Below are 113,423 nucleotides of genomic sequence, written 5' to 3'. Positions count from 1 at the left end.
CCGCGCAGGGCCGACCAGCCGAGGCAGGAAGAAGGTTCCGCCCGAATCCGGCACAAGGCCGACCTTGACGAAGGACTGGATGAACTTTGCCGAGCGGGCGGCCAGCACGATATCGCAGGCGAATGCGATATTGGCACCTGCGCCGGCGGCGACGCCGTTGACGGCGCAGACCACCGGCTTGCGCAAAGCGCGCATCCGCCGCACCAGCGGGTTGTAGAAGGCCTCGATCGTTGCGCCGAGATCGTGGGGTCCATCGCCGCCGAGACGGTCGCTCAGATCCTGCCCGGTGCAGAAGCCGCGACCGGTGCCGGTGAGCAGAACCGCGCGACAGTGCTCGTCGGCGCCAGCCTCGTCGAGAGCCGCGGCCAAGGCCTGATGCATGGCTTCGTTGAAGGCATTCAACCGCTCCGGGCGGTTCAAGGTCAGCTTGGTCCAGCCGTCGCGCTGGTCGACGAGAAGCACGGGCTCCAAGCCTGTCGTCGGCAAGCCTGTCTTCGGCTGCATCGCTATCCTCCCTGGGGTCGGGCTCTTTGAGAGCCTCTTGAATTAACCGGCCGATCGGTTAATCTTTTACGCAAGGAGCTCGCTTGTCAACCTGCGAACGCAAGGCTCCGCTGACCGGGAGGACACAAAGCCATGACCGCGCCCATGACCGCGATTCTGCAAAGCTATGCGCTCGACCAATGGTTCGAGGCGTCCTCCGGTCTCGTCGATATTCCGAGCGCGATCGACGGCCGGGTTGTCGCGCGTGCTTCCAGTACCGGGCTCGACTTTGCCGCGGTGGTTGCGCATGCACGCGATGTCGGCGGGCCGGCTCTGCGGGCGCTGAATTTCCATCAGCGGGCCGATCTGCTCAAGGCGCTGGCTACCTATCTCAACACGCATAAGGAGCCGCTCTACGCTCTGGCTGCCGAGACCGGCGCGACGAAGCGCGACAACCTGATCGATATCGACGGCGGCATCGGCACGCTGTTCGCCTATGCCTCGCGCGGGCGGCGGGATCTGCCGAGCGAGCGTTTCGTCGTGGAAGGTGCAAGCGAGGCGTTGTCCAAGGGCGGCAGCTTCGTCGGCCTCCATGTGCTGACCCCGCTCCAGGGCGTCGCCGTCCACGTCAACGCCTTCAACTTCCCGTGCTGGGGCATGCTGGAGAAGCTCGCGCCCGCGTTGATCGCCGGCGTTCCTGTCATCACCAAGCCAGCGACGGCGACAGCCTATGTCACCGAAGCCGTCATCCGCCTGATCGTCGAGTCCGGCATTCTGCCGGCAGGTGCCTTGCAGTTCGTCTGTGGCGCGACCGGCGACCTGCTCGACCATCTCACGGGGCAGGACGTGCTCTCCTTCACCGGCTCGCTCGGCACCTCGGAGAAGCTGCGCAACCACCCGGTGGTCTCGCGCAACGCCGTACGCTTCATCGCCGAGCGCGATTCCCTCAATGCCGCGGTGCTCGGCCCGGACGCAGGTCCCGGCACGCCCGAATTCGATCTCTTCGTGAAGGAGGTCGTGCGCGAGATGACGGTGAAGGCTGGCCAGAAATGCACGGCGATCCGCCGCATCTTCGTTCCGCGCGAGCTGGAGACAGCCGTCGGCGAGGCGCTGACCGCCCAGCTTGCCGCGATCAAGCTCGGCGACCCGCGTCTTGAGGAGGTCCGCATGGGGCCGCTGGTGAGCCTGGCCCAGCGCCAAGACGTCCGCGCGAAAGTGGCGCAGATCGCAGGCGAGGCTGAGATCCTGTGCGGCGATCCGGCGGGCGGCGCGGTCATCGGCGGCGATATCGCGGCGGGAGCCTTCATGCAGCCGGTGCTGCTGCGTTGCGCCAAACCGCGCGAGGCCCGCCATGCGCACACGACGGAAGCCTTCGGCCCCGTCGCGACCTTGATGGCCTATGACAGCCTGAATGAAGCCGTCGCGCTGGTGGCGATGGGCGAGGGCAGCCTGGTGGCGTCGGTCTTCACTTATGACCAGGCGGTGGCTGAGGCGCTGATCTTCGGCATGGCCTCCTATCATGGCCGCCTGCTCGTCATCGACCGCGACTGCGCCAAGGAATCGACGGGCCACGGCTCGCCGCTGCCATATCTGCTTCATGGCGGTCCCGGTCGCGCCGGCGGCGGCGAGGAGCTCGGCGGCCTGCGCGGCGTGTTCCACTATATGCAGCGCACGGCCTTGCAGGGCTCGCCCGGGCGCCTCTCGCTGCTGACGGGCAATTGGATCAAGGGCGCTCCCGCGCCGGTCGCGGCAACCCACCCCTTCAAGCTGGACTTCGACGCCCTGACCGTCGGCGACACGGTCGAGACCGGTGCGCGCGCGGTCACGCTCGACGACATCGAGCACTTCGCTCATTTCAGCGGCGATACCTTCTACGCGCATATGGACGAGGAGGCGGCCAAGGCGAACCCGTTCTTCCCCGGCCGGGTCGCCCATGGCTATCTCATCCTCGCCTTCGCCGCGGGGCTTTTCGTCGATCCGGCGCCGGGACCGCTCCTGGCCAATTACGGCCTCGACAACCTGCGCTTCCTCAAGCCGGTCTCGCCGGGCGACGCGATCCGCGTCCGCCTCACGGTCAAACAGAAGCAGGCAGCACGGAAGCCGGAATATGGCGAGGTGCGCTGGGACGCCGAGGTCTTCAACCAGGATGACGAGACCGTCGCGCGTTACGAGCTGCTGACGATGAGTGCACGCGTCGCGGCGTAGGCGAAGCCGTCACCGCTTGTGGCGTCTCCGGTTGTTGCTGGCCAGTCGGGTCGTTTGAGGCACGGCTGAAGCGGCTTTTTGCTTCCGCCTCGCTGGCGATCCTGCGCGTCTATAAGCCGATGCTGGACGGGCTTGGCGTGACCTACACGCAGTATCTCGTGCTGAGCGTCGTCTGGGAGAAGGACGGGCTGACGATCGGGGCGATCGGCGAGCGGCTGGCGCTCGAACCCAGCACGATCACGCCGGCGGTCAAGCGGCTCGAGGCAGCGGGGTTTCTCACCCGCCGGCGCAGCAGCACCGACGAGCGCCTGGTCGAGGTGCATCTCACGCAGAAGGGGGCGAGCCTGCATCCCAAGACGGGCTGCCTGACCGACGCGCTGCTGCGCCATTCCGGCTTCGACGTGCCCCAGATGATCGCGCTCAACAAACTGGTCCAAACCCTGCGGCAGGGCATGCGTGAGGCGACGGCCGGGCAATCGGAAACGGTGAGGGGAGATGCAGCAGATTGAGCGAAGCCGCGCCGCAGGGTCTCTATGCGAGCCTCCCATGCGCGTTCGCGGAAAACAGCAGGAACGGTGTGTCACCAGACACAGCCGTTTCGTCAGATTCGCTAGGTCGACTCATTGCTCAGCCCGCAATGCTTTCGGGCAATCAGTCAGCCTTGCGCCAAAATCGACGATGCGATTGCGTTGGAACGCCGGAAAACCGGCGAGAACGCCGGGTGAAGCCGATTATAGGATGACTGTAAAACCGGAGCTCACAAATGAGCAGAGTAATGGCGCGCCCGAAAGGATTCGAACCTCTGACCCTCAGATTCGTAGTCTGATGCTCTATCCAGCTGAGCTACGGGCGCGTACCGGGGCAAGCAGCGCGAGGCGTGCCGACCCGATGGCGCGGAGATAGCCGCTCTCGTTCGTCTTGGCAACCCTGAAATGATGCGCCGGCCAAGCTGATGTGGATGGCCGGCGGAAACAGTGGCACACCTGCTTGTAGACGCGGCAGCGAACCGCCGCGGTGAGCGTCGCGTTCGGTTTCGTGCCAGTGCTTCGGGCCGCTTGCGGCGCCGTTTGGCTCCGCAAGCATGGAATCGGGCTCTCTGAGCGCGTTAAAAATTGACCTTGTCGGCGCCCTTGAGCTGCAGCTCCGCGCGGGCATCCTCGGGCGTCGCGACCTCAAGGCCGAGGCCTTCGATGATCATGCGGGCGGCACGGACCTGGTCGGCGTTGGATTTTGCCAGCTGTCCCGGCCCGAGCCAGAGCGAATCCTCCAGGCCGACGCGCAAGTTTCCACCCATCGAGACCGCCATCGCCGCGATCGGCAATTGGTGGCGGCCGGCGCCGAGCACCGACCAGTGATACTGGTCGCCGAAGAGCCGGTCGGCGGTGCGCTTCATATGGATGACGTCCTCGGGGTGCGGGCCGATGCCGCCGAGGATGCCGAAGACCGACTGGACGAAGAAGGGCGGCTTGACCAGGCCTGTGTCGACGAAATGCGCCAGCGTGTAGAGATGGCCGATATCGTAGCACTCGATCTCGAAACGCGTGCCGTTCTCCGCACAGGTGGTCAGGATGTTCTCGATGTCCTGGAAGGTGTTCTTGAAGATGCGGTCCTTCGAGCCTTCGAGATAGGGCCGCTCCCAATCATGCTTGAAGTCCTTGAAGCGGTTCAGCATCGGGTAGAGGCCGAAATTCATCGAGCCCATGTTGAGCGAGGCGACCTCGGGCTTGAAATAAGCGCAAGGGCCGAGCCGCTCCTCGATACCCATGGTCGGCGAGCCGCCGGTGGTGATGTTGATCACGGCGTTCGTGCGCTGCTTGATGACCTTCAGGAAAGGCTCGAAGGCTGCGGGCGACTGGTCGGGTTGGCCGGTCACCGGGTTGCGGGCATGGAGATGAACCAGCGCCGCGCCGGCCTCGGCCGCACCGACCGCGGCGTCGATGATCTCATCGGCCGTCACCGGCAGATAGGGCGACATGGAGGGGGTGTGGATCGCGCCGGTGACCGCGCAGGTGATGATGACTTTGCGGTTCTTCGCCATGGCGATTCGTCCTTTCGGGCTTGGGGGCGATCTTTGGTCGATCTCAGGAGGGTTTGCGCGTGGAGGCGCGCTTATGCGCCTGCAGAGCTGCAAGTCTGGTGTCGCGCCAGTCGCTCAGGCGCCTGACGCGCTCAGGCGCTTGCGTGCCGGGCCATTCGCGCATGACCTCGGCGACGATGTCCTCCCCGAACGGATTGCCGAGGCCCTCGGACGATTTGACCATGCGGTTCAGGGACTCCGCATAGCGGGTGCAATAATCGGGAATGCCGCCGGGCGCATTGAGCTCGATCGTCTCGAACGGCCCCATGAACGACCAGCGCAGGCCGAGCCCGTCGCGGATCGTCTTGTCGACATCCTCGGCGCTCGCCACCCCCTCACCGACGAGGCGGAAGGCCTCCGCCAGCAGCACGGCCTGGAGGCGGTTCAGCACGAAGCCGGGTTTCTCCTTGCGCAGCGTGATCGGCACCTGGCCGGCCTGCTCATAGAGCGCCTTGGCGCGGGCGACGATCGCGGGATCGGTCCAGGGCGCGGGCGCGAGCTCGACGATCGGCACGAGATGGGGCGGGTTGACCGGATGGGCGACGAGGCAGCGGGCACGGCCTGCGAGGTTTTCGCTGAAGATGGACGCCATGATGAAGGAGGTCGAGGAGGCGAGGATGGTCGAGGGCGCCGCGAGCGCGTCCATCTCGGCGAAGAGCGCCTGCTTGGCCTCAACCGTCTCCGGCCCGTTCTCCTGGACGAGCTCGGCGCCGGCCAGCGCGTCAGTGAGGCTGGTGGCGACGCGAATGCGGGCGGCCGAGCCCTTGGGATCGTCGACAAGGCCGTGGCTGGCGAGCTCCTCGAGATTGGTCGCGATATGGGCTCGGGCCTGATCGGCCGCGCCAGGCGCGACGTCATGCAGCGCGACCTCGAAACCGTGGCTGGCGAAGACGGTGGCCCAGGCGCGTCCGATCAGGCCGGAGCCGACAATGGCGATCTTTGTCATGCGGGAGAGCTCCGAGTGTGAGGCGACAAGCGTCCGTCATTCTCGGGCGAGGCCCCCGGGTCCGGCCTTTGGCCGGCCCAAGGATAAACTCCGCGCAGACCCGAGAATCTCCGGAATGAGATGCTCGAGTCAGGCCCGAGCATGACGGACTGGAAGCGGCGGCCGCAGATCATCACAGCCACAACACCTGCCGGCGCAGCGCCAGATCCTGGCTGAGGGCGCGCGAGGGGCCGGTGTGGACGACCGCGCCGCGCTCCAGCACGACGGTGCGGTCGGACAACGCCAAAGCGAGATCGAGATGATGGTCGACGATCACGATCGCGATCTCCTGTCTCAGCTTGTCGAAGGCCTCGAACAATTCCTCGACGACGGCCGGCGCCAGACCCTCGAAGGGCTCGTCCAACAGCAGCACGCGGGTGTCGCCGGAGAGCGCGCGCGCTACCGCCACCATCTGCTGTTCGCCGCCTGAGAGGTAGTCGGCCGGGGAATGCCAGCGCTGCTTGATGCGCGGGAAGAAGGCGAAGATCTTGTCGTCGTCCCAATGCGAACCATTGCCGGTCAGGCGTTTGAGCCGGCCGAGTTCCATATTGTCCTTGACGCTCATGCCGGCAAAAAGCCCGCGTCCTTGCGGCACATAGGCGATGCCGGCGCGCGCGATCACGGCTGGCGGCAGCCGGGCGATGTCGGAGCCTGCGAGCGTGATCGTGCCGGCCGCGGGCGGGGCGATGCCGGTGATGGTCTTGAGCAGGGTCGATTTGCCGGCGCCGTTGCGGCCGAGCAAGGCGACGATCTCGTTCTCATGCACGTCCAGCGCGACCTGCCGCAGGATATGGCTCTTGCCGTAATAGGTGTCGACGCCGTCGAGCCCGAGCAGCACAGCCTCGCGCGCGGCGCTCTCTCGCGGCTTTTCGGCGAGCGCATGGGCGCCCGAGCCGATATAGACCTCCTGCACGCGCGGCGATAAACGCGCATCCTCGACGGTGCCGTCGACCAGCACCGAGCCCTCGTTCATGACGGTGACGTGGTCGGCGATGGCAAAGACGCGGTCGATATCGTGCTCGACCAGCAGCACGGGCACATCGATCGAGATCGACTTGATCAGATTGCCGACGCGTTCGCGTTCGGCGGCGGCAAGGCCGGCTAGGGGCTCGTCGAGCAGCAGCACGCGCGGCTTGGTCGCCAGCGCCAGCGACATGTCGAGCAGGCGCTGGCCGCCATAGCTGAGCGAGCCCGCTTCCGCGCTCTCGATGCCGCGCAGGCCCATGGTGTCGATGACCTGGCTGGTCTCGTCATTGACCTGCGCCAGCGATGAGGCGGCGCGCCAGGGCGCGAAACGCTCGGCCGCGCGTGCCTGCACGGCCAATCGAACATTCTCCGCGACCGTGAGCGTCGGGAACAGGTTGGTGATCTGGAAGGCGCGCCCGATGCCGGCCTGCGTGATCGCCTCGGGCGAGAGCCCGGCGATCTGGCGCTCGCGCAAACGGACCTCGCCGCGATCGGGCTTGAACAGGCCCGAGATCAGGTTGAAGGCCGTGGTCTTGCCGGCGCCGTTGGGGCCGATCAGCGCATGCAGGCGGCGGTCCTGCATCGTGATGTCGACGCCTTCGACGGCCTTGATGCCGCCAAAGCTTTTGGCGAGGCCGGTTGCGCGCAGGATCGGCCCATCGACGCTGTCGACGGGTTTCATGAAGGCCGGCAGCGTCACCGCGCCGGCCTGGCGGGCCGACATCGCCGCGTCGCCGTCGAGCTGCTTGCGGAAGGGGCGGAGCAGGCGCTCTCCGACGCCGACGAGACCCGTCGGGGAGAAGACGATGAAGGCGACGAAGAGCAGGCCGAACCAGAACAGCCAGTTCTCGGTCGCGCTCGAGAGATAGTCGCGGAAGATGACGAAGAAGAGCGCGCCCAGCGCCGGCCCGAGGAACGAGCGCATGCCGCCGATGACGACCATGGCCAGCAATTCGCCGGAGAAGGCGACCGAGATCGGGTCGGCCGAGGTCATGCGGTTGTTGAACAGCAGCAGCGAGCCGGCAAGCCCGGTCAGCCCGGCCGAGAGCGTGAAGGCCGCAAGCTTGTAGCGGTCGGTCGCATAGCCGAGGAAGCGGGCGCGCTGCTCGTTCTCGCGGATCGCGACCAGCACGGTGCCGACCGGCGAGCGCTGGAAGCGCCAGAGCGCGAAGACCACCGCCATGCCGATGGTGGCGACGAGCATATAGAAGGGCAGCGCCGCCTCGAAATCGATGCCGAGAAAAAGCGGACGCTTGATGCCGCCCAGGCCATCCTCGCCGCCGGTCACCGCTGTCCAGCGAAAGGCGACGGAATAGGTCATGGCGGCGAGCGCCAGCGTCAGCAGCGAGAAATACACGCCCTTGCGACGCAGGATCAGCGCCCCGAAGGCGAAGGCGATGAGAGCCACAAAAGCGACCGCGAGCAGGATCGGCAAGGCGAACTGGCCCGGGAACCAGTTGCGCTGCGCCAGTCCTGCGGCATAGGCGGCAAGCCCGAACCAGGCGCCATGGCCGAAGGAGACGAGCCCGGTCGTGCCGACCAGGATGTTCAGCGCCATGCAGGCGATGGCGAAGACGACGATCTCGGTCGCCGAGGTGGTGCCGAGCCCGATCGCATGCATCAGGGAGGGCAAGGCGAGGAGGCCTGCGGCCGCGATCAGGAGCGGCGCATAGTCGTGCCGGGAGGGTGTCATGGCGTCCCTCACTCAAAGCGCTGGATGCGTTCGCCGAACAGGCCGCGGGGCCTGAACAGCAGAACGAGCAGCATCATCAGATAGATCACGGCGGTCGACCATTGCGTGTAGCCGAGCCCGATGGTGATGCCTTTGACCAGGCCGACCATCAGCGCGGCCACCACCACGCCCCAGAAGGAACCGAGTCCGCCGATGACGACGACGACGAAGGCGGGCGTGATGATCTCCTGGCCCATGGCCGGGTGGATCGAATAGATCGGCGCGAGCAAGACGCCGGCGAGCCCCGCAAGCCCGATGCCGAGGCCTGCGACCGCCATCATGTAAGGCTGCAGCGAGATGCCGAGCGCGCCGACCATGTCGGGGTTCTGCACGCCGGCGCGCACGACGCGGCCAAAGGCGGTGCGCTGGAGCAGGAACCAGAGGCCGAGCACGCAGGCGGCTGCGATCAGCAGCAGCAAGGCGCGATAGCGGGAATAGATGAACTCGCCGAAGATAATCTGGCCGCGCAATGCGGCGGGGATCGAGAAGGAGAGCGGTGGCGCGCCAAAAATCATGCGCAGCGACTGTTCCGCCACCATGGCGAGCCCGAAGGTCAGGAGCAGAGAGAGGATCGGGTCCGAGCGGTAGAAGCGCTGGAACAGGCCGCGCTCGACGACGATGCCGATCAGCGCCACCAGCAGCGGCGAGGCGATGATCGCGCCGCCGAAGCCGATATGGGGCGCGAGCACGATCGTGAGATAGGCGCCGATCGCATAGAAGGCGCCATGGGCCAGGTTGACGATGCCGCCAAGCGAGAAGATCAGCGACAGGCCGAGCGCGATCAGGAGGTAATAGACCCCGTCGAGCAGCCCGTTCAGTACCTGCTGGATGAAGAGGGTGAGCAAGGGTTGGCTTTCGTTCGCTGCGTGGAATGGAATGCCGTTATGGTCGGGCTTGACCCGACCATCTCGGAAACCAGAGGGCTATGGTCATGAGTTTCTCGGGTCAGCGCTAAGCGCTGCCCGAGAATGACGGCGCTTCAGCTCATCTTGCAGATGGCCTCGTCGCCCTGGGTGGCGATGACCTCGAGTTCCTCGTTCGGGCCAGGGACCGGCGGTGAGGAGGTGAAGAGGTCCCACTGGTTCTTCACCTGCGCCGCCGGCAGAGCGGTGATCGTGTACATCTCGCTCATGAGCTGGTGGTCGGAGGCGCGGAAATAGCCGGGTCGCGTCTTCATCACGTCGAACTTTGCGCCTTTCTCCCAATATTCGAGGATTTTTGCGGTGTCCGTGCTCTTCAGCTCGTTCATCGACTGGGCCATGATCTTCACGGCCGTGTAGTCGCCCCAGGCCTGGTTCTCCGGGGGCTTGCCGTATTTCTTGGTGAAGGCCGCGACGAATTTCTTGGTCTCGGGCGTGTCGATCAGGTGATGCCAGACGCAGGGCCAGACGCCGCCGAAATTGTCCTTGCCGGCGGCCCAGGCGAGGGCCGTGTCGAAGCCGAAGCCGGCGACCGGGAAGGTCAGTCCGAACTCGGAATACTGCTTCAGGAAATTGGTGATCTGGTTGCCGGCGAGGTTGGAGATCACCAGATCGGGCTTGGCGGCGCGGATCTCGATCAGCAGCGCCGAGAAGTCGGTCGCGTCGGTCGGCACCAGCTTGTCGGCGGCGAACTGGCCGCCATTGGCTTCCATGAAGCGCTTGGCGACCTTGAGCAGGTCATGGCCGAAGGCGTAGTCGGCGGTCAGTGAGAACCACTTCTTGCCCTTGACCAGCCCCTGCGCCATCAGCGAGCGGCCGCAGCTCTTCACATACATCGAGTTCTGGTGCTCGACATGGAACATGTAGCGGTTGCAGCTTTCGCCGCGCAACGCGTCGGAATTGCCGCCGGTGTTGACGAAGAGCGTCTTGTTGCGGGCCGCGACCTGCGAGATCGTCAGGCAGGAGGCCGAGGAAATCTCGCCGAGGATGCAGGCGACCTTGTCGCGCTCGATCATGCGCTCGGCTTTGGTCGAGGCGGTCTGCGGATTGACCGAATCCTCCTTCAGCGCCTCGAGCTTGCGCCCGTTGACGCCGCCTGCCGCATTGATCTCCTCGACCGCGAGATCGACGGCCATCACGCCGTACTCTCCGAGCGGACCGAGGAAGCCGGTGCGCGGCGTCAGATGCCCGTAGCGGATGGCGTCGGGCGTCTGCGCCAGGATCAGCGAGGGGCAGGCGATCAGCCCGGTGGCTGCGCCCGCACTGATGCCGACCAGCGCCTGACGACGCGAGACGCGGAATTTCGATGGCTGTCGATCTGTCATAGGCGTTCCTCCCAGAACGGTTCCGCGCTTTGCGCTGGATTGTCGAGCGGTGGTCTTTTTGAAGTTGCGGTCTTGGAGCCGCTTGTCGTGATCTGTGATCACAGTTAGGTTGGCAGACATGATTGGCCATGTCCAGCCCTCACCCGTTCCTGCCGCCGCCATGGCCGATGATGCGCCCGGCGCGGCGGAGACGCCGCGCGATCCGTGGGCGCTGGAGGAGGTCGGCGCGCTGGCGCGCGAGACCCTGGGCGAGCGGGTCACCACCGAATTGCGCGCGCTCCTAGTCGCAGGCCGTCTCGCACCGGGTGAGAAATTGTCGCTGCGCCGCGTCGCCGAGGCGCTTGGCGTCTCGATGATGCCGGTGCGCGAGGCGGTGAGCCGGCTCGCTGCCGATGGGGCGCTCGAGGTTCTGCCGGGGCGGGCGGTGCGCGTGCCGGTGCTGACGCTGGCGCAGTTCCGGGAGCTGACGCGATTGCGGCTGGTCGTCGAGGGCTTCGCCGCCGAGGAGGCGGCGCGCAAGGTGACGCCGGATCAGCTCGCCCGGATCGCCGCGCATGAGGCCGCTTTCCGGCAGGCTGCGAGCGCCGAGGCGCCGGACCCGGCCGGCGCGGTCGCCGCCAATCGCGACCTGCATTTCGCCCTCTACGAGGCGGCCGGCATGCCGAGCCTGGTCGAGATGATCGAGCGCCTCTGGCTCAAGGCCGGACCGATCCTCAATCTCGACATGCGCCATGAGCCGCGCCGGCTCAAGGGTGGCCGCGCCATGCAGGAGCATGAGAAGCTGCTCGCGGCCTTGCGGCGCGGCGACGCCGTGGCGGCACGGGCGGCGCTGGAAGCCGACATCGGTGCGGCAGCGGCACATATCGAACAGACAGGGCAGCTCGGGGAATCGGATTGATTCCGCCAGCGGGCCCGCAGCACAGGGAGACAGCGTCATGGATTTGCAGATCGAGGGCTTGCGCGTGCTCGTCACCGCCGGCGCAGGCGGCATCGGGCGCGCGACGGCGCGCGCCTTCGCAGCCGAGGGAGCGAAGGTGCATATCTGCGACGTCGATCGCGAGGCGCTGGCCGCGATGGCACAGAGCGACCCGGCGATCACGCAATCGGTCTGCGACGTCTCCGACCGCAAGGCCGTGGGCGGGCTGTTCGGGGAGGCGCTGGCGGCGTTGGGCGGGCTCGACTGCCTGGTCAACAATGCCGGCATCGCCGGCCCGACGGGCCGCGTCGACGAGATCGATCCGGCGGATTGGGACGCTTGCGTCGCCATCGACCTGACCGGCCAGTTCAACTGCACGCGGCTTGCCGTGGAGCATCTCAAGCAGTCCGCCAACGCCAGCATCGTCAACCTGTCGAGCCAGGCGGGGAAGCATGGCTTTCCCCTGCGCTCGCCCTATGCGGCGGCGAAATGGGGCGTAATCGGCTTCACCAAGGCGCTGGCCGCCGAACTCGGCGAGTTCGGCATCAGGGCGAATGCGATCTGCCCAGGGCTGGTCGACGGCGCGCGCATCCAGAGCGTCATCGCCAACAAGGCGCGCAGCATGAACATCTCGCATGACGAGATGGCGGCGCGGCTCTTTGCCGGGGTCTCGATCAAGCGTTTCGTCGATCCAAACGACATCGCCAAGCAGATCGTCTTCCTGGCCTCGCCCTTCGGCAAGACGATCTCGGGCCAGGAGGTCTCCGTCTGCGGCGATACGCGGATGCTGAGCTGAGGGAAGCGGTTCTGACGCAACGGTCTCGCGTCATTCCGGACAAGCCGCGTCAGCGGCGCCGGTCCGGAATCCATCGGAGGACGTCATTCTCGGGCTTGCGCCCCGAGAATCTCGTGACCAGAGCGCTCTGGTTTACGAGATGGTCGGGTCAAGCCCGACCATGACGCGCTTGGAATCCCGGGACTTTGCGGAGTTTATCCTCGGGCCGATCGAAGATCGGACTCGAGGGCGAAGCCCAGGAAGACGGCGAGAGATGGGACCGGCCGTCAGCCCACGTTGATCGGCTGGGCGAGCTTGATCGGCCGTCCCTTGGGGAGCTTCTCGGCGATGCCGTAGAGCTGCTCGCGGCGGTCGATCTCGTGCCAGACATCGTCGGGCGCGATGCCGATCTCGCTCCAGAGAACCACCAGATTATAGATCAGGTCGGCGCTTTCGAGGATGGTGCGGTGGCGATCGCCCTGCACGGCTTCGAGCCCGACCTCGACGGCCTCCTCGGCGACCTTCTTGGCCATTTTCGGCATGCCTTCGCCGAGCAGCTTGGCGGTGCGCGAAAAGGCGGGATCGCGCGAACGTGCTGCGAGGACGGCGGCGTGCAATCTGCTGACCGAATCAACCATTCCTAGAGCGTCGTCCCGCCGCATGTGGGTTTCATGACAACCGTGTCGGGACAGGTCCGACGGGCGAATCATTTGTCGGCTCAATTTAACGCGGATATGACCAGGGGGAAGGAGAATTGGGGGGCGCCGGAGGCGCAGCCCTTAAGGTCTGGCGAAAGGCGCAAACAATGTCGCGACCTGGAGATAGACCTCGCGCTTGAAGGGGATGATCAAGGCAGGCGTCCGCTCCAGCTTCTCCCAGCGCCAGGCATCGAACTCGGCCTTGTGGCCGCCGGCGGGGGTGAGCGTGTTGATCTCGTCATCAGAGCCGTCGAGGCGGAAGGCGAACCATTTCTGTGCCTGGCCGCGCCAGCGCCCCCGCCATGCCTCCTTGCCGATATCGACAGGCAGGTCGTAGCTGAGCCAGCCGGGCGCCTCAGAGAGCAGGGTCGCGGAGGTGACGTTGGTCTCCTCCTGCAACTCGCGCCTCGCCGCCTGGAGCGGCGTCTCGCCCGCATCGATGCCGCCTTGTGGCATCTGCCATTCATGGCCGTCCGCAACATGCTCGCGCAGGCTGCGATTGGCGCGTCGGCCGATGAAGACGAGGCCCTGCGCATTGAACAGCGCGAGGCCGACGCAGGGACGATAGCCCTTGGGCGGGGAAGCGATCATCGCAGGGAGCCTGTCGAGGACGGGTTTCGGAAGCCGCGCGCCGCGCTGACCGGCACGACGAGGATGCCCTTGGCCTCGAGCGATTGGGCCCAGCGCGCGATCCGCTCGATCGAGACGGGCAGGGCGCTCGCCGAAGCGATGACGATGCCCTGCTCGCGCGCCAGCGCTTCCAGCATGGCGAGTTCCTTGTCGATCGCGTCGGCCCGGGCGACCGTGTCGATGACGCGATCGACCTTCATCGCCGGGATCTGGGCGCGCGTGGCCGAGGTCGCAAGCAGGCTGCGCGAGGAGGAGCCGTCATCGACGACGATGAGCCCGCGCCCGGAGATCTCGCGCAGGATCGGCGAGAGCGCGGCATCGTCCGCCGTCAGGCGCCCACCGAGGAAATTGACGATGCCGACATAGCCGGTGAAGCGCCCGAGCACCCATTGCAGCCGGTCGATATTCTCAGCCGCCTTCGGGCCGGTCAGCAGGGTTTGCGGGCCAGGGTCGTTGTCGGGATAGTCGAACGGCTCCATCGGCACCTGGAGAAAAATCTCGTGGCCTTCGCCGCGCGCGCGCTGGACCGTGCGCTCCAGCTCCGGACCATAGGGCGCGAAGGCCAGCGACACCGCCCCCGGCAGCTTTGCGATGGCGTCGGCGGTGCCGCTCTGGCTGATGCCGAGGCCGCCGACGAGCAGGGCGATCCGCCCTGCCGGCTTGGTCGCGGGCTGCGGTCCGAGCGGGCGGGCATAGATCTGGGCGGGCGTCGCCCCGTCGGGGCCGATCTTCGGCAGCAGGCCGTGGCGCGTGCGCTCGACCAGCCGGCTGTCGGGGGAGGAGGCGAGCTTTATCGTCGCGGCGCTGTCGGGAATGGTGATGACGATCGAGCCAGGCGCTTCCGCGCCCGCACCCGGGCGCACCACGGTCACGCCGGCTTCGCTTTCGAGCTGGCTGGCGCTGGTCTGGGTTCGCAGTTCCGGAGTGGAGGCCGCCGGCGTCGGCGATGTCGCTTGCGATTGGGGGCTACGCTTTTCGATCAGCGCCGTCGCCATCGGTTGGCCGCCATCGGGATCGCGGCGCGTCGCGACGAGGAAGAGCAGGGCGGCGACCGCAAGTCCGACAGCGCCGCTCGCGCCCAGGGCAAGCCAAAGGCCCCATGGTTTGCCATGAGGCGCGGGGCGATTCTGGCCGAGCGGCCGATTGAGCTCGGTGAGCGGCGTTCCGGCCAAGGGCAGCCGTCCTCAGCTAAGAGAGCAAAGACCTGAAGCAAGCATGCTGGTCCCCGAGAGCGGGTCCGGTTCCCGGCAGCACGATCGCGCGGCCCGAATCAACGGCCCGCGCGTCTAGTCTTGTCGTGTGGCGAGCCGCCCGTCGAGTGCCGGGCGGCGCGTCTCCCGTGCTCAGTTCGGCTTCGGCGCCTCGGGGGTGGGCGTCGGGGCAGGCGCGGCGGCGTCCTTCTTGACGCCGCGCAGCAGGTCGAGCGCCGCGATCAGCTGCGTGTCCTTCAACGGATCGTTGGGCACGTAGGAGGCCGAGCCGGACTGCTCTTCCTTGCCGTCGACCGTCTTGAGATGGCCCTTGAGCGAAGCCTCGCCCTTGTTCTCGCCGAGCTTGTCCTTGAGCTCGGCCGGGATCTCCTGCGCGACCTCGACATCGGGCGTGATGCCCTTGGCCTGGATCGAGTTGCCGGATGGGGTGTAGTAGCGCGCCGTGGTCAGGCGCAGGCCGCCATTGGCGCCGAGCGGGATCACGGTCTGGACCGAGCCCTTGCCGAAGGAGCGCGTGCCCATGATGGTCGCGCGCTTGTGGTCCTGCAGCGCGCCGGCGACGATCTCGGCGGCCGAGGCGGAGGAGCCGTTGATCAGCACCACGACGGGCTTGCCCTTGGTCAGGTCGCCGCCGGGCTTGGCGTTAAAGACCTGCGTCTCCTCGGCGTTGCGGCCGCGCGTCGAGACGATCTTGCCGCGCTCGAGGAAGGCGTTGGAGACCAGCACGGACTGGTCGAGACGGCCGCCGCGATTGTTGCGGAGGTCGATGACGTAGCCCTTGATCTTGTCCTTGCCGATCTCGGTGTTGACCTTCTCGATGCCCTTGCGCAGGCCCTCATAGGTCTGTTCGCTGAAGGTGCCGATGCGGATATAGCCGACGTCGTTCTCGACGCGTTCCTCGACCGCCGGCACCACGATGGTCGTGCGGGTCAGGGTGAATTCGAGCGGGTCGGTCTTGCCCGGGCGCTCGATCTTGAGCTTGACCTGGGTGTTGATGATGCCGCGCATCTTCTCCACGGCCTGGGTCAGGCTCAGGCCCTTGACCTCGTCGCCGTCGATCTGGCGGATGATGTCGTTGGAGAGGATGCCGGCCTTGGAGGCGGGCGTGTCGCGGATCGGCTTGGCGACCTTGAGGACGCCGTCCTCCATCGTGACCTCGATGCCGAGCCCGCCGAACTGGCCGCGCATGTCGGTGTCCATGTCGCGGAAGCTCTTGGCGTCGAGATAGCCCGAATGCGGATCGAGCGAGGAGACCATGCCGTTGATCGCGGCCTCGATCAGCTTCTGTTCATCCGGCTTCTCGACATAATCGGTGCGGATCTTCTCGAAGATGTCACCGAACAGGTTGAGACTGCGATAGACCTCGGCGGAGGCCGCGACCGCGCTGGTCGAGGTGAACAGCTTTGTCTGGGTGACCAGACCGGTCAGGCCGGCGCCCATGACCGCACCGGCGAAAACGAGGGAAACCTTGCGCATCATCCGCGAACCTTTTCGCCTTGCGATTTCGTCCACCACGGCGCCGGATCGACCGAAACGCCGTCTTTTCTGAACTCTATATAAAGAACCGGTTGTCCGGTCCCAGAACCTACGATCGTCGCGGCAGCTTCCGACGTTTCGCCCATCACCGCAACCGGTTCCCCCGCGAGGACGAACTGATTCAGCGATACATCGATGCGCTGCATTCCGGCCAGCAGCAAATAGTACCCCCCGCCGGCATTCAGGATCAAGAGTTGCCCGAAGGAGCGGAAGGGACCCGCATAAACCACCCAAGCGTCCGAAGGTGCCGAAACTAGGGCATTGGGCCGCGTACTCACAGATATTCCACGCGTCGTGCCGCCTGCGCCGTCACTTTCGCCGAAACCACGCAATTGTGATCCCGCCGCCGGCAGGGGAAGCAAGCCCCGTGCCTCGGCGAAGGCGATCTTGGGCGCGAGCCGTGCGGGGTCCTTGAAGGCGAGCGCGGCCATGCGCTGGCGCTGCTCGCGGGTTTCCGATTCGAGGGCCTGGCGCGCGGTCTCGGCGGCGCGATTGGCCGTCGAGATCTCTTTTTCCATGCGCTCGACAAAATCGCGCAGGGAGCGCGCTTGCGCCGCGAGCTCGCCACCGACGCTGCGCTGCTCCTCGACGTCGCGCGCGGCGCCCGTTTCACGCTCGCGCCTGGCCTCGATCAGCGAGGCCAGGCGCTGACGTTCCGTCGCCAGGCCCTCCAGCTCGGTGGTGATGGCCTTACGGTCCCCGGTGATGTTCTCGCGCAAGCGCACCAGTTCGCCGAGATCGGAACCCAGGATCTCGATTTCCTGGCGCAGATCGGGCACGACCGCGCCCAGCAGCATCGAGGCCCGCACCGCTTCCAGAATATCCTCGGGGCGCACCAGCACCGCCGGCGGCGGACGCCGGCCGATGCGCTGCAGCGCCGCCAGCACTTCGGAGATCAAGCCGCGCCGGCCTTCGAGCGAGCGCCGGATCGCCGCTTCGCTGGATTGCAGCAGGCCGAGCCTGTCCTCGATCGCGCCGATGCGCCGCTCGACGGCCTGGGTGCGCTGGGTCGCCTCGAGCAGGGCCTTGTTGAGGGCGGCGCGGTCGGCGCGGATGCCGGCGATCTCCGCCTCCAGCTTGCCGCGCGCCTCGGCATTGCCGGCCAGGCGCTGCTCGATCGCCTTGAGTTCGGCCTCGCGGGCCTGTTTCTCGACCTGCTTGGCCTGTGCCTCGCGGGTCAATTGCTCGGGATCGGGGGATTGAGCGGCGGCAGGAAGAGAGGCGATGAACAGGGCCAGCGACAGGGCAGTAAGGGCTTTGCGGGCCTGCCTATAGGATGTGCGGAAGCCTTTATCCGGCATGCCGCGATGCCGTGGGCGGGCCGGGCTGCGCCATCCGCGAATCAGGGGCCGGAATAGTTTCATGCGCGATGATAAGGGTGTCCGGCGATGATCGTCATGGCTCTGTAGAGCTGTTCGAGCGCCAGCGCGCGCACGATCTGGTGCGGGATGGTCAAGGCCCCGAACGCGATCGTCAGATCGGCCCGGTCGCGGATCTCATCGCTGAGCCCGTCGGCGCCGCCGATGACGAGGCTGGCGGCTGCCGTGCCGGCATCGCGTGCAGTGGCTATCCTGGCCGCAAAGGCGTCGCTGGTCAGGCTGCGGCCGCGCTCGTCGAGCGCGATCAGAAGTCCGGGCGTGAGCTTGGCGGTGATGGCCTGGGCCTCGTCGCGCTTGCGCTCGTCGGGCCGGCGGCCGCGGCTCTCGGCGAGCTCGACGATTTCCGGGCCGGACAGGCCCAATCCGCGGCCGAGCGCCAGCGCGCGCTCGCGATAGCGCTCGCACAACTCACGTTCCGGCCCGTCCTTGAGCCGGCCTATGGCGATGATGGCGAGGCGCAACGGCGCGCGTCTCTCGTTCTGGAACGTTGGAGCAGAATGCGAAAACCGGTTCCCGCTTTTCGCATTCTGCGTTGGTCAGCTGACGAGGCGCTCGTTGGGCCTGTCGGCGCCCCACATCTTCTCGAGATTGTAGAACTGGCGCACTTCCGGGCGGAAGACGTGGACGATGATGTCGCCGGTGTCGATCAGCACCCAGTCGCAGGCCGGCATGCCCTCGACCTTGGGCGTGGGCAGGCCCGACGCCTTGAGGGCTTCGACCAGGCTGTCGGCGATGGAGGCGACATGACGGTTCACCCGGCCCGACGCGATGATCATCGCATCAGCCAGTGAGGTCTTGCCGACAAGGTCGATGACCGTGACGTCTTCGGCCTTCATCTCTTCGAGAACATGCAATGCGAGGGCTACGCTGTCGGCGGATGGGTTTTCCGACACAGCGGCCTGGGGAAGCGGCTTGGGCTCGGCTTCACCAAGGGTTGAACGGTTCAGTTCCGTATCCTCTCGATCACGACGCGCTCACAGCGCGACCTGATCAAATTACGCTCAGCGGGGCTAAAATTCAATCGGATTCGGCCTGTTCGCGTAATTGCGTGGAGGAGAGGCCGGAGCGGCGGCCGTGCAGGAAGATCCAGGCCGGCGGCTTCGCATCGGCGAGCGCGGCGCCCTGGCTTTCCGAAATCCGCCAGCGCGAGAGCCAGTTGGCGGCGGGCGAGGCGACCGAGCTATGGGTCGAACCCGGCCGGTCGATGATCGCGATCGGCATCATCCGGGCGATCGCGCGCCACTCGTTCCAGCGATGGAAGCTGGCGAGATTGTCCGAGCCCATCAGCCAGACGAAGTGGACGCCGGGGCAGCGCAGCTTCAGCGCGCGCAGCGTGTCGGCGGTGTAGCGGGTGCGCAGCCGCGCCTCGATCCCGGTGACATGGATGCGGGCATGGTCGGCGATCTCGCGCCCGAAGGCGACGCGCTCAGCCAAAGGCGGCAGGGCGGCGTTGTCCTTGAGCGGGTTGCCGGGCGTCACCAGCCACCAGACGCGGTCGAGCTGGAGCCGGCGCAGCGCGGTCAGGCTCGCCATGCGGTGGCCGTCATGGGCCGGGTTGAAGCTCCCGCCGAACAGGCCGATGCGCAGGCCCGGCGCATGGGGCGGCAGCCGCAGGTGATCGCTGCTCAAGGCAAGATTCTGCGTCACGAACGAATCTGGCCGTCGCCATGGACACGATATTTGAACGAGCAGAGCTGCTCGACGCCGACAGGCCCGCGCGCATGCATGCGCCCCGTCGCGATGCCGATCTCGGCGCCGAAGCCGAATTCGCCGCCATCGGCGAACTGGGTCGAGGCATTGTGCAGCACGATCGCCGAATCGACCTCGGCGAGGAAGCGCCGGGCGGCAGCCGCGTCGTCGGCGACGATCGCCTCGGTATGGTGCGAACCATAGCGCTCGATATGGTCGATCGCGGCGTCGAGCCCTGCGACGAGCTTCACCGCGATGATGCGGTCGAGGAATTCCGTCGCCCAATCCTGCTCGGTCGCGGGGGTGACGCGGGCGTCGAGTTCTTGCGTCGCGGCGTCGCCGCGCACGGCGCAGCCGGCGTCGAGCAGGGCGGTGACCAGCGGGGCGAGATGCGTCGCCGCGCAGGCCTCGTCGACCAGCAGGGTCTCGGCCGCGCCGCAGACGCCGGTGCGGCGCAGCTTGGCGTTGAGGGTGATCTCGCGGGCCATGGCGAGATCGGCGCTGGCATGGACATAGACATGGCAGTTGCCGTCGAGATGGGCGAAGACCGGCACGCGGGCATCGCTCTGGACGCGGGCGACGAGGCTTTTCCCCCCGCGCGGCACGACGACGTCGACATGGCCGTCGAGGCCCTTGAGGATTTCGCCGACTGCCGCGCGGTCACGGGTCGGCACGAGCTGGATCGCGTCGGCCGGCAAACCCGCCGCCTCCAGCCCCTGGCGCAGAGCGGCGGCGATCGCCGAGGAGGTGCGGAAACTGTCGGAGCCGGCGCGCAGAATCGCGGCGTTGCCGCTCTTCAGGCAGAGCGCGCCGGCATCGGCCGTGACATTGGGGCGGCTCTCGAAGATCACCGCGATGACGCCGAGCGGTGTCGCGACACGCTCGAAGCGCAAGCCATTGGGCTGCGTCCAGCTCGCCAGCACGCGGCCGACCGGGTCAGGCAGGGCAGCCACGGACGCGACGGCCTCGGCCACGCCGTCGAGGCGGGCCTGGTCGAGCAGCAGCCGGTCGATGAAGGCGGCGTTCTGGCCATTGGCCTTGGCGTCGGCGATGTCGAGCGCGTTGGCTGCGAGGATCTCTGCCGCATTGGCGCACAGGGCCGCGGCCATCGCGACGAGCGCGGCGTCGCGCTTCGTCGCCGGGGCGAGCGCGATCAGGCGCGCGGCGGCGCGCGCGCGCCGGCCGAGATCGCCCATCAGCGCCGCGACATCGCCGCGCTCCTTGTCGGAAGAGACCACGCGCAGGGCGCTCTCGCTCGTCATGACCGGCCTATCCAAACCCTTTATGCCTTCAGACCTTAACCGACGCCCAGACCTTAGCTGACGCCAAGGGCCATGTCGTCCCGGTGGATCATCTCGGCGCGGCCGGGGTAACCCAGGACGGCCTCGATGTCGCGCGAGGCCTTGCCGAGCACCAGCGCGGCCTCGTTTGCATCATAAGCGACGAGTCCGCGTCCCAGCACCGCGCCTTGCGGATCGCGGATCAGCACGGCGTCGCCGCGCGCGAAATCGCCCTCGATCCGGCTGACGCCGACCGGCAGCAGGCTCGCCCCGCCACGCAGGGCTCGTGCCGCGCCCTCGTCGACATGGAGCGCGCCGCGTGGCTCGAGCGAGCCGGCGATCCAGGTTTTCCGCGCGGTCGCGGGCGTGGAGGCGGTCAGGAACCAGGTGCAGCGCGCGCCATCGGCGATGGCACTGAGCGGGTTCTTCCCCCGCCCGTCGGCAATCAGCATATGCGTGCCGCCGGCGGCCGCGATCTTGCCGGCCTCGATCTTGGTGCGCATGCCGCCGCGCGAGAGTTCGGAAGCAGCGCCACCCGCCATGGCGTCGATCTGCGGCGTGATGCGCTCGACCAGCGGGATATGGCGCGCGCCGGGATCGCTGAGGGGCGGGGCGGTATAGAGACCGTCGATATCGGAGAACAGCACCAGCAGGTCGGCGCCGGCCATGGTCGCGACGCGGGCGGCGAGCCGGTCATTGTCGCCATAGCGGATCTCGGCGGTGGCGACGGTGTCGTTCTCGTTGATCACGGGGATCGCGCGCAGATCGAGCAGGCGACCCAGCGTTGCGCGTGCGTTGAGATAGCGCCGGCGCTCCTCGGTGTCGGCGAGCGTCAGCAGGATCTGGCCGGCAGTGAGGCCGTGATGGCCGAGCGCCTCGGCCCAGGTCCGGGCGAGGGCGATCTGGCCGACGGCCGCCGCCGCCTGGCTTTCCTCCAGCCGCAATGGCCCCGAGGGCAGGCCGAGCACGGTCCGCCCGAGCGCGATCGCGCCCGATGAGACGACGAGCACATCGGCGCCGCGCTGGTGCAGATCGGCGAGGTCCTCAGCGAGCGCGGCGAGCCAGGCCTGGCGCAAACGGCCGCGCGCCCGGTCGACGAGCAGGCTGGAGCCGACCTTGACGACGATGCGGCGGAACTGGTTCAGTGACGGCGTCTTCACGGCTGTGACCGGTTTGAACTTTCAGGACTTGTTGAACTTTCAAGACTTGCGGCTCTGGCTGTTGGCGAAAACGGCGCGCTTGTAAAGCGCCGCCGATGGCTGCGCGGCCATGCCTATAGCGGTTTCATCCGCTGTTGCATTGACAATGGCGATTCAAGCGCCCATATGAGGCCTGTCGATATTTAGGCCGAACGACGTGGCCCCGCGCATGAGAGTGCGCCTGCTGACGACCTTCACCGCTCAAAAAATCGAAAATTTGCGCGTGAGCGATCACGCGCTCCCACATACTTAGCGAAAGGTTTCGTTATGGCCGCTGGCACAGTTAAATGGTTCAATTCCACCAAGGGTTTCGGCTTCATTCAGCCGGATGATGGCGGGCAGGACGTGTTCGTCCACATCAGCGCCGTCGAGCGCGCTGGCATGCGCGATCTCCGGGAAGGTCAGAAGATCTCCTACGAGATGGTGCAGGACAAGCGCTCGGGCAAGATGTCTGCCGACCAGCTCCGCGCTGAGTGAGCCGCTAAGCCGCATCTGTCGGCATCGGAATTTGGGTTCGGCGACCACGGATGTACTGGCGCCTGAACCTTCCGGTCCAACGACGATGCGGTTCGATGAGGGGTCGGGGTTCATAGCCCGGCCCTTTTTCCGTCACTATAAACGCAGGAGACAGGCATGCAGGTTCTCGTCCGCGACAATAATGTCGACCAGGCCCTCCGGGTCCTGAAGAAGAAGATGCAGCGCGAAGGCGTCTTCCGCGAAATGAAGCGCCGTTCGGCTTATGAGAAGCCGTCCGAGAAGCGCGTTCGCGAAAAGGCCGACGCCATCCGCCGCGCCCGCAAGGTTGCGCGCAAGCAGATGCAGCGCGAAGGCTTGATCGCCGCGCCGAAGCCCAAGCCGAAGCCGGTCCGCGCTGGAGGCGCAGCGCCTGCGCGTTGATTTGGATACCAATTCGGCGCGATCTGGATTATTGCCCCCTCGCGGGGCACAGATCGCGCCCGTGACAACACGAGAGAAGGCTAGCCTTGAAGAACCCGAACGACCGCAGCTTCACTGATCGCAAGGCCAATTCCGCGGCCGCCAAGCAGGCGCTCCTTGAGCGTTTCAAGGCGAGGCCGGGTCCGGATGACCCGATCATGCAGCAGCGCCGCGCGGAGCGCCAGGCCATTGCCGATGCGCGCGCGGTTCGCGATGCAGAGAAGGCCGCTGCCCGGGCTGAAGCCGAGCGCCTGGCCGTTATCGAGGCCGCCCGCCTCGCCGAGGAAGAGCGCCTGGCCGAGATCGCTCGCGAAGCCGCCCGCAAGGCCGAGCAGGCCCGCCGCGATGCCGAGCGTCCGCGCAAGGTGCTGCTGGAAGCCGTGCAGTACGCCCAGCTCCGCGCCGCCGGCAAGGGCCGCCGCTGATATCACACGATTGCCAGGGCGATCCGGTCCGCTTGGATCGCTCGGTTGCCCTGGATTCTTACTTTTAGCGCATTATCTTTAAGGCGAAGCGGCGCGAGCTGCCTCGCTTGACGATGCTCTAGAGCAGTTTCAGATCCAAATGGATCGTTCAACCGCTCTAGTTCTTTGTATTAAAGCGTTTTCTTCACGCGAACCCGTATCCACTTCGCTCGAAAACGCTCTAGCTGACGGGGTTCTCGCTCGCGGCCGATCGGCGGCAGGAGGCTCGGCAGTCGACGATTCCGGCCTTGGCCCCTACGCCTCGGCCGGCGTGACACGCCTCCTCTCAGAGAGACGGGTCGTTTCGGGCCGCACGGTCCAAAACGCGAATTCGCCTCTCGGCTCAAGCGCAGCATCGGAGCGAGCCGCCATGGCGACGCGAGGACTCTCCGCCGACGAAATCAAGCGGCGGGCGCAAATGGCCTTCGACAAGGCCGACGCACGTAAACAGGAAGCATCGCGCGCGATGGAGGCCGAACAGGCCGAACGCGACGCCGTGATGCAGAAGACGGCCCGTCTTCGTGCGCAGCGCCTCGCCAAGGAAGCGGTGGAAGCCGAGACCGCGGCGATCGTCGCGGCTGAGCAGGCACAGGCCAAGGCCGAGCAGATCGAAGCCAAGGCCGCGGCGAAAGCCGCCAAGACCAAGGCGAGCACCGACAAGATCGCCAAGGCGGCGGAAAAGCTCGCCAAGGCTGCCGAAAAGGCGAAGAAGGCCGCCGCGCGCGTCTAGAGCAGTTTCCGATCCAGTTGGATCGTTCAATTGCTCTAGCTCCTTGTTTTGACGCGTTTTCTTCACGCGAACCGGTATCCACTTCGCTCGAAAACGCTCTGAGCTGTCTGCTTGTCCGAGATCGGACACGATCATTTCCTGGTTCAAGAAAAGCCTGCCCGGCCCCGAGCCCGGCGGGCTTTTCTATTGGGTGTTCGTGAGCATGCCGCCGCCGCCGCGTGCGCTTATCGGGCCGAAGCTCCGTTCAGGGCCACGGCCGCACGGATGAGCGCCTTGAAGGCGTCTTGATCGATGTCATCGCCCTCATGGAGATCGATGGCGCGTCTGGTGTTGCCTTCGAGGCTGGCGTTGAACAGGGCAGACGGATCCTCGAGCGAGGCGCCCTTGGCGAAGGTCAGCTTGACGACGCTCTTATAGGTCTCGCCGGTGCAGATGATTCCGGCGTGAGACCACACCGGCACACCCCGCCATTTCCACTCCTCGACTACTTCGGGGTCCGCCTGCCTGATGAGCGCACGGATATGGGAGAGCGTCTTGCCTCTCCAGTCGCTCAGTTCCGCGATTCTCGCATCGATCAATCGCGCTGGGGATTCGCTCGAAGGGGATTCGCCCGTGGTCGTTGCGCTCTTCTTCATATCGTCACTCCTCCTTGGCTGGCCGCGGCCCCTACACTGGCGACGGCGTCGCAAGACATTCTGCCAGCGCCTCCGTCAGACGGTCGAGTTCCGGCTTCGACCCGATAGTGATCCGGATGAAACCGGATACGCGCGGATCGGAGAAATGCCTGACGAGCACAGCGCGCTCGCGCAGTGCCGCTGAGAGGGCCTGACCGGTATGGCAGGGGTGGCGGGCGAAGACGAAGTTGGCGCTGGAGGGCAGCACATCGAAGCCAAGCCGGATCAGAGAGGCGGTCAGGCTCTCCCGATTGGCGATGATGGCCGATCGCGTCTCCTCGAAATAGGCTTCGTCCTGGATGGCGGCGATGGCGCCAGCCTGGGCCGGTCGCCCGAGCGGGTAGGAGTTGAAGCTGTCCTTCACCCGCGTCAGGGCTTCGATCAGCGCCTGATCGCCAATCGCGTAACCGACGCGAAGGCCGGCGAGCGCGCGCGATTTCGACAAGGTCTGGACCACCAGCAGATTGGGATGGTCGCGGATCAGGGGAATGGCGCTGTCCGCGCCGAAATCGACATAGGCCTCGTCGATCACCACAGGCGCATCGACCCGCGCGCTCACGAGCCGTTCGATCTCCGCCCGCGGCAGCGCGATCCCGGTCGGCGCGTTCGGGTTGGGAATGATGATGGCGCCGCCCCGGTCGAGATAATCGGCGATGCGGACGCGCATCGCGCCGTCGAGCGGGACCGTCTCATGCGCGATGCCGAACAGCCGGCAGTAGACGGGATAGAAGCTGTAGGTGATGTCGGGAAACAGCAGGGGCTCGGGCTGCTTCAGCAGCGCCGCGAAGGTGTGGGCGAGCACCTCGTCTGAGCCGTTTCCGACAAAAACCTGTTCGGGCGCGACGCCGTGATGCTCGGCCAGCACCTCCCGCAGGCGCGTGGATTGTGGGTCCGGATAGAGGCGCAGCGTGTCGGCGGCGGCGGACCGAATGGCTTCGAGCACCATTGGAGATGGCCCAAATGGGCTTTCATTGGTGTTCAGCTTCACCAGCCCTGGAATCCGGGGCTGTTCGCCCGGCACATAGGGCGACAGACCCCGGGCAAGTTCCGACCAATAGCGGCTCATGCAAGCCTCTCCTGCTGCCATGTCCATCGCGTGATGAGGGTTCGGATTCCTGCGGTCAAGTTCGCGACCTTCTGGCCGCCGCGATCAGGGCGCGCGCCATGTGGAGGAGGATCGCCGTCGCGTCGTCGTCGGCCAGAATCTGGGAGCTGACAAAGGCTCCGTTGATGACCACCGCCAGCTGGGCGGCGAGCTCGTCGGGCCGGTCGACCTGCAGTCGCTCGGCGATGCCGCGCAGACGGCGACGCAGTTCCTGCTTGTGCGTTCGGGCGACGATCCGAGCCGGGTGATCCTCGTCAGGAAACTCTGCGGCGACGTTGAGCTGGGGACAGCCGCGATAATTGGGGCGGCCGACCCGCTCTCCGATCCAGCCCATATGCGCCGCGAGCTCGGCTTCGCCGTCCTGTCCATGGGGCGCCGCCACGCGATCCCAGCACGCCCAGAAATCCTCGTCCTCCCGCTGCAGAAACGCGGCGATAAGGTCGTCCTTCGTTCGAAAGTGACGATAGAGGCTCGTCTTCGCGATGCCTGCCGCCTCGACGACCAGATCGACGCCGACAGCACGCACACCCCGACGGTAGAAAAGGTCGGAGGCGATCGCGAGGATTCGCTCGCGCATGCCGACCTGGCCGGTTTCCGCGTTGGGCCGGCCGCCCTCCTGCTCAGTCTTCATGTGTCGTCCTCCTGGCATCGGCAGAGATAGCAGCTTCGCGCTTGACGCGCTACAGACCTGTCTGTAGCTAAAAGGAACAGACAGGTCTGTAGCGCGGAGGAAAACATGACTGAGCAGCTTTTGAGAGCAGAGAGCGTCCGGCCGGCGGTTGCGGTCTACGGGGCCTCCGGACATACCGGCCGCTTCGTGGTCCGGGAGCTGTCGCGACGTGGCTTCACGGCCATCGCTATAGGGCGCGACGCAGCCAAGCTGGCGGCGGCCGGCTTCCCCGCGGGGGTCAGACAGGTCGTCGCCAGCCTCGAGGATCCCGCCTCGCTGGCCCGCGCCCTTGATGGGGCCGCCGCGGTCATCAACTGCGCTGGACCGTTCCTCGACACGGCCGAGCCCCTGGTCTCGGCGGCATTGCAGGCGCGCATCCATTATCTCGACGTGACGGCGGAGCAAGGCAGCGCCCAAGCGACCTTTGCGCGCTACGCCTCGGCCGCCGAAGCGGCCGGTGTCGTCGTCATCCCCGCCATGGGCTTCTATGGCGGCCTGAGCGACCTCCTGGCGACCGCCGCCATGGGCGACTGGTCCCGCGCCGACGAGGCGCGCATCGGGATCGCTCTGGACAGTTGGGAGCCGACCGAGGGGACGCGCGTCACAGGGCGGCGCAACACGGCCCGTCGCCTGACGCTTTCCGGTGGGACGCTGCAGCCGCTGGCCGATCTGGCGCCGAATGCCGTCTGGACGTTTGCGGAACCTTTTGGCGCACAGGAGATGGTCGAATTGCCCTTCACCGAGGCGGTCCTGATCGGGCGCCATCTGCAGCTGTCCGAACTCCACACCTATCTGAACACGGCGCCGCTGCGCGATCTTCGAGACGCTGCCACCCCTGCGCCGGTCGCGGCCGACGCGTCGGGACGCTCGGCGCAAACCTTCCTCGTGGAGGTCGAAATCCGCCGGGGAAGCACGCTGCGCCGGGCGGCGGCCCGCGGGCGGGACATCTATGCGATCACGGCGCCTCTGGTCGTCGAAGCCGCTGAGCGAATCCTGAGCACCGAGACGGCACAGGGCGGTGTCTTCGCGCCGGGCGCGCTGTTCGACGCCGCGAACTTCCTGGTGGCGCTCGCCCCCGATCTCGTCTTGTCCTGATCAGGGGCTGCGCGGCTGGATCATCGCAGCGGCGACCATGCAGGCACTTCGCCAGCCGTTTCGCTGCGCCGGTCGCGTCGAAGAGGCTGCGGATACGGGCTGCCATCGAGCGGGATGACGGCATCGGCAAACGAGGTTTCCGTGCCGAGAATCCCGCAGGGGTACTGCGAAGTTCGGCCAGCGGTGCTCAGGCGCGCCAGGACTGCGAGGCCGCGCTGACATCCTCCGCGAGGTAGGCCTGCAGATAAGTCGACAGGTCACGATAGCGGGACTGGCCATTGGCGTCGTAAACCCAGAGTTCCGGCTCGTCCTCGAACTCGATCCAGAGCAGGTAGATCCTCTCATAGCTGTACTCACTGCCGGCAAAGAGGGAGAGCCGTTCTGGCCGGAACAGGCTGGAGGCTTCATTCGGCCAGCCCTCCGCCGCTGCGATCTGCGACTGCTTTATCCCGTAGAGGAGAGCGTCGGCGGCCGTATCGGCTTCCGACCAAAGGCTCTCCATGTCTGCTGTCGAGAGCCAGTCTCCGTGGCTGGCGACCGTCCAGCGGCCGCATCGCTCGAAGCGCTCCTTCAGCATGGGGCTGACGGACCGATAGACGCCGGCCTGCAGCGTTGGAACACCCTTGCTGAACGGTTCAGGCGGCAGCAGCTTCGGGCGAAACGCTTCGTCGGCAGTTTCCCGATATCGAGCCGTCGCCGCGAACGCCATTTCGATCAATGTCTTGATCACGATCCGTCTCTCGCTGAGCCAACGCCTTCTTATTGTTACCCGCTCCACCTGTCCCGCAACAAATGGAACTGGCGCAATGCGTGGGGCCGATTAATCTCGTTTCCGATTGAACCTTTCACGCGCTCGCTGCGACCAACTCTTGCGAGCCGGGATGCCAGGCCTTGAGGGCGATGCATACGGAATCGGACGACGACCTCGTCAAGCGGATCGCCTCGGGCGACCGGCTCGCAATGCAGGTGCTGTTCTCGCGGCACCAAATTCGGGTCTACCGTTTCGTGCTGCGGCTCGTCCGCGACGAGACGATGGCGGAGGATGTGATCAGTGACGTCTTCATGGATCTCTGGCGACAGGCCGATCGTTTCGAGGCGCGTGCCTCGGTCGCGACCTGGCTGCTCGCGATTGCCCGCAACAAGGCCTATTCGCTGCTGCGCAAGCGGCGCGAGGCCGGGCTCGACGACGACTTCGCCGAAAGCATCGAGGACGAGGCCGACGACCCGGAGATCGTGCTGCAGAAGCAGGATAAGGGCCTGGCGATCCGCGCCTGCCTCGGCAAGCTCAGCCTCGAGCATCGCGAGGTCATCGACCTGGTCTATTATCACGAGACTTCGGTCGAGGAGGTTGCCCGCATCGTCGGCATCCCGGAGAACACGGTCAAGACGCGGCTTTTCCACGCCCGCAAGAAGCTGGGTGAACTGCTCAAGGCGGCAGGCATCGACCGGGGCTGGCCATGACAGACCGCGCCATCATTCCTCCATCTCGCATTCCACCATCGCGGCCGTCTGGCGCGATTTTCTGCGCTTCCGGTGCTCACGGACCGATGTCCGCTCCGCTCCGGTTCTCGAAAACCACGCCAGTCGACTCGTGCTGGCGAATGCTCGAACGATCTGTTGGGGAGGTACGCTATGACCGATAATATCGCGACCGACCCGAAGCGCGTCGAACTCGAACAGCTTTTGCCCTTCTATGCCAATGGCCGGATCTCGGCGGCCGACAAGCTGCGCGTCGAGACGGCGCTCAAGGCTGAGCCCGAACTGCGCCTGCGGCTCGACATCATCCGCGACGACATGGCCGAGACCATCCTGTTCAACGAGCAGCTCGGTGCGCCGTCACCTCGGGCACTCGATCGTTTGATGGCCGGCATCGAGGCCGAGCCGAAGCAGGCGCCGCTCTTGTCCCGCGCCAGGAGCGGCCTCCTGGGCTGGTTCGGGCAGTGGCTCGCGGCCCAGCCGCCGCGTCGGCTCGCTTATGCCAGCGCGGCAGCGCTGGCGTTGATCGCGCTCCAGGGCGTGGCGATCACCGGTCTTGCCGTACGGGGCGGTGGCGGCGGTTTCGAGACAGCCTCGGTGCCCGGCGTGCAATCCTCTGACCGCTATGTGCTCCTGAGTTTCGCTGCCGAAGCCAAGGCCGGCGACATCGCTGCTTTCTTCAAGCGCTATGACGCTTCGGTGGTCGACGGACCGCGCGCCAACGGCTTCTTCAAGGTCCGCATCGGCGATGCGAAGCTGACACCGGCACAAGTCGACGCCATCGCGGCGCGGATGAAGGCCGAGGGCGCCATCGTCAGCTTCGTCGCGCCCGCACCGTGACACCGCATCATGCGCTGCCGAAACAGCGGTTGTGCTATCGTGAAACCTGAAAGAGGGCGAAGGTGATGTCACGCTTTGTCGATCGCTTCGTCAGTATCCGCGCAGGTCTGCGCCTTCGGCATGGCGCCGCGTTGGCGCTCCTGCTCGGCCTGATCGCACCTGTCAGTGAGCTCGGCGCCCAGACCTATGGCGGGCGCGAGTTCAACTATCCGGCGACGCGGCAGGGCGTCACGCGCGCCCAGCCGGCGCTGCGCAGCCAAACCGCGATTCCAACATCCCGTGAGAGCGCCGTACCCGGCCGCACCTATCCCGGCACCGATGCCGGCCGCGCCTATCCCGGCCGAGGCGGGCGCGTCGAGACCGGGCGGCCTGGCCGCCCGCCGCGCTATCCGGGCCGAGGCGGTGGCTGGGGGCCTGCCGCGGCCGGCATCGGTGCCGGGATCATCGGCGGCATCATCCTCGACCAGGCGGCGCGGCGACCGGTCTATGATCCTTATGAGCCCGAGCCGGTTTTGCCGCGCCGGCCGAGGCGGCCGGTCATCCTCGACGGTGACGATCTCGACGAGCCGGTGCTGCGGCATCCGCGCCGGCCGGCTCCGCTGCGCGCTGCCGCGCCAGCGCGCCGGACGCCGCCCCCGGTGCAGACGGCGCGCCCCACCCCCGGGCAACCGCCCATCATCGTCCCGGCCGCGAGCGAACGCCGTTTCGTGGCCGACGAGATCCTGGTCGAGCTGGCGCCCAATGCTCAAGCCGATGCCGTCCTGCGCCGTCATCGCGCCACCTTGATGTCGAGCCGCCGCTTCGATCTGGCGGGCGTGACCATCATCCGGGCGCGTTTGAACGATGGCCGCAGCGCCCGCACGGTGCTGTCGCAGATGGCGGGCGATGCCCGCGTCGCCAGCGCGCAGCCGAATTACCTCTATACGCTCCAGCAGGATGCACTGAGGCCGGAAGCGCCCAAGGACGAGGCCGCACAAGCCGTGCCTGAAGCTGCAAGCGCTGCCGCCGAGCCTGTCGCCTCGCTGCCGAAACCTGAGGATGCGGCGCCGGTCCTGGCCGCTCCGCCCGTCATCGCATCGCCCGAATTGCCGCCGGTCGTGCCATTGGCCTCCGTCGCGCCCAAGCGCGAATTGCAGCCGCAATACGTCGCCGAGACCTTGCATTACGACGCCATCCACAAACTGGCGCGTGGCGAAAAGATCCGCGTGGCGGTGATCGATTCCGGCGCGGATCTGGCTCATCCCGAACTGCAGGGCGTGCTCGCCGGCAGTTTCGACGCGGTTGGCGGCGATACCACGCCCCATGCCCATGGCACTGCGATGGCGGGCGCCATCATGGCGCAGGCGCAGTTGCAGGGCGTCGCGCCGGCTGCGCGCCTGCTCGCGGCGCGCGCCTTTTCCGGCAACAGCGCTCCGGCCTCGGCCAACGGCACGACCTACCACATCCTCTCGGCGCTCGACTGGGCGGCGGGGGAGGGGGCGCGGGTGGTCAATCTGAGTTTTGCCGGGCCGCAGGACCGCTTGCTGTCGCGTTCGCTCGCTGGGGCCAAGACCAAGGGCATGGTCGCGGTCGCGGCCGCCGGCAATGGCGGCGCGAATGCAGCCCCGCTCTATCCCGGCGCCGATCCCAACGTCATCGCCGTCACCGCAACCGACGCCCAGGACAAGCCCTTCGCACAGGCCAATCGCGGCAGCTACATCGCGGTCGCGGCGCCGGGCGTCGATGTGCTCGCGGCCGAGCCGGAGGGGCGCTACGCCTTCTCCTCAGGCACCTCGATCGCGGCCGCCCATGTCTCGGGGCTGGTGGCGCTGCTCCTGGAAAAGCGCCCGGACCTCGATCTGGAAGGCGTGCGCAAGCTCTTGATGGAGAGCGCTATCGATCTCGGCGGCAAGGGCCGCAACCCGATCTTCGGTGCCGGCCGCGTCGATGCGCCGGCCGCCCTGGCGCGGACGCTGCCGGTCTCGGCGGCGCGGCCCTGAGGCGAGGCGGGCTCTTACATCCGCGCCGTCATCCCGGACGCAGCGAAGTGGAGATTCGGGATCCATCATAGAGCCAGGCCCTTTATAGGATTGGCCCTCCGATGGATCCCTGTGTGTTTGGTGTGTGTCATGATTGGAGCGGGCGGGAAGCCGTTGGATCCCAGGTGGTGAACACCGTGTTCCGGCTCGGCTCCCGCCCGCCTTTGCAGACCCCATCCTGAACAGTTGACCGAGGCCGCTTGCACCGGACCTCGCAGCACAGGGACAGGCACCATGACCATACACCCCTGCTTCATCGGTTGCGATATCGCCAAAAGCCATCTCGACCTGTTCGATGAGACGAGCGGGACGAGCCTTCGGATCGCCAATACGAGCGAGGCGATCGCGACCTGGCTGTCATCTCTCGACGCCCAGGCCTGCTTCATCGCCTTCGAGGCGACCGGCCCCTATGACCGCATGCTGCGCCAGGCCCTGGAGCAGGCGGGCTGCCGCTTCGCCCGGATCAACCCGGGGCGCGCCCGCGACTTCGCCCGCGCCACCGGCCGCCTGGCCAAGACCGATACGATCGACGCCGAGATGCTCGCGGCGATGGCGCGCGCCCTCGCGCTCATGCCCGACCCGGCTTGCGACCCTGCCCGCAACGCTCTGGCGCAGCTTCACAAACGCCGCGACCAGCTCGTCGAGATGCGCGCCGCCGAGCGCGTCCGCCACAGCGAAGGAAAAGATCCCTCCGGCAGTCTGGCCCGTCATCTCGCCTGGCTCGACGCCGAGATCGTCACGCTCGAGCGCCTCGTCAATGAAGCCCTGCAGGCCGACGAGACGCTGGCCAGGGCGCAAGCCCTGCTGCGCTCGGCCCCTGGCGTGGGACCCGTCACCGCCGCCACCCTCATCGCCCTGATGCCCGAGCTCGGACACGTCTCGCCAAAGGCCGTCGCCGCACTCGCCGGCCTCGCCCCCTTCAATAACGACAGCGGGCGCAGGCGCGGACAGCGCATGATCAAGGGCGGAAGGCGGCGCGTCCGCAAAGCCCTCTACATGGCAGCCCTCGCAGCCATCCGGACATCGTCGCGCTTCAAGACCTTCTACGACGCCATCCGCGCCCGAAGCGGCGCCGCCAAGGTCGCCATCATCGCCGTCGCAAGAAAGCTCCTCGTAACCCTCAACGCCATGCTCAAAACCCGCACCGCATTCCAATCATGACCACCAAACAACACAGTTGCCGGATCTGCGCGGCTTCGGCGCTTGTCCGGGATGACGGCGAGGTTGTTCGGGCGGATCGAGCCTCCGAAAAAATAATCGCCTCCCTTTGAACCTCTCAACGCCCCGCCGCGACCAATGCTCATGGAGGGCGAATGGTTCGCCGCCGACTGGACCTCGGGAGATACCATCATGACCAGCTTCAAGAAGACCGCGACCGCCGCTCTGGCCGCCCTCACCCTCTCCACCGCCATTCTCGCCGGCGCGGGCAGCGCCGAAGCGTATCCGCGCCATCGCGGCCATGGCTGGGGCGTCGGCGCCGGCATCGTCGGAGCGCTCGCCGTCGGCGGCCTGCTCGCGGCCTCCGCCAACCGCGCCTATGCCGAGCCCGTCTATGAGGAGGATGCTCCGGTGCGTCGCTGCGAGATGGTCGAGCGCGTCAACCGCTTCGGCGAGGTCGTCGGCTACCGCAAGGTCTGCTCGCTCTACTGAGTGGCAAGCATGGCCCGCATTGATCCGGCCCCTCGCTTCCCCCGAGGGGCCGGAGGGTGTTTGATATTCATACTCGGACCCACGTCGTCATTCCGGGGCAGGCCGAAGGCCTGAGCCCGGAACCCATATCCTCAGGTGCAGACGGGCAAAGTGCGACGCTGGTCGCGCCCTCACTGGCAACCGCAGTGGTTGGGTTCCAGGCTCGACCCTACGGGTCGCCCCGGAATGACGGCGTGTTTCCAACTCAATTGATCGCGCTCTAAGCCCCGGCCTCCGCGAACTGCGCCAGGGTCGAAGGGCCCGAGCGTGTCTGCCAGAGTGCGATCAAGCGCTCGGCGTTCTCGTCAGGCAGCAAGCTGCTGTCGAACTCGGCGTCGTAGGCGCAGTAGGCGTGGATGGCGTGATAGTCCCGGCGGGCATCGCCGATCGGTCGATCGGCTCTGGCGATCTCGCGGCGTTCGAGCTCCTCCAATGAGCAATGGATGCCGACGAAGAACACGTCATATCCTTTCAAAAGCCGGGCGGTTCGCTGCAGCCAGTCGCGATTCTCCATGATGTATTCGACGATGAGATTGTTGCCGCAGTCGAGATAGGCGGTCAGCGACCGTTCGAAGCCGGCAAAGAAACCAACCCGGATCTCAGCCCATTTGAATTCGCCGCTCTTGATGCGGGCGGATGGCAGGACGCCGGCATCCCGCAAATGGTCGATGGAGATGTGCCAGAAGGGCTCGCCGATCCTGGCCTGGACAGCGCGGGCGAGGGTGGATTTCCCGCTGCTGGAGGCACCGTTGAGGAGGATGACCTTTCCGACCGTCACGGTGCTGCGCTCCAATCTTTTCCGGCAGGCATCTCGTCTCTAAGCGCATCCGTCGTCGCCTCGTCCATCCTCGCCGCAATCTCCAGGTCATGGTCTGTCATTGCTGTCGCGGGATGGATCGGCGTCAGCCCATGGTCTCCGTAGAGGGTCGCCAGTGCGTCCCAGTCAGCAAGCACGATGCGGTACAAGCCGCTGTAGACAAAATTCTTCGCAGCGATTTCGACGGCCTTCTCGCGGCCTAGAAACCCTGCCGTGGCTTCAATCTCCAGCCAATTGACGATCAGGTGCAGATAAGACGACTGAGCGCTGTGGGCTCCTTCGGGAAACACGACAGGCACGTTTGGATAGCGATCCAGCAATGCCGCCCAGATCGTTTTCCAACCATCATGGTGCGCGTGCGAATACCATGTGACATACCAATGCATCTGCTCGTGCAGGTACAAGGACAGCAGCGCGGATTCTTCGCGAACCATGGTGTTCAATGTCAGAACAGGATGGCTATGCGAGATTTCGCCAGGCGCAATACGCACCCGACGCGTGTATTCGCACGGTGCCAGATCGTGCTCGGCACGCAGGCTCAAGAGCATGGTGCGGATGCGCTCCGAAACCCTTTGGGTTTCCGAAAGGTCGATCGTGACGATGTCGTTCAGCAGGACCATGAGCCGGCCTTCGCTTGTCGGCATTTGGATATGTCAGCCCTCATCATGAGGAGCAAGGCAAAGCCGTGCGTCTTGTGCGATGCTCCAGTTCGCAGCGATGGCGCCCTCTGGAACATCCTTCGAGACGCGATCCCGTTGGATCGCACCACAGGATGAGGGCTGTGGATCCAAATGCGATTGTCCTGCTGCGCAGTTCCACTCCCGCTTGACCTTCCGCGCCGCTTGCGCCTGATGTCGCGCCATGCGCCGCCCCAAACTCCTCTTCGTCGCCACGGAAGACTGGTTCTTCGCCTCGCATTTCCTGCCGATGGCGCGGGCTGCGCGCGAGCTTGATTTCGACGTCGTCGTCATCGCTCGCGAGCGTCAGCATCGCCGCGTCATCGAGGCGACGGGAGCCCGTCTGATCGCGCTGGAGGCCGAGCGCCGCAGCCTCGATCCGCGCGCGCTTTACCGCCAGATCGCGGCGCTGAAGCGCCTGATCGAGGCCGAGCGGCCCGACATCCTGCATTGCATCGCCTTGAAGCCGATCGTGCTCGCCGGCCTCGCCGGCAAGCTCGCGGGGGTCGAGCGCCGCGTTTATGCGTTGACTGGGTTGGGCTTCCTCGGCGCCAAGCAGGGTCTGGTCGCGGGTGCGGCGCGGCTGGCCGTGCGGTTCTGGCTGCGCGCGGCGATCGACGGGCCGCAAACCCGCTTCCTGTTCGAGAACCCTGACGATCCCGTCTCGCTGGGCTTCGATCCGCAGGATGCAGGCAAGGTTGCGATCGTCGGCGGCGCGGGCGTCGACCCCTTGATCCTGATGCCGGAGCCGATGCCGGCGACCCCCCCGCTCAAGGTCGCGCTGGTTGCGCGCATGCTCTGGTCGAAGGGCGTCGACCTTGCGGTCGAGGCGGTGCGGTTGGCGCGGGCGGAGGGCGCGCGCGTCGAGCTCACGGTGCATGGCGCGCCCGACCCGTCCAATCCCAAGGCGATTCCCGAGGCGACACTGCAGCAATGGGCGGCCCGGCCGGGCATCAACTGGGCCGGCCCGACACGCGATATCGAGGGCGTCTGGCGCCAGCACCATCTCTGCATTCTGCCCTCGCGCGGCGGCGAGGGTTTGCCACGCACGATCCTGGAAGCGGCCGCCTGCGGCCGCGCGATTCTGACCACGGATGTGCCGGGCTGCCGCAGCTTCGTCCGCGACGGGCGCGACGGGATCGTGGTGCCCGCCGACGACACCGCTGCGCTCGCCAAGGCGCTGATCACCTTCGCCGGCGCCCCGGCGCTGGCCGAGCGCATGGGCACGAGCGCGCGCGCAAGGTTGATCGACGGCTATACCGAGCGCGATGTGATGAATGCGGTCAAGGCGCTCTATCGCGGCCTGCTGGACCAACCGACGACGGAGGTCGCGGCGTGAGCGCCGTGTCCATCGAGCTCGACCGGCGCGGCTTCATCCTGGCGCAGACGCGGTTGCTGCCGGTGCCGCATGCGCCGGAGATTTCGCTCCATGTCGCCGAGGAGGCGACGGAGCTCTGGCAAAAGACCGAGGATGAGCTTGCCACCATTGGCCTGCCGCCGCCCTTTTGGGCCTTTGCCTGGGCCGGCGGACAGGCGTTGGCGCGCTATCTCATCGACCAGCCGGGACACGTGGCCGGCAAGCGCGTGCTCGACTTCGCCAGCGGTTCGGGGCTCGTGGCGATTGCCGCCGCCAAGGCCGGTGCAGCGCGGGTCGAGGCTTGCGACATCGATGCCTTCGCCGGCGAGGCAATAGGGCTCAACGCGCAGGCCAATGGCGTTCACGTCGAGGTTCTGCTCGACGATCTGATCGGCCGCGACGAGGGCTGGGACGTCATCTGCGCCGGCGATGTCTGCTATGAGCGCGCGATGGCGGAGAGCATCATTGACTGGCTCTCGCAATTGCAGGCGCGCGGCGCAACCGTGCTGATCGGCGATCCCGGTCGCAGCTATCTGCCTCGGGACAGGCTGGAGGCGCTGGCGACCTATCAGGTTCCGGTGACGCGCTCGCTGGAGGATACCGAGATCAAGCAAAGCTCGGTCTGGCGGTTGCGGTCGCAAATGTGAGGAGGCGGTGCCTTTTCCGTCATGCTCGCCCTTGTGGCGAGCATCCACGTCTTGAACACCGCACTCGATCGACGAAGACGTGGATGGTCGGGACAAGCCCGACCATGACGGGAGGAGCTGAAGCGCCTCACGCGCCATGCTTCTCGAGAAACGCCTCGACCGATAGGCTGCGGAAATCCGCCAGCGCCGTGCGCAGGCGCGCATGCTCCCAATCCCACCAGGCCAGCGCCAGCAATCGCTCGGCGATCGGCTCCGGGAAACGCCGGCGGATCGGCTTGGCCGGGTTGCCGCCGACGATGGTGTAGGGCGCGACATCCTTGGTGACGATCGCGCCGCCCGCGACCACCGCGCCGGTACCGATTTTGCGGCCGGGCAGGATGATCGCGCCATGGCCGATCCAGACATCGTGGCCGATGGTCACCGGCGTCGAGCGCCGCCAGGCGAAGAACGCGGCATCGTCCTCCGCATCGTCGAAATAGGCCGAGGCGCGATAGGTGAAATGCGATTGGCTCGCCCGCTGCATCGGGTGGTTGCCGGGGTTGATGCGGGTCATTGCCGCGATGGAGCAGAATTTCCCGATCGTCGTGTAGATGACATTGGAATCGTTCACGACATAGGAGTAGTCGTCCATCGACGACTCGACGAAGGACGTGCGCGCGCCGATTTCGGTGTAGCGTCCAAGCGTCGCCTGCCGCACCTGCGCGGTCGGGTCGATCAGAGGTTCCAATCCCAGTTTTTTGACCACGATGTCGCTTCCTTCTCAGATCGCTTCAGGATTGCCGGCCGCAGCGCCGGGAGCTCTCGTCCTCGTCGTCGGCCCGTCGGGAGCCGGCAAGGACACATTGATGGACGCCGCCCGTGCAGCACTTGCCGGTGATGCCCGGTTCCACTTTGCCCGGCGCCTGATCACGCGGCCGGCGATGGCGGGCGCCGAGGATCATGACAGCTGCTCCCAAGCCGAGTTCGCGGCGGCCGTCGCGCGCGGCGAGATGGCGCTGCATTGGGGCGCGCATGGCTTGACCTATGGCATTCCCACGACCGAACTCTCCGGCATCGCGTGCGGGCGGGGCGTGATCGTCAACATCTCGCGTGGCGTCATTCCAGTTGCCGAGCGGCTGGCCGGACGGGTGACGGTCGTCAACATCACCGCTCCGAATGCGGTGCTGGCGAAGCGGCTCGCCATGCGCGGGCGCGAGAGCGAGGCCGATATCGCAGCCCGGCTCGCCCGCGAAGCGCCCTTGCGGACGCAGAGCGCCGAGCTGGTGACGATCCAGAACGACCGTACGGTGGCGGAGGCGGCGGCGGAGTTCGTCGCGGTGCTGCGCGGGCTGATGACTGCTGGAACACCCTGAGCCCTCATCCTGAGGAGCCGCGGAGCGGCGTCTCGAAGGGTGCTCAATGAGGCTCTGGTGTCCGCTGGAGCATCCTTCGAGACGCCATTCCTGGCGGAATGGCTCCTCAGGATGAGGGCTCAGGGTATGGCCAACGCAATCGGGTTGCCCGGCCGTACCCATCACCCCAGAACGAAGCTGTCGAGCAGGCGGAAGCGGCTCTCGCGCGTGTCCTGCTTGAAGAGCGCGAGCCGGTCGATCGCGACCGGAGCCGATGGGACATGGTCGGCATAGGCCTGCGTCAGCGCCTGCTTGACTGGTGCGACCTGTTCCACCGGCAGCGAGCCGGTCAGCGTCATGTGGAAGCGGAAGGCGTCGCCGACATAAGGGTAGCCATAGGCCTCGAGATAGGCCCGGTGCGCCGGCGTCAGCGGGCTCTTGAGGCGGCGCGCCAGATCGGCCGGACTCAACGGGGCGCGGAAGGGCTCGAAGGCCTGGACGACGGAGAAGGCGAGGTTCTGCAGTGGCCGGCTCTCGGCTGATGGCGTCAGCGCCACGAAGGAGCCGAGCGCGGTGACGCTGAGACCATTGAGCGGAACCGCATCCAGCCCCGAGGCAAAATTATGCGTGAAGGCGCGCAATTGGGCTTCCTGGCGACCGACGGCCAGTTCGAACGGGGCCTTCAGCGTCGCGTGGAAGCCATAGCGCCGGGGCTCGGCGGTGAGCGTCGGCCAGCTTTCCGCGTCGCAGCCGGCCGGGACCGTGAAAGGCGCATCCGCGGCCGTGATCGCGTCATAGCCAAGCGTCGCGCTGCCGAAGCGCCAGAGTGCGCTGTCGGCGGCGGGGGCGTAATAGAGGGCGTAGCGCGGCGCGGTCAAAATGCCCGCTCGCCCTTCGACCAGACAGCGGCGAGCACCGGCGTCGCGCCCAGCACCTTGAAGCGCACGAGGTCGGCGCGCAGGCCGGGCTTGAGGTGGCCGCGATCCCTGAGGCCGAGGATGTCGGCGACCTTCCAGGTCACCATGCCCATGGCGTGCGGCAAGCTGATGCCATGGCTGGCATGGAGCTTCAGCACGGCCTGGAGCAGGCTTGCCGGGACATAATCGGAGGAGAGCCCGTCGAGCAGGCCCTTCTCGGCCAGCTCTGCGACCGAGACGCCGCCGGAATGCGAGCCGCCGCGCACCACGTTTGGCGCGCCCGCGACGGTTGCGAGCCCGCGCTGCTTGGCGGCTTCCGCAGCTTCGATCGTGGTCGGGAATTCCGAGATCACGGCGCCAGACGCAATGCCGGCCTCGACATGTTCGAGCGTGGTGTCGTCATGGGTCGCGATCGGGATGCCGCGCGAGCCGAACATCTCGACGACGGCGCTCCAGTTGCGCGAGACATTGGCCGCGCCCTCCGACTGGCGGACGACGACATCGGCCTCGAACTCGGCCTCGGTCTTGCCGTTGCCCATGGCGTAGGTCTTGAGATGGTCGATGTTGCGCCATTGCCGCTGGCCGGGCGTGTGGTCCATCAATGAGACGAGCTGGACGAGCTCATCCTCCTGATAGGGCTCGATGTCCTTGAGCAGGTCGGGGCTCGTCAGTTCGCAGCGCATATGGATGCGGTGGTCGATGCGGAAGACGTTTTCGCGCCGGCCCTCGGCCAGCGCCTTCATCACATCGGCGAAGATGTCCTTGCGGTAGTCCTTGGCCGAGAAGGGCGTGCCGGCGCAGATCGCGTCATAGACGGTGGTGACGCCGGCCGCCGCCATCTGCGCGTCATGGACGAGGGCGGCCGCAAGCCCGTTCGGCCAGAACACCTTCGGCCGGGGCATGAAGTGCTTTTCCATATTGTCGGTGTGCATCTCGACGAGACCCGGCGCGACATAGTCGCCGTTCACGTCGATGGCGCCCGGCAGGGATGACTTGCCCTGATCGACCGATGTGATGCCGGTCTCGTCGAAGGCGATTGTGCCGGAGACGACATCGTTCTCGAGGATCAGTCTGGCGTTGGTGAGAACGGTTTGCATCAGGCGGCCTTTCTGAAATCGGTGATGTCGAGATAGCGCGTGGCGACGGCCTCGCGCACCGCCTCATCATGGAAGATACCGACGATGGCGCAGCCTTTAGCACGGGCCTCCGCGATCAGCGCGACCACGATGTCGCGGTTGGCGGCGTCGAGCGAGGCGGTCGGCTCGTCGATCAGCATGATCGGCGAGGGATCGACGAAGGAGCGGGCGATGTTGACGCGCTGCTGCTCGCCGCCGGAGAAGGTCGCCGGCGCGAGCCCCCAGAGCCGTTCGGGCAGGTTGAGCCGCGCCAGCATGGCCTTGGCGCGCTCGCTCGCTTCCAGGGCGTCGACGCCACGGGCGAGCAGCGGGTCGCGCACAATGTCGAGCGCCGAGACGCGCGGGATCACGCGCAGGAACTGCGAGACGAAGCCGAGCGTGCGGCGGCGGATGTCGAGCACGGTGCGCGGCACGGCCGAGACGATGTCGATCTGGCGTCCGGCATGGGTGATGGCGATCATGCCCGCGCTTGGCCGGTAATTGCCGTAGAGGATGCGCAGCAGGCTAGATTTGCCCGCGCCCGAGGCGCCCGCCAGCACCAGCGCCTCGCCGGCGGCGACGCTGAAATTGACGTTGTCGAACACCGGCAAGCGGACGCCGCCCTGATTGTGCAGGGTGAAATGCTTGGCGACGTTCTCGACGTGAATCATCGTGGTCATGATGTCAGTGCCTTGTGCGGGCGGAGTGACGAGGGTGTGACGGGCGGGCGTCACACACTCAGCACCGCCGAAGTCAGAAGCTGCGTATAGGCGTGGTGCGGATCGTCCAGCACCTGGTCGGTCAGGCCCTGCTCGACGACGCGGCCGTCCTTCATCACCATCAAGCGGTCGGTGAGGAGCCGCGCCACTGCGAGGTCGTGGGTGACGATGATGGCGGCGAGGCCGAGATCGCGCACCAGGACGCGCAGGAGGTCGAGCAGGCGGGCCTGCACGGACACGTCGAGGCCGCCTGTCGGCTCGTCCATGAAGACGAGGCGCGGTTCGGAGACCAGTACGCGGGCGATCTGCAGGCGCTGCTGCATGCCGCCCGAGAACTGGCGCGGCCGGTCGTCGATACGGTTCTCGGCGATCTCGACGCGCTGGAGCCAGTCGAGCGCGCGCTCGCGGATCTTGCCGTAATGCCGGTCGCCGCGATCCATCAGGCGCTCGCCGACATTGCCGCCGGCCGAGACATCCATGCGCAATCCGTCGCGCGGGTTCTGGTGGACGATGCCCCAGGCGGTGCGCATCAGGCGGCGGCGCTCCTGCTCGGCCACCGAATAGATGTCGAGCGGCTGGCCCGAGCCGCGGAACAGCACCTCGCCCTGGTCGGGCCGGTCGATGCCTGCAAGGCAGCGCAGCAAGGTCGACTTGCCCGAGCCGGATTCGCCGACGATGCCGAGCACCTCGCCCGGCCAGAGGTCGAAGGAGACGTCCTGGCAGCCGATACGCTCGCCATAGAAGCGGCTGACGCCGGCGACGGAGAGCAGCGGCTCGGGATCGAGCTTCGCCTCGGGGGGAGACACGTGGACGGTCATGGCTTCATTTCCTCCACCAGATGCAGCGCCGAGGCGTCGGCCAGCATCGTGCCGCGATGACCGGCCTGCCGCCGGGTCTCGCAATGATGGCTGTCGGAGCAGACGAACATGCGTCCGCCCTTGTCGTCGGTGACGACCTCGTCGAGATAGCTGTCGGTCGCGCCGCAAAGCCCGCAGGGCTCGTTCCAGCTCTGGATACGGAAGGGGTGATCCTCGAAATCGAGGCTCTTCACGCTGGTATGCGGCGGCAGGGCGTAGATGCGCTTCTCGCGACCGGCGCCGAAGAGCTGCAGGGCGGGAGACATGTGCATCTTGGGATTGTCGAATTTCGGGATCGGCGAGGGCGCCATGACATAGCGGCCATTGACCATGACCGGGTAGTCATAGGTCGTGGTCACCTCGCCGAAGCGGGCGATGTTCTCGTAGAGCTTGACCTGCATCAGCCCGTATTCGGCCCAGGCGTGCATCTTGCGCGTCTCGGCCTCGCGCGGCTCGAGCCGGCGCAGGGGCTCGGGCGTCGGCACCTGATAGACCATGATCTGGCCTGCCTTGAGCGGCGCTTCCGGGATGCGGTGGCGGGTCTGGATGATCGTCGCCTCCTCCGTCGCCTCGGTGGTGCGGGCATTGGCCGTGCGCTCGAAGAAGCGCCGGATCGAGACGGCGTTGGTGGTGTCGTCGGCGCCCTGGTCGATCACCTTCAGCGTGTCGTCGGGGCCGATGATCGCGGCCGTGACCTGGATGCCGCCGGTGCCCCAGCCGCGCGCCAGCGGCATCTCGCGCGAGCCGAACGGCACCTGGTAGCCCGGCACCGCGACGGCCTTGAGCAAGGCGCGACGGATCATCCGCTTGGTCTGCTCGTCGAGGTAAGCGTAATTATAAGCCGGCTTTGCATTGTCGGCCGGGAGCGTCTGATGAGCGGTCATTCGGCTGCCTCCGGCAGGGTGTCTTGTTCGCGCGCCAGTCGCTGCTCGCGCTCGCGGGTGATGCGGCGGATCAGTTCGAGCTCGCCCTGGAAATCGACGTAATGCGGCAGCTTGAGATGCTCGACGAAGCCGGCCGCCTCGACATTGTCGGAGTGGTAGAGCACGAACTCGTCCTGCTGGGCCGGGTAGTTGGCGGCCTCGCCGAATTCGCGGCATTTCAGCGCCCGGTCGACCAACGACATCGACATCGCCTTGCGCTCGGAATGGCCGAAGGAGAGCCCGTAGCCGCGGGTGAATTGCGGGGCGACATCCTTCGAGCCCTGGAACTGGTTGACCATCTGGCACTCGGTCAGGGTGATCTCGCCGAGATCGACGGAAAAGCCGAGCTCCTCCGGCACGAATTCGACAGAGACCTCGCCGACCCTGATCTCGCCGACGAAGGGGTGGTTGCCGCCATAGCCGCGCTGCACGGAGTAGCCGAGCCCGAGCAGGAAGCCCTCATCGCCACGCGCCATCGCCTGCAGGCGGACATCGCGATCGGCCGGGAAGGAGACCGGCTCGCGGGTGAGGTCGAAGGGGCGCGGATCGCCCTCGGGCGGGGTCTCAGCCTCCATCAACCCCTCCGCGCCGAGAATGTCGGGGACGCGGGGCATGGCGGTGTCGAGGCCGTCGGCAGTGGGCAGTCGGCAGTCGGGATTTGCGCCTGAAGACGATTGCCTACTGCCTACTGCCGACTGCCCCTCATCCATCAACCCAAAATCGAACAGCCGGTGCGTGTAGTCATAGGTCGGTCCGAGCACCTGCCCGCCCGGCAGGTCCTTATAGGTCGCCGAAATCCGCCGCCGGATCGCCATCTGCGCGGTATCGACCGGCTCGGAGGAGCCGAAGCGCGGCAGCGTCGTGCGATAGGCACGCATCAGGAAGGCGGCCTCGATCGCGTCGCCCTGCGCCTGTTTCAATGCCAGCGCCGCAAGGTCGAGGTCGTAGAGGGAGCCCTCGTTCATGACGCGGGCGCAAGCCAGGCCCTGCTGCTCGCGGATCTGCGCGACCGTGAGTTCCGGCACGGCCTCATCGCCGCGCCGCGCTTCCGCGATCAGATCATGCGTGGCGAGGATCGCGGCCTCGCCGCCTTTAACCGCGACATACATTAAGCCGTCTCCTCGATCTGCGTGGTGCGCGGCAGGCCGATCAGGGCGTCGCCGCAGCTGAGGATGAGATCGACGCCCAGCGGATAGAGCTCGGCATTGGCCGCAACCTCAGCCCAGAAGCCGGGGCGCAAGCCCTGCGGGGCGATGCTGCGGCTGCCGGCAATGCCGGGGCCGCTCAGGGTCACGCTCTCGCCGCCGGTGAGCGCGGCGCATTGCACGAGCACCGTCGCGGAACGATCGGGGAACTGGTCGTGACCGGGGTCGAAGGCGGCGAGCGGCGGGGCTGCGCTCGCGCCGTCGATGACTGCGAAGGCCCCCCCGGCGGGAGCGTCCAGGATCGCCGCGCCGCAATGAAAGCGCAGCCAGGCGCCGGCCGGGCCGTCGCGCAGCTGTTGCGGCAGGAAGATCGGCGTCTCGTAATCGGCCAATGTCAGCAAGGCGGTCGCGGTCGCGGCGCAAAGCCCGTCCGGCGGCAGGATCGCGCCGGACACTGTCTGCAGGGTGCCGGGCTCGGACAAGGCCGCGAGCACGGCGCGAAAGGCGGCTTGCGACTGGAAGACCGGATCAGTGAAACCGGCTGCGATCAGGTTTTCGGTCTGCATCACGCGCCCCTGACCAGAGTGAAGAAATCGACCTTGGTGGCGGCCGCCTTGCGCGAGGCGCGGTCGCGCGCCGCGGCCTGCGTCGCGGCGAGCAGCGTCACGCCGGCGAGAAGCGCGCCATCGGCATCCTCGCCCTGCAATCTGGCGTCGAGGATCGCGGCGAGGCGCGCCTTGCGGCCGTCGCGGCCGAGCGCATAGGAGAAACCCATTGCGCCGTTCTCCAGCCTGACGACGCAGCGGGTCACCGTCGCCTCGCCGAGGTTGAAGCGCCGCCCGGCGCCGCCGGCGCGGCCCTCGACCATCACCGTGCCGGTCTCGGGCGCCTTGAGGATTTCATGGGCCGGCAGTGCGGCCCCAACCAATGTCTCGATCTCGCCGCGCGAGGCGCGGGCGAGGATCGCCATCCAGCGTTGCCGCGCGCTCGTCTTGTCCGGATCTGTGTCGGTCATCATCATGCGCCGTCTGGTCACTCGCTAATGTCTAGACTATGATAGGTCGATCGCCGGGAAAGGTCTATACATTTTGGATGAAATTTTGATGACGGGCGCTGCGCCGGATCCGGCCGAGACCGTCGAGGAGCACGGCACGGCCTGGCGCCGCATCGCGGGTGAGCTGGAAAGCGCGATCGGCCGCGGCGAATACGCCGTCGGGGATACGCTGCCGGCCTCGGTCGTGTTGGCTGAGCGCTATGGCGTGCATCGCCACACGGTGCGCCAGGCCTTCCGCCATCTGGCCGAGCAGGGGCTGGTCACGGTCGCACGCGGCCGCGGCACCCAGGTCAGCGCGCGGCGCGTGCCCTATCCGATCGGCCGGCGTGTCAGCATGCGCACCAATTTCGGCAAGCTCGGTATCGTCGGCTCGAGCGAGACGCTGTCGACGGCGATGGTAACGGGCGATGCCGAGACCTGCGCGCAACTCGGCCTGGAGGCGGGCGCGCCGCTGTGGCGGCTCGAAGGCCTGAGCCGTGCCGATGGTACGCCGATGGGAACAGGCACGCATTGGCTCTCGGTCGAGCGCTTCCCGGATTTCGACCGCGTCTTCCGCGAGGCGGGCGCCTCGATGACGGCGGCGTTCAAGGCCGTCGGCATCGACGATTATGTCCGACTCTCCACGCGCTTGACCGCGCGGCTCGCCAGCGAGCGCGAGGCGCTCCTGCTCGAGATCGCACCCGGCGCTGCCGTGATGGTTTCGGCGGCGACCGACGCCTTGCCGGACCTGACGCCGATCCATCTGGTCAGCAGCGTCTTCGCCGGCGAACGCATGGAAATGGTGGTCGAGCCGTTCAAGGAGTGAGGCTGCTCTTCTGCTCTTGGCGAGAGAAGGGCAGAGGGTGGCGCGGCTCCCATTATCGTCATGGTCGCCCTTGTGGCGACCATCCACGTCTTCGTTCGGCGAGGGCAGTGTTCAAGACGTGGATGCTCGCCACAAGGGCGACCATGACGGCGTGGTTCCGAAGATTGCCGGAGAAAGCGCTTAAACCGCCCGTTGCCCGATGATCGCGAAACGCAGTTTGCTGGAGAGGAAGTCGATGGCGGTCACGGCCGCCAGGATCAGCAGGATCAGGAAGGAGACCTGCTGCCATTCCAGCGTGCGGATGGTCTCGGCCAGGTAAAGCCCGATGCCGCCGGCGCCGACGATACCGATGATGGTCGAGGAGCGGGTGTTGGATTCGATGTAGTAGAGCACCTGGCTCGCGATCACCGGCAGCACCTGCGGAATCAGACCGAAACGGATCTCGTGGAGCTTGCTGCCGCCCAGCGAGGTCACGCCCTCGACCGGCTTGCGGTCGGCCGATTCGATCGCCTCGGAGTAGAGCTTGCCGAAGGCGCCGAGATCGCTGGTCATGATCGCGAGCATGCCGGCGAAGGGGCCGAGGCCCACGACATTGACCCAGATCAAGGCCCAGATCAGTGCATCAACCCCGCGCACCGTGTCGAGCGAGCGCCGCGCCAGGAAATGCACGACGCGGTTGGCGACGACATTCTTGGCGGCGATGAAGCCGAGCGGAAAGGCGAAGATCGCGGCCAGGATCGTGCCGAGGAAGGCGATCGCGATCGTCTCGAACAGCGCCTTCACGAAGAGCATGGCGCGTGCCAGCGAGCCGGGGTCGGGCGGCAGCATCAGGGCGACGAAGATGCCGAGATTGTTGAGGCCGTGGATGATCTTCCAGATCGAGACCTCGAGCGTCGTCAGCCCGTAGAGGAACAGGCCGGTGAGACCGACGATGACGGCGATCGTGATCAGGCGCGTCTTCAGCGAACCGTCGATCGCGGCCTTGTGGCGGGCGACGAGCGCGGTGCGGTCGTTGGCGGAGAGAGCGAGCGTCATCGGCCGTGCTCCAGGCTGAGAAGGGCGTGGCGCAGCCGCTCGGTGCCGTAGTCGATCAGCATCACGGTGACGATGATCAGAAGCAGGATGGCGCTGATGTCGGTGAAGTAGAATTTGCGGATGGCCTCGATCAGGTCCTGGCCGATGCCGCCGGCGCCGACGAAACCCATGATCGAGGCGCCGCGGACATTGATCTCGAAGCGCAGCAGCGAATAGCTGGCGAAATTGGAGAGGACTTGCGGCACCACGGCAAAGCGGATGATCTGCCACCAGCCGGCTCCTGTCGCGGTCATGCCATCGACCGGCTTCATGTCGATGTTCTCGACCACTTCGGAGAACAGCTTGCCCATGGCGCCCATGGTGTGGATCGCGATGGCGAGCACGCCGGGCAGCGGTCCCAGACCGAAGGCGATGACGAAGATCAGCGCGAAGACGATCTCGGGGACGGTGCGGGAGAATTCGAGGAACCGGCGGGTAGCGAAGCGCAAGACACGCGATTTGCCGAGATTGGCGGCGGCGACGAAGCAGAGCAGGAAACCGGCGAGCGCACCCAGGATCGTGCCGGTATAGGCGATCAGGATGGTCTGCCAGAGCAGCTTGAGCCAGCCCTTGATGCCCCAGAACCATTCGGCCATGTCGGCGCCGAACGTCGCGAAGCGCAAGCTCGGCATGGTCTCGAGGATGTATTTCGGGAAGCGCCAGGCGTTCTCGACGAATTTTCCGGGGTCGACCTCGGAGCCGAGCGCCGCGAGCCAGACGCAGACCAGGAAGATCGCAGCGCCGATCAGCGTCTGCCGGCGCTTCGCCGACATGGCGCGGCGATAGCTCTCGACATGGGCATGGATCGCAGGGTCGTTGCGGTCGATCGCGAGGGTCATGGGAATTGCGAATCCGTTGCCGGTTGGGCGCGGGGAACCCCTCTCCTGTAAGGAGAGGGGCAGGGGTGAGGTGTCGGCCGTTGGGGCAGTGGAGCGCCGACATGGCAGCGGGCTGCGGTGAGGTTACGGCCAAGGCGTCAAGCGGCCGACCCCTCACCCTGCCCTCTCCCTCCGGGAGAGGGTTCCCCGCGCCTTTTCCGGCAAAGCCAAAGCTTACGAGGACTTCTTCTTGCGGAGCGCGTCGACGAACTTGTTCAGCTCGATGATCGGGTCGTAGGCCTTGTTGTCGACGGCGACGAGCGGGCCCTGCTTGCCCTCATAGATCTTGTCGAAGGCGACCTTGTCCTTGGTGGCGAGGTTCAACACCGCGTCGCGGATCGTGGCCTTGAGCGGCTCCGGCAGGTCCGAGAGATAGGCCATCGGCGAGTTCACGATCTGCGCGGATTTGTAGATGATCCGGAAATCCTCGGCCTTGACCATGTTCTTGCGGGCCATGCGCAGGAGGTTGGATTCCTGCTCATCGTTCCACCAGTTGGCGGCGATGTCGACGGTGCCCTGGCCGAGCGCGATCACGGCGTTCTCATGGCTGCCGGTGTAGACGACCTTGGAGAAATAGGTCTCGGGCTCGATCTTCATGCCGTCGAGCGCGAAGCGCGGCACGTTGTTGCCCGAGGTCGAGTTCGGGTCGACGAGGCCAAGATTCTTGCCCTTGAGATCCTCGATCTTCTGATAGGGCGAATCCTTCTTCACGTAGAAGACCGAGTAGTAGCCCTTGGTGCCGTCGAGATTGGTCTCGATCGCGAAGGCGTCGATCTTGGCGCCGGTCATCAGGGCGCGGGCGAAGGAGGAGGGGCCGTACATGCCGATATGGATGTTGCCGGCGCGCTGGCCCTCGATCAGGGCGGCATAGTCGCTGGCGATGCGCAGCGTGACCTTGGTGCCGAGCTCCTTGGCGAGATAGTTGACGAAGGGGGTGTAGCGCTCGACGACGCCGGACGCGTTCTCGGCCGGGATGATGGCGAAGATGATCTCGGGATATTTCGCCTTCCAGTCCTGGGCGAAGGCAGGCGCCGCGAGCGAGGCGGCGAAGGCCGCGGTCGCGAGGGTGAGCGTATGACGACGGGTCAGCATGGTGAGCTCCTGTTGCGGGTTCATTGAGTTGTCTGGGCGGGCGTTCCCGACCGGGCTGGCCCGGTCAGGCGACGTTCTGCTTGGCGCGCTGGGCCTCGGAGGCCGCGATGGCATCAAGCGCATCGAGCGCCTCGGCGCCGGCATCCTTGGCCTCGATGCCGTAGAGCTCGGCCGCGATCTCGGTGGTCAGAGCGTGGGGCGGGCCATCGAAGACGATCTTGCCGGCAGCCATGCCGATCAGGCGGTCACAATATTTCGAGGCGATATCGAGATGATGCAGGTTGCAGACGACGGTGATGCCGTCCTCGCGATTGATGCGGAACAGCGCATCCATCACGACCTGGGTGTTGCGCGGGTCGAGCGAGGCGATCGGCTCGTCGGCGAGGATGACCTTGGGCTCCTGCACCAAGGCACGTGCAATGGCGACGCGTTGCTGCTGTCCGCCCGACAGCGTCTCGGCGCGCTGGGCAAGCAGATGGCCCATGTCGAGCCGCTCGAGCGCGGCGATGGCGCGGATCTTGTCATCCTGCGAGAAGCTCTTGACCAGGGTCAGGGCCGCCGAGCGATGGTTCAGCCGGCCGAGCAGGACATTGGTGAGGACGTCGAGGCGGCCGACGAGATTGAACTGCTGGAAGATCATCGCCGTGTCGCGGCGCCAGGCCCGCAAGGCGGCGCCCTTCAGCGCGGTCACGTCGCGCTCCTCGCAGACGATGCTGCCGCTGGTCGCGTCGGCGAGGCGGTTGAGCATGCGCAGCAGCGTCGACTTGCCGGCGCCGGAGCGGCCGATGACGCCGACCATCTCGCCCTTGGGGATGGACAGCGTGACGTTGTCGACGGCGTTCTTGTCGCCGAAGCGTTTGGTCAGGCCTTCGATGCGCAGCATGCCGGGCTCCCGCTCGCAAACCAAGCGCGACATCGCCCGGGGCGGCCGAGGGCCGTCCGGGGTCGCGCTTTCGAACGGGATGATCAGCTAGCCAGCTGAGATGACAGGGCGGTGACAGGGGGAGGGGCTGTCGCCAGCCGCTACAACCCCAATCCCGTCAGCCCTGGATGATCCGTCGGCCTGATCCGCCGCTCCCAGAGGAATTTGCGGTCGCCCTGCTGGATCGGCACGTCGTTGATGCTGGCCTCACGCCGGCGCATCAGGCCGTTCTCATCGAATTCCCATTGCTCGTTGCCATGCGAACGGAACCAGTTTCCGGCATCGTCATGGTGCTCATAGGCAAAGCGCACGGCGATGCGATCGTTGTGGAAGGCCCAGACCTCCTTGATCAGGCGGTATTCAATCTCCTTGGCCCATTTGCGCTCGAGGAAGGCGATGATCGCCTCGCGGCCCGAGAAGAACTCGGCCCGGTTTCGCCAGCGGCTGTCCTGGGTATAGGCGAGGGAGACACGCTGCGGGTCGAGCGAGTTCCAGGCGTCCTCGGCCATGCGGGCCTTCTGGGCGGCGGTCTCGGCCGTGAAAGGCGGCAGGGGCGGGCGTTGCTGCGACATCTCGGCTCCTCCGGTGAAGGGTGGATCAGAGGAGGAAACCGCAGCCCGCGCAATCGCTCTCCGCAATCTCTTGGAAAAGCGGGTTCCGCTCAGGCCGGCGCGACGCCGCGCAGGAGCATCTCGACGCAGGAGCGGACATAGGCCTTGCGCTCGCCGGCGGGGATGGCGGGCATGCCGAGCAGTCCGCGAACCTGATGGAAGCCGCGCAACATGCCGATGAACTGCTCGGCCATGCGCCTGGCCTGCGCATGGGAGATGGGTTGCGCCAGCCCGTCACGCAGTTGTGATCGCTGCACCAGCAGGGCTGCGAGGTCGCTGATCATGCGCTCGACGCCGGCCTCATAGGCGGTTCGTCCGAGGTCTGGAAAGCGCGCGGCCGCGCTCAGCACCAGCCGGTGCAGATCGAGCGCCGCGGGGTGCAGCATCGTCGCCAGCGTATCCTCTCCAAGACGGATCAGGATGCTCGCCAGATCGGCGCCGGCCTTGCGCGGCTTGCGCAGCGGAATCGTCAACTTTTCAGTGAGTTCGGCGCAGATCGCGCGGAACAGCGCCTGCTTGTCGGTGAAGTGGCTGTAGATGGTCTGCTTGGAGACGCCGGCGCGATGGGCGATCTGGTCGAGGCTGGCGCGCTCGAAGCCTTCGGCCAGGAACATCTCGGCTGCGGCCTTGGTGATGGCGCTATGCTTGTCGGGTCGCGAAAGCTCGGCAGGCATGCGCACATAGTCCTGCGCATCCGTCGACGTGGCCCGGAGAGAGTTGGCCTCAGACATGCTTCCGCCCACAAAGGCCCTTATCAGACTGGACCGTCCAGTCTAGATTAGGACCGCGATCCCGGAGCGTCCAGTGTCATGAAGCGGTTTGTCCTACTCATCCTGATCGCCGGTCTGGCGGGTGGCAGCTATTATGGCTACCGCAGCTATCAGGCCAGCCTGCAGCCGACGCAGGCCCGTGCGGCTGCTCCGCCGCCGGCCGGCGTGCCGGTCGAGATCGGCAAGATCGAGGTTACGACCGTCTATGAGGAGGTCGAGGCCCTGGGCACGCTCGCCGCCGACGAATCGGTGGTGATCGCCCCCGAGATCGCGGGCCGCGTCATCGCGCTCGGCTTCAAGGAGGGCGAGCGCGTCCAGAAGGGCCAGGAGCTGGTCAAGCTCGACACAGCCATCCTCGACGCCGAACTCAAGCAGTTGCAGGCGGATCTGAGCCTGGCGCGCGACACCTTCCAGCGCAACCAGTCGCTGGTCCAGCGCGGTGCCGGCACGCAGGTCGCGCTCGAACAGGCGACCGCCCAGCTCGCCTCCAACGAGGCTCGCGTCCAGCTCTCCCAGGCCAAGCTGGCGCAGTCGACCCTGATCGCGCCGTTCCATGGCGTCGTCGGCCTGCGTTCGGTCAGCGTCGGCGACTATGTCTCGGTCGGCAAGCAGTTGATCACCCTGACCAATATCGACCCGATCAAGGTCGATTTCCGCGTGCCCGAGATCTTCCTCGCCCGGGTCAAGGTCGGACAGACCATTCAGGTGAAGCTCGACGCCGTGCCGGGACGAGACTTTGCCGGCAAGATTTTTGCGATCGATCCGGTCGTCGACGTCAATGGCCGCGCCATCCGCCTGCGCGCCACGATCCCCAATGCCGATCTCTTGCTGAAGCCGGGCCTCTTTGCCCGCATCGTCATCGTCATCGACCAGCGCGAGAACGCGCTGGTCATTCCCGAGACTGCGGTGGTGCCCGACGGTGTCGGCAAGATCGTCTACGTCGTCGAGAACGGCAAGGCCAAGCGCGTCTCGGTCGAGCTCGGCAAGAGGCTGCCGGGCAAGGTCGAGATCGTGAAGGGGCTGACCCCCCAGATGCAACTCGTCAGCGCCGGCCAGATGCGCCTGCGCGACGGCGCGACGGTGGCGATCAAGAACGCTCAACCGGTGTTGCGGACCAGCGCGGCTGAAACCGCTCCAGTGAGCGCCCTGCGATGAGCCTGTTCGAGCTCTTCGTCCGCCGGCCCGTCCTCTCGACGGTCCTGAGCCTGCTGGTCATCCTGATCGGCGCCGTCTCCTATACGCGCCTGACGGTTCGCGAATATCCCAATATCGACGAGCCGATCGTCTCGGTGCGCACGACCTATACCGGCGCCTCGGCCGAGATCATCGAGACGCAGGTCACGCAGATCCTGGAGAACTCGATCGCCGGTATCGAGGGCATCGAGATCATCTCCTCGACCAGCCGGCAGGAGAGCAGCAACATCTCGGTGCGCTTCCGCCCGGATGTCGATCCCGATGTCGCCGCCTCCGATGTGCGCGACCGCGTCAGCCGTGTGCGCGGCCGCATGCCCACCGAGATCGACGAGCCGATCATCGCCAAGGTCGAGGCCGACGCCCAGCCGATCATGTATCTCTCGCTGATCAGCTCGCGTCACAACCCGCTCGAACTGACCGATTTCGCCGACCGCTTCATCACCGACCGCGTCCAGAACATCACCGGCGTCGCCGAGGTCCGCATCCAGGGCGAGCGCCGCTACGCCATGCGGATCTGGCTCGATCGCGCCCGGATGGCGGCCTACACCATCACCGTGCAGGAGATCGAGGCGGCGCTGCGGGCGCAGAATGTCGAGATCCCGTCCGGCCGCATCGAGAGCAACAATCGTGAATTCACGGTGCTCTCGCAGACCAGCCTGACGACGCCTGAGCAGTTCGAGCAGATCGTGGTCAAGGACGCCAACGGCTTCCCGGTCAAGCTGCGCGATGTCGCCAAGGTCGAGCTCGGCGCGCTCGCCGAGCGCAACGCCGCCTGGTTCTCCGGCAAGCCCTCGGTCACGATCGGCATCGTCAAGCAGGCGACGGCGAACCCACTCGACGTCTCGGCCGGCATCCGCGCCGCTCTGCCCGAGATCATCGACGATCTGCCTGACGGCATGGGGATCGAGACGTCCTACGACACCTCGATCTTCATCGATCGCTCGATCGAGGCCGTCTATCGGACGGTCGGCGAGGCGGTTCTCCTCGTCGTGCTGATCATCTTCCTGTTCCTGCGCTCGGCGCGCGCGACGCTGATCCCGCTGGTCACGATTCCGGTTTCGCTGATCGGCTCCTTTGCGCTGATGTATGCCTTCGGCTTCACGGTGAACACGCTGACGCTGCTCTCGATGGTGCTCGCCATCGGCCTCGTCGTCGACGACGCCATCGTCGTGCTGGAGAATGTCCACCGTCACATCGAGGACGGCATGGAGGCCAACAAGGCGGCGGTGCGCGGCATCAACGAGATCGCCTTCGCCGTCATCGCGATGACGCTGACGCTGGTCGCGGTCTATGCGCCGATGGCGTTCTCGACCGGGCGCACCGGCAAGCTCTTCGTCGAATTCGCCTTGACGCTTGCTGGCGCCGTGCTGGTCTCGGGCTTCGTCGCACTGACGCTGACGCCGATGATGTGCGCCAAGCTGCTCAAGCATGAAAGCTCGCATGGGCGGCTCTACAACCTGCTCGAAGCCGGATTCGAGGCGATGTCGCGCGGCTATCGCCGCTCGCTGCGGGCGGCGCTCGCGATACGCCCGGTCATCGTGCTGCTGGCGCTCTGTGTCGCCGGCGGCAGCTATTACTTCTTCACGCATCTGCGTTCGGAGCTCGCGCCGGTCGAGGATCGCGGCTCGATCACCGCGATCGGCGTGGCGCCCGAAGGTGCGACGCTGGCCTTCACCGCCGATTATGCGCGCCGCGTCGAGGAGTTCTTCTCCAAGCTGCCGGAGGTGCAGAACTACCTCGTCATCGTCGGTTTCCCCGATGTGACGCGCGCCATCGCCTTTGCCCGGCTGAAACCCTGGGAGGAGCGCACGCGCAAGCAGCAGGACATCGTCACCGAGATCAACAAGGGGCTCTCGCAGATCCCCGGCATCCGGCTCTTTGCGACGAACCCGCCCTCGCTCGGCCAGGGCGGCGCCAACAGCAAGCCGGTCGAGTTCGTGTTGCGCTCGTCGGAGCCTTACGAGCAGATCAAGGGCTATGTCGACCAGGTTCTGGCGGAGGTCGCGGGCTCACCGGTGCTGACCAACGTCGAATCCAACCTGATCCTCGACAAGCCGCAGCTCAGGGTCTCGATCGACCGTCAGCGCGCCGCTGATCTCGGGGTCGGCGTCGATGTGATCGGGCGCACCATGGAGACGCTGCTGGGTGGCCGGCAGGTGACGCGCTTCAACATGAATGGCGAGCAATACGACGTCGTCGTCCAAGTCGCCGGCCAGGATCGCAACACGCCCCAGGCGATGCAGTCGATCTATCTGATGGGCCGCAACGGTGTGACGGTGCAGCTGTCGAGCCTGGTCTCGATCGAGGAGAACGTCGCTCCCAAGGAACTGATCCGCTTCAACCAGCTGCGCTCCGCCACCATCACGGCGGTGCCGGGGCCGGGTTATTCGCTGGGCGATGCGCTCAGCGTGCTGGAGCAGGCCTCGGCCAAGGTGCTGCCGAAGACGGTGCAGATCGACTATTCCGGCCAGAGCCGCGAGTTCAAGCAGTCGGGCTCGTCGATCGCGATCGTCTTCCTGCTGGCTCTGGGCTTCATCTATCTGGTGCTGGCGGCGCAGTTCGAGAGCTTCATTGATCCGGTCGTGATCATGGTCTCGGTGCCGCTCTCGCTGACGGGCGCGCTTGCAGCCTTGTACTTCACCGGCGGCACCATGAACGTCTACAGCCAGATCGGCCTGATCACGCTGGTCGGCCTCATCACCAAGCACGGTATCCTGATCCTCGAATTCACCAACCAGTTGCGTGAAGAGGGCAAGGAGATGGTCGATGCTTTGGTCGAGGCGGCGGAATTGCGCCTGCGGCCGATCCTGATGACGACGGGCGCGATGGTGCTTGGCGCGCTGCCGCTTGCTTTGGCGCATGGCGCTGGCGCGGAAAGCCGCTCGCAGATCGGCTGGGTCATCGTCGGCGGCATGAGCTTCGGCACGCTCTTGACGCTCTATGTAGTGCCGGTCGCCTATACCTATCTGGCACGGGTGAAGCGCTCGGTGCACGGACATGCGGTGCACGAGCCGCATCCGGCACCGGCGGAGTAGTCGGCGCTTCCCCGTCATTGCGAGGAGCGCAGCGACGAAGCAATCCAAGGGATGTCGAGCGCGACCTCCTGGATTGCTTCGCGGAGCCTGTACTCGGGCTTGCCGAAGGCAAGACCCGGGTGCTCGCAATGACGAAAAGCAGTAACGCTGCCTTTACTGCAGCCGCACCGACACGCTCTCGCTCGCACCCGTCCCGTCGATAACCGAGATCCGGACGAAGCCTTTTCCGGGTGGTTGCCAGGCGGCTTCGCGGCGGCGGGTCGGCTCCAGGACGGGCGCGCCGTCGACGAGCCAGGTATAGGGCGGTGCGCCGCCCGCGACCTTGAGGTTGAGCTGGCTGCGGCCGTCGAGCGCCGAGGCTGCGAGATCGATCCGCGCGCCCTCCGGCGGGAAGGCGAGCTTCAGCACCGGCGTCGTCATCGCGGCGATCGTCTTGGGCACGTCCTGACGCAGATGGCGCAAGGGTGGCGGCAGATGCGCGGCGGTCGCGACGATCGTGTCGGGCGGCTGCGGGAAGGGGCGGGGATCGATGCCGGTCCGGGCGAAGGCGTCGAACAGGATCGGAGCCGCGACCAGGCGCCCGACCAGCCCCGGCACCGCGCCATTGTCGGCCCGTCCGACCCAGACGCCGATCGTGTGCTTGCGATCGAAGCCGACCGCCCAGGCGTCGCGATAGCCATAGGATGTGCCGGTCTTGTAGGCGATACGCCCGGGCAGGGCATTCTGCGGCGCCGGCGCACCGAGCAAGGTGTCGGTGACATACCAGGCCGCGACCGGGTCGACGAGACGAGGCGAGGGTTCGCTCGCCTGGCTCTCGGTCTTCAGCCGCAGCGGCGTCATCTCGCCGCCGCGCGCCAGCCCGACATAAAGCCGCGTCAGATCCTGCAGCGTGATGCCCAAGCCGCCCAGACCGACCGCCAAGCCAGGCGCTCCGCCCTCCTTCGGCATGGCGATGGCGGCGCCTGCGTCGCGCAATCGCGACAGGAAGCGCTGCGGCCCGAGCGCGGATAAGAGCTCGACGGCGGGGACGTTGAGCGAGAGCTGCAAGGCTTTTCGCGCGCTCACCATGCCTTGGAAGCTCAGGTCGAAATTCTCCGGCACATAGATGCCGTAGCGTGCCGGCCGGTCCTCCAGCATCGTTTCGGGATGGGCGATGCCGTTGTCGAAGGCGAGCGCATAGATGAAGGGCTTCAGCGCCGAGCCGGGTGAACGCAGTGCCCGCGTCAGGTCGAGCGAGCCGGCGCGCTCGGCAGCGAAATAATCGACGCCGCCGACCGAAGCGCGAATCTCGCCGGTCTCGTTGTCGGCGACGAGGATGGCGATCGAGACCTGCGGCGCGAGCCCTGCGCTGCGCTCGCGGGCGAGGTTCTCCAGATTGGCCTGGAGCCGACCGTCGATGGTGAGCCTGTGGGCATGGGTGTCCGGGGCCTCCGCCACGACCTGCTCGGCGACATGCGGCGCGAGGTTCGGGAACGGTTTGCGCGTCGTCGGGATCGGCTCGGCCCGGGCCGCCGCGACCTCCGAAGCCGTCGCCAACCCCGCCGCCTCGACACGCGCCAGGACCCGCTCGCGAGCCTTGCGGGCGGCCTCGTTGAGACGGTCGGGCCGGCGTGTCTCGGGCGATTGCGGCAAGGCGACAAGGAGTGCGGCTTCCGCCGTCGAGAGACGCTTCGGCTCCTTGCCGAAATAGGCGAAGCTTGCGGCGCGTACGCCTTCGAGATTGCCGCCGAAGGGAGCGAGCGTCAGGTAGAGGTCGAGAATGCCTGGTTTGTCGAAGCGGCGCTCGATCTCGATCGCGCGGATGAGCTGGCGCAGCTTGGCGGATAGCGAGCGCTCCTCGCGCGGCTCCAGCAGGCGCGCGACCTGCATGGTCAGGGTCGAGCCGCCGGAGATGACGCGCCCGCTCAGCAGCATCTGGCCGGCGGCACGGATGAGCCCGAGCGGGTCGATGCCCCAATGATTGTCGAAGCGCTTGTCCTCATAGGCTTTGAGCATGGCGAGGTAGCGCGGATCGACGTCCTCGGTGGTGACGGGGAGCTTCCAGCGGCCGTCATCGGTCAGGAAGGGCCGCAGCAGCTTGCCCTCGCGGTCGAGCACGACGGCTGAGCGGTCCGAGGCGGCGGTGAGGTCGAGCGGCGGCAGGGTCGAGGCGTAGGCGAGAAGGGCGGCGGCGGAGGCCGTTGCCACAAGGCCAAGAGCGGCGGTCGCGATCTTCAGTTTGCGAAAGCGGTGTCCTTCTCCCCTCGGGGGAGAAGGTGGCAGCGCGTAGCGCTGACGGATGAGGGAAGGGAATGTGGCGCTTTTCGTCATGGTTGGGCTTGTCCCGACCATCCACGTCTTTCCTTTGGCGAGCGTGGTGTTCAAGACGTGGATGCTCGCCACAAGGGCGAGCATGACGGAAGACGTCTCGCCTTCCCTCACCCCAGCCCTCTCCCCCACCAAAGTCGGGTGTTCCCGACTTTGGCGCTCATCTTTGCCCATCTCGGGCAAGCCCGAGATGGGTGGGAGAGGGGGCTCTGTCGCGCTCGTCTCGTCGCCCTGTGCCTTCACGGCGAAGCCTCTACCGCGCCGACGAAATATCCACCGTTCCGAACGCGGTCCGTCCGAAACGATCCGGCCTGTACATGTCCTCGATCACGCCCGCCGGCGCGACATAGCGGCCGGGCGAGACGGCCCGGACGATGTAGGCGATGGTGAAGGCGAGCTTCTGATTGTTCGAGCCGTCACGGTCGAAGGCCGCGACATAGCGGTCGTCGCGGGCTTCCGTGTGCACCGGCGTCACCTCCTGCTTGAGCCAGTCGAGCCCGGCGACGGAGGCGCCCTCGGTCAGGTTGGCGTTCTCGATCTCGAGCCCGGCGGGCAGGGGATCGACCAGCAGCACCCGGCCATAGCGCAAGGCGGGTTCGGTGACGTTCAGCGCCACGACATAGCGCTCGTTCTGGCGCAACCGCGCCGGATCGGCCTTCTCGCCCTTCATCGTGTAGATCACCCGCTCCAGGCCAAAGCCCTGGTTCAGCGCCGGCTCCGCGCCGGTCGGAATGCCCGAGACGGTGATCACGGCCTGTGCCGAGGCGGCGCCTGGATTGGCGACGGTGAGCGGCTTGGCCTCGAGCGCCTCGGCGGAGATGGTGCGGTAGAGCGGCCCTTTGCGTTCGGCGCCATCAACCGTGAGCGTCATGCCCTCGGCGTCCTTCGCGAGCGCCTGGGCGGCGACGACCATCCACATCTGCTCCTGCGTCGAGGTGTAGCGCGCGCTGCCGCGCGCCGTGTCGACGATCGCGGCAGCGCGGGTGATGTCGGCGCGCTCGCCATTGGCTTCGGCGATCAAGGCGAGCACGCCCGCCCCGTCGCGCAGGCGCGTGCCGTAATCGGGGCGCGAGAGACCATCGTCGCGCGCATCCTGCAACAGGCCGAGCGCGCTGGTGAAGGCGGCGCGGCCACGGCCGCGATCGCCCAGCGCCGAGAGCGCGGCGCCGATCTGCCCGCGCGCCAGCGGCGTCGCGAAATCGGCGAGCTTGTTGTCGGCGAGATAGCGCAGATCGCCCATCACCGGCCGGCCGTTGCGGGCGAGCACATAAAGCGCATAGGCGATGCCGGCGGCCTCCTCCTTGTTGATCTCGCTGGTGTTGACGACCTGGTTGCGCAGACGGTCGAGAGCGAGATTGAAGGCGATCTGCGGCACCTGGAACTGGCGCTCACGAGCCCGCGTCAGGAAATCCGCGACGAAGGCGTCGAGCCAGAGATCCTCGCCGCCGACTCCCCAGAGCCCGAAGGAGCCGTTGGCGCCCTGGCGGGCGAGCACGCGCTCGATCGCGCCATTGACCCGCTCATCGGCATTGGCGTCGAGCGAGAGGTTCTCCAGCGTGGCGAGCTTGTTGACCGAGAGCAGCGGCAGGGCGCGGCTTACCGTCTGCTCGGTGCAGCCATAGGGGTAGCGGTCGAGCGCCTTCAGCAGCGCCGGCACGTCGAGCGAGGCGAGCGGCGAGACCGAGACGGAGACCTGCCCGGAATTCGGCACGAGATCGGCCATCAGATCGGAGGAGACCGTGATCGAACCGCCATTGCCGGGGATCGGCCGGACGATGCGCCGCGCGATCGTATTGGCCGAGGGCTGCACGCGCACGGCGAGGTTCTGCACCGTCCCGATGCTTCCAGGCCCGGTGATGCGAACATCGAATTCGGCGCGGCCGAGCCCTGCCGCCGTGACGGGAATGGTGAGCTCGCTCTTGGCGCCGGCCGCGAGCTGGAGCGTTTTGCGCGTCGCGTCGGCAGCGACCAGAACGGGGCCCCTCACATCGAGATCGACGACATAGGGGCCGGCGGGTCCCTCGACATTGTTGATCGCGAGATGGAAGCGCGACTGGTCGCCGATGGCGAGGAAGCGCGGCAGCGTCGCCTGCGCGACGACCTGATCGCGGATGATCACATCGGCGCTGGCCTGCCCTGTGCGTCCGGCCGACCAGGCGACCGCCATGACGCGGACCGAGCCGTTGAAGGCCGGCAGGTCGAAATCGACCTTGGCCATGCCGTCCGCGCCAACCTTGACCACGCCGGAATAGCGCGCGAGCGGTTCCTGCGTCGGCTTCTCGCCCTGAGCCGTGGGCGCGCCGTCGCCACCGGTGCGGATCGCACCGCGCACGCCCTGCATGCCGTCGATCAGATAGCCGTAGAGATCGCGCAGTTCATGGCCGATCTGGCGCTGGCCGAAGAAGAACCTGCTCGGATCGGGCGATTCGAAGCGGGTCAGGTTGAGAATGCCGATATCGACGGCGGCGACCGTGACGAAGGCATCCTCGCCGGCCCTGGCGCCGGTGACCTTGACCGGCAAGGAGAGCGTCGTCTGCGGGCGTACCAGGGGCGGCGCGCCGAGATCGATGGCGAGCGTGCGGTTCTCCTTGCCGATGGCGAACCAGGACAGGCCGATGGCGCGGCCGGGCAGGCGCTGGGCGGCGGTGTCCATCGGGCGGTGCGCCAGCACGACGAGATAGGCGCTCGCGCCCCATTCGGCCTTGACCGGGATCGAGGCCGTCGCGCCGCCGGCCGCGACATCGATGGTGCGGATCTCGTTGACGCGGTCGCTGATCACCGCGAGCGTCGCCTTGCCGGCGAAGCGCGGCGCCAGGCGCACCTGCATGGTCTCGCCATTGGCGTAGGCGTTCTTGTCGAGCGCGACGTCGAGGACATCAGGCGTATCGGCGGTCTTGTCGGCCTCGTAGCCGACGGTGAAGGACAGCGAGCTCTCGGTGGAATCGGGGCCGTCCGCGGCGACGTCGAGGCGGTAATTGCCCCATTGCACCGGAGCCGAGATCGAGGCGGCGGCATTGGCGCTGACCGTGAGCTCGCCATCGGCGACGCGGCGGGTCTGCTTCACGCCCTCAAAATTCCAACGCCCGTCCTGAAAGAACCATTGATAGTTGCGGGTGACCTTGGACAAGGTCCATTTCACCCCGGGCCGCGCGAGGCGACGGCCGTCGCCATTGGCCATGATGACCTCGAAGCCGGCGGTCTGGCCGTTGCCGAGCTCGCCGTCCTTGAACAGCGCCTTGATGCCGAGCGCCGCGCCCTTGGGCACGATCGGCAGCGTCACGGAACGAGCGATGGCGCGCCCGCCAGGCTCGCCGACGCGGATGGTGAACTCCGCCTCGAGCGGGCGGTTGGTCTCGGGCTGGGCGACAGGGTTGGAGACCGTGACCTTGCCGGAGGCGTCGGTCGTGGTGCTTTCCTCGAAATCGGTCTGGACCGGCTGGAACTCCTCGTCGGTAAGGCCGACCTGATAGCCGGCGAAGCCGGGGATCGCGCTTTGGGCGGCAGAGCGGATGGTCATCGAGCCGTTGACGTCGAGCTCGGAGCCCGGCGCGCCGTAGAGGTAGCGCGCGTTGACGTCGATCTCGGCCGGCTCGCCCGCCTGCAGCAACGGGGTTTTGGGCGTCAGGGTCAATTCCAGGCGCTCGGGAACATAATCCTCGACCAGGAAGGAGGCCTCGCCGATCGCGGGGCCCTTCGGATCGGCATAGGCCTGGACACGCCAGGTTCCGGTCTGCGCGCCCGAGAACAGCGGGATCGAATGGGCCCGGCCGCCGGCACCCTGATCTTCGACCTGGCGGCGGCGATACTCGACGCCGTCGGGCCGCTTGACCACGATGGTCAATGGCAGGCCGGTCACGGCCGCGCCCTTGGCGTCGCGCAGGAGGCTGGTCAGATAGACCGTCTCGCCGGAGCGGTAGACGCCGCGCTCGGTGTAGAGATAGGCGTCGAGGCCCGCGGGCGCGACGCGACCCTTGACGCCGCGATCGGAGAGATCGAACGCCGTCTGCTTCAGATCGAGGAAGCCGTAATCCTCGCCCAGCAACGCGGTGACGAGGCCCGGCGCGTTGCCGCCCTGGCCCTTGCCCAGCCCGGCATCGAAGCGAGCATAGCCATTGGCGTCGGAGCGCACTGTCCCCAGCACCTCGTTGTTGCGGGCGAGCAGCCTGAGTTCGGCATTGGCGACGGGCGCGGCGTCGGCGAGCGAGCGCACCAGCACATGCACGCCGTCGGGCCCGGAGAAGGAGGTCAGGCCGAGGTCGGAGACGACGAACCATTGCGTCGCGCGCGTCGTGCCGTCGTCATAGTCGCTGTCGGAATCAGTCTGCGCTGCCGCCACCTTGCCGCCGGTCGGCTTGGCGAACATCACATAGACGCCGGGCTGCAGGCGCCCGACGGCCTCGATCACCGGGAAGGCCGTGATCACGTCCTTGTTCGGTTCGGACTTCACCTCCATCGAGCCGGTCCAGACGCTTTGGCCCTTGTCGCTGGCGATCTGCTTCGAGGCAGAGGAGCCGAGCTGGCCGAGAAAATCGTCGGAGTGGACCGAGTTGATCAGGTTGCGATCGCCGATGCGCATGACCTCGAGGTCGAGCCGGTCGGCGTTGACGGAGACGACGGGGATGCCCTGCTGGCCGGTGCGCGGCAGCACGTAGTTCTTGCCGGTGAAGCGCACCGAAGGCGTGCGGTCGCGGACATAGACCTCGTAATCGGCCGATTTCAGCAGCTTCTCGTCGGGAATCGCCGAGGGCACACCCTGGCGGATGACGAAGGCGTAGCGCTCGCCATGGCGCAGCCCGTCGACGCAGATCTGGCGCTCCTCGGCGCTGACGGCGAAATCGCCCGATCCTTGCGTGCTTCTGCCGCCGGAGATCGCGACATAAGGTGCGAAATCGACGCGGCCGCGCGCCAGCGGCTCCGAGAACTCGAAACAGGCGCGGGGCGAGGCGGCGTCGGCATCGACCTTGTTGGAGAGGATGCGGAAGCCGCGCTTCTCGCGCAGGCTCTCATAGGTGGTGCGCAGGCCGGCATTGTCGGCGAGGTCGAGGCTCAGCCGATAGGTCGTCAGCGCCGGCCGCCAGAGCTCGTTCTTCTCGAAGGTGCGGGCCAGCACGCCGAGCGAGGCGGCCTCCTCGGGGCGCGAGCTGGCGCGCTGATAGGCAAGATAGGCGGCCGAGATGGCGCGTTCGCGCAGTTCCCAGCGCTCGCGATAGTCGCGCGGTTCGATCGCGTTGGCCGCATTCGCCATCAGGCGCCATGCGGCGGCGTTGTTGGGCTCGGCGACGACGGCGGCATTGGCCTGGGGCAAGGCGGCGCGGGCATCGCCGCGGGCGAGTGCGGAGGCGCCGATCCGCAGGGCCTCAGTCGCCTGCCTGCCGCTGACCGAGACCTCGCGCTTCAAGCGCTCCTCCAGCCGCTGCCCGTCGGCGGCGAGGTCGTTGCGGACATAGGCCTTCTGGGCGAAGGCCGGCTGCGCCGCGAGCGCCAGACCGAAAAGCAAGGCGAGACGGGCGAGCAGGGTCATGGTCTTATGTCCTCTTCGGTCGATCGTGCACGTCAATCTCGGCGCGATCCGCGTCCGCCCGATGACAGCTCTGAGCCCGCGGGCAAGCTAGCACCGGCGCTTGCCGGCGCAATGCGAAAGGTGGCGGGCTGCCGGATAAAAGGACTGAACTTTCCATCATGCGCGCCGTTGCTGCGGGCATCCACGTCTTGAATGCATCTCTCGCCAAAGGATGACGTCATGCTCGGGACAAGCCGACCATGACGAAAAGGCCTCTCACTTGTCTTGTTCCGCTTCGTCATCGCAGTTGCGGGCGGGCACGATCTGACGCTCAATGCGGCCTCTTTGCTTGGGGGCGCGCAATGGCGAATGCGATCAGATTCCGTTTCGGACGGACCGTGGGGTTGCGACTGGTGCTGGCGGCTCCTGCCTTGGCCGCTCCTGTCCTGGCGTTCCTGCCGCCAACGGCGCTGGCGCAGGCTCCCGCCCCGGCTCCCAATCCTCAGCTCGCCGCGGCCCAGGCGAGTTTCGAGGCGCTGCCCGAGGCCGAGCGCAAGGCGATTCAGACCGATCTGATCTGGGCCGGCCTGTTCAACGCGGCGGTGAGCGGCTCCTATGGACCGCTGACCTTCCGCGCCATCAATGCGCTGAAGGCCGGGCGCGGCGAGCCCAATGGCGTGCTCTCGCCGGCCGAGCGCGCAGCGCTTGCACAAGCGGCGCGCGGCGCGCGCGAGGCGGCGGGGTTTCGCCTGATCGATGACGCACGCACCGGCATGCGGATCGGCATTCCTGAAAAGGTGCTGCCCAAGCGCGAGGCGACGCCGACCGGAGGCAGCCGTTGGCAGAGCGCCGACGGCAAGATCACGCTCGATGCGACCGCGAGCCCGCCGGGCGAGACGCTGGACTCGGTCTTCGAGAAGGCGACCCTGGTCAACCCAAACAATCCGGGCCGCAAGATCACCTACAAATTGCTGCGCCCGGACTTCTTCGTGGTCACCGGCGAGACCGCCACGGGCAAGTTCTACCGCCGGCTGGCGTCGGGGCCGCAAGGCCTGCGCGGCTTCTCGATCGGCTATGACAAGGTGCTTTCGGCAAGCGTCGACAAGCTGGTGATCGCCATCGCCGGGAGTTTCGAACCCTTCCCGACCGGGCCTGCGCCGGCGAGCCCGGCGAGCGCTATCGCCAGCGTCGCGGGCTCGTCGTCTCCGATCGTTCGCCCGGTCGCGGCCCCGACCGAGCGCTATGGCGTCGGCCTCGTCATATCGGACAAGGTCGTGGCCACGGCGGCGTCCGCGATCGACGGCTGCCGCTCGCTGCGGGTCGGCGGGCGTCCGGCGCGGCTGCGCGCCAAGGATGATGCGAGCGGGCTTGCCTTGCTCGATCTCGATGGCGGGCCGGGGCTGACCGCGCTCGGGTCCCGCTCCGAGGCGCTGGGCGAACGCGAAAACCTCGTCCTGGTGGCGTTCGGCGATGATGCCGGCAAGCGTGCCGCCCTCGCCTTGCCAGGGCAAGCTGTCCGGATCGGGGCGAATGCGGCCGTGTTCGCGCCGCTCCAGCCGGGCCAGGCCGGCAGCCCGGTTTTCGACCGGCAGGGCAGGCTGGCAGGGCTGGTCACAGCCAACCCCTCCGACAAGATCCTGATCGCTGGCGTCGCACCGCAGCGGGCCTATGCGGTGGCGGACGCTGCGGCCTTGCAGGCCGCGATCGCGAAGGCGGGGCTCTCGCTTGCCGCAGCCGTTGCCGGCGGCGAGCTCAGCACCGGCCGGATCGTCGAGAGGGTCGGCAAGTCGGTCCTGCCCGTCATCTGCGGATTGTAGGATCTTCCGCAAAGGCAGTTGTCTCGGGGCCGACAATCGGCTCAGATAGTCCGCGTATCTCAAGAGCGCCCCGCCTTCCGGCCGAGGAGCGCTCAGCAGCTAAATCGATTAGGGGAGGAAATTCTCATGAGCGACATCAGCAGACGCATGCTTATCAAAGGCGCGGCGGTCGCCGGCGCGACGGGACTGCTCGCGCGCCCCGCGATCGCCCAGGGCAACTGGCCGGCGCGCCCGCTGACCTTGATCTGTCCATGGGGCGCGGGCGGCGGCACGGATGCGACGGCCCGCATCGTTGCCCAGCTCCTGGAGAAGGATCTGGGTCAGCCGGTCAATGTGGTCAACCGCACCGGCGGCTCCGGTGTCGTCGGTCATTCCGCGATCGCGACGGCCGCGCCCGACGGCTACACGATCGGCATGCTCACCGTCGAGATCTCGATGATGCATCATCAGGGCCTGACCGAGCTCAAGCCGACGAGCTATGTGCCGCTGGCGCTGATGAATGAAGACCCGCCGGGCGTCCAGGTGAACGCGGCGAGCCCCTATAAGGACATCAAGGCGCTGGCGGAGGCGATCAAGGCCGCGCCTCCCGGCAAGCTCAAGGCGTCCGGTACCGGCCAGGGCGGCATCTGGCACCTGGCGCTGATCGGTTGGCTCGTCGCCATGGGCCTGAAGCCCGATCATGTCGCCTGGGTGCCGTCGAACGGCGCGGCTCCCGGCATGCAGGACCTGGCGGCCGGCGGCCTCGACATCGTCACCTGCTCGGTGCCCGAGGCGCGGGCCATGATCGATGCGGGAAAGGCCAGGGCGCTCGCCATCATGGCGAAGGAGCGCAACCCGCAGTTCAAGGATGTGCCGACGCTGAACGAGACGCTCGGCATCAACTACTCTGTCGGCGCCTGGCGCGGCATCGCCGGCCCCAAGGGACTGCCGGCCGAGATCCAGGCCAAGCTCGTCGCCTCGCTGAAGAAGGCCTTCGACTCCAAGGAGTACCAGGACTTCATGAACTCGCGCGGCTTCGGCATGAAGTTCGCCGACCAGGCCGGCTTCACGGCGTTCATGGATGAGGGCGACAAGGCGATGGCCTCGGCCATGAAGGCGGCGGGCCTCGCCAAGAGCTGAGCGGGCCAGCTAAGCGCGCATCCTGACGTCGCACCGGATGCCGCTCGCGAGCGGCTCCGGTGCTTTCGCTTCTCGATCACCTGACATGATGAGGTTGCCGCGATGCAACTGTCCGACCGTATCACCGGAGCCGTGATTGCAACGCTCGGCTCGGTGGCGTTCTTCTATGGCTCGAAACTGCCTCCCGTGCCGGGCCAGCAGGTCGGGCCATCGGCCTTTCCGATGGTCGTGGGGGCTGGCCTCGCGATCTGCGGCGCGCTGATCATCCTGGGCGTCGGCCGGCATTTCGAGGAGGTCGCGGAGGCCGATGTCGTCAATCACTCCGCGCCCGAGATGCTGGAGCCATTGCCGGCCTGGCGTTCCTGGCTCGCCTTGCTGCCGCCCGGCCTCGTCTTCTTCTACGCGCTCGCTTCCGAGCCGCTCGGCTTCCTGCCGACGGCGGCGATCATGGTGCTCGTCGCAAGCTTCGCCTTCGGGGCGAAGGCGAAGCTTGCGGTGCCGCTCGCCCTGATCGCGCCCTTCATCGTCAACCTGATCTTCCTGAAGCTGCTGCGGGTGCCGTTGCCCGGTGGCCTCCTGCCTTTCCCATGGTGATGCGATGATGAACACCATCGTCCAGGCCTTCGGGCTGGTCTTCGCGCCCGACGTGCTGATCGCGATCGTCGCCTCCGCCTTCTACGGGCTGACGGTGGGGGCGCTGCCCGGCCTCTCCGCGACGATGGCGACCGCGCTCCTGGTGCCGGTGACCTTTTACCTCTCGCCGATCGCGGCCGTCGCCACGATCATCACGGCCTCGGCCATGGCAATCTTCTCCGGCGATATTCCAGGTTGCCTGCTGCGTATTCCCGGCACGCCGGCCTCGGCCGCCTATACCGATGAAGCCTATGCGATGACGCGCAAGGGCCAGGCCGAGACGGCGCTGGGCATCTGCCTCTGGTTCTCCGCGCTCGGCGGCATCGCCGGGACGCTGTCGCTGATGATCCTGGCGCCCGTTCTGGCCGAATTCGCGCTCTCCTTCTCGACCTATGAGAATTTCTGGCTCGCTCTGCTCGGCCTGATGTGCGCGACGCTGGTGGCGCGTTCCTCGCCGATCAAGGCGATCGCCTCGATGCTGCTCGGCCTGCTGATCACCTGCATCGGCATCGATAATCCAGGTGGCGTCGCACGCTTCACCTTCGGCTCGACGGACATGCTCGGCGGCATCGAGCCGATCCCGGCGCTGGTCGGCGTCTTCGCGCTGGCCGAGGTGATGCGCGCGCTGACCGAGCGCGAGCCGCCGAAGCTGCCGCATCGGCGGCTCGGCAGCATCCTCAAGGGGCAATGGGAGCTGACGAAGCAATATCCCAAGCAGCAGACGCGCGGGAACATCGTCGGCATCATCATCGGCGTGCTGCCGGGCGCGGGCGCCGACATGGCGGCCTGGGTCAGCTACGCGATGTCGAAACGCTTTTCGAAGACGCCCGAGAAATTCGGCACCGGCCATCCCGAGGGCCTGATCGAGGCCGGCGCAAGCAACAACGCCTCGCTCGCCTCGGGCTGGGTGCCGGCGCTGCTCTTCGGCATTCCCGGCGACACGATCACCGCCATCGCCATCGGCGTGCTCTACATGAAAGGGCTCAATCCGGGGCCGACGCTGTTCACCGAGCAGGCGTCCAGCATGTACGCGCTCTACATCATCTTCATCCTGGCCAACATCATCATGATCCCGCTCGGCATCATGATGATCCGGGGCGCGAGCTTCGTCGTCGGCGCGCCGCGCTCGGCGGTGATGCCGGTGATCATGGTGTTCTGTGCGGTCGGGGCCTTCGCCACGGCGGGCAACAACCTGTTCGCGGTCTATTGCGTCGCCTGCTTCGGACTGCTCGGCTTCGTGATGGAGAAGAACGGCTATCCGGTCGCGGCCCTGGTGCTGGGCATCGTCATGGGCACGATGGTGGAGCAGAGCTTCGTCACCTCGCTGATCAAGTCGGACGGCTCGATCCTGCCCTTCTTCAGCCGTTCGGTGTCGAGCGTGCTGGCGGCGATGACGTTTGCCGCGCTGCTCTGGCCGGTGTTCTCCTGGACGATGGAGAAGATGCGGGAGCGGCGGGCGGTGGCGGCTTGAAGCTCGTCATTGCGAGCGCAGCGAAGCAATCCAGGGGCCGCCGCGCTCTACGAGGCTGGATTGCTTCGCTGCGCTCGCAATGACGGCGGGCTTGCACTCAGGCAATTGCCCCGGTTTGCCGCAAAGCCGTGATGCGGGGCCCGTCGAGGCCCAGCTCCCCCAGCACCGCATCCGTATCCTGCCCCAATCCCGGTGGGCGGTGGCGCAGGGGCGCGCGCTTGCCGTCGAGGCGGTAGGGCGGGGCGAGCACGGCGGGCGTGTCGGCATTGCCGGCGTCGTCGCTGACCATGCCGGCCTGTGTTGCGCGCGGCGAGCGCAGCGCCTGGTTCAGGCCCAGCACCTCGCCGCAGGGAATGCCGCCCGCGGCGAGCCGTTGCAGCAGCAGCGCGCGCGGCCTCGCCCTCAGCTCCGCCTCGATCATCGGCAGCAGCTCCGGGCGGTTCTGGGTGCGCAGCAGGTTGGTGGCGAAACGCGCATCCTCCGCCAGGTCCGGCCGCTCGATCACGATCCGGCAGAAGCGCTCATACTGGGCGTTGTTGCCGACGGTGATGACGAGCGGGCCATCGGCGGCGTCGAAGACGCCATAGGGCACGATCGAGGGATGGGCGTTGCCGTAGCGTGGCGGGTTCTCGCCCAATGCCAGAGCTTCCAAACCGTAATAGGAGGTGACCGAGAGGCCGCAATCGAACAGCGCCATCTCGATATGCCGGCCCTTGCCGGTGCGTCCGCGCTGGATCAGCGCAGCGAGCACGGCCTGGGCCGAATATTGCCCGGTGAAGAGGTCGACGATGGCGACGCCGAATTTCAGCGGCGGCTGGTCGTCATTGCCGTTCATGCCCATCAGCCCGGATTCGCCCTGGATGACGAGGTCGTAGCCGGGGCGCGAGGCCTCCGGCCCATCCGAGCCGTAGCCGGCGATCGAGCAGTAGATCAGGCCGGGGTTGAGCGCGCTCAGCGCCTCGTAGCCGAGCCCGAGCTTGTCGGCGCCGCCGGTCTTGAAGTTCTGGATCAGCACGTCGCTCCTGGCGGCGAGGTCGCGCACGATCGCCAGCCCCTCGGGCTTGCCGACATCGACGCCGATCGAGCGCTTGTTGCGGTTGACGCTGTTGAAATAGCAGGTGTTGCGCTCGCCCAGCCGAAAGCCCCAGTCACGCGTGTCGTCGCCGCGCAAGGGATGCTCGACCTTGATCACCTCGGCGCCGAGATCGGCCAGGACCTGGCCGCACCAGGGCCCGGCGAGGATGCGCGAGAGATCGAGCACGCGGATGCCGGAAAGGGGGAGGTCGAGAGTGGTCATCGGCATGTCACGCTGCTTGCTTGGGCTGCTCAGGCACGAGATAAGCCATCAGATCGCGGTCTTCGTACCCGTCCTCGGCCATGATTGGGTTTCGCTGGCACCCTTCATGCGCGAAGCCCAGCTGCGCATAAAGGGCTATGGCGCGCTGGTTGGAGCTGCGAACGGTCAATTCTATGCGCTTAAGCCCGGATGCGGCAGCGCCTGCCATCGCCTGTTGCATCAGCAAACGACCGAGCCCCAAACCGCGATATTGCGCGAGAATGCCGATGCCGAGCGTGCCGCAGTGGCGCCGGGTCGGTCTACTGACGTCGCGGACGATGTCGCACCAGCCGACGATCATATCGTCGACGAGCCCGACAAGATGTGTGTTTCCAGTCGCAATATTGGCTTCGACAAAGACGGCGATGCGCTCGATCGGCGGAGCCTCTTCGAAGGCCAGGTAGCGACGCTCGCGAGCAACCTCATCGAGCACCGCTCGAAAATGCGGCACGTCAGCGGCGGCGATAGGACGGACTGTCACAGCCGGCCTCACGAACCCATCACTCCCTCCAGGCTTGCGGCGAGCGCGATCAGTCTCGGCCGGACCTCGTCCATCAGGAAATTCCGGTCGAGGATCACGGTCGGTGCGCCGCAATTGATCGACATCGGCGGCAGGCCGCCGCCGGGCTGGAAGGCGACCGCGATGGCGCTCACCGTCGGCTGCCACTCGCCGAAGGAGCGGGCACAGCCCAAGGTCGCGTAGTCTTCCAGCGCCCGGTCGATGCCCTCGCGCAGGCGCGGCCAGGCCGCATCGTCGACCGAATGGATATCCTCCATGATCGCGCGCCGCTCGGCTTCGCTGCAGACGGCGAGATAGGCGCGGCCCATGGCGCTGCGCGCGAGCGAGAGCCTGGAGCCGGTATCCATGTTGAGTGCGATCGCGGCCTCGCCGCGGCAGCATTCGATATAGCGCATGCTGAGACGCTCACGCACGCCGAGACCCACGGTGGCGTTGGCGAAGCTCGCGAGATCGCGCATGCCGGCCCGCGCCAGGCGACGGACATCGAGCCCGGCGAGCGCGTTGGCGCCGAGCGCGATCAGCGCCGTGCCAAGCCGGTAGCTGCCGGATTCCGGGACATGATGGAGATAGCCGAGTTTGGTCAGCGTGTAGGTCAGGCGCGAGACGGTCGAGCGGGCAAGGCCGCAACGCGCGGCGATCTCGGAATTGGCGAGCGCCGCTTCACCACGCCTGAAGCAGGCCAGCACCTCCAGGCCGCGCGCCAGCGCCGTGACGAAATGACGGTCCTCCTTGGGGCCGGCGAGTTCGTCGGTATGTGCGTTGGCGTCGGAGTGAGAGCTTGCTTGCAGGATGGCCTCCATTAGCTTTAGCGCTTCAGGAAGGCGGCGAAAGCGGCCTTGGCCTCGGCCGAGAGCAGCCGCTCGCCGAAGAGCCGGCCTTCGGTGGCGATCGTCTCGGCGACATGGGCCGCGTTGCCGCGCTTCAGCAGCGATTTCGTCAGCGCGACCGATTCCGGCGGCAGGGCAGCGAGCGCCCTGGCCTTTTCCAGCGCCATGGCGAGCGCGCCGCCCTCCATGGTCACGGCGTTGACCAGGCCGGCTTCAGCCGCGGTTTCAGGTCCGAAGGCCTCGCCCAGCATCAGCAGTTCGGCGGCGCGCTTGCTGCCGGCGATCAAGGGCAGGAGATAGCTCGATGCGCCTTCGGGGCTCAGGCCCAGCGCGACGAAAGGCAGGCGGAAGCTCGCGCCCTTGGCCGCATAGGCGAGGTCGCAATGCAGCAGCATGGTGGTGCCGATGCCCACCGCAAAACCCTCGACCGCCGCGACGACCGGCTTCTTCGCGGTCGAGATCGCATTGAGGAAATCCATGGCGACGCGCGGACCGCTGTCGCTGACCGCGGCAAAATCCTTGATGTCGTTGCCGCTGGTGAAGCAGCCGCCTGCCCCGGTCAGCACGATCGCGCGGATCTGCGGATCGGCTTCCGCCGCCGCGATCGCGTCGATCAGCCCCTGATAGCTGGCACGGTCTAGCGCGTTCTTGCGCTCGGGCCGGTTCATCGTGACCTGAACGATGCCGGGCAAGACGGTTTGACTCAAGACGGTTTGGCTCAGGATGGTTTCGGTCATGGTCTCATCCTCGGTCAGCGGCTGCAGAGAGCGGCTTTCGCCTGTTCATATTCGGCTTTGAGCCGGGCGATCACGGTGGCGGCGGAGGGCGCGTCGTCGATCAGCCCGACACCCTGGCCCGAGCCCCAGATGTCGCGCCAGGCCTTGGCGGTGCCCGAGCCGAAGCTCATCTTGCTCTTGTCGGCATGAGGCAGATCGTCGGGATCGAGCCCCTGGGCCGCGATCGAGGGCTTGAGATAGTTGCCGGGCACGCCGGTGAAGAAGGGCGTGTAGACGATGTCGGCGGCGGCGGCCTCGACGATCATCTCCTTGTAGCCCTGTGCCGCATTGCCCTCCTCGGTGGCGATGAAGCGGGTGCCGATATAGGCGAGATCGGCGCCCATCGCCTGGGTGGCGAGAATCGCCTGCCCGGTCGCGATTGCGCCCGAAAGAATGATCGGCCCGTCGAAGAAGCGGCGGACCTCGCCGACCAGCGCGAAGGGGCTCAAGGTGCCGGCATGGCCGCCCGCGCCGGCGCAGACCAGGATCAAGCCGTCGACGCCGGCTTCGAGCGCCTTCTGGGCATGGCGGATGGTGGTGACGTCATGGAAGACGAGCCCGCCATAGGAATGGGCGGCCTCGACGACCTCGTTGGGCGCGCGCAGCGAGGTGATGATGATCGGCACTTCCTGGCGGACGCAGACCTCCATGTCATGCATCAGCCGGTCGTTCGAGGCGTGGACGATCTGGTTGACCGCGAAGGGCGCGACCTTTCGCATGGGGTCGGCGGCCTTGGCGGCGGCGAGCTCCGTCTTGATCCGGGTGATCCAGAGCTCGAGTTGCTCGGCCGGGCGGGCATTGAGCGCCGGAAAGGAGCCGACGACGCCGTTCAGGCATTGTGCGATGACGAGCTCCGGCCCCGAGACGATGAACATCGGCGAGCCGATGACCGGGAGGCTGAGCGTGTCGGCGAGTGAGGCGGGCAGGGCCATTCTGGTCTCCGTTAGAAGCTCGCCGCGCCGGTTTCGCGGGCGAGGTAAAGATCGTGCAGGCGCTCCAGATCGACCTTTTCAGCCTTCTGACTCAGGAGCAGCTTGCCCGAGCGCATGAGATGGACATGGTCGGCGACCGAGAGCGCGATATGCGTGTTCTGCTCGATCAGGGCGATGGTGACGCCCTCGCTTTTGAGCCGGCGGATGATCGAGAAGACCTCCTTGACGATGACGGGAGCGAGGCCCAGCGACGGCTCGTCGATCAGCAGGATGCGCGGCTCGCTCATCATGCCGCGCCCCATCGCCACCATCTGCGCCTCGCCGCCCGAGAGCGAGCCGGCGAGCTGGCGGTGGCGCTCCTTCAGACGGGGGAAGAGGTCGTAGACGCGTTCGAGATTACGGGCGCGGGCATTGCGGCAGCGGCGCGGATAGGCGCCCAGCGACAGATTTTCCTCGACGCTCATATCCTTGAAGACCATGCGGCCCTCGGGAACCATGACGAGGCCGGCCTCCAGCAGATCCCAAGTCCTGGCCTTGAGCGCGCGCCCGTCGAGCCTGATCTCGCCCTGATGCGGGATCAGCCCCATCAGGGCGCGAAACAGCGTCGTTTTGCCGGCGCCGTTGGGGCCGACGATCGCTGTCAGCTCGCCCTGGGGAAAGCCGAGTGAGATATCCCAGAGCACGTTGATGGCGCCGTAGCCGGCGCGCAATTGCCTGACCTCAAGCATCGGCGGCTCCCGTATAGCTCTCGACCACGGCGGGGTTCCGGAAGACCTCGGCCGGCGTGCCGTCGGCGATCATCTGGCCGAAATTCAGCACGACGGCGCGCGAGCACAATGTCGAGATCGTCTCGATGTCGTGCTCGACGATGACGATGGCGAGCTTGTAGCGCTCATGCAGTTCGCGCAGCTTGTCGACGAAGCGGCGCTTGGCCTTGCTCTCCAGCCCCGCCAGAACCTCGTCGAGCAGCAGGAGTTTCGGGTTGGTGGCGAGCGCCTTGGCGATTTCGAGCCGCTTCAATTCCTGCAGCGCGAGCTCCGTCGCGGCATTGCGCTCGGCATGTTCGCCCAGCTCCATCACCTCGAGGATCTCGTCGACGCGGGCGGCGTCGGCTTTACCGGCGCCAAAGACCTGCGCGACGGTGAGGTTCTCGCGCACGGTCAGGTGATGCATCGGCTGCGGGATCTGGAAGGTGCGGCCGAGGCCGAGCCGGGCGCGGGCATGCAGCGGCAGTCGGCCGATCTCGCGCTCTGCGAACAGGATGCGCCCGGTCTTCGGCCGGACCAGCCCGGAGATGGTGTTGAACAGCGTGGTCTTGCCGGCGCCGTTGGGGCCGACGAGGCCGAGGATCTCGCCGGCGCCCATGGCGAAGGAGACATCCTTCAATGCGGTCAACCCGCCGAAGCGGACAGTGACGTCCTCAAGCCGCAGCATGGGCGGCTCCCTTGACTGTCTTGCGCTGGAACATTCCAAAGAGCCCGTTGGGCGCGATCAGGATCATGCCGGCGAGCAGGATGCCGAGCAGGATCTCGTGCCCCACCGGCAGCAGTTCCTTGGCGATGATCTGGTCGAACAGATAGATCAGCACCGCGCCTGCGACCGGCCCCAGGATGGTGCGGTAGCCGCCGAAGATCGCGGCGATGATCGGCAGGATGCTCCAGCTCGCCGAGAAGGCGTAGTCCGGCTCGAGGAAGTTGATGATGTGAGCGTTCATCGCGCCGAACAGCCCGGTGATGAAGGCCGAGAGCAGCAGCATCCAGGCTTTCAGCAAGGTTGCGTTGACGCCGACGACGCGTGTCGCATCCTCGCTCTCGGCCATGGCGCGCAAGGCCGTGCCGACATGGCTGCGCTTCACCGCGAGATAGATCGCAGCGCAAATCGCCACCAGGACCACGAGCAGGCAGTAGCTGCCGACGCGGCTCGACAGGTCGAGCCCCATGATCGTCGGCAAGGGCGGGAAGCGCTGGAAGCCGGCTGAGCCGCCGGTGATCGAGGTCGCCTCCGTCGCCAGGATCTTGAAGATATGGGCATAGGCCAGGATGGCGAGCGCGAAATAGGGGCCCGACAGCCTGAGCGCCGGCAGCATCACGATCGAGCAAAGCGCGGCCCCGCAGGCGCCCGCCAGCAGCGCGAGGGGTACGGGCAGGCCGAACTTCGCCGAGAGGATCGCCGAGGTATAGGCGCCGACGCCGAAGAAGGCGGCGTGGCCGAAGGAGACCATGCCGCCGAGATTGCCGAGCAGCGCCCAGGCGAGCGCGACGCCGGCGACGATGAGGCCGGAGACCATCAGGCCCATGACGTAGGAATTGCCGCTGAAGGCGATGGGCACGGCGATCGCGACGGCGAGGATCAGGAGAGCGGGAAGGCTGCGCATCATCGGGCTCCTCAACCGCGCCTGGCGCGTGCGCCGAACAGGCCGTTCGGCATGAAGAAGAGCACGAGCAGGAAGAGCACCATGCCGACGAGTTCCTGCAATGCCGAGCTCGCCAGCGTCACCGTCATCGCCTCGGTCACGCCCAGCAGCAGCGCCGCGCAGAAGACGCCGGGAATCGAACCGACGCCGGCCAGCACGGTGACGATGAAGGCCTTGATGGTGAGCCCGGGCCCGAGCGCCGGCTGTACGACGCTCATCGTATAGAGCGCCACGCCCGCTACGCTGGCGAGGATGCCCGCGACGATGAAGGCGGCGAGTTCGACGCGGCGCGGATCGATGCCCATCAGCATCGAGGCGTCGCGGTTGGAGGAGACGGCGCGCACGGCGCGGCCATACCAGCTGTTCTTCAGCCACCACCAGAGGCCCGCCATCACGGCAAGGCTGATGATGAAGGCGGTGATCTCGCCCTTCATGGCGTAGACCGAGCCGAAGGAGATGGCATCCTGCAGGAAGGGCGATCCAGTCGAGCGCACATCGCTGGCGAAGACCAGGAGGATCGCATTGGTCAGGATGATGCCGATGGCGAAGGTCAGGATCAGCGAATTCAATTCGCGGTGTTCGCGGATGCGCTCGATCAGCAGATAGATCACGACGCTGACGATGCCGGTGACGACGAAGGCGAGCGGGATCGCGGCGTAAGGGTTCCAGCCTGTCCGGCTCTCGATGACATAGGCCATGTAGGCTGCGAGCAGCACGAGTTCGCCATGGGCGAGGTTGATGATCTTCATCGCGCCGAAGGTCAGCGCGATGCCGAGCGCGACCAGCGCATAGACGGAACCGACAAGCAGGCCGGAGAAGAGGGATTGCTGGAGGAGTTCGAGCATGAAGCGATTGGGGCCTGTCGTCAGTCCAGTTTACGCATCGTCATTCCGGGCGCAGCCCCCGGGTCCGATCTTTGATCGACCCAAGGATGAACTCGGCGGAGACCCGGAATCCATCGCAGGGCACTGTGCTCTATGATGGATTCCGGATCGGCGCCGCTTTCGCGGCTTGTCCGGAATGACGACGCGGGTGTTGGAGCGTGTTCAGAGATCACCACGGCACGGCGGGGTAGGCGAGCTTGCCGGTGGCGAATTCGGCCGGCGAGACCAGCGGGATCTTGCCGTCTCGGTGCTGGCCCATGCTGAGCGCGAAATTCGGGTTGTCGCCGACTTCGTTGAAGGTGATGCGGCCGAGCGGCGAGGGGCGGTTGGTCGTCTTCATCTCGGCGAGCAGGCCCGCGCTCTTCAGCGTACCGGCATCGGCTGAGCGGGCAAGCGCCTCGCTCAGCACCATCGTCTCGACGAAGGCGAGCGTCGAGGCGTACTCGATCTCCTTGCCGAACATCTCCTTGTAGACGGCGGCGAATTTCCGGCCTTCCTCGTCCTTCACCTCGACGGGGAAGGGCAGGAAGGTGGTGCCGATGATGTTCTGCATCAGGTCGGGGAAATCGGAATACATCTTCGGCGTCGCCAGCGACCAGGCGCCGACGATGGCCTTGACCGGGGGCTTGAGGACCTTGGCGGCACGGATGATGCCGACATAGTCGTTCTCATAGGCCGACATGAAGATGATCTCGGACTTGTCCTGCAGCTTCACCTTGTTGATGATCGGCTTGAAGTCGGTGATGGCGGGGTCGAAGGGATGCAGCGTGACCTTGAAGCCCTTCTTGGCGAGGCTCGCCTCGAGCCCTTTCGCCAGCAGCATCGGCGCTTCCTTGGTGGAGGCGATGATCGAGACGCCGTTGGGCTTCACCTCCTCGATCAAGCCCTCGACGCCGCGCTGGTAGCCGGCATTGTTGTTGATCCGGAAGAAGTTCTTGTTGCCGCGCTGGACCAGCTCGTCGGAGACGGCGCCGCCGGTGATGTAGACCTTGCCGAGGCGATTCGAGGTGTCGGAGGCGGGGCCGACGATGTTGGAGCCGTAGCCGCCGATGATCGCGGCCGCACCGTCGGAGGCGAGCTTCTCGACGGCGGTCACGGCCTTGGCCGGCTGGCTCTCGTCATCGATGACCGTGACCTTGATCCTGTGCTTGCTTTGGCTCTCGTTGAAGACCTTGAGCGCGACCTGCATGCCCTCGTTGAAGGCCTGGCCGGAACGGGCGAGCGAACCGGTCAGCGGCATATGCGCGCCGATCGTGATGTCCTCGGCGCGCGCATTCGCGGCAAAGGCGATGGTCGCGGCGAGGCAGGCGGTTGCAAGACAATTCCTGCGGATCATGAATTCCTCCGAAGTGCTTCTTCACCGGGCCGTTTCGCGGCATGATGTGGCGTTGCCAATGGCATGGCACGGGGTTTTGGGAGCGGTCAAGCGGCGGACATCAATTCCGCATTGCAGCATGATGCGAGGCGCGACATCGGCTCGACCCGTTAGTCTCGGGCCTGCATCTTGACAAAGCGCCGGCGAGCCACTTCCTAGGGACCATAAATGCAGACGACCGTTCTGCAATGCAGAACATACATTCGACTAGAGGAAAACGCTCATGGAGTTGGTCCAGCTTGCCCTTCGCGGCAGGGTCGCGGTCGCGACGATCGCCAATCCGCCGGTCAATGCGCTGAGCGCAGGCGTCCGCGCCGGGCTCGCCGAGGCCGTCGCGAAGGCCGGCTCCGATCCCGCAGTGGACGCGATCGTGATCGCGGCGGCCGGCAAGGCCTTCATCGCGGGCGCCGATATCAGCGAGTTCGGCAAGCCGCCGGCGGCGCCGATCCTGCCCGATGTGCTCGAGGCGATCGAGAGTTGCGCCAAGCCCGTGGTCGCGGCGATCCAGGGCGTGGCATTGGGTGGCGGTCTGGAGGTGGCTTTGGCCTGCCATGCCCGCGTGGCCTCGCCCGCGGCCAGGCTCGGCCTGCCCGAGATCAAGCTCGGCATCATCCCGGGCGCCGGCGGCACGCAGCGCCTGCCGCGCCTGATCGGTGCGGCGAAGGCGTTTCCGATGATGCTGAGCGGCGAGCCGATCTCGGCCGACAAGGCTGCCGGATACGGGCTCGTCGACATGGTCGCGCTCGGCGATGTCGTCGAGGCGGCGGCGGCCCTGGCGCAGGATCTTGCGAGCAAGGGCGCGCCGCCCCGGACCGCAGACCGCGCGGAGGCATTGACCGCGGCCGATCGCGAGGCTTTTGAGGCGCTCGCAGCCGACGCGACCAAGAAATCCGGCGACATGCCCAATGCGATGGCGCTGATCGAGGCGGTGCGCGGCGTGTTCACGCTGCCCTTCGCGGAGGGCATGGCGGCCGAGCGGGCCCTGTTCCGCACGCTCGTCGCCGATGAGCGCTCCAAGGCGCTGCGCTACGCCTTCTTCGCCGAGCGCGAGGCCGCCAAGGTGCCAGGCATCGAGGCAAGCGTGAAGCCGCGCCCGATCGCGAAGGCGGCCGTGATCGGCGCCGGCACGATGGGTGGCGGCATCGCCATGTGCTTCGCCAATGCCGGCATTCCCGTGACCTTGATCGAGACCGAGCAGGCCCAGATCGACAACGGCATCAACCGGGTCGCGGCGATCTATGAGATGTCGGTGACGCGGGGCTCGTTGACGCCGGAGAAGCGCGACGAGCGCATGGCGCTGATCACGCCTGCTGTGGGACTGACTGCGGCAGCCGATGCGGACATCGTCATCGAAGCGGCCTTCGAGGAGATGGGTGTCAAGAAGCAGATTTTCGGGGCGCTCGACGGCATCGCCAAGCCCGGCGCGATCCTCGCCAGCAACACCTCCTATCTCGATATCCCGACGATCGCGGCTGCGACCAAGCGGCCGCAGGATGTGATCGGGATGCATTTCTTCAGCCCGGCCAATGTCATGAAGCTCCTGGAGGTGGTGCGGCCGGCCGGCGTCGCCGACGATGTGGTGGCGACTGCGGTGGCGCTCGGGCGCATGCTCGGCAAGGTACCGGTCGTGGTCGGCAATTGCTTCGGTTTCGTAGGCAACCGCATGCTGGCGCAACGCACGCGGGCGGCCGAACGTTTGCTGATCGCTGGAGCGTTGCCCCATGAGGTCGATGCGGCCGTGACCGCTTTCGGTTTCAAGATGGGGCCCTTCGCGATGTCGGACCTCGCCGGCAACGATATCGGCTGGCGCACGCGCAAATCGCTGGGGAAGAAAGCAGCAGTTGCGGATGCGCTCTGCGAGGCCGGTCGCTTCGGCCAGAAGACCGGCAAGGGCTATTATCTCTACCCGGCCGGCGCGCGCGCGGGCCAGCGCGACCCCGAGGTCGAGGCGTTGATCGCGAGCATCTCGGCGCAGAAGGGCGTGACGCGGCGTTCCTTCACGGCCGATGAGATCGTGGCGCGCTTGATGGATCCGATGGTCAATGAGGGCGCGCGCATCCTCGAAGAGGGCATCGCGGCGCGGCCGGGCGACATCGATATCATCTGGCTCAACGGCTATAACTGGCCGGCCTGGCGCGGCGGGCCGATGCATTGGGCCGATACGGTCGGGCTCGACGTGATCGTCAAGCGGCTCGAAGCCCAGGCAGCCGAGAGCGGCGACGCGACGCTCGAACCGTCACCCCTGCTGCGCAGGCTCGCCACTGAGGGCAAGGGGTTCTCGGAGCTGAAGGCGCAGGCCGCATGAGCGCGACCGGGAATTCCGGTCCGCGGCCGGTCTGGCAGCAGCGCTTTCCCAAGGCCTGCGACTGGGAGGCGAGCGTCGAGACCGGCATCGTGCCGGATCTGCTGGCGGCTGCCGTGGCGGCGCGCCCGAATGCGCCCGCGATCGAGTTCCGCGAACGCCGGACGAGCTATGCTGAACTCGACGCGATGGTCGCGCAGCTGGCGGCCGGGCTGATCGCCGACGGCGTCAAGCGCGGAGACCGCGTCGCGCTGCTGCTGCCCAATACGCTCTGGCACCCGATCGCCTTCTTCGCCATCGCGCGCTGCGGGGCGAGCGTGGTGCATCTTTCGGCGCTGGATGCACCGCGCGAGCTCGAGCACAAGCTCAAGGCGACGAAACCGGGCCGGCTGATCACGACCAATCTGCCAGGCTTCCTGCCGAACGCGCGGAGCCTGCTGGAGGCAGGCGCCGTCCCGCGCCTGCTTGTCGGCGAGGATGGCCGCTGGGGGCAGGGCGAGGCCGCGCCACTGGCGATCCCGAACCAGGCGAGCGTCGCCCGGCTCGACGACCTCATGGACGCAGCTCCACCGGCGTCATGGCCCGTCGTCTCGCCCGACGACGTCATGCTGCTGCAGTTCACCGGCGGCACCACCGGCCTGCCCAAGGCGGCGATGCTGAGCCATGGCAATCTCGTCTCGGCGGTGAACATCTATCGGCTCTGGACCGATGGCGAGCCGCTGGAGCCCGGCGCGCAGAAGACGATCTGCGTGTTGCCGCTGTTCCATATCTACGCGCTGACGACGCTGCTGCTGCGCCATATCCGGGACGGCAACGAGATCCTGCTGCGCCAGCGTTTCGATGTGGAGACGCTGATCGCCGATATTTCGGTCAAGCGCGCAACGCTGTTCTCCGGCGTGCCGACGATGTGGTTTGCTCTCTTGAACCGTGAAGGCGTCGAGACTGTCGACTTCTCCTCGCTACGCTCCTGCGTCTCCGGCGGCGCGCCGCTGCCCTTCGAGGTGCAGACGAAGCTCGAAGGCATTCTCGGCGTCAGGCTCAATAATGGCTGGGGCATGACCGAGACCGCGCCGGCCGGCTCGCGCGTGCCCGGCGACGCCAAACCGCGGCCGGGGCTGATCGGCATGCCCTTACCGGGTATCACCATGAAGATCGTCTCGCTCGAGCCCGAGCGCGACGACTTTCCGCCCGGCGAGATCGGCGAGATCGCGATCAAGGGCCCCAATGTCTTCAAGGGCTATCTCGACGACGAGGTCGCGACGCAGGAGGCCTTCCATGAGGGCTGGTTCCTGACCGGCGATCTCGGCCGGATGGACGAGGACGGGCTGTTCGAGATCGTCGACCGCCGCAAGAACATGATCATTTCAAGCGGCTACAACGTCTATCCTGTCGCGATCGAGAGCGCGATCTACGAGCACCCGGCGGTGCAGGAGGTCGTCGTGATCGGCGTCGATGACGCCTATCGCGGCCAGGCGGCGAAAGCCTTCGTCAAACTCAAGACCGGCCATGCGCCGTTCTCGCTGGAAGAGCTCTCCGTCTTCCTGAAGGACCGGCTCGGCCGGCACGAAATGCCGCGCGCGCTCGAATTCCGCGAGAGCCTGCCGCGCAGCGCTGCCGGAAAGCTGCTGGCCAAGGTGCTGGTGGCCGAGGAAAAACAGAAACAGGCGGCCTCGGCCGCTACCGATTCCGCCGCATAGGACAAAGCTCAGCCATGACCGAAGCCGTCATCGTCTCCACTGCCCGCACGCCGATCGGCAAGGCCCATCGCGGCGCCTTCAACCAGCTCCGCGGCGCCGATATGGCCGCCCATGCGATCCGCCACGCGCTCGCCCGCGCCAAGGTCGAGCCTGAGGCGATCGAGGAGGTGGTGCTGGGCTGCGGCTATCCGGAGGCTGCGACCGGCGGCAATGTCGCGCGCCATGCGGCGCTCGTCGCCGGCATCCCGGTGCAGTCGGCCGGCGTCACCGTCAGCCGCTTTTGCGCCTCGGGTCTGGAGGCAATCGCCCATGCGGCGCGGCGCGTGATCCTGGATGGCGTGCCGGTCGCGGTCGGCGGTGGCGTCGAGTCGATCAGCCTCGTGCAGCCGGTGGTCAGGCGCGAGCTGACCCAGAACGACTGGCTGATGGCCAACAAGCCGACGATCTACACCTCGATGATCGAGACCGCCGACAATGTCGCGCGGCGCTACGGCATCTCGCGGGAGCGCCAGGACGAATTCTCGCTGGAGAGCCAGCGCCGCACAGCCTCGGCCCAGCAGCGCCAGCTCTTCGATGGCGAGATCGTGCCGATGAGCGCGGTGATGGCGGTAACCGACAAGGCGAGCGGCGAGGTGCGTCAGGAAGCGGTGACGCTGTCGAAGGACGAGGGCAACCGGCCCGATACGACGCTGGAGGGCTTGCTCAAGCTCAAGCCGGTGCGCGGCGAGGACCAGTTCGTCACCGCCGGCAATGCCAGCCAGCTCTCGGACGGTGCCTCGGCCAGCGTGGTGATGTCGGCCAAGGAAGCGGCGCGGCGCGGGTTGTCACCGCTCGGCACCTTCCGCGGTTTTGCGTCCGCCGGCTGCGAGCCTGACGAGATGGGCATTGGCCCGGTCTTCGCCGTGCCGCGCCTGCTGGAGCGCAACGGCTTGACCGTTGCCGACATCGATCTCTGGGAGCTGAACGAGGCCTTCGCCTCGCAGTCGCTCTATTGCCGCGACGTGCTCGGCATCGATCCCGAGAAGGTCAACGTCAATGGCGGGGCGATTGCGATCGGCCATCCCTTCGGCATGAGCGGGGCCCGCCTCGTCGGCCATGCGCTGCTGGAGGGCCGCCGCCGCAAGGCGCGCTATGCCGTCGTCACCATGTGCGTCGCAGGCGGCATGGGTTGTGCTGGATTGTTCGAGATCAATCACTGACCATGCGTCATGGCCGGGCTTGACCCGACCTTCGCCGAAACCAGAGCCAACCCGCCTGAGATTCTCGGGTCTGCGCTTCGCTCCGCCCGAGAATGACGAGAGGATACCGCCATGGACCTTCGCTTCACGCCCGAGGAGATCGCGTTCCGCGACGAGGTGCGGCAGTTCTTCCGCACCGAAGTCCCGGCCGAGATCCGCAAGAAGGTCTCCGAAGGCCGCGGCATGACGCGCGAGGATTACATCACCTCGCAGCGCGTGCTGAACGCCAAGGGGTGGGCCGTGCCGCATTGGCCCAGGGAGTGGGGCGGGCAGGACTGGACGCCGATCCAGCGCTACATCTTCACCGAGGAGATGCTGCTGGCCGCCGTGCCGCTGCCCTTGCAGTTCAACTGCTACATGGTCGGCCCGGTGATCGCCGCTTTCGGCAATCAGGCGCAGAAGGAGAAGCATCTCGCCAAGATCGCCAATCTCGACGAATGGTGGTGCCAGGGCTTCTCCGAGCCCGGCGCGGGTTCCGATCTCGCCTCGCTCAAGACCAAGGCGGTGCGCGAAGGCGACCACTACATCGTCAACGGCCAGAAGACCTGGACGACGCTCGGCCAATATGCCGACTGGATCTTCTGCCTGGTGCGCACCAACCCCGCCGCCAAGAAGCAGGCCGGTATCTCCTTCATCCTGATCGATATGAAGACGCCGGGCATCACGGTGCGCCCGATCATCACGCTGGAGGGGCGCCACGAGGTCAACGAGGTCTTCTTCGACAACGTCAAGGTGCCGGTCGAGAACCTCGTCGGCGAGGAGAACAAGGGCTGGGACTATGCCAAGTTCCTGCTGGCGAACGAGCGCACCGGTATCGCCCGCATCGGCCTCTCGAAGGAGCGGCTGGCGCGGATCAAGCGCCTGGCCAGGGAGATGCCGGCCGGCGAGGGCACGCTTTGGGACGACCGCGATTTCCGCGAGCGGGTGGCCGAGGTCGAGATCGAATTGAAGGCGCTGGAGATCACGCAGATGCGGGTCGTCGCGGCGCAAGGCCAGCGCGACCCCAATAAGCCCGACCCGGCCTCCTCGATCCTGAAGATCAAGGGCTCGCAGCTGCAGCAGGCGACGACGGAGCTTTTGCTTGAGGTGGCTGGGCCGTTCGCGCTGGCTGCTCCGGTGCGCTCGGGCGACCTGACCAATGACTGGCCCTTCGACTATGACTGGGCCGATGCGGCTGCCGCCAGCTACTTCAACAACCGCAAGGTCTCGATCTATGGCGGCTCGAACGAGATCCAGAAGAACATCATCGCGAAAGCCGTCTTGGGGCTTTAGCGGCATCGGCTGACGGGCCTCTCCCGTCATGCTCGGCCTTGTGCCGAGCATCCACGTCTTGCGACGCGGATGAAGAAAGACGTGGATGGTCGGGACAAGCCCGACCATGACGATGTGGCGACCGCTGCGGAGCATGGAACGGCATCATGGATTTCGACCTTTCTTCCGAACAGACGCAGCTCAAGGACGGCGTCGAGCGGCTTGTGGCTGCGACCTATGGCTCGCTCGAAGCCCGCAAGGCGCAAGGCGCCGGCCCGCTCGGCTTCAGCGAGAAGAGCTGGGCGCAATTCGCCGAGATGGGACTGCTCGGCATTCCCTTCACGGAGGAGGAGGGCGGCTTCGGCGGCGGGCCGGTCGAGACACTGGTGGTGATGGAGGCGCTGGGCAAGGGGCTGGCGCTGGAGCCTTATCTCGCGACCGTGGTGCTCGGCGGCGGGGCGGTCAGGCTCGGCGGATCGGATGAGCTCAAGCAGCGCGTCATTCCCGGTATCGTCGAGGGCAGCTCGAGGCTGGCGCTCGCCTTCACCGAGAAGCAGTCGCGCTACGACCTCAACGACGTCGCCACCACGGCGCGCAAAGCGGGCGATGGCTTCGTGCTGGAAGGCGCCAAGAGCGTCGTCATCAATGGCGACAGCGCCCAGCATCTCGTCGTCAGCGCCCGCACCTCCGGCAACCGGCGCGACAGGGCGGGCATCAGCCTGTTCCTCGTCGCGACCGATGCGCCCGGCGTGAAGATCCATGGCTATGCGACGCAGGATGGCGGGCGCGCGGCCGAGGTTGCGCTCTCGGGCGTTCAGGTCGGGGCGGCCGACTTGATCGGTCCGCTGGACCAGGGTCTGCCGATCCTGGAGCGTGTCTCCGAATTCGCCATCGCTGCGCTCGCAGCCGAGGCTGTCGGCATCATGGAAGCTCTGAATGGGCTGACGGTGGAGTATCTCAAGACGCGCCAGCAATTCGGTGCGCCGATCGGCAATTTCCAGGTGCTGCAGCACCGCGCCGTCGACATGCTGATCGCACTGGAGCAGGCGCGCTCGATGGCGGCCTATGCCGCGATGATGGTGGAGCACGACAATGCCGCTGAGCGCAGCGCAGCGCTCTCGGCGGTCAAGGTGCAGATCAACCGCTCCTGCCGCATTGTCGGCCAGGAGGCGGTGCAGCTCCATGGCGGCATCGGCATGACGATGGAGTATCTCGGCGCGCATTACTTCAAGCGCCTGACCATGATCGAGAGCCTGTTCGGCGATACCGCGCATCATCTGCGCCGGGTCGACGTGGCGGGAGGGCTGGCGGCATGAGTCCGGACGACAAGCTGCCGGCGGCGACGGCTTTCCTGCTCGCGCATTGGCGTGGGGGCACGAAATGCACGGCGATGCCGGAGGTTCTGCGCCCGGCGGATCTGCGCGAAGCCTATGGAATGCAGGCGCTGTTCGAACAGAGCAGCGCGTCGCCGCTGTTCGGTTGGAAGATCGCCGCCACCAGCCAGGCGGGACAGGCGCATATCGGAGTCGCGGGACCGCTCGCCGGACGGATTCTTGCCGAGCGTGTGCTGGCGGATGGCGCGACGACCTCGCTCAGCGGCAACGCCATGCGCGTGGCCGAACTCGAATTCGCTTTCCGGATGGGTCGCGATCTGACGCCGCGCGCGACGGTCTATTCGCAGGACGAGGTTTTGGCGGCGGTCGAGAGCCTTCACCCCGCGATTGAGTTGCCGGATTCGCGTTTCGTGGATTTCGCCGCGGCTGGAGGTGTCCAGCTCGTTGCCGATAATGGCTGCGCCCATGAGTTCGTGCTTGGCAAGAGCACGGGAGCGGCGTGGCGCGGGCTTGATCTCGCGGCGTTCCGGCCGGTTGCGCGGATGCCGGGCCGGCAGGATCAGGCAGGGCTTGGCGCCAATGTGCTGGGCGATCCACGCATTGCGCTGACATGGCTGGTCAACGAACTCTCCAGCCTTGGCGTGGTGCTGAAAGCAGGCGAGGTGGTGACGACGGGGACCTGCCTCGCGCCAATCGCGATTTCGCCCGGCGACAAGCTCGATGCCGATTTCGGCGTGCTTGGGCGGGTCGCGGTGGCTTTCTCCTAACGAAGCTTGCTCCGGCAGCTTGAATTCGATGGTCGACAGTACACCGGCAAGGTTCGGACTCAGGAGAGGCCAGCTGAGAGAAACCACCTTATGGCGTTTACGAACTGTTCACTTCCGCCATCACCAAGCCGGGCGCAGTGTGCGCCAGCCCTGTTAGAAGGGAAATCGTCAGCGATAGAAATGGGGGCTAGCTGTCGAGGAGGCTTGAGGCATGAGCTTGCGCGTCTCGCAATACCGTTGGGACGGTACCGAAGGCAACGACGCCTGGGTGGCCGAAGATGCCACAAGGAGCTGGACCGCGTATGGCAGAGGTGGCGATGACCATCTCACCGGTGGTTCACTTGGCGATGCGCTTTTCGGCGATGCCGGTGATGACGCCCTCTATGGTGGCGGCGGGAATGATCGTCTTTTCGGAGGCGAGGGCCAGGACAGATTATACGGCGGCGCTGGCAACGACTTTCTTGAGGGCGGCGGACAGTACGACCAGTTATATGGTGGCGCTGGCAACGATGTGTTGATTGGCGGCTACTTTGTGAGTGGCGATGGCGGCAACGATGTCCTCTATGGTAGCGACGATCGGGACGCGCTCTTGGGCGGTGATGGCAATGATACGCTCTATGGCGGCAATGGCCCCGATTACCTCAGGGGCGGCAGCGGCATCGATACGATCTATAGCGGCGGAGACTCCACTGGCGATTTATACTACGCGGAAGAGATCTATGGCGATGGCGGCAAGGATTTTCTTTACGGTGATCTAGGCCGCGATGTATTCACATTTATCGAGCATGGTGAAAGCGGTCCTGGGCCGGCCGCGCGTGACGTCATCTACAACTTCACACCCGGAAACGATGACATCAGCCTGCCCCTGGATGCCGATACCAACCTCGTTGATTATCAGGACTTCGTCTTCATCGGAACGGACGCTTTCAGCGGTGAGGCCGGTCAGGTTCGCTACGAAACCGTGGGTGATAATACGTTCGTCACTGCCGATGTGAATGGTGACCACGTGGCCGATTTCGAGATCGAACTCGTCGGGGAGTTCAGCCTCTCGGCTACGGATTTCATCCTCTGAACGCAGTGGCTAGAGAAATTTCCGATCCAACTGGATCGTTCAATAGCTCTAGCCCTTTGTTTGAACGCGTTTTCTTCACGCGAACCGGTATCCACTTCGCTCGAAAACGTTCTCGATCACGTCGCATTCGGACGAATTCGTCCGAATGCGACGTGATCGATTCCTAGAGTTGAGAGCATTGCTCCTGCGAAAAACCGGGACCCACTTTTTCGCGCAAGGCTCTAGTTTCGCGCGGCAAGCGGCCGAGCTTGTTATATCAGGGTCGCACGACATAGCCTTGCTGTCTTGCACAAGCGCATGTCGGGAGGCCCCCGTGAGTTCAGGACTGTTTGCCCTGCTTGACGATATCGCTGGATTGGCGAATGTCGCGGCGGCCTCGCTCGACGATGCCGCCTCCCAGGCTGCCAAGGCCTCGGCCAAGGCCGCCGGCATCGTCATCGACGATGCGGCCGTGACACCGCGCTATGCGGTCGGTTTCGCGGCCGATCGCGAATTGCCGATCATCTGGCGGATCGCGCTCGGTTCGCTCAAGAACAAGCTCCTGATCCTGTTGCCCGCGGCGCTGGTGCTGACCCTCATTGCGCCTTGGGCGATCACGCCGCTGCTGATGATCGGCGGCGTTTATCTCTGCTATGAGGGTGCGGAAAAGCTGATCGAGCGCTTCCTGCCGCATGCCGGGCATGGCGACGCGGCGGCTGAGGCCGAGCCGCTCGACCCCAAGGCGCTCGAGAACCAGAAGATCAGCGGCGCGATCAAGACCGATCTCATCCTTTCCGCCGAGATCATGGCGATCACGCTCGCCAGCGTCTCGGATTCATCGTTCTGGACGCAGGCATTGGTCCTGGCCGTGGTCGGCCTCGGCATGACGGCCTTCGTCTATGGCATCGTCGCGCTGATCGTGAAGGCGGATGATGCCGGCGTGGCGCTGGCGAAGCGGCGCTTTGCGCCCGTTCGCCTGCTGGGGCGGGGCCTCGTCATCGGCATGCCGTATTTCCTCAACCTTCTCGGCGCGGTCGGTACGATCGCCATGCTCTGGGTCGGCGGCGGCATCATCGTTCACGGCTTTGCCGGCTATGGGCTGGCCGGGCTCGAACATGTCATCCACGATCTCGCGGCGGCGAGCGGCCGCGTCGTGGCTATGCTCGCGGCTGCGGTCGAATGGCTGGTGACGGCGGGACTCTCGGCGGTGCTCGGGTTGCTGATCGGCGCGATCGCGGTGCTCGCGATGCATTTTGGCGTCACACCGCTTCTGAAGACCGTCAGGAAGAGCGCGCCGAAGGCTTCGCTCGATAGCCAACCCGGTGCCTGAGCCTGCTCAGGCGAGCCAGGTCGTGAACCCCTCGACCGGTTCGCGCTCTGGGACGAGGGCGTTGGCGGGAGCCTCGGGATCGACCTTGCCGATGGCGATGCCGCAGACCACGACCTCGTTCTCGGGGATGGCGAGTTCGCGCCGCACTACCGGGTGGAAGCGGGCGAAGATCGCCTGCGGGCAGGAGTTCAGCCCATGCCCTTGTGCCGCGATCAGGATGTTCTGCACGAACATGCCGAGATCGAGCCAGGAGCCGATTTCGAGGTCGCGGTCGATCGTCACCATCAGCGCGACCGGGGCGTCGAAGAAACGTAAGTTTGCAACCGTCTGTCGCTGCATGCCCGCGACATCGCCCTTCTTGACGCCGAGCAGGCCGTAGAGATCCCAGCCGACCTTGCGGCGCCGCGAGAGATAGGGCTCGCGGAAGCTTTCGGGGTAGTAACGGTACTCCTCCGCCGCCGGCAGGTCCGGCGAATCCAGCGCCAGGAGCAAGCCGGCTTCCAGCCGAGCGCGGCTGTCGGGGCCGATCACCCGGACCTTCCAGGGCTGCATGTTGGTGCCGCTCGGCGCCTGCGCCGCGACCGTCAGGATACGGCGGACGAGCGCTGGCTCGACAGGATCGGGCAGGAAGGCGCGGACGGCGCGGCGGGAGGCGATGGCGCTTTCGACGGCTTCGGCGGCGTCTGTCATTCAAGCTTCTCCCGCTGCACTCTTTCGTCATTACGAGGAGCGACAGCGACGAAGCAATCCAGGGGCTGCGCGAGCCTTCCTGGATTGCTTCGGCTCACGCTCGCAATGACGAATGTCACCCCGCCTTGCGCGCCTCGACGAAGGCCGCGTGTTCGCTCACCAGCTCGCCGGCAAGTGCCTTGGCGATCAGCGCGCGGGTCTCGGGGATGCCGTAGATTGCCACAAAAGAGCCGAAGCGCGGGCCCTGATCCTCGCCGAACAGCACCTGGTAGATCGCCTTCCACCAGTCGCCGCTGACGCCGGGTCGTTCGGGCGTCGCGCCCTTGGCGGTGAGGTTCTGGTAGCGCGGAACCACACGGGCCACATCGAGCGCCGTGTCCTGGACCATTTCGGCGGTGGCGTCCGGCGGCAGGGCTGCGAGCGCAGCGTCCAGCGCGAGGAAGGCCGCGCGTTCGGTCTCGTCGGCGGCGCGATAGGTCTTCGCCGGCTTCACGAAATCGCGGAAATAGACGATCGCGTAGCCGACCAGCGCGTCGAGGCGCGGATGGGTGGCAGGCGAGATCGCAGGCGAATAGCGCTGCAGGAAGCCCCAGAGCACGCCCTTGTCCTCGGAATTCGCCACCGCGACGAGGTTCATCAGCAGGCCGAAGGTGATCTGCGTCCTGGTCGCGTTCTCGCCTTCGCCGGTGGCGATGATTTCCGGCTGGGGAAGCTCGCCATTGTGGATGTGCCAGGCCGGGTTCCCGAGGCGGTTCTTCCAGTCCTGGCGCTCATAGCCACCGAGGAACTGCAGATAGTCGTCGACCGCGCGCGGAATGACGTCGAAATGCAGCTTCTTGGCCTCGCGCGGACGCGAATACATGAACAGCGACAGGCTCTGGGGGCTGGCATAGGTCAGCCACTCGTCGATGGTCAGGCCGTTGCCTTTCGACTTCGAGATCTTCTGGCCGAGATCGTCGAGGAAAAGCTCGTAGACATAGTGCTGCGGGGCCTTGCCGCCGAGGATCTCGCAGATGCGGTCGTAAATCGGCGCGTTGGTCTGGTGGTCCTTGCCGAACATTTCGAAGTCGACGTCGAGCGCGGCCCAGCGGGCGCCGAAATCCGGCTTCCACTGAAACTTCACATGCCCGCCGGTGACGGGAACCGTCTTGTCCTGGCCGTCCTCGTCGGTGAAGGTGACGGTCCCGGCGGTTGCGTCGACCGCCTTGAGCGGGACGTAGAGCACACGGCCGCTGACGGGCGAAATCGGCAGAAAGGGGCTGTAGGTCGCCCGGCGCTCCTCGCCGAGGGTCGGCAGCATGACCTTCATGATGTCGTCATAGCGCGCCGCGGCGCGCAGCAGCACGGCGTCGAGCTTCCCGGACTTGTAATAATCGGTCGCGCTGGCGAACTCGTAGTCGAAGCCGAAGCTGTCGAGGAAGCGGCGCAGCATCGCGTTGTTGTGGTGGGCGAAGCTCGGATAGTCGCCGCCGAACGGGTTCGGCACCGCGGTCAGGGGCATCTGAAGATAGGGCCTGAGCGCCTCCGGATCAGGCACATTCTCCGGAATCTTGCGCATGCCGTCCATGTCGTCGGAAAAGCACAGCAGCCGGGTGGGGATCGCGTCCTGCGTCAGCACGCGGAAGGCATGGCGCACCATCGAGGTGCGCGCGACCTCGCCGAAGGTGCCGATATGCGGCATGCCCGAGGGTCCGTAGCCGGTCTCGAACAGCACCTCTTTCTTGCCCGATTTCTCGATCCGCGCGACGAGCTTGCGTGCTTCCTCGAACGGCCAGGCGGCCGAACGCTGGGCGGCGTCAACAAGAGCGGGGTCGAAGGCGGGCATGATCGGGGCAGTCCTCTCCAGGAATTGGAAGAATGAGCCTCGGGCTTTGGCAGATCGCAAAGGGGGGCGTCAATGCGTGTCGCTGGGACGAGGCATCCGCGCCGGCGGCTTGCCGAGGCCTCGTGCGGGTATAGGCTGCTGCCCGCCTGGCCTGAAAGGACACCGCCTTGGATCGTGATCTCCTCGACAAGCTGACCGCATGGCGGCGCCATCTGCATGCCCATCCCGAGCTTGGCCGGTACGAGAAGGCGACGAGCGCCTTCGTGCAGGAAAAGCTGAACGAGCTCGGCGTGCCCTTCGTCGCGGGGATCGGGGGCTATGGTGTCGTGGCGACGCTGAGGCGAGGAACGTCCGATCGTTCGGTGGGGCTTCGCGCCGATATGGACGCGCTGCCGATCCAGGAGGCGAGCGATCTGCCTTACAAATCGGGCACTGCGAACGTCATGCATGCCTGTGGGCACGACGGACATACGGTCTCGCTGCTGGGCGCGGCTGCGCTCCTTGCCCGCGACGAGAGCTGGAGTGGCACGGTCCAGCTGGTCTTCCAGCCGGCGGAAGAAGGGGCGGGCGGCGCCCAGGCGATGGTCGCGGACGGGTTGTTCGAGCGTTTCCCGATGGAGCGTATCTTCGGGCTGCACAACTGGCCGGGGCTGGAAGCCGGCGCCGTTGCCGTGCACCATGGCCCCGTGATGTCGGAGCCCGGCCGTTTCCAGGTCACACTCAAGGGCACGGCAGGCCATGCGGCGAAGCCCGACCTGACGCGCGATCCGATCATCGCGATGGGGCATCTTCTCGTCGCGCTGCAGACTATCGTGGCACGCAATGTCGACCCGATGGATTCAGCGGTCGTCTCCGTCGGCCAGATCCATGGCGGGCTTGCGCCGAACCAGATCCCGACCAGCGTCTGGATCGACGGGACCTACCGGACCTTCAAGCCCACCGTACGTGAGCGTGTAATGGCGCGCATCCGCGGCATCTCCGAGAACATCGCTGCCACCTTCGAGATGGAGGCCGTGGTCGAATTCTCGATCGGCGGTCTCGCCACCATCAATACGCCTCTGGAGGAAGAAATGGCGGCGAGCGCTGCCAAGTCCGCCGGGTTGACCTTGCGCCGCGACATTCCGGCGAGCACCACCGGCGAGGATTTCTCCTGGATGCTCAAGGAGCGGCCCGGTGCCTATGTCTGGGTCGGCAACGGCCCGGCTCGGGATGGCGGCGAATTGCACAATGATCGCTACGACTTCAACGACGCCATCCTGCCGGCGACGGCAGGATGGCTGGCGGCGGTGGCGAAGCAGTCGCTGGAGGGCGAACTCTCGAACGCGCCGGTCAGTCGAACCTGACCAGATTGTGGATCGGCAGCGGGCCGCCGGGGAACTGGACGAGGTGCGCGCCGTGCGCAAGCGGGCCGGGTAGAGCCTTTCAAAACGGGCTCACCGGGAAGAACCGGAGATAGAGCCTTGCATAGGTGCCGTCGTCCCAGAGCGATTGCAGCGCGTAGTCGAGGCCCCGCTTCAGGACGAGGTCGTCCTTGCGCGTGAGGAAGCCGACACCCTCGCCGAAATAGCGGCTCTCGAGGAAGGGGCTGCCGGTGAAGGCGAGCTCGCCGCCGCTGGTCCCTGCCAGCAGGAGCGAGAGCGCGACGCCGTCGGCGAAGACGAACTCCGCCTCTCCGCTGCGCAGCGCCGCGATCGCGCCCGCAAGCGTGCCGGTTTCGCGGCGCTGAACGAAGGGCAGGAGCCGCTCGAGGAACGCCTGGTGCGCAGTGCCGCCGACGACGGCGATGCGCTTGCCCTGAAGCGTGCGTGGATCGAGATCGGCCCGGGCGTTGCCGCGCGTGGTGACGAGACGGGCGGTGCTGCGGAAATAGAGATGGCTGGCGGCGAAGCGGCTGCGCAACTGCGGGGTGAGGTTGAGCGCCGCCGCCAGCACGTCGCCGCGTCCCTCAGTCAGTGAATCGAGCAGGGTGTCGAAGCGGCGCGCCTGCACCGTGCAGGTCCAGCCGAGCTTTTCGCAGGCGGCGCGCGCGAGCTCGACCGAGAAGCCGGTCAGCGTGCCGTCGGCGGCGGAAAAATGCAGCGGCGGATAGTCGTCGTCGGTGAGGAAGCGGACGATGCGCGGCGGGCCGGGCTCGGGCCGGTCGAGCCTGATGCGCTGATCCCAGAAATTGGGCACGACGACGCGCGATTGCGCCGCTGCCTGGCCTGCGGCCAGTGTCGAGACGGCAAGAGCGAGGATGGCGAACAGGCGCATCATCGGCGCATCTGGCGCGAGCTTCGCGGCGCGATCAAGCCCTCAAACCCTCACCGTCACCCGCGACGTCATCCTGGACAAGCCGCGTAGCGGCGCAGGTCCGGGATCCATCGTAGAGTTCTGAGCCCTCCGATGGATCCCTGGGTGACCTTTGGTCGCCCAGGGTGACGGCGGGTTTCCGGGCGGCTTGTTAGTGGGTGAGCGCGGCCGCTGTCGCTTTCGCGCCATGCTGGAACAGTTTTGCGAGCTGGGTCTCCACCGCTTGGGTGAAGGCGGCTTCGCGCGGCAGCTCCGTGCCGAAGATGCTCTCGATCCCGAGCAGCGCGGAGCTGAGCGCTTTTGCGTCGCGGCCGGCCGAAGCGGCACGCTTGGCGAACTCTGCCGCCAGCGGGTCGCGCACGTCGATCGCGCCGCCCTTTTCGTCGCTGCCGGTGACGTAACGCATCCAGGCTGCGACGCCCAGCGCGAGATGGTCGATCGACGCGCCGGCCTTCAGCCGGTCGCGGATGGTGCCGAGCAGGCGTTGCGGCAGCTTCTGCGAGCCGTCCATGGCGATCTGCCAGGTGCGATGGCGGATCGCCGGATTCTGGAAGCGGGCGAGGAGCGCGCTCGCATAATCCGGAAGGGCGACGCCTTGCGGCGCCGGCACGCTCGGGATGATCTCGGCCCAGAGGCCGTGCAGGAAGCGGGCGAAGACTGCATCGCCGCTGGCTTGCGCCACCGTCTCATGCCCGGCGAGATAGCCGAGATAGGCCAGGCTCGAATGCGCGCCGTTGAGCATGCGCAGCTTCATGAACTCGAAGGGCGCGACCTCTAGGACGAGCTGAGCGCCGACCTCGCCCCAGGCCGGGCGGCCGATAGTGAAGACGTCTTCGATCGCCCATTGCCGGAAGGGCTCGCCGATGACGGGGGCGGCGTCGTGCAGACCGAGCAGGCTCTCGACCTCGGCGATGTCGGTGTCTGTCGTGGCAGGCACGATGCGGTCGACCATGGTCGAGGGGAAGGCACCGTGGGCCTCGATCCATTGGGCGAGCGTGTCGTCGCGCAAGGCGGCGAAGTCGCGGATAAGGCCGCGCAGCACCTTGCCGTTATGGGGGAGGTTGTCGCAGCTCATCGCGGTGAAGGGAGCAAGGCCGTCCGCCTTGCGGATCGCAAGCGCGGCGGTGATCAGGCCGATCGCCGAGCGCGGTGCATCGGGATGGTCGAGATCGTGCAGGATGTCGGGATGATCCTCCCGGAGCCGGCCGGTCGCGGGATCGTGGCAATAGCCCTTCTCGGTGATCGTCAGCGAGACGATGCGGGTCTCGGCGGAGGCCATGCGGGCGATGAGGGTCGCAGGATTCTCGGGCGCGACGAGCACATCGAGGACCGAGCCGATGACGCGCAACTCCGGACCGGCCGGCGCGCGCTTCAGGAAGGTGTAGAGCCCGTCCTGCGGCTTCAACCGGTCGCGCTGGTCGGGCCGCTGCAGGCTGGCTCCAATGATGCCCCAGGCGGCGAAATCCCGCTCAAGCGCGTCTTCGGTATAGTCGGCGAGATGGGCACGGGCAAAGGCGCCCAGACCCAGATGGACGATGCCGGGCTTGAGCTTTTCCCGGTCATAAGCCGGGCGCCGAAGCGTGGCGGGCAGGGAGGCGAGGGCGGAGGTCGAGAGGCGCATCAGCGGAACAGACTCGGTAGCCAGAGCGAGAAGCTCGGAACATAGGTCACCAGCAGCAGGACCGCTACACTTGCTCCGTAGAACGGCCAGATCGATTTCATCGATTCCATGATGGTGATCTTGCCGACGGCGCAGGCGACGAACTGGACCGAGCCGACTGGCGGAGTGTTGAGGCCGATACCGGCGTTGAGGATCAGGATCACGCCGAAATGGATCGGGTCCACGCCGATCGCCTTGACCACCGGCAAGAACATCGGGGTGCAGATGATGATCATCGGCGCCATGTCCATGAAAGTGCCCAGCACCAGCAGGATGAGGTTGATCATCAAGAGGATGATCAGCGGATTGTCCGAGACGGCCTTCATCGCGTTGATCGTCGCCTGCGGCACTTGCAGGAAGGCCATCAGCCAGCCGAAGGCGCCGGCCGTGCCGATGATCAGCAGGACCATCGAGGTGGTGCGTACCGCGCCCAGCAAAGCGTGGAGGAAATTCTCCCAGTCGAGCTGGCGGTAGACCAGCGTCGTGATGAAGAGGGCGTAGATCACCGCGATGCAGGAGGATTCGGTTGCGGTGAAAATGCCGGAACGGACGCCGCCGAAGATGATGACGATCAGCAGCAGGCCGGGAATGGCGACGACGAAATAGCGCAAGATCGCGGAAAAGCCCGGGAAACGCCCGGCCGGGTAACCGCGCCGCATCGCCACGAACCAGGCGGTCAGCATCAGGGACGCCGCCAGCATCAGGCCGGGAATGATGCCGGCGGTGAAGAGATCGGCGATCGAGATGCCACTGCCGGCCGCCAGCGAATACAGGATCATGTTGTGCGAGGGCGGCAGCAGCAGCGCGATGATGGCGGCGTTGGCGGTGACGTTGACGGCATAGTCGGCGGCATAACCGCGTTTGACCATTTGCGGGATCATGATGCCGCCGATGGCCGAGGCATCGGCGACGGCCGAGCCCGAGATGCCGCCAAACAGCGTGCAGGCGACGACGTTGACCTGGCCCAGGCCGCCGCGCAGATGGCCCACCATCGAGGCGGCGAAGGCGATGATGCGCTCGGCGATGCCGCCGCGGATCATCAGATCGCCGGAGAAGATGAAGAACGGGATCGCCATCAGCGAAAAGACGCTGATCTGCGAGTTGATCTGCTGGAACACGACGACCGGCGGGATGTCCATGTAGAGCACGGTCGCGAGCGAGGCGAGCCCGAGGCAGAAGGCGACCGGCGCACCGATGATCAGCAGGGCGGAGAAAACGCCGAAGAGAACCCAGATTTCCATGGATCAGAGCTCCCCGCCGCCGACGCGGTCGGCCTGCACGCGCAAGGGCGCGCGCTGGACGCCGGTGAGGATCAGCAGCACGCGCTCGATGCTGAAGAACACGACCAGCGCGCCGCCGACGACGAGCGGCATGTAGTCCCAGGATTTGGCGATGCCGATCAGCGGAATGCGGTCGGTCCAGCCCTTGTCGACGAGTTGCAGGCCATAGACGACCATGGCGATGCCGAAGAGCAGGATCAGGCTCTGGATGAACAGGACGAGGCCCGCCTCGACATGCCTGGGCACATAGGCGAGCAGGCTCTCGAAGCCCATATGGTCGCTCTCGCGCACGCCGACCGCGGCGCCCAGGAAAATGAACCAGGCCATCAGCAGCAGCGAGCCGGCTTCGACCCAGGTCGGCGTGTCGTTGAGGATGAAGCGGCCGAAGACGCCCCAGGCGATCAAGGCGGTCATCAGCATGATGCCGGAGCCGGCCGCTATCAGCACGACGAGGGTGACCTTCGCCGCAAGCCGCGACAGGGCAAGTGTGAATGCGTGCATGAGGTGTCCTGGGGCGCTTTGCTGGTCGATAGTGGCAACCTCCAGCCCCTCATCCCTCGAAACGCGCCTGCGGCGCTCCTCAGGATGAGGGCCGAGAGTGGCGGCGACCCGCCGGGGCCACCGCTCGTTCAGACGTCAGGCGCTCACTTCACCGCCTGAATGGCGGCGACCATGTCCTTGAGCTTCGCGTCGGTGACGAACTTGTCGTAGACGGGCTTCATCGCGTCGATGAAGGGCTGCTTCTCGACGGTGTTGATCTGCGCACCGCCGGCCCGGACCTTGGCCTCCGAGGCCTTCTCACGAGCGTCCCAGAGTTCGCGCATCTTGGCGACGGATTCCTTCGCCGCCGCCTTGATCAGCGCCTGGTCGGCGGCGTTGAACTTGGCGAAGGAGCGCTTCGACATCACCAGCACTTCCGGCGAGAGCGAATGCTCGGTCAGCGAGTAGAATTTCGAGACCTCGTAGTGCCGGGTTGATTCGAAGCTCGGCCAATTGTTCTCGGCACCGTCGATGACGCCGGTCTGCAGGCCGGAATAGACCTCGCCGAAAGGCATCGGCGTGGCGTTGGCGCCGAGCGCCTGGACCAGCGCGACGAACATGTCGGATTGCTGGACGCGGATCTTCATGCCCTTCATGTCGGCGGGCGTGCTGATCGGGCGCTTGCCGTTGTAGAAGGAGCGCGAGCCGGATTCGTAGAAGGCGAGCCCGATCAGGTCATGCGCCTCGAACTTCTTGAGAAGCTCGTCGCCGATCGGCCCGTCCATGACCTTCCGCATATGGTCGACCGAGCGGAAGATGAAGGGCAGCGAGGGCACATTGGTTTCGGCGATCAGGTTGTTGAACGGCGCCATATTGATGCGGTTCAGGTCGATCACGCCGAAGCGGGTCTGCTCGATCGTGTCCTTCTCCTGGCCGAGCTGGGCGGAGTGGAAGACGTTGATCTTGATGCGGCCATTGCTGCGCTGATCGAGCAACTGGCCCATGTATTTGACCGCCTCGATCGTCGGATAGCCGTCGGGGTGGATGTCGGTCGAGCGCAGGGTGACGTTCTGAGCGCTTGCCGTGCCGGTGACGGCGGCGAACATGGCCGCGCCGGCCAAGACCGCGAAGGTGCGTTTTGTCAACATTGTCGGTTTCCTCTCCCATTGTCGTGCGCCGGTTTTTCCCGGTCGTTCTTGCCCTTGATGGGCGGCCAGCCGGCCCCTGCCGGTCAGGCGAAGATCAAAGAAACTCCTCGCGCATCGGCGTGAAGGAATCGACGAGCTGCCCGGCCTCGACCGCGACGACACCGTGGACGAGATCGGCAGGCACGAAGAAGCTGTCGCCGGCGATCAGGCGCTCGGTCCGGCCGTCGATGGTGACGTCGAAGACGCCGCTCTCGACATAGGACGCCTGCCGGTGCGGGTGGCTGTGCGCCTTGCCGACCGCGCCGGCTTCAAAAGCGACGCGCACGATCATCAGATCGGGGCCATAGGCCATGATCTTGCGCTTCACGCCGGGTTCGGTCGGCTCCCAGGCCAGGGTGGCCTCGTGCTGGAAGAAGGAATTGAGACGGTTCGTCATCGCGCCAGCCAGCCTCCGTCGACGGGAAGGATGGCGCCGTGCATGTAAGCCGCCGCATCGCTTGCCAGGAAGACCGCCGCACCGCCGATATCCGAGGGCTTGCCCCAGCGCGCGGCGGGAATGCGGGCGAGGATCGCCGTGCTGCGCTCCGGGTCGGCCCGCAGGGCTTGGGTGTTGTTGGTCTCGATATAGCCGGGCGCGATCGCGTTGACGTTGATGCCCTTGGCGGCCCATTCGCAGGCGAGCAGTTTGGTCAGCCCGGCAAGCCCGCTCTTGCTTGCGGTGTAGGAGGCGACGCGGATGCCGCCCTGGAAGGAGAGCAGCGAGGCGATGTTGACGATGCGGGCGCTGCGGCCGGCGGCAAGCGCTGCCTTGGCGAAGGCCTGGCTGAGGAAGAACGCCGCCTTGAGATTGAGGTTCATGACCTCGTCCCAGTCGGCCTCGCTGAAATCGAGCGCGTCCGAGCGGCGGATGATGCCGGCATTGTTGACCAGGATGTCGAGCGGGCCGACGGCGGCCACCGCGCTTGCGATTGCCTCGGCCGCGACGCCGGGCTGCTGCAGATCGAGTTGAAGCGGTACGGCATTTGCGCCCGCCGCCTCGATCAGCCCCAGCGTCTCGCTCATATCCGAGCGTCCTGCGGCGACGATCGTCGCTCCGGCCTCAGCCAGCGCCAGCGCGATACCCTGGCCGATGCCGGTATTGGCGCCGGTGACCAGCGCGGTGCGGCCTTCGAGCGAGAAGGGCGAGCGGCGGGTCATCAACGCAGCGTCTCCACGGGAGCCGGATCCATGTCGGTGAACTCGACATTGTCGCCGGCCATGGCCCAGACGAAGGCGTAGTTCGAGGTGCCGCAGCCGCAATGGATCGACCAGTTCGGTGAGATCACCGCCTGCTCGTTGGCGACCAGGAGATGGCGGGTCTCCTGCGGCTCGCCCATGAAATGGAAGACGCGGTGGGCGGGATCGAGGTTGAAGTAGAGATAGGCCTCCATGCGCCTCGTATGGGTGTGGCAAGGCATGGAGTTCCAGACCGAGCCCGGCTCCAGTGCCGTCATGCCCATCACCAGCTGGTTGGTGCCGGTGGTGTTGGGCATGATGTACTGCCGGATGGTGCGCTTGTTCGATGTCTCGGCTGAGCCGAGATGGATGGTATTGGCCTCGCTCTTCGCGATCAGCTGGTGCGGCGCCTCGCGATGCGCCGGGGCGCTGGTCAGGTAGAATTTCGCCGGGTTGGCGGCGTCCGCGCTGGCGAAGGAGACCTCCTTCGCGCCGAGCCCGACATAGAGCGCGTCGAGATTGGGGATGTCGAAGCGCTGGCCATCGACGGTGACGCTGCCTACGCCGCCGAGATTGATCACGCCGAGTTCGCGCCGCGCCAGGAAGAAGGGTGTGCCCGTCGGCGCGAAGGGCTCGAGCGTCAGCGGCTTTGCCGCAGGTGTCGCACCACCGACGATCATGCGGTCGTAATGGCTGTAGGTCAGCGTGACCTCGCCGGGCACGAAGATGCGCTCGATCAGGAAGTCGTCGCGCAGGGTTTGCGTCTCATAGCGCTTCACATCGCGCGGATGAGCGGCCTGGCGTTCGTCGATTGTCTTCGTCGTGGAGGTCACAGCTTGTAGGCCTCCTTGGCCAGGCGGTAGGCGAGGTCATGGGCGACTTCGGCCGCCTCGTCCTCGTCGAGCCGGTGTTCGGCGACGAGCTTGGCGAGGTAGGTGCAGTCGCAGCGGCGGGCGACGTCATGGCGCGCGGGGATCGAGAGATAGGCGCGGGTGTCGTCGTTGAAGCCGACGGTGTTGTAGAAGCCGGCAGTCTCGGTGGTCAGCTCGCGGAAGCGCAGCATGGCCTCGGGCGCATCGAGGAACCACCAGCCAGGTCCGAGCTTCAGCGCCGGGTAATGCCCGGCCAGCGGCGCGAGCTCGCGCGAATAGCTGGTCTCGTCGAGCGTGAAGGCGATGACGGTGAGGTTGGGCTCGTTGCCGACAGCGTCGAGCAGTGGCTTCAATGCCGTGACATAGTCGGTCTGGCGCGGAATGTCGGCGCCCATGTCGCGGCCGAATTCCTCGAACAGGCTGGCGTTGTGGTTGCGGAAGGAGCCGGGGTGGATCTGCAGAACGAGCCCGTCATCGAGGCTCATCTTGGCCATCTCGGTCAGCATCTGGCCGCGGAAGAGATCGGCATCCTCGGCCGAGGCCTTGCCCTTGACGACCTTGGCGAAGAGCTTCTCGGCGTCGGCCTGCGAGAGGTTTGCGGTGCGGGCCGTGGCATGGCCGTGGTCGGAGGAGGTCGCGCCGCGCTCCTTGAAATAGGCTCGGCGCTTGCGATGCGCCTCGAGATAGCCGGTCCAGGCGAAGACGTCCTCGCCGGTCAATTCGCCGAGGCTGGCGAGGTTCTCGGCAAAGCCCTCGAATTCGGGATCGACGACGCTGTCGGGCCTGTAGGCGGTGACGACCTTGCCGCCCCAGCCGGAGGTGCGGATCATGTCGTGCCATTTCAGATCGTCGAGTGCGCCTTCGGTGGTCGAGATCGCCTCGATGTTGAAGCGCTCGAACAGGGCGCGCGGCCTGAACTCCGGCTGGTCGAGCTTCCCGGCGATGACGTCGTAGATCGCGTCGGCATTGGCGGGGGTAAGCCGCTCGTTGACGCCGAAGATGCTGGAGACGGCGTGCTCGAACCACAGTCGTGTCGGCGTGCCGCGGAACAGGTGCCAGTGGTTGGCGAAGAGCTTCCAGATAGCGCGCGGATCGCTCTTGGCCGGCTTGCCGCCCTTGCGGGTGATGCCGAGCTGCTCCAGCCGGACGCCTTGCGAATAGAGCATGCGGAAGATGTAATGGTCCGGCTTGACGAAGAGAGTCGCGGGATCGGGAAAGGCCTTGTTCTCGGCGAACCAGCGCGGATCGGTGTGGCCATGCGGCGAGATGATCGGCAGATCGCGAATGCCCGCATAGAGCCGCCGCGCGATGCCGCGCGTCACCGGATCCGCAGGAAAGAGGCGATCATCGTGCAACAACATCAAGCAGGACTCCAGCACGCACCGGCCAGGACAGGCCGGGCAGCGTCGGATAAATATACTAATATACTAGCGTGTCAAACCACATCATGCTATCGCGATTGAGCGCTGCGGCAAGATTGCTGCGGCTTCGTGCGAAGGGGAGTTTCGCCGGGCGTGGATGAGACGAGGGCGATGCCGGAGATGGCGAATGCGCTGGAGGCGGCGGTCGATCTCGTACGCCGGGAGCGCCGGCCGATGCGCGGCGCCGGGACATCCTCCGGCCGCTCGACGGCGGCCTCGCTGGTGCAGGACGAGATGCGGCGCGCCATTCTCGCCATGCAGATCGCGCCGGGTGCGGCTCTCGTCGAGAAGGAGCTGACGGCCCGTTTCGGCATCAGCCGCACGCCGGTGCGCGAGGCGCTGATCAAGCTGAAGGAGGAGGGGCTGGTCGAGGTCTTTCCACAGGCCGGCACCTTCGTGGCGCGGATCCCGATCGAGGCGATTCCGGAAGCCGTGTTCATCCGGCAGGCGCTTGAATGCGCCACCATTGATCTCGTTGCCGGCATCGCGACGCCCGAGATCGTGGCGCGGCTCGATGCGGTGATCGCGCGCCAGCATGAGGCCCTCGACGAGGGCGACCAGGAGCGCTTCCATCTGTTCGATGAGGCTTTCCACGAGACGATTGCGATCTGCGCGGGTTACCCCGGCATCTGGAAGCTGGCGCATGCTGCCAAGAGCCAGATCGATCGCTGCCGGCGCATGACGCTGCCGGTGCCGGGCCGGATGGCGATGGTGATCCGCGAGCATCTCTCGATCGTCGATGCGGTGCGGCGCAAGGACGGCCCGGCGGCGCAAGCGGCCATGCGCAAGCATCTCGGCACATTGCTGCCGGACCTCGTCCATCTGCGTGCGACGCATCCCGACTATTTCGTCTGACCGCCCTGCGCGGCGCGGAGCTTGCTAGAGGCGGGGATGACGCGCGACGCTGGCGTTGCCTGTCACAGCCGAATCCAGGACGAGGATACTCCCCGATGACCAACCCCGCCGATCTGAGCGCGGCCGATCTGCTCGATGCCTATCGCGCCAAGACACTCTCTCCTGTCGAAGTGACGGAGGCCGTAATCGCCCGGATCGACGCCTATGAGCCCAAACTCAAGGCGCTCTATGCCTATGATCCGGCTTCCGCGCTCGCCGCCGCCAGGGCTTCCGAGACACGCTGGTTCAAGGGCGAGGCGCTGCCGCTCGACGGCGTGCCGGGTACGATCAAGGAGAACATCGCGACCAAGGGCGTGCCGATGCCGATCGGGACGGCGGCGCGCGACCTCGTCCCGGCGACAGAGGACGCACCGGTCGCGGCCCGGCTGAACGAGGCGGGCTTCGTCACGCTCGCCAAGACGACGATGCCCGATTACGGCATGCTCTCCTCCGGGCTCTCCAGCTTTCACGAACTCGCCCGCAATCCCTGGAACCTGGCGATGAACCCCGGCGGTTCCTCGGCTGGGGCGGGAGCAGCGGGCGCTGCCGGTTACGGTCCCCTGCATGTCGGCACCGATATCGGCGGCTCGGTCAGGCTGCCGGCCGGCTGGTGCGGGCTTGTCGGCCTGAAGCCGAGCTTCGGGCGGGTGCCGATAGACCCGAGCTATTACGGCCGCGTCGCCGGCCCGATGACGCGCACGGTGACCGATACGGCGCTGATGATGCGCGAATTGTCCAAGCCCGACACGCGCGACGGCATGAGCCTGCCGCCGCAGGAGATCGACTGGCTGTCGCTCGACATCGACCTGAAGGGCCTGCGGATCGGCCTGCAGCTCGACCCCGGCATCGGCATCGAAGTCGAGCCCGAGACGAAGGCCGCGATCGAGGCGGCGGGCAAGGCTTTCGAGGCCGCGGGCGCGATCGTGACGTCTGCTCCGGCTTTTATGACGCGCACCATGCTCGACGGGCTCGACGATTTCTGGAGCCAGCGCGCCTGGGCCGATATCGGCGTGCTGACGCCGGAGAAGCAGGCCAAGGTGCTGCCCTATATCTTCCAATGGGCGGAACGCGGAAAGGCGCTCTCGGGCGAACGGGTCTATCGCGGCATGAGCCAGATGCTGGCGATCAAGGACGCGGCGCTGAAGCAGAGCGCGCCGTTCGATTTCGTGCTGTCGCCGGTCTCGCCGGTGCCGAGCTATCCGGCCGAGCTCGCCTCGCCGATCCATGATCCGGATCGGCCCTTCGAGCATATCTGCTTCACGCTTCCCGCCAACATGTCCGACCAGCCCTCGATCTCGGTGCATGCCGCAATGACCAAGGGCGGTTTGCCGATCGGCTTGCAGATCACAGGCAGGCGCTTCGACGATCTCGGCGTGCTGCGGATGGCGAAGGCCTGGGAAGACCTGCGTGCGCCGATGCCGGCGTGGCCCTCCCTTCTCCCCTCGGGGGAGAAGGTGTCTGCGTAGCAGACGGATGAGGGAAGGGTCGCGGAAGCGGCCCTTTTCTTATCGCTACGTGGAGAATTCCCTCATCCGTCAGCGCTTCGCGCTGCGACCTTCTCCAACCCATCTCAGGCTTGCCCGAGATGGGCGACCCTAAGTGTCAAAGTCGACAACAGCCGACTTTGATGGGGGAGAAGGAAAAGCTGCCGCCCTGCCTGCGATCTCGCCCAGCGCGACGGCGGTCAGCAGGCCGTTGCCGGAGAGGTAGCCTGAGGCCTGCGCACCGGAGACGCCGACCGCCGCGCCGCCGCAGGCGTGGAGATTGGGGAAGGCCCGGCCGCCCTTATCCAGGACGCGGGCGGCGGCATCGACGCGCAACCCGCCCTGGGTGTGGAACAAGGCTCCGGTGACGCGGACTGCATGGAATGGCGCTGCCAGGGGCGGCACATTTGAGAAGTCGCGTCCGAAGCGGTCTTGCCCCTCGCCACGCTTCAACACGGCGACCTCGCCGGCGGTGTCGGCCAGTGTGGCACCCGGAAGGCCGGTCTTTGCGGCCAGATCTTCGATCGAGGCGGCACTGACGATCGCGCCCTGCGCCTCGGCGTTCTGGAAATCCTCGAACTGACGCGCGATGCCGGCGATGCGGGCGTCGAAGATCGTCCAGGCCTTGCCTTCGGGCTGGCGCAGCACGGTGGCGGCCTGCTCGGAATAGCCATGGCTCTCGTCGGAGAAGCGTTCGCCCAGAGCGTTGACCTGAAAACCGCCCTCCATGATCGTCGCCCAGCTGATCAGGATGCCATGCGGCTGGGCGACCGAGCCATGGCCCTGATGGCCCGACATATCGACAAGCTCCGCGCCGAGCTGCTCGCCCCAGAGCACGGCGTCGCCCTCATTGCCGGAATGGCCGAACCAGAGCGCTTCCGTCATGTGCGGGATGTGACGCGCCACCAGAACGCGGTTGCCGCCATAGCCATTGCAGGCGAGCACGAGCGCCTTGCAGCCGATCCTCTCCTCGCCGCCATCGGGACGTGTGCCGGCGATGCCCGCGATCATACCGTCCGGACTCCGGAACAGGGTGGTGGCGCGAAACCCGGTGAGGATCGGGATCTCCTGGGCCTCCACGGCCTCGCGTAGACGATCGATCAGCTCCGAGCCGGTGCGCTTGGGCAGGCCGTGCATGCGTCTGGCGGAATGGCCGGGATAGGAGAAATTGGTGATGACGTCGAAAGGCAGGCCATGACGATCGGCGAGCCATTCGAGCACCGGTCCGATGCGCTCGGCCAATCGCTCGACCATGGCGGCATCGGGCTCGTGATGCGCCTTTTCGAGGATGTCCCGCGCGAACAGGGCCGGACTGTCCTCTATGCCGGCCTGCCGCTGGAAGCGCGTGCCCGCGGCTGGGATGAGCCCGGCCGAAAGCGCGGTCGAGCCTGAGGGAACGGCATCACGCTCGACGATGACGACCTCGGCTCTGGCCTCCTTCGCGGCGAGGGCGGCGACGAGCCCTGCCGCGCCTGCGCCGATGATCAGGACATCGGCCTCCGCCTCGAAGGCGATGGCGTCGACTGGGCGGACAGTGTTCATGACGCGGCTATCTCGGCCATGGCATCCGCGATCGTGGCGATACGGGCGACGGGCCTGAGCGCGGCGATGGCTTCTGCATGCATCATCTCGGTCGGGGCGGCGCAGCCATCTTCCAGCACGGTCACGTCGATGTCGCGGACATGGGCGTCGCGTACCGTCGAGGCGACGCCGCCATTGGTGACGATGCCGCAGACGATCAGGTGTTCGATGGCGAGCTTGCGCAACAGCCATTCCAGCCTCGTCTGGTAGAAGGCGGAATAGGCGATCTTCTCGACCGCGATATCGATGGGCTGCAGGGTGTCGACCACCTGATGGCCCCAGCCGCCGGGCAGGAAATCGCCCTTGCGCAGGAAGGGCCGCATCTGCAGCAGATGCGGCGAGATCAGCGGCTCGCCGCCGCGCCCCGGCACCAGGGTGAACTGGGTCGCGGCAACGAGCCCGCCCTTGGCGCGGATGAGGTCGGCCAGCGGTTTGAGCTTGACTGGCAGCGCCTGCGCCTGCGGGGAGGCGGCCCTGCCGCGCGCATAGGCCCCGTCGGGATGGATGAAGTCGTTCTGCAGATCGACGATCAGCAAGGCGGTGTGGGCGAGGGGCGTCATGTCGCCGACCCCTCGTCATTCCCTGCGAAGCGAAGCAATCCAGGAGGGCGTAGGGCTCTGCCGCTCCTGGATTGCTTCGTCGCTGCGCTCCTCGCAATGACGTGAAGGGTCATGGCTCAGCTCCTGAGGATCACGAGATTGCCCAGCGCGTCGACCTCCGCCGTCAGGCCGGGATCGAGCAGGATCGTGGCGTCGGATTGCTCAAGCATCGCCGGCCCCTCGATCCTGGCGCCGACCGGCAGATCGAGCCGCGACCAGATCGCCGTCTCGCGCCACTGGCCCTCGAGATAGACCTGGCGCGAGCCGCGCCGCGCTGCCTCCAACGTTGCACCGGCGGCGGGGGCCAGCGCCGTCAGGTCGAAGGCGGGGCGGCGGCCGATCGCGGCCGTGCGCAGCGTGACGATGCGAACCGGGATACCGGGCAAGAGGCGGCTGAAGGCAGCGCCATAGGCCTTGTCGAAGGCCTCGCCGATTATGGTGCTGGTCACGCCGGTGCGCCCGTCGGTAAGCGTCACCGGCAGGGGCACTGCGACCGTATGGGTCTGCCCGAGATAATGCATGTCGAGTTCATAGAGCACGTCGATGCGCTCGACGCTCAAACCGGCATCGCTGACGATTGCATGGGCTTCTGCGCCGGCCTCGACCATGCGGGCGTCGAGGGCGGCGGCGTCGAGACCGTCGAGCATCAAATTCACCGTCTGCACGCCGTCATGGCGGATATCGGCGATGACGCAGCCGAGCGCCGAGGTGACGCCCGGGAAGCGTGGCACCAGCGCGCCGCGCAGGCCGACCTCCTTGATCAGCGCGCCGGCATGGAGTGCGCCGCCGCCGCCGAAGGGCATGGCCAGGAACTTTGCCGGATCATGGCCGCGCTCGATCGAGACCAGCCGGATCGCGCCGGCCATGCGGGCATTCGCGATCTTCACGATCGCCTCCGCCGCCGTCATCACGTCGAGCCCAAGCGGCTCTGCGATCTTGAGGCGGATCGCCTCACGCGCGGCCTCGACATCCAGGCTCTGCAAGGTGCCGAGCGGTTTCGAGCCGTCGATGCGGCCGAGCACGAGATTGGCGTCGGTCAGGGTCGGGCGGTCATTGCCCCCGCCATAGCAGACCGGGCCGGGGCGCGAGCCCGCACTTTCCGGCCCCACTTCGAGCAGGCCGCCGGCATCGACGCGGGCGATCGAACCGCCGCCGGCGCCGATGGTGGTGATCTCGATCATCGGCGTGCGGATCACCATGCCGAAATCGATCGTGCTCTGGGCGGCGAGCGCCGCTTCTCCGCCTGCGATCAGCGAGACGTCGAAGGAGGTGCCGCCGAGATCGCCGGTGATGACATCGGGAAAGCCGGCGGCGCGGGCGATCGCAGCGGCGGCGATGACCCCCGCGGCAGGGCCCGACAGGGCGGTGCGGATGGGGAGCTTGCGGGCGGTGGCCGTCGACATCACGCCGCCATTGCTCTGGACGATGTGGAAGCGGCCGGTGAAACCATCCTTGGCCAGCGCATCCTCCAGCCTTCCAAGATAGGAGCCGACCAAAGGCTGGAGCGTGGCATTGAGCGCGGTCGTCGAGGCGCGTTCGAATTCGCGGATCTCGGGCAGGATCGCGCTGGAGCAGGCGAGGTGCTCGTTCGGCCAGACCGCGCGGGCCGCTTCCAGCGCAGCGCGCTCATTGGCGGGGTTGGCGTAGGCGTTGATGAAGATGATCGCCAGCGCCTCGCAGCCCTGGCTCGCAAGCGTCTTGGCGGCCTCGCGCACGGCATCGAGATCGACGGGGGTGCGGATCGTGCCGTCGGCAAGCGTCCGCTCGGGCACCTCCAGCCGGTTCTCGCGGCTGGCTACGGGCGTGAAATCGCCCCACAGCCCCCAGGTCTGGCGGCGGTCGCGGCGGCGCATCTCCAATGCGTCGCGGAAGCCCGGCGTGGTGATGACGCCGACCTTGGCGCCCTTGCGCTCGAGCAGGGCGTTGGTGCCGACCGTGGTGCCGTGGACGATCGAGGCGAGGCCGGCGACGGGTCCGAATGTCGTCAGGCCGGCGATGAAGCCCTGGGCCTCATCGCCACGCTGCGACGGAACTTTCGCGACGCGGAAGCGCTTTTCCGCCTCGTCGAACCAGAACAGGTCGGTGAAGGTGCCGCCGACATCGACGCCGACGACGGCCTTGGGGGAGGGAATCATGATTTTGGTTCCAGAATATACAGGATCCGCCGGCCGTCATTGCGAGCGAAGCGAAGCAATCCAGGGGTGGCAGTGCTCCACGTCCTCCTGGATTGCTTCGTCGCTTCGCTCCTCGCAATGACGGTCATGACGCGTCGACACCGTATTGCGCCTGCGCGGCTTCCGCGCTCACATATCCGTTCGCCACATCGCGCCGCACTGCGGCCGCATCGCGCTCCCTTGGGTGGCCATAGCCGCCGCCGCCGGGGCTTTCGAGCCGGACGCGCTGGCCCTTGGCGATGTGGATGTCAGTGATCTTGGTGACGAGTGGCGGCGATGTCGGGCCGTCCGGGCCGTCATAGACGAAGCGGTTCATCGCGGCCGGGCCGCCCCCGGCGACGCCGAAGGGCGGGAATTTGCCGCGCTCGCCGAGCAGGAAGACATCCGCGCCCGACTGCGCCAGCGCCTCGATCTCGTAGATCGCGCCGCAGCCGCCGCGATGACGGCCGGCTCCGCCGGAATCGGGCCGCAGCGCCCATTGCGTGAACATCACGGGATAGGCGGCTTCGAGGATTTCGGCCGGCGGGATCGTCGCGGTCGAGATCGGATTATTGCCGTGGTTGAGGCCGTCGCCTTCGGGATTGCCGCCCAAGCCCCCGCCGAAGAAGGAGAACATCACGAAGCGCGAGCCGTCGTCGCGATGGCCAGCCAGCGAGAGCGCGTTGATCGTGGCGTAGGGCGAGCCATTGGCGCGCTCGGGCGCGATCTGGGCGAAGACGCCGAAGACGGTGTCGATGACGCGCAGGATCGTCTCGGTATAGCCGCCGACGGGCTTGGGTGCCTTGACGCCGAGCAGGGTGCTGTCGGGGATGATGAAGCTGATCGGCTTCAGCACGCCGGCATTGGCCGGGACATGCGGAAAAATGTGCTTCAGCGCAACATAGCAGCAGGCGACCGCGGTGGAATAGGCGATGTTGAGTGGGCCCTGGCATGGCGGGGCCGAGCGCGAGAAATCGAGCGTCATCAGATCGCCCGCGATCGTCAGGTCGAGCGCGATCCTGAGCGGGGTGTCGGTGATGCCGTCATTGTCGAGGAAATCGTCGAAGGAATAGCGGCCATCCGGGAGGGCTGCGATCTCGGCGCGCATCAGCGCCTCGGCGCGGGCGCTGAAGGCGTCGAGCGCGGCATCGACGGTGGCGACGCCGTAGTCCGCCAAGAGCGCGTCGAGGCGCTGCTCGCCGAGATCGAGCGCGTTCAACTGGCCGTTGAGATCGCCCCAGTTCGATTGCGGCAGGCGCGAATTGGCATTCAGGATCTCGACGATGTCGTGCTGGAATTCGTACCTGCGCACGAGCTTCACCGGCGGGATGCGGAAGCCCTCCTGAAAGCTTTCCGTCGCCTTCGCGTTGAAATTGCCGGGCACATTGCCGCCGACATCGAGCCAGTGGCCGACCGAGGCCAGCCAGCAGAACAGTTTGCCGTCGCGGAAGATCGGCCGCACCAGGCGCATGTCGTTGAGATGCGTGCCGCCCTCATAGGGGTCGTTGAAGAGCCAGGTGTCGCCGGGGTCGTTGATGGCGCCGGCCTCGACCCTGTCGATCACTGCCTTCACCGCAAAGGCCATGGCGCCGACGAAGATCGGCAGGCCCGAGGTACCCTGCACCAGGGTCGCGCCGGTGGTGGCGTGGTAGAGGCCGTGGCAGGCGTCATGCGCCTCGGCGATGATCGGGTTGAAAGCGGAGCGGTAGAGCGTCGCGTCCATCTCGTTGGCGATCTGCTCCAGCCGGCCCTTCAGCACGGCGAGCGTGACGGGATCGAGCGTCATGGTCATGCCTGCCTGCTCTTTTCGGCCGCCGCGATGATCTGCTCGGCTTCATAGCTCCGGCCGGCCGCGATCATCTGCGGCGTGCCGATCACGGCGTTGAGCTGGTCGAAATCGAACATCTGGTTGCGGAAGGCGTCGGTCGAGCCGTCGCGCTTCAGCGTGCCGTAGAAATCCTGGGCGGCGCGGGCGAGCGCCCGGACGATGCCGCCGGGGAAGATGACGAGCGAGAAACCGAGTGCCTCCAACTCCTTTGCCGATTTGATCGGCGTGCGCCCGCCCTCGACCATATTGGCCATCAGCGGAGCCAGGCCCGTCAGCTCGGCGGTAACACGGCCAAGCTCGTCGGCGGAACCCGGCGCCTCGACGAAGAGCATGTCCGCGCCGGCCTGCGCATAGAGATGAGCGCGTTCGAGCGCGGATTCGAAGCCCTCCACGGCGATAGCGTCGGTGCGGGCGATGATCAGCGTCTCCTGCGAGGCGCGGGCATCGACGGCAGCCTTGATCTTGCCGACCATCTCGGCGGCCGGGATCACGCTCTTGTCGGCGAGATGGCCGCAGCGCTTGGGAAAGCTCTGGTCCTCGATCTGCAGGGCATTGGCGCCGGCGCGCTCGAACAGGCGCATGGTGCGCTGCATGTTGAGCGCATTGCCATAGCCGGTATCGGCATCGACGATCAGCGGCGTCGCGATGCGGTCGCGGATCATGGTGATGGTGTCGGCAACCTCCGCCATCGAGACCAGGCCGATATCAGGGCGGCCGAGGCGGGTATAGGCGATCGAGGCGCCGGAGACGTAGAGCGCCTCGAAGCCGGCCGCCTCGCCGAGCGAGGCGGTGAGCGCGTCATAGACGCCCGGCGCCAGCACGATCTCCGCCTGAGCGAAGCGTGCCTTCAGGGAAAGGGTCATGATTGCTGTCCGTTCGGGGTAGCGGGCGCGGCTGCGAGCAGGGCGTTCAGCGTGTCGAGTGTCCCGGCCTGCGGCAGGGCGTCGATTTGGGCGAGGATCGCGGCGGCATGAGCCTCTCCCCAGACCGGTCCGGTGAGATCGAAGAATTTCTCGCGAATCTCGGCTGCGCTATAAGGATCCTCGGTGTCGCCGCGGTTGGTCAGCGCTTCCGCTTCCAGCACGCGACCGTCAATCAACGTGATCGTGACCTTGGCGGGCCGTAGCGCCGGCAGCTTGGCGGTCGCGGCCTCGTCCTCGCGGACGAAGACGCGGCGGGTGAGGTCGCGGGTGCCGGGTTCGAGCCGCGCCGGTTCGCGGAAGGCCTCGACGGTCGCCGCACCGTGAACGATCGTGGTCGCGATCGAGAAGGGCAGCGAGAACTTCGCCGCCAGCATGTTGTGCGGCTCCTGGCCGGCGAGCTGCGCCGCCCAGATATAGGTGCCGACATCGATGCGGGCGATCTGCTCCGGGGCGATGCGGCCGCCTTCGCTGGCCACGATCCGGCTGAGCGCATCGAGCGCGCCGTGATTGTAGCGGCAGCAGGCGTGGCGCTTGAAATAATTGCGCGCGATCTCCCAGCGCTGCCCCAGCGCCTCGACCATCACGTCAGGCTGCCAATGATCGGCGATGACCGAGCCATAGACGGTGCCCAAGCCGTCGGCCTCGCCGGTGAAGCCCGAGGCGACCAGGCCATCGACCATCAGGCCGATCTGGTTGGAGAAGCCCGCGAATGTGTTGCGGACCGTGCCGCCCTCCAGCATCGTCCGGCGGCTGGTCGTGAGGCCGAGCGAGGAGGCGACGTTGATCGTCTCGATCATCGCGGCGGCATCGCGCTTGTGCAGCCAGGCGATGGCGACGGCGGCCCCGACCGTGCCCCAGGTGCCGTGCGGATGCATGGTGATGCGCAGTTTCGAGGCGATGCCGATGCGCGCGCCGATCTCGTAGCCGAGCGCGATCGCGGTGATCACGTCCTTGCCGCTGGCCTTGGCCTGGACGGCCGCTGCGAGCACGGCGGGTACGACATGGATGCCGGGATGGCCGCGGGCGAACTGGTTGCCCTCGTCGAGCTCCAACATCGTGCCGGCCGTGCCGTTCAGGAAAGCGGCGAGACTCGGCGTCGCCTTGCGGCCGCTGCCGATGATGGCGGCGCCCGAGACGTCGTCGGAGGGGGCGAGCCGGTTGGAGAGCGCGATCGTCTCCGACTCCTGCGCGCCGGCGGCGATGGCGGCGGCCGAGTCGGCGATGACCTGAACGGTGCGCGAAACGACCTCGGGCGGCAGGTGCTCGAAGCGCAGATCGGCGCAGAAGGCGGCGAGCTCGCTGAGCCAGCCCGGCGTAGAGGGGCGCTGCATCACGGGTTCGGCGCGGGGCTGGGCGCTGACGGCGGCGTTTGCGTTCATGACGGCCTCACAATCCGAGATAGGCATGTTTCAGGGCCGGGTCGGCGGCGATCCGGCTGGAGGGACCTTCGACGACGATGCGGCCGTTTTCGAGCACATAGGCGCGGGCGGCGAGTTCGAGCGACTGCACGACATTCTGCTCGACCAGCAGCACGGCGAGGCCCTCGCCGGCGATGCGGGCGATGAGCGCAAACATCTCCTCGACCAGGAGCGGCGAGAGGCCGAGCGACGGTTCGTCCAGGATCAAGAGCTTCGGCTCGCCCATCAGCCCGCGCCCGATGGCGAGCATCTGCTGCTCGCCGCCCGAGAGCGTGCCGGCGGCCTGGCCCATGCGTTCGCGCAGACGCGGGAAGAGCTCGAACATGCGCTCCAGATTGGCCTCGCGCGCCGGCTTGCCGCGCCGGTAGCTGCCGAGCACGAGATTGTCGCGCACGCTCATATTGGGGAAGATCCGGCGCCCCTCCGGCACATGGATCAGCCCGGCGGCGACGATGGCCGAGGCCTTGAGGCCGGCGATCTCCTGACCCAGGAAGCGGATCGTGCCGGAGCGCGGCTTGAGCAGGCCGGACAAGGCGCGGTTCAGCGTCGTCTTGCCGACGCCGTTGGCGCCCAGCACCGCGACGATCTCGCCTGGTTTCACCTCCAGGCCGATGCCGCGCAGCACGTCTGCGCCGCCATAGCCCGCGATCAGGTTTTGGACCTCAAGCATGGTCTGCTCCCATGCCTGCCGACCCCTGCAGCCGCTTGGCTGCGCCCTGGCCGAGATAAGCTTCGATCACGGCCGGATTGGTGGCGATCTCGCTCGGCGTTCCCTGCGCGATGATGCGGCCCTGAGCCAGCACATGGATGTCCTCGCACAGGCTCATCACGGCCTGCATGACATGCTCGACCATCAGGATGGTGATGCCCCGGTCGCGGATCTGGCGGATGACCGGGATCATGTCGCGGATTTCCGATGGGTTGAGCCCGGCCAGCACCTCGTCGAGCAGCAGAAGCTTGGGTTCCGTCGCCAGCGCGCGCGCCAGTTCGAGCCGTTTGCGGCCGGAGACCGTGAGCGAGGAGGCCGGCTGGTCGAGCATGGCGCCGAGACCGACGAGGCTTGCGACCTCGCGCGCTCTGGCCTGCGCTTCGGCCCGGCCGGAATGACGCAGATAGGCACCGACGGCGATGTTCTCG

103 protein-coding genes and 1 tRNA gene (2 of these 104 only partly in view) are annotated in these 113,423 nt (G+C 66.6%); 35 read left to right on the top strand and 69 right to left on the bottom strand.

All coding sequences use genetic code 11. The features are described 5' to 3' along the window. Positions 1-504 carry the 5' portion of a 2-(1,2-epoxy-1,2-dihydrophenyl)acetyl-CoA isomerase PaaG gene (paaG, locus tag BHK69_RS29395; RefSeq protein ID WP_069693205.1) on the bottom strand. The gene continues 318 nt to the left of window position 1, outside the view, so only the first 504 of its 822 coding nucleotides appear in the window; it begins with the start codon at positions 502-504; its stop codon lies off the left edge, out of view. A 144-nt stretch (positions 505-648) separates the two neighbouring features. On the opposite strand from paaG, the gene paaZ reads away from it, so the two are divergent. Next, positions 649-2,688, top strand: a complete 2,040-nt coding sequence (paaZ, locus tag BHK69_RS29390) for a phenylacetic acid degradation bifunctional protein PaaZ (protein ID WP_069694063.1) — start codon at positions 649-651, stop codon at positions 2,686-2,688. Between the two features lie 137 nt (positions 2,689-2,825). Next, positions 2,826-3,197, top strand: coding sequence for a MarR family transcriptional regulator (locus BHK69_RS29385; protein WP_342029742.1), 372 nt, complete (start codon positions 2,826-2,828; stop codon positions 3,195-3,197). Positions 3,198-3,464: 267 nt separating this feature from the next. Here the strand turns inward: BHK69_RS29385 and BHK69_RS29380 are convergent. The 6 genes from BHK69_RS29380 to BHK69_RS29355 form a co-directional block, all read right to left on the bottom strand. Then, positions 3,465-3,541 (bottom strand) — tRNA-Arg (locus BHK69_RS29380). 252 nt (positions 3,542-3,793) lie between these two features. Beyond that, positions 3,794-4,726: a 3,5-dioxohexanoate:acetyl-CoA acetone transferase gene (kce, locus tag BHK69_RS29375; RefSeq protein WP_069693203.1), complete on the bottom strand. Its 933-nt coding sequence runs from the start codon at positions 4,724-4,726 to the stop codon at positions 3,794-3,796. A gap of 43 nt (positions 4,727-4,769) precedes the next feature. Further along, positions 4,770-5,711, bottom strand: coding sequence for a 3-hydroxyacyl-CoA dehydrogenase (locus BHK69_RS29370; RefSeq protein ID WP_069693202.1), 942 nt, complete (start codon positions 5,709-5,711; stop codon positions 4,770-4,772). 172 nt (positions 5,712-5,883) lie between these two features. Next, positions 5,884-8,409: a branched-chain amino acid ABC transporter ATP-binding protein/permease gene (locus BHK69_RS29365; protein ID WP_069693201.1), complete on the bottom strand. Its 2,526-nt coding sequence runs from the start codon at positions 8,407-8,409 to the stop codon at positions 5,884-5,886. An 8-nt stretch (positions 8,410-8,417) separates the two neighbouring features. Next, complete coding sequence (locus BHK69_RS29360) at positions 8,418-9,293, bottom strand: branched-chain amino acid ABC transporter permease (RefSeq protein WP_069693200.1); 876 nt, start codon at positions 9,291-9,293, stop codon at positions 8,418-8,420. 134 nt (positions 9,294-9,427) lie between these two features. Next, positions 9,428-10,693: an ABC transporter substrate-binding protein gene (locus tag BHK69_RS29355; protein WP_069693199.1), complete on the bottom strand. Its 1,266-nt coding sequence runs from the start codon at positions 10,691-10,693 to the stop codon at positions 9,428-9,430. A 118-nt stretch (positions 10,694-10,811) separates the two neighbouring features. Between BHK69_RS29355 and BHK69_RS29350 the strand changes: the two genes are divergently transcribed. Both BHK69_RS29350 and BHK69_RS29345 read left to right on the top strand, forming a co-directional pair. Then, positions 10,812-11,591: a GntR family transcriptional regulator gene (locus tag BHK69_RS29350; RefSeq protein ID WP_244548358.1), complete on the top strand. Its 780-nt coding sequence runs from the start codon at positions 10,812-10,814 to the stop codon at positions 11,589-11,591. A 37-nt stretch (positions 11,592-11,628) separates the two neighbouring features. Further along, positions 11,629-12,405 carry an SDR family oxidoreductase gene (locus BHK69_RS29345; RefSeq protein ID WP_069693198.1) on the top strand — a complete coding sequence of 259 codons (777 nt, stop codon included), beginning with the start codon at positions 11,629-11,631 and terminating at the stop codon, positions 12,403-12,405. Positions 12,406-12,671: 266 nt separating this feature from the next. On the opposite strand, the gene hisE is transcribed toward BHK69_RS29345, so the two are convergent. The 10 genes from hisE to proB all read right to left on the bottom strand — a co-directional run bounded on the left by hisE (position 12,672) and on the right by proB (position 21,967). Beyond that, entirely contained in the window at positions 12,672-13,022 is a 351-nt protein-coding gene (hisE, locus tag BHK69_RS29340; protein ID WP_069693197.1) for a phosphoribosyl-ATP diphosphatase, read from the bottom strand. A gap of 141 nt (positions 13,023-13,163) precedes the next feature. Beyond that, positions 13,164-13,673: an RNA pyrophosphohydrolase gene (locus tag BHK69_RS29335; RefSeq protein ID WP_069693196.1), complete on the bottom strand. Its 510-nt coding sequence runs from the start codon at positions 13,671-13,673 to the stop codon at positions 13,164-13,166. Then, positions 13,670-14,884, bottom strand: coding sequence for a divergent polysaccharide deacetylase family protein (locus tag BHK69_RS29330; RefSeq protein ID WP_069693195.1), 1,215 nt, complete (start codon positions 14,882-14,884; stop codon positions 13,670-13,672). Before BHK69_RS29330 ends, BHK69_RS29335 begins: the two co-directional genes overlap by 4 nt. Positions 14,885-15,055: 171 nt before the next feature. After that, on the bottom strand, positions 15,056-16,399 hold the full coding sequence (locus BHK69_RS29325; RefSeq protein ID WP_069694061.1) for a S41 family peptidase: 1,344 nt from the start codon (positions 16,397-16,399) through the stop codon (positions 15,056-15,058). After that, positions 16,399-17,760: a murein hydrolase activator EnvC family protein gene (locus BHK69_RS29320; RefSeq protein WP_069693194.1), complete on the bottom strand. Its 1,362-nt coding sequence runs from the start codon at positions 17,758-17,760 to the stop codon at positions 16,399-16,401. Before BHK69_RS29320 ends, BHK69_RS29325 begins: the two co-directional genes overlap by 1 nt. 59 nt (positions 17,761-17,819) lie before the next feature. Continuing rightward, positions 17,820-18,299 (bottom strand): 23S rRNA (pseudouridine(1915)-N(3))-methyltransferase RlmH, encoded by a 480-nt coding sequence (gene rlmH / locus BHK69_RS29315; RefSeq protein ID WP_069693193.1) that lies wholly within the window; start codon positions 18,297-18,299, stop codon positions 17,820-17,822. A gap of 75 nt (positions 18,300-18,374) precedes the next feature. After that, a complete protein-coding gene (rsfS, locus tag BHK69_RS29310) occupies positions 18,375-18,674 on the bottom strand; it encodes a ribosome silencing factor (RefSeq protein ID WP_069694060.1) in 300 nt (99 codons plus the stop codon). A gap of 181 nt (positions 18,675-18,855) precedes the next feature. Continuing rightward, positions 18,856-19,467 carry a nicotinate-nucleotide adenylyltransferase gene (locus BHK69_RS29305; protein ID WP_244548357.1) on the bottom strand — a complete coding sequence of 204 codons (612 nt, stop codon included), beginning with the start codon at positions 19,465-19,467 and terminating at the stop codon, positions 18,856-18,858. 14 nt (positions 19,468-19,481) lie between these two features. Then, positions 19,482-20,723 (bottom strand): glutamate-5-semialdehyde dehydrogenase, encoded by a 1,242-nt coding sequence (locus BHK69_RS29300; RefSeq protein ID WP_069694059.1) that lies wholly within the window; start codon positions 20,721-20,723, stop codon positions 19,482-19,484. A gap of 119 nt (positions 20,724-20,842) precedes the next feature. Continuing rightward, complete coding sequence (gene proB / locus BHK69_RS29295) at positions 20,843-21,967, bottom strand: glutamate 5-kinase (protein ID WP_069693191.1); 1,125 nt, start codon at positions 21,965-21,967, stop codon at positions 20,843-20,845. A gap of 306 nt (positions 21,968-22,273) precedes the next feature. On the opposite strand from proB, the gene BHK69_RS29290 reads away from it, so the two are divergent. From BHK69_RS29290 to BHK69_RS29275, 4 genes are all read left to right on the top strand, one after another. Next, positions 22,274-22,483, top strand: coding sequence for a cold-shock protein (locus BHK69_RS29290; protein WP_068179468.1), 210 nt, complete (start codon positions 22,274-22,276; stop codon positions 22,481-22,483). A 156-nt stretch (positions 22,484-22,639) separates the two neighbouring features. Then, positions 22,640-22,903, top strand: coding sequence for a 30S ribosomal protein S21 (rpsU, locus tag BHK69_RS29285; protein ID WP_069693190.1), 264 nt, complete (start codon positions 22,640-22,642; stop codon positions 22,901-22,903). Positions 22,904-22,989: 86 nt separating this feature from the next. Then, positions 22,990-23,367, top strand: a complete 378-nt coding sequence (locus BHK69_RS29280) for a DUF6481 family protein (protein ID WP_069693189.1) — start codon at positions 22,990-22,992, stop codon at positions 23,365-23,367. A gap of 409 nt (positions 23,368-23,776) precedes the next feature. Continuing rightward, positions 23,777-24,136 carry a hypothetical protein gene (locus BHK69_RS29275; protein WP_069693188.1) on the top strand — a complete coding sequence of 120 codons (360 nt, stop codon included), beginning with the start codon at positions 23,777-23,779 and terminating at the stop codon, positions 24,134-24,136. A gap of 224 nt (positions 24,137-24,360) precedes the next feature. Here the strand turns inward: BHK69_RS29275 and BHK69_RS29270 are convergent, their stop codons facing one another. The 3 genes from BHK69_RS29270 to BHK69_RS29260 are packed head-to-tail and all read right to left on the bottom strand — an operon-like array spanning position 24,361 to position 26,546. Then, a complete protein-coding gene (locus BHK69_RS29270; RefSeq protein WP_069693187.1) occupies positions 24,361-24,771 on the bottom strand; it encodes a DUF1801 domain-containing protein in 411 nt (136 codons plus the stop codon). Positions 24,772-24,802: 31 nt separating this feature from the next. Further along, positions 24,803-25,876 carry a histidinol-phosphate transaminase gene (gene hisC / locus BHK69_RS29265; protein WP_069693186.1) on the bottom strand — a complete coding sequence of 358 codons (1,074 nt, stop codon included), beginning with the start codon at positions 25,874-25,876 and terminating at the stop codon, positions 24,803-24,805. A 55-nt stretch (positions 25,877-25,931) separates the two neighbouring features. Next, positions 25,932-26,546, bottom strand: a complete 615-nt coding sequence (locus BHK69_RS29260; protein WP_069693185.1) for a TetR/AcrR family transcriptional regulator — start codon at positions 26,544-26,546, stop codon at positions 25,932-25,934. A 105-nt stretch (positions 26,547-26,651) separates the two neighbouring features. Between BHK69_RS29260 and BHK69_RS29255 the strand changes: the two genes are divergently transcribed. Then, on the top strand, positions 26,652-27,680 hold the full coding sequence (locus BHK69_RS29255) for a saccharopine dehydrogenase family protein (protein WP_069693184.1): 1,029 nt from the start codon (positions 26,652-26,654) through the stop codon (positions 27,678-27,680). A 187-nt stretch (positions 27,681-27,867) separates the two neighbouring features. On the opposite strand, the gene BHK69_RS29250 is transcribed toward BHK69_RS29255, so the two are convergent. Then, a complete protein-coding gene (locus BHK69_RS29250) occupies positions 27,868-28,410 on the bottom strand; it encodes a hypothetical protein (protein WP_199579007.1) in 543 nt (180 codons plus the stop codon). Positions 28,411-28,571: 161 nt separating this feature from the next. On the opposite strand from BHK69_RS29250, the gene BHK69_RS29245 reads away from it, so the two are divergent. From BHK69_RS29245 to BHK69_RS29225, 5 genes are all read left to right on the top strand, one after another. Continuing rightward, positions 28,572-29,141 carry a sigma-70 family RNA polymerase sigma factor gene (locus BHK69_RS29245; RefSeq protein ID WP_425285540.1) on the top strand — a complete coding sequence of 190 codons (570 nt, stop codon included), beginning with the start codon at positions 28,572-28,574 and terminating at the stop codon, positions 29,139-29,141. Positions 29,142-29,312: 171 nt separating this feature from the next. Then, positions 29,313-29,996, top strand: coding sequence for a hypothetical protein (locus tag BHK69_RS29240; RefSeq protein WP_069693182.1), 684 nt, complete (start codon positions 29,313-29,315; stop codon positions 29,994-29,996). Positions 29,997-30,061: 65 nt separating this feature from the next. Beyond that, positions 30,062-31,975 (top strand): S8 family serine peptidase, encoded by a 1,914-nt coding sequence (locus tag BHK69_RS29235; protein ID WP_069693181.1) that lies wholly within the window; start codon positions 30,062-30,064, stop codon positions 31,973-31,975. A gap of 273 nt (positions 31,976-32,248) precedes the next feature. Next, entirely contained in the window at positions 32,249-33,175 is a 927-nt protein-coding gene (locus BHK69_RS29230) for a transposase (RefSeq protein ID WP_069693180.1), read from the top strand. A gap of 189 nt (positions 33,176-33,364) precedes the next feature. After that, entirely contained in the window at positions 33,365-33,664 is a 300-nt protein-coding gene (locus BHK69_RS29225; protein ID WP_148663624.1) for a hypothetical protein, read from the top strand. A 259-nt stretch (positions 33,665-33,923) separates the two neighbouring features. On the opposite strand, the gene BHK69_RS29220 is transcribed toward BHK69_RS29225, so the two are convergent. Together BHK69_RS29220 and BHK69_RS29215 are read right to left on the bottom strand one after the other, a co-directional pair. Beyond that, on the bottom strand, positions 33,924-34,481 hold the full coding sequence (locus BHK69_RS29220; RefSeq protein ID WP_069694057.1) for a chloramphenicol phosphotransferase CPT family protein: 558 nt from the start codon (positions 34,479-34,481) through the stop codon (positions 33,924-33,926). Further along, the gene (locus BHK69_RS29215) at positions 34,478-35,140 is read right to left on the bottom strand and encodes a hypothetical protein (RefSeq protein ID WP_148663623.1); all 663 of its coding nucleotides are present in this window, start codon (positions 35,138-35,140) and stop codon (positions 34,478-34,480) included. The genes BHK69_RS29220 and BHK69_RS29215 overlap by 4 nt, the downstream gene beginning before the upstream one ends. Positions 35,141-35,381: 241 nt before the next feature. On the opposite strand from BHK69_RS29215, the gene BHK69_RS29210 reads away from it, so the two are divergent. Both BHK69_RS29210 and BHK69_RS29205 read left to right on the top strand, forming a co-directional pair. Beyond that, a complete protein-coding gene (locus BHK69_RS29210; RefSeq protein WP_069693177.1) occupies positions 35,382-36,536 on the top strand; it encodes a glycosyltransferase family 4 protein in 1,155 nt (384 codons plus the stop codon). Between the two features lie 5 nt (positions 36,537-36,541). Beyond that, positions 36,542-37,201: a class I SAM-dependent methyltransferase gene (locus tag BHK69_RS29205; protein ID WP_069694056.1), complete on the top strand. Its 660-nt coding sequence runs from the start codon at positions 36,542-36,544 to the stop codon at positions 37,199-37,201. Between the two features lie 127 nt (positions 37,202-37,328). On the opposite strand, the gene BHK69_RS29200 is transcribed toward BHK69_RS29205, so the two are convergent. After that, positions 37,329-37,949: a transferase hexapeptide repeat family protein gene (locus BHK69_RS29200; RefSeq protein WP_069693176.1), complete on the bottom strand. Its 621-nt coding sequence runs from the start codon at positions 37,947-37,949 to the stop codon at positions 37,329-37,331. Positions 37,950-37,977: 28 nt separating this feature from the next. On the opposite strand from BHK69_RS29200, the gene phnN reads away from it, so the two are divergent. Next, on the top strand, positions 37,978-38,553 hold the full coding sequence (phnN, locus tag BHK69_RS29195; RefSeq protein ID WP_425285539.1) for a phosphonate metabolism protein/1,5-bisphosphokinase (PRPP-forming) PhnN: 576 nt from the start codon (positions 37,978-37,980) through the stop codon (positions 38,551-38,553). 161 nt (positions 38,554-38,714) lie between these two features. On the opposite strand, the gene BHK69_RS29190 is transcribed toward phnN, so the two are convergent. From BHK69_RS29190 to phnG, 8 genes are read right to left on the bottom strand one after another with little or no spacing between them, the layout of a single operon-like run. Further along, positions 38,715-39,410 (bottom strand): DUF1045 domain-containing protein, encoded by a 696-nt coding sequence (locus tag BHK69_RS29190; protein WP_158516294.1) that lies wholly within the window; start codon positions 39,408-39,410, stop codon positions 38,715-38,717. Further along, positions 39,407-40,546 carry an alpha-D-ribose 1-methylphosphonate 5-triphosphate diphosphatase gene (locus BHK69_RS29185; RefSeq protein WP_069693173.1) on the bottom strand — a complete coding sequence of 380 codons (1,140 nt, stop codon included), beginning with the start codon at positions 40,544-40,546 and terminating at the stop codon, positions 39,407-39,409. Before BHK69_RS29185 ends, BHK69_RS29190 begins: the two co-directional genes overlap by 4 nt. Further along, entirely contained in the window at positions 40,546-41,244 is a 699-nt protein-coding gene (gene phnL / locus BHK69_RS29180) for a phosphonate C-P lyase system protein PhnL (protein WP_069693172.1), read from the bottom strand. The genes BHK69_RS29185 and phnL overlap by 1 nt, the downstream gene beginning before the upstream one ends. A 50-nt stretch (positions 41,245-41,294) precedes the next feature. Next, positions 41,295-42,101, bottom strand: coding sequence for a phosphonate C-P lyase system protein PhnK (gene phnK, locus BHK69_RS29175; RefSeq protein WP_069693171.1), 807 nt, complete (start codon positions 42,099-42,101; stop codon positions 41,295-41,297). Next, positions 42,098-43,024 (bottom strand): alpha-D-ribose 1-methylphosphonate 5-phosphate C-P-lyase PhnJ, encoded by a 927-nt coding sequence (locus BHK69_RS29170; RefSeq protein WP_069693170.1) that lies wholly within the window; start codon positions 43,022-43,024, stop codon positions 42,098-42,100. The genes phnK and BHK69_RS29170 overlap by 4 nt, the downstream gene beginning before the upstream one ends. After that, on the bottom strand, positions 43,021-44,172 hold the full coding sequence (locus BHK69_RS29165; RefSeq protein WP_069693169.1) for a carbon-phosphorus lyase complex subunit: 1,152 nt from the start codon (positions 44,170-44,172) through the stop codon (positions 43,021-43,023). The genes BHK69_RS29170 and BHK69_RS29165 overlap by 4 nt, the downstream gene beginning before the upstream one ends. Next, a complete protein-coding gene (phnH, locus tag BHK69_RS29160) occupies positions 44,172-44,774 on the bottom strand; it encodes a phosphonate C-P lyase system protein PhnH (RefSeq protein WP_069693168.1) in 603 nt (200 codons plus the stop codon). The genes BHK69_RS29165 and phnH overlap by 1 nt, the downstream gene beginning before the upstream one ends. After that, complete coding sequence (gene phnG, locus BHK69_RS29155; RefSeq protein ID WP_069694055.1) at positions 44,774-45,223, bottom strand: phosphonate C-P lyase system protein PhnG; 450 nt, start codon at positions 45,221-45,223, stop codon at positions 44,774-44,776. The genes phnH and phnG overlap by 1 nt, the downstream gene beginning before the upstream one ends. Positions 45,224-45,311: 88 nt before the next feature. On the opposite strand from phnG, the gene phnF reads away from it, so the two are divergent. Next, positions 45,312-46,067, top strand: a complete 756-nt coding sequence (phnF, locus tag BHK69_RS29150) for a phosphonate metabolism transcriptional regulator PhnF (RefSeq protein ID WP_069693167.1) — start codon at positions 45,312-45,314, stop codon at positions 46,065-46,067. 180 nt (positions 46,068-46,247) lie between these two features. Here the strand turns inward: phnF and phnE (BHK69_RS29145) are convergent, their stop codons facing one another. From phnE (BHK69_RS29145) to BHK69_RS29120, 6 genes are all read right to left on the bottom strand, one after another. Further along, positions 46,248-47,102 carry a phosphonate ABC transporter, permease protein PhnE gene (gene phnE / locus BHK69_RS29145; protein WP_069693166.1) on the bottom strand — a complete coding sequence of 285 codons (855 nt, stop codon included), beginning with the start codon at positions 47,100-47,102 and terminating at the stop codon, positions 46,248-46,250. Then, positions 47,099-47,980: a phosphonate ABC transporter, permease protein PhnE gene (gene phnE / locus BHK69_RS29140; protein ID WP_069693165.1), complete on the bottom strand. Its 882-nt coding sequence runs from the start codon at positions 47,978-47,980 to the stop codon at positions 47,099-47,101. Before phnE (BHK69_RS29140) ends, phnE (BHK69_RS29145) begins: the two co-directional genes overlap by 4 nt. Before the next feature lie 213 nt (positions 47,981-48,193). Then, on the bottom strand, positions 48,194-49,111 hold the full coding sequence (gene phnD, locus BHK69_RS29135) for a phosphonate ABC transporter substrate-binding protein (RefSeq protein ID WP_069694054.1): 918 nt from the start codon (positions 49,109-49,111) through the stop codon (positions 48,194-48,196). A 64-nt stretch (positions 49,112-49,175) separates the two neighbouring features. Continuing rightward, entirely contained in the window at positions 49,176-49,994 is an 819-nt protein-coding gene (phnC, locus tag BHK69_RS29130) for a phosphonate ABC transporter ATP-binding protein (RefSeq protein ID WP_069693164.1), read from the bottom strand. A gap of 140 nt (positions 49,995-50,134) precedes the next feature. Further along, a complete protein-coding gene (locus tag BHK69_RS29125) occupies positions 50,135-50,605 on the bottom strand; it encodes a nuclear transport factor 2 family protein (RefSeq protein WP_069693163.1) in 471 nt (156 codons plus the stop codon). An 89-nt stretch (positions 50,606-50,694) separates the two neighbouring features. Further along, positions 50,695-51,318, bottom strand: a complete 624-nt coding sequence (locus tag BHK69_RS29120) for a TetR/AcrR family transcriptional regulator (RefSeq protein WP_158516293.1) — start codon at positions 51,316-51,318, stop codon at positions 50,695-50,697. A gap of 135 nt (positions 51,319-51,453) precedes the next feature. Between BHK69_RS29120 and BHK69_RS29115 the strand changes: the two genes are divergently transcribed. Both BHK69_RS29115 and BHK69_RS29110 read left to right on the top strand, forming a co-directional pair. Further along, positions 51,454-52,569: an efflux RND transporter periplasmic adaptor subunit gene (locus BHK69_RS29115; RefSeq protein WP_069693161.1), complete on the top strand. Its 1,116-nt coding sequence runs from the start codon at positions 51,454-51,456 to the stop codon at positions 52,567-52,569. Continuing rightward, a complete protein-coding gene (locus BHK69_RS29110; RefSeq protein WP_069693160.1) occupies positions 52,566-55,643 on the top strand; it encodes an efflux RND transporter permease subunit in 3,078 nt (1,025 codons plus the stop codon). The genes BHK69_RS29115 and BHK69_RS29110 overlap by 4 nt, the downstream gene beginning before the upstream one ends. A gap of 153 nt (positions 55,644-55,796) precedes the next feature. Here the strand turns inward: BHK69_RS29110 and pbpC are convergent, their stop codons facing one another. Next, positions 55,797-57,953, bottom strand: coding sequence for a penicillin-binding protein 1C (gene pbpC, locus BHK69_RS29105; RefSeq protein ID WP_199579003.1), 2,157 nt, complete (start codon positions 57,951-57,953; stop codon positions 55,797-55,799). Between the two features lie 250 nt (positions 57,954-58,203). Further along, positions 58,204-63,471 (bottom strand): alpha-2-macroglobulin, encoded by a 5,268-nt coding sequence (locus BHK69_RS29100; RefSeq protein WP_069693159.1) that lies wholly within the window; start codon positions 63,469-63,471, stop codon positions 58,204-58,206. A gap of 410 nt (positions 63,472-63,881) precedes the next feature. Here BHK69_RS29100 and BHK69_RS29095 point away from each other — a divergent pair, with 410 nt between their 5' ends. The 4 genes from BHK69_RS29095 to BHK69_RS29080 all read left to right on the top strand — a co-directional run bounded on the left by BHK69_RS29095 (position 63,882) and on the right by BHK69_RS29080 (position 68,490). After that, complete coding sequence (locus BHK69_RS29095) at positions 63,882-65,267, top strand: S1 family peptidase (protein WP_148663621.1); 1,386 nt, start codon at positions 63,882-63,884, stop codon at positions 65,265-65,267. Between the two features lie 126 nt (positions 65,268-65,393). Then, on the top strand, positions 65,394-66,386 hold the full coding sequence (locus tag BHK69_RS29090; RefSeq protein ID WP_069693158.1) for a tripartite tricarboxylate transporter substrate binding protein: 993 nt from the start codon (positions 65,394-65,396) through the stop codon (positions 66,384-66,386). Between the two features lie 102 nt (positions 66,387-66,488). After that, the gene (locus tag BHK69_RS29085) at positions 66,489-66,980 is read left to right on the top strand and encodes a tripartite tricarboxylate transporter TctB family protein (protein WP_069693157.1); all 492 of its coding nucleotides are present in this window, start codon (positions 66,489-66,491) and stop codon (positions 66,978-66,980) included. Between the two features lie 4 nt (positions 66,981-66,984). After that, positions 66,985-68,490 carry a tripartite tricarboxylate transporter permease gene (locus tag BHK69_RS29080; RefSeq protein ID WP_069693156.1) on the top strand — a complete coding sequence of 502 codons (1,506 nt, stop codon included), beginning with the start codon at positions 66,985-66,987 and terminating at the stop codon, positions 68,488-68,490. 97 nt (positions 68,491-68,587) lie between these two features. Here BHK69_RS29080 and BHK69_RS29075 read toward each other — a convergent pair whose 3' ends face one another. From BHK69_RS29075 to BHK69_RS29030, 10 genes are all read right to left on the bottom strand, one after another. Beyond that, positions 68,588-69,793: a CaiB/BaiF CoA transferase family protein gene (locus BHK69_RS29075; RefSeq protein WP_069693155.1), complete on the bottom strand. Its 1,206-nt coding sequence runs from the start codon at positions 69,791-69,793 to the stop codon at positions 68,588-68,590. Between the two features lies 1 nt (position 69,794). Beyond that, positions 69,795-70,307 carry a GNAT family N-acetyltransferase gene (locus BHK69_RS29070; protein WP_083269743.1) on the bottom strand — a complete coding sequence of 171 codons (513 nt, stop codon included), beginning with the start codon at positions 70,305-70,307 and terminating at the stop codon, positions 69,795-69,797. An 8-nt stretch (positions 70,308-70,315) separates the two neighbouring features. Continuing rightward, on the bottom strand, positions 70,316-71,146 hold the full coding sequence (locus tag BHK69_RS29065) for an IclR family transcriptional regulator (protein WP_083269742.1): 831 nt from the start codon (positions 71,144-71,146) through the stop codon (positions 70,316-70,318). Between the two features lie 5 nt (positions 71,147-71,151). After that, complete coding sequence (locus tag BHK69_RS29060) at positions 71,152-71,910, bottom strand: enoyl-CoA hydratase-related protein (protein ID WP_069693153.1); 759 nt, start codon at positions 71,908-71,910, stop codon at positions 71,152-71,154. Positions 71,911-71,924: 14 nt separating this feature from the next. Then, entirely contained in the window at positions 71,925-72,881 is a 957-nt protein-coding gene (locus BHK69_RS29055; RefSeq protein WP_069693152.1) for an NAD(P)H-dependent flavin oxidoreductase, read from the bottom strand. 11 nt (positions 72,882-72,892) lie between these two features. After that, entirely contained in the window at positions 72,893-73,609 is a 717-nt protein-coding gene (locus BHK69_RS29050) for an ABC transporter ATP-binding protein (RefSeq protein WP_069693151.1), read from the bottom strand. Then, positions 73,602-74,315, bottom strand: coding sequence for an ABC transporter ATP-binding protein (locus BHK69_RS29045; RefSeq protein WP_069693150.1), 714 nt, complete (start codon positions 74,313-74,315; stop codon positions 73,602-73,604). The genes BHK69_RS29050 and BHK69_RS29045 overlap by 8 nt, the downstream gene beginning before the upstream one ends. Beyond that, positions 74,302-75,255, bottom strand: a complete 954-nt coding sequence (locus BHK69_RS29040; protein WP_199579001.1) for a branched-chain amino acid ABC transporter permease — start codon at positions 75,253-75,255, stop codon at positions 74,302-74,304. Before BHK69_RS29040 ends, BHK69_RS29045 begins: the two co-directional genes overlap by 14 nt. A gap of 11 nt (positions 75,256-75,266) precedes the next feature. Beyond that, positions 75,267-76,139, bottom strand: coding sequence for a branched-chain amino acid ABC transporter permease (locus BHK69_RS29035; protein ID WP_069693148.1), 873 nt, complete (start codon positions 76,137-76,139; stop codon positions 75,267-75,269). Between the two features lie 208 nt (positions 76,140-76,347). After that, a complete protein-coding gene (locus BHK69_RS29030) occupies positions 76,348-77,514 on the bottom strand; it encodes an ABC transporter substrate-binding protein (protein WP_069693147.1) in 1,167 nt (388 codons plus the stop codon). A gap of 262 nt (positions 77,515-77,776) precedes the next feature. Here BHK69_RS29030 and BHK69_RS29025 point away from each other — a divergent pair, with 262 nt between their 5' ends. The 8 genes from BHK69_RS29025 (at position 77,777) to BHK69_RS28985 (ending at position 88,523) form a co-directional block, all read left to right on the top strand. Then, positions 77,777-79,858, top strand: coding sequence for a 3-hydroxyacyl-CoA dehydrogenase NAD-binding domain-containing protein (locus BHK69_RS29025; protein ID WP_069693146.1), 2,082 nt, complete (start codon positions 77,777-77,779; stop codon positions 79,856-79,858). Further along, positions 79,855-81,552 (top strand): AMP-binding protein, encoded by a 1,698-nt coding sequence (locus BHK69_RS29020; protein WP_069693145.1) that lies wholly within the window; start codon positions 79,855-79,857, stop codon positions 81,550-81,552. The genes BHK69_RS29025 and BHK69_RS29020 overlap by 4 nt, the downstream gene beginning before the upstream one ends. A 14-nt stretch (positions 81,553-81,566) precedes the next feature. Next, the gene (locus BHK69_RS29015) at positions 81,567-82,751 is read left to right on the top strand and encodes an acetyl-CoA C-acyltransferase (protein WP_069693144.1); all 1,185 of its coding nucleotides are present in this window, start codon (positions 81,567-81,569) and stop codon (positions 82,749-82,751) included. A gap of 111 nt (positions 82,752-82,862) precedes the next feature. Beyond that, positions 82,863-84,062, top strand: a complete 1,200-nt coding sequence (gene pimC, locus BHK69_RS29010) for a pimeloyl-CoA dehydrogenase large subunit (protein WP_069693143.1) — start codon at positions 82,863-82,865, stop codon at positions 84,060-84,062. A 146-nt stretch (positions 84,063-84,208) separates the two neighbouring features. Next, positions 84,209-85,357 carry an acyl-CoA dehydrogenase family protein gene (locus BHK69_RS29005; protein WP_069693142.1) on the top strand — a complete coding sequence of 383 codons (1,149 nt, stop codon included), beginning with the start codon at positions 84,209-84,211 and terminating at the stop codon, positions 85,355-85,357. Next, positions 85,354-86,142, top strand: coding sequence for a 2-keto-4-pentenoate hydratase (locus tag BHK69_RS29000; RefSeq protein ID WP_069693141.1), 789 nt, complete (start codon positions 85,354-85,356; stop codon positions 86,140-86,142). Before BHK69_RS29005 ends, BHK69_RS29000 begins: the two co-directional genes overlap by 4 nt. Before the next feature lie 211 nt (positions 86,143-86,353). Continuing rightward, complete coding sequence (locus BHK69_RS31710) at positions 86,354-87,214, top strand: calcium-binding protein (RefSeq protein WP_083269741.1); 861 nt, start codon at positions 86,354-86,356, stop codon at positions 87,212-87,214. Between the two features lie 313 nt (positions 87,215-87,527). Then, positions 87,528-88,523, top strand: coding sequence for a DUF808 domain-containing protein (locus BHK69_RS28985; protein ID WP_069693138.1), 996 nt, complete (start codon positions 87,528-87,530; stop codon positions 88,521-88,523). A 6-nt stretch (positions 88,524-88,529) separates the two neighbouring features. Here BHK69_RS28985 and BHK69_RS28980 read toward each other — a convergent pair whose 3' ends face one another. Next, entirely contained in the window at positions 88,530-89,213 is a 684-nt protein-coding gene (locus tag BHK69_RS28980; protein ID WP_069693137.1) for a nitroreductase, read from the bottom strand. 115 nt (positions 89,214-89,328) lie between these two features. Further along, positions 89,329-91,038 carry a lysine--tRNA ligase gene (locus tag BHK69_RS28975; protein WP_069693136.1) on the bottom strand — a complete coding sequence of 570 codons (1,710 nt, stop codon included), beginning with the start codon at positions 91,036-91,038 and terminating at the stop codon, positions 89,329-89,331. 167 nt (positions 91,039-91,205) lie between these two features. On the opposite strand from BHK69_RS28975, the gene BHK69_RS28970 reads away from it, so the two are divergent. Then, positions 91,206-92,381 carry an amidohydrolase gene (locus BHK69_RS28970; protein ID WP_069693135.1) on the top strand — a complete coding sequence of 392 codons (1,176 nt, stop codon included), beginning with the start codon at positions 91,206-91,208 and terminating at the stop codon, positions 92,379-92,381. 79 nt (positions 92,382-92,460) lie between these two features. On the opposite strand, the gene BHK69_RS28965 is transcribed toward BHK69_RS28970, so the two are convergent. The 9 genes from BHK69_RS28965 to uxaC form a co-directional block, all read right to left on the bottom strand. Further along, a complete protein-coding gene (locus BHK69_RS28965; protein WP_069693134.1) occupies positions 92,461-93,294 on the bottom strand; it encodes a transporter substrate-binding domain-containing protein in 834 nt (277 codons plus the stop codon). A 187-nt stretch (positions 93,295-93,481) separates the two neighbouring features. Beyond that, the gene (locus BHK69_RS28960; protein WP_069693133.1) at positions 93,482-94,951 is read right to left on the bottom strand and encodes a mannitol dehydrogenase family protein; all 1,470 of its coding nucleotides are present in this window, start codon (positions 94,949-94,951) and stop codon (positions 93,482-93,484) included. Next, positions 94,951-96,231, bottom strand: a complete 1,281-nt coding sequence (locus tag BHK69_RS28955; protein ID WP_069693132.1) for a TRAP transporter large permease — start codon at positions 96,229-96,231, stop codon at positions 94,951-94,953. Before BHK69_RS28955 ends, BHK69_RS28960 begins: the two co-directional genes overlap by 1 nt. A 3-nt stretch (positions 96,232-96,234) precedes the next feature. Next, positions 96,235-96,771 carry a TRAP transporter small permease gene (locus BHK69_RS28950; RefSeq protein ID WP_069693131.1) on the bottom strand — a complete coding sequence of 179 codons (537 nt, stop codon included), beginning with the start codon at positions 96,769-96,771 and terminating at the stop codon, positions 96,235-96,237. Positions 96,772-96,914: 143 nt separating this feature from the next. Further along, the gene (locus BHK69_RS28945) at positions 96,915-97,898 is read right to left on the bottom strand and encodes a TRAP transporter substrate-binding protein (protein ID WP_069693130.1); all 984 of its coding nucleotides are present in this window, start codon (positions 97,896-97,898) and stop codon (positions 96,915-96,917) included. 94 nt (positions 97,899-97,992) lie between these two features. Beyond that, positions 97,993-98,334, bottom strand: coding sequence for a cupin domain-containing protein (locus tag BHK69_RS28940; RefSeq protein WP_069693129.1), 342 nt, complete (start codon positions 98,332-98,334; stop codon positions 97,993-97,995). Beyond that, entirely contained in the window at positions 98,331-99,095 is a 765-nt protein-coding gene (gene kduD / locus BHK69_RS28935) for a 2-dehydro-3-deoxy-D-gluconate 5-dehydrogenase KduD (protein WP_069693128.1), read from the bottom strand. Before kduD ends, BHK69_RS28940 begins: the two co-directional genes overlap by 4 nt. Further along, complete coding sequence (gene kduI / locus BHK69_RS28930; RefSeq protein WP_425285538.1) at positions 99,095-99,946, bottom strand: 5-dehydro-4-deoxy-D-glucuronate isomerase; 852 nt, start codon at positions 99,944-99,946, stop codon at positions 99,095-99,097. Before kduI ends, kduD begins: the two co-directional genes overlap by 1 nt. Then, the gene (gene uxaC / locus BHK69_RS28925) at positions 99,943-101,346 is read right to left on the bottom strand and encodes a glucuronate isomerase (protein WP_148663619.1); all 1,404 of its coding nucleotides are present in this window, start codon (positions 101,344-101,346) and stop codon (positions 99,943-99,945) included. Before uxaC ends, kduI begins: the two co-directional genes overlap by 4 nt. 153 nt (positions 101,347-101,499) lie before the next feature. Between uxaC and BHK69_RS28920 the strand changes: the two genes are divergently transcribed. Next, positions 101,500-102,261, top strand: coding sequence for a GntR family transcriptional regulator (locus BHK69_RS28920; protein WP_244548355.1), 762 nt, complete (start codon positions 101,500-101,502; stop codon positions 102,259-102,261). A gap of 95 nt (positions 102,262-102,356) precedes the next feature. Further along, a complete protein-coding gene (locus BHK69_RS28915; protein ID WP_069693126.1) occupies positions 102,357-103,766 on the top strand; it encodes an amidase in 1,410 nt (469 codons plus the stop codon). A 129-nt stretch (positions 103,767-103,895) separates the two neighbouring features. Here the strand turns inward: BHK69_RS28915 and BHK69_RS28910 are convergent, their stop codons facing one another. From BHK69_RS28910 to BHK69_RS28875, 8 genes are all read right to left on the bottom strand, one after another. Further along, positions 103,896-105,326, bottom strand: coding sequence for an FAD-dependent oxidoreductase (locus tag BHK69_RS28910; protein ID WP_069693125.1), 1,431 nt, complete (start codon positions 105,324-105,326; stop codon positions 103,896-103,898). Next, a complete protein-coding gene (locus BHK69_RS28905) occupies positions 105,323-105,925 on the bottom strand; it encodes a cysteine hydrolase family protein (RefSeq protein ID WP_069693124.1) in 603 nt (200 codons plus the stop codon). Before BHK69_RS28905 ends, BHK69_RS28910 begins: the two co-directional genes overlap by 4 nt. A 116-nt stretch (positions 105,926-106,041) precedes the next feature. Further along, positions 106,042-108,099, bottom strand: coding sequence for a hydantoinase/oxoprolinase family protein (locus tag BHK69_RS28900; protein WP_069693123.1), 2,058 nt, complete (start codon positions 108,097-108,099; stop codon positions 106,042-106,044). A 124-nt stretch (positions 108,100-108,223) separates the two neighbouring features. Beyond that, positions 108,224-109,909, bottom strand: coding sequence for a hydantoinase B/oxoprolinase family protein (locus tag BHK69_RS28895; RefSeq protein WP_069693122.1), 1,686 nt, complete (start codon positions 109,907-109,909; stop codon positions 108,224-108,226). Further along, positions 109,906-110,808 (bottom strand): isocitrate lyase/PEP mutase family protein, encoded by a 903-nt coding sequence (locus BHK69_RS28890; protein WP_069693121.1) that lies wholly within the window; start codon positions 110,806-110,808, stop codon positions 109,906-109,908. Before BHK69_RS28890 ends, BHK69_RS28895 begins: the two co-directional genes overlap by 4 nt. Next, the gene (locus tag BHK69_RS28885) at positions 110,805-112,247 is read right to left on the bottom strand and encodes an MmgE/PrpD family protein (RefSeq protein ID WP_244548354.1); all 1,443 of its coding nucleotides are present in this window, start codon (positions 112,245-112,247) and stop codon (positions 110,805-110,807) included. Before BHK69_RS28885 ends, BHK69_RS28890 begins: the two co-directional genes overlap by 4 nt. 7 nt (positions 112,248-112,254) lie before the next feature. Further along, on the bottom strand, positions 112,255-112,956 hold the full coding sequence (locus BHK69_RS28880; RefSeq protein WP_069693120.1) for an ABC transporter ATP-binding protein: 702 nt from the start codon (positions 112,954-112,956) through the stop codon (positions 112,255-112,257). Then, positions 112,949-113,423 carry the 3' portion of an ABC transporter ATP-binding protein gene (locus BHK69_RS28875; RefSeq protein WP_069693119.1) on the bottom strand. Its footprint extends 281 nt past the window's final position, so the window shows 475 of its 756 coding nt (coding positions 282-756); the start codon falls outside the window, past its right edge; the stop codon is at positions 112,949-112,951. Before BHK69_RS28875 ends, BHK69_RS28880 begins: the two co-directional genes overlap by 8 nt.

Source organism: Bosea vaviloviae (genome assembly GCF_001741865.1).
GTDB classification, from domain to species: domain Bacteria; phylum Pseudomonadota; class Alphaproteobacteria; order Rhizobiales; family Beijerinckiaceae; genus Allobosea; species Allobosea vaviloviae.
This window is presented reverse-complemented; position numbering and strand designations above follow the sequence as displayed.

Bases quoted from the DNA above. Each gene is read 5' to 3' on its own strand.
- paaZ (WP_069694063.1), top strand. From the start codon at position 649: ATGACCGCGATTCTGCAAAGCTATGCGCTCGACCAATGGTTCGAGGCG.
- kce (WP_069693203.1), bottom strand. From the start codon at position 4,726: ATGGCGAAGAACCGCAAAGTCATCATCACCTGCGCGGTCACCGGCGCG.
- BHK69_RS29370 (WP_069693202.1), bottom strand. From the start codon at position 5,711: ATGACAAAGATCGCCATTGTCGGCTCCGGCCTGATCGGACGCGCCTGG.
- BHK69_RS29365 (WP_069693201.1), bottom strand. From the start codon at position 8,409: ATGACACCCTCCCGGCACGACTATGCGCCGCTCCTGATCGCGGCCGCA.
- BHK69_RS29355 (WP_069693199.1), bottom strand. From the start codon at position 10,693: ATGACAGATCGACAGCCATCGAAATTCCGCGTCTCGCGTCGTCAGGCG.
- BHK69_RS29350 (WP_244548358.1), top strand. From the start codon at position 10,812: ATGATTGGCCATGTCCAGCCCTCACCCGTTCCTGCCGCCGCCATGGCC.
- BHK69_RS29345 (WP_069693198.1), top strand. From the start codon at position 11,629: ATGGATTTGCAGATCGAGGGCTTGCGCGTGCTCGTCACCGCCGGCGCA.
- hisE (WP_069693197.1), bottom strand. From the start codon at position 13,022: ATGGTTGATTCGGTCAGCAGATTGCACGCCGCCGTCCTCGCAGCACGT.
- BHK69_RS29335 (WP_069693196.1), bottom strand. From the start codon at position 13,673: ATGATCGCTTCCCCGCCCAAGGGCTATCGTCCCTGCGTCGGCCTCGCG.
- BHK69_RS29325 (WP_069694061.1), bottom strand. From the start codon at position 16,399: ATGCGCAAGGTTTCCCTCGTTTTCGCCGGTGCGGTCATGGGCGCCGGC.
- BHK69_RS29320 (WP_069693194.1), bottom strand. From the start codon at position 17,760: ATGCCGGATAAAGGCTTCCGCACATCCTATAGGCAGGCCCGCAAAGCC.
- rsfS (WP_069694060.1), bottom strand. From the start codon at position 18,674: ATGAAGGCCGAAGACGTCACGGTCATCGACCTTGTCGGCAAGACCTCA.
- BHK69_RS29300 (WP_069694059.1), bottom strand. From the start codon at position 20,723: ATGGGCGATCTCGGCCGGCGCGCGCGCGCCGCCGCGCGCCTGATCGCG.
- BHK69_RS29290 (WP_068179468.1), top strand. From the start codon at position 22,274: ATGGCCGCTGGCACAGTTAAATGGTTCAATTCCACCAAGGGTTTCGGC.
- rpsU (WP_069693190.1), top strand. From the start codon at position 22,640: ATGCAGGTTCTCGTCCGCGACAATAATGTCGACCAGGCCCTCCGGGTC.
- BHK69_RS29275 (WP_069693188.1), top strand. From the start codon at position 23,777: ATGGCGACGCGAGGACTCTCCGCCGACGAAATCAAGCGGCGGGCGCAA.
- BHK69_RS29270 (WP_069693187.1), bottom strand. From the start codon at position 24,771: ATGAAGAAGAGCGCAACGACCACGGGCGAATCCCCTTCGAGCGAATCC.
- hisC (WP_069693186.1), bottom strand. From the start codon at position 25,876: ATGAGCCGCTATTGGTCGGAACTTGCCCGGGGTCTGTCGCCCTATGTG.
- BHK69_RS29260 (WP_069693185.1), bottom strand. From the start codon at position 26,546: ATGAAGACTGAGCAGGAGGGCGGCCGGCCCAACGCGGAAACCGGCCAG.
- BHK69_RS29255 (WP_069693184.1), top strand. From the start codon at position 26,652: ATGACTGAGCAGCTTTTGAGAGCAGAGAGCGTCCGGCCGGCGGTTGCG.
- BHK69_RS29240 (WP_069693182.1), top strand. From the start codon at position 29,313: ATGACCGATAATATCGCGACCGACCCGAAGCGCGTCGAACTCGAACAG.
- BHK69_RS29235 (WP_069693181.1), top strand. From the start codon at position 30,062: ATGTCACGCTTTGTCGATCGCTTCGTCAGTATCCGCGCAGGTCTGCGC.
- BHK69_RS29230 (WP_069693180.1), top strand. From the start codon at position 32,249: ATGACCATACACCCCTGCTTCATCGGTTGCGATATCGCCAAAAGCCAT.
- BHK69_RS29225 (WP_148663624.1), top strand. From the start codon at position 33,365: ATGACCAGCTTCAAGAAGACCGCGACCGCCGCTCTGGCCGCCCTCACC.
- BHK69_RS29215 (WP_148663623.1), bottom strand. From the start codon at position 35,140: ATGGTCCTGCTGAACGACATCGTCACGATCGACCTTTCGGAAACCCAA.
- BHK69_RS29210 (WP_069693177.1), top strand. From the start codon at position 35,382: ATGCGCCGCCCCAAACTCCTCTTCGTCGCCACGGAAGACTGGTTCTTC.
- BHK69_RS29185 (WP_069693173.1), bottom strand. From the start codon at position 40,546: ATGCAAACCGTTCTCACCAACGCCAGACTGATCCTCGAGAACGATGTC.
- phnL (WP_069693172.1), bottom strand. From the start codon at position 41,244: ATGACCACGATGATTCACGTCGAGAACGTCGCCAAGCATTTCACCCTG.
- phnK (WP_069693171.1), bottom strand. From the start codon at position 42,101: ATGACCGTCCACGTGTCTCCCCCCGAGGCGAAGCTCGATCCCGAGCCG.
- BHK69_RS29170 (WP_069693170.1), bottom strand. From the start codon at position 43,024: ATGACCGCTCATCAGACGCTCCCGGCCGACAATGCAAAGCCGGCTTAT.
- BHK69_RS29165 (WP_069693169.1), bottom strand. From the start codon at position 44,172: ATGTATGTCGCGGTTAAAGGCGGCGAGGCCGCGATCCTCGCCACGCAT.
- phnH (WP_069693168.1), bottom strand. From the start codon at position 44,774: ATGCAGACCGAAAACCTGATCGCAGCCGGTTTCACTGATCCGGTCTTC.
- phnG (WP_069694055.1), bottom strand. From the start codon at position 45,223: ATGACCGACACAGATCCGGACAAGACGAGCGCGCGGCAACGCTGGATG.
- phnF (WP_069693167.1), top strand. From the start codon at position 45,312: ATGACGGGCGCTGCGCCGGATCCGGCCGAGACCGTCGAGGAGCACGGC.
- phnE (WP_069693166.1), bottom strand. From the start codon at position 47,102: ATGACGCTCGCTCTCTCCGCCAACGACCGCACCGCGCTCGTCGCCCGC.
- phnE (WP_069693165.1), bottom strand. From the start codon at position 47,980: ATGACCCTCGCGATCGACCGCAACGACCCTGCGATCCATGCCCATGTC.
- phnD (WP_069694054.1), bottom strand. From the start codon at position 49,111: ATGCTGACCCGTCGTCATACGCTCACCCTCGCGACCGCGGCCTTCGCC.
- phnC (WP_069693164.1), bottom strand. From the start codon at position 49,994: ATGCTGCGCATCGAAGGCCTGACCAAACGCTTCGGCGACAAGAACGCC.
- BHK69_RS29125 (WP_069693163.1), bottom strand. From the start codon at position 50,605: ATGTCGCAGCAACGCCCGCCCCTGCCGCCTTTCACGGCCGAGACCGCC.
- BHK69_RS29120 (WP_158516293.1), bottom strand. From the start codon at position 51,318: ATGCCTGCCGAGCTTTCGCGACCCGACAAGCATAGCGCCATCACCAAG.
- BHK69_RS29115 (WP_069693161.1), top strand. From the start codon at position 51,454: ATGAAGCGGTTTGTCCTACTCATCCTGATCGCCGGTCTGGCGGGTGGC.
- BHK69_RS29110 (WP_069693160.1), top strand. From the start codon at position 52,566: ATGAGCCTGTTCGAGCTCTTCGTCCGCCGGCCCGTCCTCTCGACGGTC.
- pbpC (WP_199579003.1), bottom strand. From the start codon at position 57,953: ATGACGAAAAGCGCCACATTCCCTTCCCTCATCCGTCAGCGCTACGCG.
- BHK69_RS29100 (WP_069693159.1), bottom strand. From the start codon at position 63,471: ATGACCCTGCTCGCCCGTCTCGCCTTGCTTTTCGGTCTGGCGCTCGCG.
- BHK69_RS29090 (WP_069693158.1), top strand. From the start codon at position 65,394: ATGAGCGACATCAGCAGACGCATGCTTATCAAAGGCGCGGCGGTCGCC.
- BHK69_RS29085 (WP_069693157.1), top strand. From the start codon at position 66,489: ATGCAACTGTCCGACCGTATCACCGGAGCCGTGATTGCAACGCTCGGC.
- BHK69_RS29080 (WP_069693156.1), top strand. From the start codon at position 66,985: ATGATGAACACCATCGTCCAGGCCTTCGGGCTGGTCTTCGCGCCCGAC.
- BHK69_RS29075 (WP_069693155.1), bottom strand. From the start codon at position 69,793: ATGCCGATGACCACTCTCGACCTCCCCCTTTCCGGCATCCGCGTGCTC.
- BHK69_RS29065 (WP_083269742.1), bottom strand. From the start codon at position 71,146: ATGGAGGCCATCCTGCAAGCAAGCTCTCACTCCGACGCCAACGCACAT.
- BHK69_RS29060 (WP_069693153.1), bottom strand. From the start codon at position 71,910: ATGACCGAAACCATCCTGAGCCAAACCGTCTTGAGTCAAACCGTCTTG.
- BHK69_RS29055 (WP_069693152.1), bottom strand. From the start codon at position 72,881: ATGGCCCTGCCCGCCTCACTCGCCGACACGCTCAGCCTCCCGGTCATC.
- BHK69_RS29050 (WP_069693151.1), bottom strand. From the start codon at position 73,609: ATGCTTGAGGTCAGGCAATTGCGCGCCGGCTACGGCGCCATCAACGTG.
- BHK69_RS29045 (WP_069693150.1), bottom strand. From the start codon at position 74,315: ATGCTGCGGCTTGAGGACGTCACTGTCCGCTTCGGCGGGTTGACCGCA.
- BHK69_RS29040 (WP_199579001.1), bottom strand. From the start codon at position 75,255: ATGCGCAGCCTTCCCGCTCTCCTGATCCTCGCCGTCGCGATCGCCGTG.
- BHK69_RS29035 (WP_069693148.1), bottom strand. From the start codon at position 76,139: ATGCTCGAACTCCTCCAGCAATCCCTCTTCTCCGGCCTGCTTGTCGGT.
- BHK69_RS29030 (WP_069693147.1), bottom strand. From the start codon at position 77,514: ATGATCCGCAGGAATTGTCTTGCAACCGCCTGCCTCGCCGCGACCATC.
- BHK69_RS29025 (WP_069693146.1), top strand. From the start codon at position 77,777: ATGGAGTTGGTCCAGCTTGCCCTTCGCGGCAGGGTCGCGGTCGCGACG.
- BHK69_RS29020 (WP_069693145.1), top strand. From the start codon at position 79,855: ATGAGCGCGACCGGGAATTCCGGTCCGCGGCCGGTCTGGCAGCAGCGC.
- BHK69_RS29015 (WP_069693144.1), top strand. From the start codon at position 81,567: ATGACCGAAGCCGTCATCGTCTCCACTGCCCGCACGCCGATCGGCAAG.
- pimC (WP_069693143.1), top strand. From the start codon at position 82,863: ATGGACCTTCGCTTCACGCCCGAGGAGATCGCGTTCCGCGACGAGGTG.
- BHK69_RS29005 (WP_069693142.1), top strand. From the start codon at position 84,209: ATGGATTTCGACCTTTCTTCCGAACAGACGCAGCTCAAGGACGGCGTC.
- BHK69_RS29000 (WP_069693141.1), top strand. From the start codon at position 85,354: ATGAGTCCGGACGACAAGCTGCCGGCGGCGACGGCTTTCCTGCTCGCG.
- BHK69_RS31710 (WP_083269741.1), top strand. From the start codon at position 86,354: ATGAGCTTGCGCGTCTCGCAATACCGTTGGGACGGTACCGAAGGCAAC.
- BHK69_RS28980 (WP_069693137.1), bottom strand. From the start codon at position 89,213: ATGACAGACGCCGCCGAAGCCGTCGAAAGCGCCATCGCCTCCCGCCGC.
- BHK69_RS28975 (WP_069693136.1), bottom strand. From the start codon at position 91,038: ATGCCCGCCTTCGACCCCGCTCTTGTTGACGCCGCCCAGCGTTCGGCC.
- BHK69_RS28965 (WP_069693134.1), bottom strand. From the start codon at position 93,294: ATGATGCGCCTGTTCGCCATCCTCGCTCTTGCCGTCTCGACACTGGCC.
- BHK69_RS28960 (WP_069693133.1), bottom strand. From the start codon at position 94,951: ATGCGCCTCTCGACCTCCGCCCTCGCCTCCCTGCCCGCCACGCTTCGG.
- BHK69_RS28955 (WP_069693132.1), bottom strand. From the start codon at position 96,231: ATGGAAATCTGGGTTCTCTTCGGCGTTTTCTCCGCCCTGCTGATCATC.
- BHK69_RS28950 (WP_069693131.1), bottom strand. From the start codon at position 96,771: ATGCACGCATTCACACTTGCCCTGTCGCGGCTTGCGGCGAAGGTCACC.
- BHK69_RS28945 (WP_069693130.1), bottom strand. From the start codon at position 97,898: ATGTTGACAAAACGCACCTTCGCGGTCTTGGCCGGCGCGGCCATGTTC.
- BHK69_RS28940 (WP_069693129.1), bottom strand. From the start codon at position 98,334: ATGACGAACCGTCTCAATTCCTTCTTCCAGCACGAGGCCACCCTGGCC.
- kduD (WP_069693128.1), bottom strand. From the start codon at position 99,095: ATGACCCGCCGCTCGCCCTTCTCGCTCGAAGGCCGCACCGCGCTGGTC.
- uxaC (WP_148663619.1), bottom strand. From the start codon at position 101,346: ATGTTGTTGCACGATGATCGCCTCTTTCCTGCGGATCCGGTGACGCGC.
- BHK69_RS28915 (WP_069693126.1), top strand. From the start codon at position 102,357: ATGACCAACCCCGCCGATCTGAGCGCGGCCGATCTGCTCGATGCCTAT.
- BHK69_RS28910 (WP_069693125.1), bottom strand. From the start codon at position 105,326: ATGAACACTGTCCGCCCAGTCGACGCCATCGCCTTCGAGGCGGAGGCC.
- BHK69_RS28905 (WP_069693124.1), bottom strand. From the start codon at position 105,925: ATGACGCCCCTCGCCCACACCGCCTTGCTGATCGTCGATCTGCAGAAC.
- BHK69_RS28900 (WP_069693123.1), bottom strand. From the start codon at position 108,099: ATGATTCCCTCCCCCAAGGCCGTCGTCGGCGTCGATGTCGGCGGCACC.
- BHK69_RS28895 (WP_069693122.1), bottom strand. From the start codon at position 109,909: ATGACCATGACGCTCGATCCCGTCACGCTCGCCGTGCTGAAGGGCCGG.
- BHK69_RS28890 (WP_069693121.1), bottom strand. From the start codon at position 110,808: ATGACCCTTTCCCTGAAGGCACGCTTCGCTCAGGCGGAGATCGTGCTG.
- BHK69_RS28885 (WP_244548354.1), bottom strand. From the start codon at position 112,247: ATGAACGCAAACGCCGCCGTCAGCGCCCAGCCCCGCGCCGAACCCGTG.
- BHK69_RS28880 (WP_069693120.1), bottom strand. From the start codon at position 112,956: ATGCTTGAGGTCCAAAACCTGATCGCGGGCTATGGCGGCGCAGACGTG.